The 114132-nt window shown below is 60.0% G+C and carries 106 protein-coding genes, 4 pseudogenes and 1 riboswitch (2 of these 111 cut by a window edge); of the genes and pseudogenes, 77 read left to right on the forward strand and 33 right to left on the reverse strand.

Annotated features, from left to right (window positions below; genetic code table 11):
- A protein-coding gene (locus K1W69_RS02195; protein ID WP_220226694.1) for a L,D-transpeptidase crosses the window boundary here: on the reverse strand, nt 1-628 show its 5' portion. Its footprint begins 389 nt before the window's first position; only the first 628 of its 1017 coding nucleotides appear in the window; its start codon is at nt 626-628; its stop codon lies off the left edge, out of view.
- Nucleotides 629-657: 29 nt separating this feature from the next.
- A complete protein-coding gene (locus K1W69_RS02200; RefSeq protein WP_220226695.1) occupies nt 658-1581 on the reverse strand; it encodes an SH3 domain-containing protein in 924 nt (307 codons plus the stop codon).
- A gap of 489 nt (nt 1582-2070) precedes the next feature.
- On the opposite strand from K1W69_RS02200, the gene K1W69_RS02205 reads away from it, so the two are divergent.
- The 15 genes from K1W69_RS02205 to cobM all read left to right on the forward strand — a co-directional run bounded on the left by K1W69_RS02205 (nt 2071) and on the right by cobM (nt 18757).
- Nucleotides 2071-3528 (forward strand): cobyric acid synthase, encoded by a 1458-nt coding sequence (locus tag K1W69_RS02205; protein ID WP_220226696.1) that lies wholly within the window; start codon nt 2071-2073, stop codon nt 3526-3528.
- 262 nt (nt 3529-3790) lie between these two features.
- Entirely contained in the window at nt 3791-4567 is a 777-nt protein-coding gene (locus K1W69_RS02210) for a GGDEF domain-containing protein (protein ID WP_220226697.1), read from the forward strand.
- 53 nt (nt 4568-4620) lie between these two features.
- Nucleotides 4621-4947: riboswitch (cobalamin riboswitch) on the forward strand.
- 41 nt (nt 4948-4988) lie between these two features.
- A complete protein-coding gene (locus tag K1W69_RS02215; RefSeq protein ID WP_220226698.1) occupies nt 4989-5168 on the forward strand; it encodes a CbtB domain-containing protein in 180 nt (59 codons plus the stop codon).
- A 12-nt stretch (nt 5169-5180) separates the two neighbouring features.
- Nucleotides 5181-5918, forward strand: a complete 738-nt coding sequence (locus tag K1W69_RS02220; protein ID WP_220226699.1) for a CbtA family protein — start codon at nt 5181-5183, stop codon at nt 5916-5918.
- A complete protein-coding gene (gene cobU, locus K1W69_RS02225) occupies nt 5915-6439 on the forward strand; it encodes a bifunctional adenosylcobinamide kinase/adenosylcobinamide-phosphate guanylyltransferase (protein WP_220226700.1) in 525 nt (174 codons plus the stop codon). The genes K1W69_RS02220 and cobU overlap by 4 nt, the downstream gene beginning before the upstream one ends.
- Nucleotides 6440-6444: 5 nt before the next feature.
- Nucleotides 6445-7518, forward strand: a complete 1074-nt coding sequence (gene cobW / locus K1W69_RS02230; protein WP_220226701.1) for a cobalamin biosynthesis protein CobW — start codon at nt 6445-6447, stop codon at nt 7516-7518.
- A gap of 2 nt (nt 7519-7520) precedes the next feature.
- Complete coding sequence (gene cobN, locus K1W69_RS02235; RefSeq protein ID WP_220226702.1) at nt 7521-11270, forward strand: cobaltochelatase subunit CobN; 3750 nt, start codon at nt 7521-7523, stop codon at nt 11268-11270.
- On the forward strand, nt 11263-11901 hold the full coding sequence (gene cobO / locus K1W69_RS02240) for a cob(I)yrinic acid a,c-diamide adenosyltransferase (protein WP_220226703.1): 639 nt from the start codon (nt 11263-11265) through the stop codon (nt 11899-11901). The genes cobN and cobO overlap by 8 nt, the downstream gene beginning before the upstream one ends.
- Nucleotides 11902-12146: 245 nt before the next feature.
- Nucleotides 12147-12377: a DUF6732 family protein gene (locus K1W69_RS02245; RefSeq protein ID WP_220226704.1), complete on the forward strand. Its 231-nt coding sequence runs from the start codon at nt 12147-12149 to the stop codon at nt 12375-12377.
- A gap of 20 nt (nt 12378-12397) precedes the next feature.
- Nucleotides 12398-13516, forward strand: coding sequence for a sirohydrochlorin chelatase (locus tag K1W69_RS02250; protein ID WP_220227803.1), 1119 nt, complete (start codon nt 12398-12400; stop codon nt 13514-13516).
- A 14-nt stretch (nt 13517-13530) separates the two neighbouring features.
- Nucleotides 13531-14163 carry a precorrin-8X methylmutase gene (locus K1W69_RS02255; protein WP_258570773.1) on the forward strand — a complete coding sequence of 211 codons (633 nt, stop codon included), beginning with the start codon at nt 13531-13533 and terminating at the stop codon, nt 14161-14163.
- The gene (gene cbiE / locus K1W69_RS02260; protein WP_220226706.1) at nt 14160-15419 is read left to right on the forward strand and encodes a precorrin-6y C5,15-methyltransferase (decarboxylating) subunit CbiE; all 1260 of its coding nucleotides are present in this window, start codon (nt 14160-14162) and stop codon (nt 15417-15419) included. Before K1W69_RS02255 ends, cbiE begins: the two co-directional genes overlap by 4 nt.
- The gene (gene cobI, locus K1W69_RS02265; protein ID WP_220226707.1) at nt 15416-16159 is read left to right on the forward strand and encodes a precorrin-2 C(20)-methyltransferase; all 744 of its coding nucleotides are present in this window, start codon (nt 15416-15418) and stop codon (nt 16157-16159) included. The genes cbiE and cobI overlap by 4 nt, the downstream gene beginning before the upstream one ends.
- The gene (cobJ, locus tag K1W69_RS02270; RefSeq protein WP_220226708.1) at nt 16149-17984 is read left to right on the forward strand and encodes a precorrin-3B C(17)-methyltransferase; all 1836 of its coding nucleotides are present in this window, start codon (nt 16149-16151) and stop codon (nt 17982-17984) included. The genes cobI and cobJ overlap by 11 nt, the downstream gene beginning before the upstream one ends.
- Complete coding sequence (cobM, locus tag K1W69_RS02275) at nt 17981-18757, forward strand: precorrin-4 C(11)-methyltransferase (protein WP_220226709.1); 777 nt, start codon at nt 17981-17983, stop codon at nt 18755-18757. Before cobJ ends, cobM begins: the two co-directional genes overlap by 4 nt.
- On the opposite strand, the gene K1W69_RS02280 is transcribed toward cobM, so the two are convergent.
- Nucleotides 18754-19491 carry a cobalt-precorrin-6A reductase gene (locus tag K1W69_RS02280; RefSeq protein ID WP_220226710.1) on the reverse strand — a complete coding sequence of 246 codons (738 nt, stop codon included), beginning with the start codon at nt 19489-19491 and terminating at the stop codon, nt 18754-18756. The two genes, cobM and K1W69_RS02280, sit on opposite strands and share 4 nt — an antisense overlap.
- A complete protein-coding gene (locus K1W69_RS02285) occupies nt 19475-20578 on the reverse strand; it encodes a cobalt-precorrin-5B (C(1))-methyltransferase (protein WP_258570774.1) in 1104 nt (367 codons plus the stop codon). Before K1W69_RS02285 ends, K1W69_RS02280 begins: the two co-directional genes overlap by 17 nt.
- A 70-nt stretch (nt 20579-20648) precedes the next feature.
- On the opposite strand from K1W69_RS02285, the gene cobA reads away from it, so the two are divergent.
- The 5 genes from cobA (at nt 20649) to K1W69_RS02310 (ending at nt 25364) form a co-directional block, all read left to right on the forward strand.
- A complete protein-coding gene (cobA, locus tag K1W69_RS02290; RefSeq protein ID WP_220226712.1) occupies nt 20649-21437 on the forward strand; it encodes a uroporphyrinogen-III C-methyltransferase in 789 nt (262 codons plus the stop codon).
- Nucleotides 21437-22738, forward strand: a complete 1302-nt coding sequence (locus tag K1W69_RS02295; RefSeq protein ID WP_220226713.1) for a cobyrinic acid a,c-diamide synthase CobB — start codon at nt 21437-21439, stop codon at nt 22736-22738. Before cobA ends, K1W69_RS02295 begins: the two co-directional genes overlap by 1 nt.
- On the forward strand, nt 22735-23745 hold the full coding sequence (gene cobD / locus K1W69_RS02300) for a threonine-phosphate decarboxylase CobD (protein WP_220226714.1): 1011 nt from the start codon (nt 22735-22737) through the stop codon (nt 23743-23745). The genes K1W69_RS02295 and cobD overlap by 4 nt, the downstream gene beginning before the upstream one ends.
- 7 nt (nt 23746-23752) lie before the next feature.
- The gene (gene cbiB / locus K1W69_RS02305) at nt 23753-24733 is read left to right on the forward strand and encodes an adenosylcobinamide-phosphate synthase CbiB (protein WP_220226715.1); all 981 of its coding nucleotides are present in this window, start codon (nt 23753-23755) and stop codon (nt 24731-24733) included.
- A 199-nt stretch (nt 24734-24932) separates the two neighbouring features.
- Entirely contained in the window at nt 24933-25364 is a 432-nt protein-coding gene (locus K1W69_RS02310) for a L,D-transpeptidase (RefSeq protein WP_220226716.1), read from the forward strand.
- Nucleotides 25365-25536: 172 nt separating this feature from the next.
- Here K1W69_RS02310 and K1W69_RS02315 read toward each other — a convergent pair.
- The 6 genes and pseudogenes from K1W69_RS02315 to K1W69_RS02340 all read right to left on the reverse strand — a co-directional run.
- Nucleotides 25537-26445: pseudogene (locus K1W69_RS02315) on the reverse strand (lipid A biosynthesis lauroyl acyltransferase); the annotation flags it as partial.
- The gene (locus K1W69_RS02320; RefSeq protein WP_220226718.1) at nt 26442-27479 is read right to left on the reverse strand and encodes a zinc-binding dehydrogenase; all 1038 of its coding nucleotides are present in this window, start codon (nt 27477-27479) and stop codon (nt 26442-26444) included. The pseudogene K1W69_RS02315 and the gene K1W69_RS02320, both read right to left, overlap by 4 nt.
- Nucleotides 27480-27530: 51 nt before the next feature.
- Entirely contained in the window at nt 27531-28814 is a 1284-nt protein-coding gene (locus tag K1W69_RS02325) for a beta-ketoacyl-ACP synthase (protein ID WP_220226719.1), read from the reverse strand.
- Between the two features lie 54 nt (nt 28815-28868).
- Nucleotides 28869-30071: a beta-ketoacyl-ACP synthase gene (locus K1W69_RS02330; RefSeq protein ID WP_220226720.1), complete on the reverse strand. Its 1203-nt coding sequence runs from the start codon at nt 30069-30071 to the stop codon at nt 28869-28871.
- Between the two features lie 16 nt (nt 30072-30087).
- Nucleotides 30088-30579, reverse strand: a complete 492-nt coding sequence (locus K1W69_RS02335; protein ID WP_220226721.1) for a 3-hydroxyacyl-ACP dehydratase FabZ family protein — start codon at nt 30577-30579, stop codon at nt 30088-30090.
- A 52-nt stretch (nt 30580-30631) separates the two neighbouring features.
- A complete protein-coding gene (locus K1W69_RS02340; protein ID WP_220226722.1) occupies nt 30632-30916 on the reverse strand; it encodes an acyl carrier protein in 285 nt (94 codons plus the stop codon).
- 206 nt (nt 30917-31122) lie between these two features.
- Here K1W69_RS02340 and K1W69_RS02345 point away from each other — a divergent pair, with 206 nt between their 5' ends.
- Together K1W69_RS02345 and K1W69_RS02350 are read left to right on the forward strand one after the other, a co-directional pair.
- Nucleotides 31123-32238, forward strand: a complete 1116-nt coding sequence (locus tag K1W69_RS02345; protein WP_220226723.1) for an Mrp/NBP35 family ATP-binding protein — start codon at nt 31123-31125, stop codon at nt 32236-32238.
- A gap of 114 nt (nt 32239-32352) precedes the next feature.
- A complete protein-coding gene (locus K1W69_RS02350) occupies nt 32353-33285 on the forward strand; it encodes a DMT family transporter (RefSeq protein WP_258570775.1) in 933 nt (310 codons plus the stop codon).
- Nucleotides 33286-33337: 52 nt separating this feature from the next.
- Here the strand turns inward: K1W69_RS02350 and K1W69_RS02355 are convergent, their stop codons facing one another.
- On the reverse strand, nt 33338-33490 hold the full coding sequence (locus K1W69_RS02355) for a hypothetical protein (protein ID WP_220226724.1): 153 nt from the start codon (nt 33488-33490) through the stop codon (nt 33338-33340).
- 293 nt (nt 33491-33783) lie between these two features.
- Nucleotides 33784-34419: a TetR family transcriptional regulator C-terminal domain-containing protein gene (locus tag K1W69_RS02360; RefSeq protein WP_220226725.1), complete on the reverse strand. Its 636-nt coding sequence runs from the start codon at nt 34417-34419 to the stop codon at nt 33784-33786.
- A 255-nt stretch (nt 34420-34674) separates the two neighbouring features.
- Here K1W69_RS02360 and aptA point away from each other — a divergent pair, with 255 nt between their 5' ends.
- The 7 genes from aptA to K1W69_RS02395 are packed head-to-tail and all read left to right on the forward strand — an operon-like array spanning nt 34675 to nt 42374.
- Nucleotides 34675-35994 carry an omega-aminotransferase AptA gene (gene aptA, locus K1W69_RS02365; protein WP_220226726.1) on the forward strand — a complete coding sequence of 440 codons (1320 nt, stop codon included), beginning with the start codon at nt 34675-34677 and terminating at the stop codon, nt 35992-35994.
- A gap of 23 nt (nt 35995-36017) precedes the next feature.
- Nucleotides 36018-37265, forward strand: a complete 1248-nt coding sequence (locus K1W69_RS02370; RefSeq protein WP_220226727.1) for a Zn-dependent hydrolase — start codon at nt 36018-36020, stop codon at nt 37263-37265.
- A gap of 57 nt (nt 37266-37322) precedes the next feature.
- On the forward strand, nt 37323-38777 hold the full coding sequence (gene hydA / locus K1W69_RS02375; RefSeq protein ID WP_220226728.1) for a dihydropyrimidinase: 1455 nt from the start codon (nt 37323-37325) through the stop codon (nt 38775-38777).
- Nucleotides 38778-38813: 36 nt separating this feature from the next.
- Entirely contained in the window at nt 38814-39611 is a 798-nt protein-coding gene (locus K1W69_RS02380) for an ABC transporter ATP-binding protein (protein ID WP_220226729.1), read from the forward strand.
- Nucleotides 39611-40507: an ABC transporter permease gene (locus K1W69_RS02385; protein ID WP_220226730.1), complete on the forward strand. Its 897-nt coding sequence runs from the start codon at nt 39611-39613 to the stop codon at nt 40505-40507. The genes K1W69_RS02380 and K1W69_RS02385 overlap by 1 nt, the downstream gene beginning before the upstream one ends.
- Complete coding sequence (locus tag K1W69_RS02390) at nt 40504-41364, forward strand: ABC transporter permease (RefSeq protein ID WP_220226731.1); 861 nt, start codon at nt 40504-40506, stop codon at nt 41362-41364. Before K1W69_RS02385 ends, K1W69_RS02390 begins: the two co-directional genes overlap by 4 nt.
- A gap of 26 nt (nt 41365-41390) precedes the next feature.
- Complete coding sequence (locus tag K1W69_RS02395; RefSeq protein ID WP_220226732.1) at nt 41391-42374, forward strand: ABC transporter substrate-binding protein; 984 nt, start codon at nt 41391-41393, stop codon at nt 42372-42374.
- Between the two features lie 57 nt (nt 42375-42431).
- On the opposite strand, the gene K1W69_RS02400 is transcribed toward K1W69_RS02395, so the two are convergent.
- Together K1W69_RS02400 and K1W69_RS02405 are read right to left on the reverse strand one after the other, a co-directional pair.
- The gene (locus tag K1W69_RS02400) at nt 42432-44342 is read right to left on the reverse strand and encodes a RiPP maturation radical SAM C-methyltransferase (RefSeq protein WP_220226733.1); all 1911 of its coding nucleotides are present in this window, start codon (nt 44340-44342) and stop codon (nt 42432-42434) included.
- Between the two features lie 10 nt (nt 44343-44352).
- Entirely contained in the window at nt 44353-44658 is a 306-nt protein-coding gene (locus K1W69_RS02405; RefSeq protein WP_220226734.1) for a hypothetical protein, read from the reverse strand.
- A gap of 413 nt (nt 44659-45071) precedes the next feature.
- Here K1W69_RS02405 and K1W69_RS02410 point away from each other — a divergent pair, with 413 nt between their 5' ends.
- Nucleotides 45072-48020 (forward strand): ATP-binding protein, encoded by a 2949-nt coding sequence (locus tag K1W69_RS02410; protein WP_220226735.1) that lies wholly within the window; start codon nt 45072-45074, stop codon nt 48018-48020.
- Here the strand turns inward: K1W69_RS02410 and K1W69_RS02415 are convergent, their stop codons facing one another.
- Nucleotides 48021-49634 carry a GMC family oxidoreductase gene (locus K1W69_RS02415; protein ID WP_220226736.1) on the reverse strand — a complete coding sequence of 538 codons (1614 nt, stop codon included), beginning with the start codon at nt 49632-49634 and terminating at the stop codon, nt 48021-48023.
- Nucleotides 49635-49691: 57 nt separating this feature from the next.
- Nucleotides 49692-51038 (reverse strand): oxygen-independent coproporphyrinogen III oxidase, encoded by a 1347-nt coding sequence (hemN, locus tag K1W69_RS02420; RefSeq protein WP_220226737.1) that lies wholly within the window; start codon nt 51036-51038, stop codon nt 49692-49694.
- A gap of 241 nt (nt 51039-51279) precedes the next feature.
- On the opposite strand from hemN, the gene K1W69_RS02425 reads away from it, so the two are divergent.
- On the forward strand, nt 51280-52011 hold the full coding sequence (locus K1W69_RS02425; protein ID WP_220226738.1) for a Crp/Fnr family transcriptional regulator: 732 nt from the start codon (nt 51280-51282) through the stop codon (nt 52009-52011).
- Nucleotides 52012-52072: 61 nt separating this feature from the next.
- Here the strand turns inward: K1W69_RS02425 and K1W69_RS02430 are convergent, their stop codons facing one another.
- Nucleotides 52073-52558, reverse strand: a complete 486-nt coding sequence (locus K1W69_RS02430; protein ID WP_220226739.1) for a hemerythrin domain-containing protein — start codon at nt 52556-52558, stop codon at nt 52073-52075.
- Nucleotides 52559-52784: 226 nt separating this feature from the next.
- Between K1W69_RS02430 and ccoN the strand changes: the two genes are divergently transcribed.
- The 8 genes and pseudogenes from ccoN to ccoS form a co-directional block, all read left to right on the forward strand.
- Complete coding sequence (ccoN, locus tag K1W69_RS02435; protein WP_220226740.1) at nt 52785-54404, forward strand: cytochrome-c oxidase, cbb3-type subunit I; 1620 nt, start codon at nt 52785-52787, stop codon at nt 54402-54404.
- Between the two features lie 12 nt (nt 54405-54416).
- On the forward strand, nt 54417-55151 hold the full coding sequence (gene ccoO / locus K1W69_RS02440) for a cytochrome-c oxidase, cbb3-type subunit II (RefSeq protein ID WP_220226741.1): 735 nt from the start codon (nt 54417-54419) through the stop codon (nt 55149-55151).
- Nucleotides 55152-55160: 9 nt separating this feature from the next.
- Nucleotides 55161-55313: pseudogene (locus K1W69_RS02445) on the forward strand (cbb3-type cytochrome c oxidase subunit 3); the annotation flags it as partial.
- Nucleotides 55314-55341: 28 nt separating this feature from the next.
- Nucleotides 55342-56205: a cytochrome-c oxidase, cbb3-type subunit III gene (gene ccoP, locus K1W69_RS02450; protein WP_220226743.1), complete on the forward strand. Its 864-nt coding sequence runs from the start codon at nt 55342-55344 to the stop codon at nt 56203-56205.
- A 148-nt stretch (nt 56206-56353) separates the two neighbouring features.
- A complete protein-coding gene (ccoG, locus tag K1W69_RS02455) occupies nt 56354-57916 on the forward strand; it encodes a cytochrome c oxidase accessory protein CcoG (protein ID WP_220226744.1) in 1563 nt (520 codons plus the stop codon).
- 5 nt (nt 57917-57921) lie between these two features.
- Nucleotides 57922-58428 carry a FixH family protein gene (locus K1W69_RS02460; protein ID WP_220226745.1) on the forward strand — a complete coding sequence of 169 codons (507 nt, stop codon included), beginning with the start codon at nt 57922-57924 and terminating at the stop codon, nt 58426-58428.
- Nucleotides 58425-60731 carry a heavy metal translocating P-type ATPase gene (locus tag K1W69_RS02465; RefSeq protein WP_220226746.1) on the forward strand — a complete coding sequence of 769 codons (2307 nt, stop codon included), beginning with the start codon at nt 58425-58427 and terminating at the stop codon, nt 60729-60731. Before K1W69_RS02460 ends, K1W69_RS02465 begins: the two co-directional genes overlap by 4 nt.
- A pseudogene (ccoS, locus tag K1W69_RS26880) lies at nt 60728-60874 on the forward strand (cbb3-type cytochrome oxidase assembly protein CcoS); the annotation flags it as partial. The gene K1W69_RS02465 and the pseudogene ccoS, both read left to right, overlap by 4 nt.
- A 19-nt stretch (nt 60875-60893) precedes the next feature.
- Here ccoS and K1W69_RS02475 read toward each other — a convergent pair.
- Nucleotides 60894-61721 (reverse strand): hormone-sensitive lipase, encoded by an 828-nt coding sequence (locus K1W69_RS02475; protein WP_220227805.1) that lies wholly within the window; start codon nt 61719-61721, stop codon nt 60894-60896.
- A 196-nt stretch (nt 61722-61917) separates the two neighbouring features.
- On the opposite strand from K1W69_RS02475, the gene K1W69_RS02480 reads away from it, so the two are divergent.
- The 5 genes from K1W69_RS02480 (at nt 61918) to K1W69_RS02500 (ending at nt 66914) form a co-directional block, all read left to right on the forward strand.
- The gene (locus tag K1W69_RS02480) at nt 61918-62154 is read left to right on the forward strand and encodes an Lrp/AsnC ligand binding domain-containing protein (protein WP_220226748.1); all 237 of its coding nucleotides are present in this window, start codon (nt 61918-61920) and stop codon (nt 62152-62154) included.
- A 13-nt stretch (nt 62155-62167) separates the two neighbouring features.
- Complete coding sequence (locus K1W69_RS02485; RefSeq protein ID WP_220226749.1) at nt 62168-63328, forward strand: NAD(P)/FAD-dependent oxidoreductase; 1161 nt, start codon at nt 62168-62170, stop codon at nt 63326-63328.
- 71 nt (nt 63329-63399) lie between these two features.
- On the forward strand, nt 63400-65841 hold the full coding sequence (locus K1W69_RS02490; RefSeq protein ID WP_220226750.1) for a GcvT family protein: 2442 nt from the start codon (nt 63400-63402) through the stop codon (nt 65839-65841).
- A 132-nt stretch (nt 65842-65973) separates the two neighbouring features.
- Complete coding sequence (locus tag K1W69_RS02495) at nt 65974-66588, forward strand: protein-methionine-sulfoxide reductase heme-binding subunit MsrQ (protein WP_220226751.1); 615 nt, start codon at nt 65974-65976, stop codon at nt 66586-66588.
- A 20-nt stretch (nt 66589-66608) separates the two neighbouring features.
- Complete coding sequence (locus K1W69_RS02500; RefSeq protein ID WP_220226752.1) at nt 66609-66914, forward strand: PepSY domain-containing protein; 306 nt, start codon at nt 66609-66611, stop codon at nt 66912-66914.
- A 15-nt stretch (nt 66915-66929) separates the two neighbouring features.
- On the opposite strand, the gene K1W69_RS02505 is transcribed toward K1W69_RS02500, so the two are convergent.
- The 4 genes from K1W69_RS02505 to K1W69_RS02520 all read right to left on the reverse strand — a co-directional run bounded on the left by K1W69_RS02505 (nt 66930) and on the right by K1W69_RS02520 (nt 70000).
- The gene (locus tag K1W69_RS02505) at nt 66930-67796 is read right to left on the reverse strand and encodes an ABC transporter permease (RefSeq protein ID WP_220226753.1); all 867 of its coding nucleotides are present in this window, start codon (nt 67794-67796) and stop codon (nt 66930-66932) included.
- Nucleotides 67797-67800: 4 nt separating this feature from the next.
- Complete coding sequence (locus tag K1W69_RS02510; protein WP_220226754.1) at nt 67801-68601, reverse strand: taurine ABC transporter ATP-binding protein; 801 nt, start codon at nt 68599-68601, stop codon at nt 67801-67803.
- Nucleotides 68602-68673: 72 nt separating this feature from the next.
- The gene (locus K1W69_RS02515) at nt 68674-69660 is read right to left on the reverse strand and encodes a taurine ABC transporter substrate-binding protein (protein WP_220226755.1); all 987 of its coding nucleotides are present in this window, start codon (nt 69658-69660) and stop codon (nt 68674-68676) included.
- 1 nt (nt 69661) lies between these two features.
- Nucleotides 69662-70000, reverse strand: coding sequence for a hypothetical protein (locus K1W69_RS02520; RefSeq protein ID WP_220226756.1), 339 nt, complete (start codon nt 69998-70000; stop codon nt 69662-69664).
- Between the two features lie 44 nt (nt 70001-70044).
- On the opposite strand from K1W69_RS02520, the gene K1W69_RS02525 reads away from it, so the two are divergent.
- Nucleotides 70045-70953, forward strand: coding sequence for a DUF4396 domain-containing protein (locus tag K1W69_RS02525; RefSeq protein WP_220226757.1), 909 nt, complete (start codon nt 70045-70047; stop codon nt 70951-70953).
- A gap of 2 nt (nt 70954-70955) precedes the next feature.
- On the opposite strand, the gene xsc is transcribed toward K1W69_RS02525, so the two are convergent.
- Both xsc and pdxR read right to left on the reverse strand, forming a co-directional pair.
- Nucleotides 70956-72731 (reverse strand): sulfoacetaldehyde acetyltransferase, encoded by a 1776-nt coding sequence (gene xsc, locus K1W69_RS02530; protein WP_220226758.1) that lies wholly within the window; start codon nt 72729-72731, stop codon nt 70956-70958.
- Nucleotides 72732-72856: 125 nt separating this feature from the next.
- Nucleotides 72857-74338, reverse strand: a complete 1482-nt coding sequence (gene pdxR, locus K1W69_RS02535) for a MocR-like pyridoxine biosynthesis transcription factor PdxR (protein ID WP_220226759.1) — start codon at nt 74336-74338, stop codon at nt 72857-72859.
- A gap of 241 nt (nt 74339-74579) precedes the next feature.
- On the opposite strand from pdxR, the gene K1W69_RS02540 reads away from it, so the two are divergent.
- The gene (locus K1W69_RS02540) at nt 74580-77042 is read left to right on the forward strand and encodes a GcvT family protein (protein ID WP_220226760.1); all 2463 of its coding nucleotides are present in this window, start codon (nt 74580-74582) and stop codon (nt 77040-77042) included.
- Nucleotide 77043: 1 nt separating this feature from the next.
- Here the strand turns inward: K1W69_RS02540 and K1W69_RS02545 are convergent, their stop codons facing one another.
- Nucleotides 77044-77196 carry a hypothetical protein gene (locus K1W69_RS02545; protein ID WP_220226761.1) on the reverse strand — a complete coding sequence of 51 codons (153 nt, stop codon included), beginning with the start codon at nt 77194-77196 and terminating at the stop codon, nt 77044-77046.
- Between the two features lie 269 nt (nt 77197-77465).
- Here K1W69_RS02545 and K1W69_RS02550 point away from each other — a divergent pair, with 269 nt between their 5' ends.
- Nucleotides 77466-79766 (forward strand): xanthine dehydrogenase family protein molybdopterin-binding subunit, encoded by a 2301-nt coding sequence (locus tag K1W69_RS02550; protein ID WP_220226762.1) that lies wholly within the window; start codon nt 77466-77468, stop codon nt 79764-79766.
- Nucleotides 79767-79823: 57 nt separating this feature from the next.
- A complete protein-coding gene (locus K1W69_RS02555) occupies nt 79824-80243 on the forward strand; it encodes an SRPBCC family protein (RefSeq protein WP_306308757.1) in 420 nt (139 codons plus the stop codon).
- 13 nt (nt 80244-80256) lie between these two features.
- Here K1W69_RS02555 and K1W69_RS02560 read toward each other — a convergent pair whose 3' ends face one another.
- Complete coding sequence (locus tag K1W69_RS02560; RefSeq protein ID WP_220226763.1) at nt 80257-80892, reverse strand: helix-turn-helix domain-containing protein; 636 nt, start codon at nt 80890-80892, stop codon at nt 80257-80259.
- Between the two features lie 132 nt (nt 80893-81024).
- Here K1W69_RS02560 and K1W69_RS02565 point away from each other — a divergent pair, with 132 nt between their 5' ends.
- The 22 genes from K1W69_RS02565 to K1W69_RS02670 all read left to right on the forward strand — a co-directional run bounded on the left by K1W69_RS02565 (nt 81025) and on the right by K1W69_RS02670 (nt 101938).
- On the forward strand, nt 81025-82155 hold the full coding sequence (locus K1W69_RS02565) for an NAD(P)/FAD-dependent oxidoreductase (RefSeq protein ID WP_370688161.1): 1131 nt from the start codon (nt 81025-81027) through the stop codon (nt 82153-82155).
- Entirely contained in the window at nt 82152-83441 is a 1290-nt protein-coding gene (locus K1W69_RS02570; RefSeq protein ID WP_220226765.1) for a TRAP transporter large permease, read from the forward strand. The genes K1W69_RS02565 and K1W69_RS02570 overlap by 4 nt, the downstream gene beginning before the upstream one ends.
- 40 nt (nt 83442-83481) lie before the next feature.
- Nucleotides 83482-84462, forward strand: coding sequence for a TRAP transporter substrate-binding protein (locus tag K1W69_RS02575; protein WP_220226766.1), 981 nt, complete (start codon nt 83482-83484; stop codon nt 84460-84462).
- A gap of 20 nt (nt 84463-84482) precedes the next feature.
- Entirely contained in the window at nt 84483-85010 is a 528-nt protein-coding gene (locus K1W69_RS02580; RefSeq protein ID WP_220226767.1) for a TRAP transporter small permease, read from the forward strand.
- 66 nt (nt 85011-85076) lie between these two features.
- A complete protein-coding gene (locus K1W69_RS02585; protein ID WP_220226768.1) occupies nt 85077-86528 on the forward strand; it encodes a M81 family metallopeptidase in 1452 nt (483 codons plus the stop codon).
- Nucleotides 86525-87379, forward strand: a complete 855-nt coding sequence (locus K1W69_RS02590) for an alpha/beta fold hydrolase (RefSeq protein WP_220226769.1) — start codon at nt 86525-86527, stop codon at nt 87377-87379. The genes K1W69_RS02585 and K1W69_RS02590 overlap by 4 nt, the downstream gene beginning before the upstream one ends.
- Nucleotides 87376-88368 (forward strand): ornithine cyclodeaminase family protein, encoded by a 993-nt coding sequence (locus K1W69_RS02595; protein WP_220226770.1) that lies wholly within the window; start codon nt 87376-87378, stop codon nt 88366-88368. The genes K1W69_RS02590 and K1W69_RS02595 overlap by 4 nt, the downstream gene beginning before the upstream one ends.
- A gap of 138 nt (nt 88369-88506) precedes the next feature.
- Nucleotides 88507-90792, forward strand: coding sequence for a bifunctional salicylyl-CoA 5-hydroxylase/oxidoreductase (locus K1W69_RS02600; RefSeq protein WP_220226771.1), 2286 nt, complete (start codon nt 88507-88509; stop codon nt 90790-90792).
- Nucleotides 90793-90794: 2 nt separating this feature from the next.
- The gene (locus K1W69_RS02605; RefSeq protein ID WP_220226772.1) at nt 90795-91556 is read left to right on the forward strand and encodes an SDR family NAD(P)-dependent oxidoreductase; all 762 of its coding nucleotides are present in this window, start codon (nt 90795-90797) and stop codon (nt 91554-91556) included.
- Nucleotides 91553-92029: a MarR family winged helix-turn-helix transcriptional regulator gene (locus K1W69_RS02610; RefSeq protein WP_220226773.1), complete on the forward strand. Its 477-nt coding sequence runs from the start codon at nt 91553-91555 to the stop codon at nt 92027-92029. The genes K1W69_RS02605 and K1W69_RS02610 overlap by 4 nt, the downstream gene beginning before the upstream one ends.
- Nucleotides 92026-92838 (forward strand): enoyl-CoA hydratase family protein, encoded by an 813-nt coding sequence (locus K1W69_RS02615; RefSeq protein WP_220226774.1) that lies wholly within the window; start codon nt 92026-92028, stop codon nt 92836-92838. Before K1W69_RS02610 ends, K1W69_RS02615 begins: the two co-directional genes overlap by 4 nt.
- Nucleotides 92838-94010 carry an acyl-CoA dehydrogenase family protein gene (locus K1W69_RS02620; protein ID WP_220226775.1) on the forward strand — a complete coding sequence of 391 codons (1173 nt, stop codon included), beginning with the start codon at nt 92838-92840 and terminating at the stop codon, nt 94008-94010. Before K1W69_RS02615 ends, K1W69_RS02620 begins: the two co-directional genes overlap by 1 nt.
- Complete coding sequence (locus K1W69_RS02625) at nt 94007-95641, forward strand: AMP-binding protein (RefSeq protein WP_220226776.1); 1635 nt, start codon at nt 94007-94009, stop codon at nt 95639-95641. Before K1W69_RS02620 ends, K1W69_RS02625 begins: the two co-directional genes overlap by 4 nt.
- A 22-nt stretch (nt 95642-95663) precedes the next feature.
- Nucleotides 95664-96809 carry an ABC transporter substrate-binding protein gene (locus K1W69_RS02630; protein ID WP_220226777.1) on the forward strand — a complete coding sequence of 382 codons (1146 nt, stop codon included), beginning with the start codon at nt 95664-95666 and terminating at the stop codon, nt 96807-96809.
- Nucleotides 96810-96876: 67 nt separating this feature from the next.
- Nucleotides 96877-97797 carry a branched-chain amino acid ABC transporter permease gene (locus K1W69_RS02635; RefSeq protein WP_220226778.1) on the forward strand — a complete coding sequence of 307 codons (921 nt, stop codon included), beginning with the start codon at nt 96877-96879 and terminating at the stop codon, nt 97795-97797.
- Between the two features lie 8 nt (nt 97798-97805).
- The gene (locus tag K1W69_RS02640) at nt 97806-98786 is read left to right on the forward strand and encodes a branched-chain amino acid ABC transporter permease (RefSeq protein ID WP_220226779.1); all 981 of its coding nucleotides are present in this window, start codon (nt 97806-97808) and stop codon (nt 98784-98786) included.
- Nucleotides 98779-99528 carry an ABC transporter ATP-binding protein gene (locus K1W69_RS02645; RefSeq protein WP_220226780.1) on the forward strand — a complete coding sequence of 250 codons (750 nt, stop codon included), beginning with the start codon at nt 98779-98781 and terminating at the stop codon, nt 99526-99528. The genes K1W69_RS02640 and K1W69_RS02645 overlap by 8 nt, the downstream gene beginning before the upstream one ends.
- On the forward strand, nt 99525-100211 hold the full coding sequence (locus K1W69_RS02650; protein WP_220227807.1) for an ABC transporter ATP-binding protein: 687 nt from the start codon (nt 99525-99527) through the stop codon (nt 100209-100211). Before K1W69_RS02645 ends, K1W69_RS02650 begins: the two co-directional genes overlap by 4 nt.
- Nucleotides 100212-100265: 54 nt before the next feature.
- Nucleotides 100266-100655, forward strand: coding sequence for a RidA family protein (locus K1W69_RS02655; RefSeq protein WP_220226781.1), 390 nt, complete (start codon nt 100266-100268; stop codon nt 100653-100655).
- 114 nt (nt 100656-100769) lie between these two features.
- On the forward strand, nt 100770-101135 hold the full coding sequence (locus tag K1W69_RS02660; RefSeq protein WP_258570776.1) for a type II toxin-antitoxin system RelE/ParE family toxin: 366 nt from the start codon (nt 100770-100772) through the stop codon (nt 101133-101135).
- Nucleotides 101128-101415 carry a helix-turn-helix domain-containing protein gene (locus K1W69_RS02665; protein ID WP_220226782.1) on the forward strand — a complete coding sequence of 96 codons (288 nt, stop codon included), beginning with the start codon at nt 101128-101130 and terminating at the stop codon, nt 101413-101415. Before K1W69_RS02660 ends, K1W69_RS02665 begins: the two co-directional genes overlap by 8 nt.
- Nucleotides 101416-101611: 196 nt before the next feature.
- Entirely contained in the window at nt 101612-101938 is a 327-nt protein-coding gene (locus K1W69_RS02670; protein ID WP_220226783.1) for a BrnT family toxin, read from the forward strand.
- Nucleotides 101939-102159: 221 nt separating this feature from the next.
- Here K1W69_RS02670 and K1W69_RS02675 read toward each other — a convergent pair whose 3' ends face one another.
- Together K1W69_RS02675 and K1W69_RS02680 are read right to left on the reverse strand one after the other, a co-directional pair.
- A complete protein-coding gene (locus K1W69_RS02675) occupies nt 102160-102546 on the reverse strand; it encodes a cupin domain-containing protein (protein WP_220226784.1) in 387 nt (128 codons plus the stop codon).
- Complete coding sequence (locus tag K1W69_RS02680; RefSeq protein ID WP_220226785.1) at nt 102543-102995, reverse strand: VOC family protein; 453 nt, start codon at nt 102993-102995, stop codon at nt 102543-102545. Before K1W69_RS02680 ends, K1W69_RS02675 begins: the two co-directional genes overlap by 4 nt.
- Before the next feature lie 49 nt (nt 102996-103044).
- Here K1W69_RS02680 and K1W69_RS02685 point away from each other — a divergent pair, with 49 nt between their 5' ends.
- Together K1W69_RS02685 and K1W69_RS02690 are read left to right on the forward strand one after the other, a co-directional pair.
- Nucleotides 103045-103665: a TetR/AcrR family transcriptional regulator gene (locus K1W69_RS02685; protein WP_220226786.1), complete on the forward strand. Its 621-nt coding sequence runs from the start codon at nt 103045-103047 to the stop codon at nt 103663-103665.
- 38 nt (nt 103666-103703) lie between these two features.
- A complete protein-coding gene (locus tag K1W69_RS02690) occupies nt 103704-104930 on the forward strand; it encodes a benzoate/H(+) symporter BenE family transporter (protein WP_220226787.1) in 1227 nt (408 codons plus the stop codon).
- Between the two features lie 100 nt (nt 104931-105030).
- On the opposite strand, the gene K1W69_RS02695 is transcribed toward K1W69_RS02690, so the two are convergent.
- Nucleotides 105031-105213: a hypothetical protein gene (locus K1W69_RS02695; RefSeq protein WP_220226788.1), complete on the reverse strand. Its 183-nt coding sequence runs from the start codon at nt 105211-105213 to the stop codon at nt 105031-105033.
- 145 nt (nt 105214-105358) lie between these two features.
- On the reverse strand, nt 105359-105553 hold the full coding sequence (locus K1W69_RS02700; RefSeq protein ID WP_220226789.1) for a hypothetical protein: 195 nt from the start codon (nt 105551-105553) through the stop codon (nt 105359-105361).
- Nucleotides 105554-105637: 84 nt separating this feature from the next.
- Between K1W69_RS02700 and K1W69_RS27390 the strand changes: the two are divergent.
- Nucleotides 105638-105730 (forward strand): annotated as a pseudogene (locus tag K1W69_RS27390) (L,D-transpeptidase family protein); the annotation flags it as partial.
- 114 nt (nt 105731-105844) lie between these two features.
- On the opposite strand, the gene K1W69_RS02705 reads toward K1W69_RS27390, so the two are convergent.
- The 3 genes from K1W69_RS02705 to K1W69_RS02715 are packed head-to-tail and all read right to left on the reverse strand — an operon-like array spanning nt 105845 to nt 110134.
- Nucleotides 105845-107488 (reverse strand): FG-GAP repeat domain-containing protein, encoded by a 1644-nt coding sequence (locus tag K1W69_RS02705; RefSeq protein WP_220226790.1) that lies wholly within the window; start codon nt 107486-107488, stop codon nt 105845-105847.
- Complete coding sequence (locus K1W69_RS02710) at nt 107485-108903, reverse strand: di-heme oxidoredictase family protein (protein ID WP_220226791.1); 1419 nt, start codon at nt 108901-108903, stop codon at nt 107485-107487. The genes K1W69_RS02705 and K1W69_RS02710 overlap by 4 nt, the downstream gene beginning before the upstream one ends.
- Nucleotides 108893-110134 (reverse strand): ROK family transcriptional regulator, encoded by a 1242-nt coding sequence (locus K1W69_RS02715; RefSeq protein WP_370688162.1) that lies wholly within the window; start codon nt 110132-110134, stop codon nt 108893-108895. The genes K1W69_RS02710 and K1W69_RS02715 overlap by 11 nt, the downstream gene beginning before the upstream one ends.
- Nucleotides 110135-110345: 211 nt before the next feature.
- Between K1W69_RS02715 and xylF the strand changes: the two genes are divergently transcribed.
- The 4 genes from xylF to xylB all read left to right on the forward strand — a co-directional run.
- Entirely contained in the window at nt 110346-111386 is a 1041-nt protein-coding gene (xylF, locus tag K1W69_RS02720) for a D-xylose ABC transporter substrate-binding protein (protein WP_220226793.1), read from the forward strand.
- A gap of 102 nt (nt 111387-111488) precedes the next feature.
- Nucleotides 111489-112808, forward strand: coding sequence for a sugar ABC transporter permease (locus K1W69_RS02725; RefSeq protein ID WP_220226794.1), 1320 nt, complete (start codon nt 111489-111491; stop codon nt 112806-112808).
- Between the two features lie 17 nt (nt 112809-112825).
- Nucleotides 112826-113614, forward strand: a complete 789-nt coding sequence (locus K1W69_RS02730) for an ATP-binding cassette domain-containing protein (protein ID WP_220226795.1) — start codon at nt 112826-112828, stop codon at nt 113612-113614.
- 33 nt (nt 113615-113647) lie between these two features.
- Nucleotides 113648-114132, forward strand: the beginning of a protein-coding gene (gene xylB / locus K1W69_RS02735) for a xylulokinase (RefSeq protein ID WP_220226796.1). 961 nt of this gene lie beyond the right edge of the window; the window shows 485 of its 1446 coding nt (coding positions 1-485); it begins with the start codon at nt 113648-113650; its stop codon lies off the right edge, out of view.

Consider the following 114132-nt stretch of genomic DNA (forward strand, 5'->3'; position numbering starts at 1 on the left):
TCGGATTGTCTTCGTGGTCGAAGCCCGGCACCTCGCGGTCCTCGAGGGCGGCTACCGCTTCTTCGAACTGATGCTCGGCCGTATCGCTGAGTATCATGCCAGGATGCACGACTTCCCTCGGATCGGTGTGGCCTCCGGCGATGATGACAGGCGTTCCGATATGGGTAATCGAGAAGAGCTTTTCCGAAAACTGCATCGGAAGGCGCACGCATCCATGAGAGGCGGGGTAACCCGGCAACTTCCCGGCGTGCAGGGCGATCCCCTTCCATGTCAGCCGGTTCATATTCGGCATGGGCGCATTGTTGTAGGTGGAAGAGTGGTGATGCTTGTCCTTCTGCAGGATCGTGAAGACCCCTGTCGGTGTTTCATGGCCCGATTTGCCTGTAGAACACGTCGAGACGGCGATGCGCACGCCGTTGCGGTAGACATGAACGCGCTGGTCGTCCAGCGACACGACGACGGCGACCGGTCCCTCCGGAGACAACTCCGGCTGCCAGACATATTCGCCGGGCTCCAGTTCATGAATTTCCTTGATTACCTGCCGGGCGAGCCCAAACCCCGTCGTGATCACGCCTATGCCCGCAGCGGCTCCGATCACCAGTGTTCTTCTTGTCAGTCGGTCAGTCATTGCTTGCCTCCTCGCAGCTATCCGGTCTCTCAGCCGCCATAGATGACGGCGTCGGAAATTTCATAGCGCTCGACGCCGCCGATGCGCAGAAGATAAAGGTCGCCCAAACGCTCATAGGTTATGTCGAGGCCCGGATCTGTATAGATCGGGTTGCCCTCCCGGAACTCGATGTAGCGCTCGGCGCCCGAGCCGATATCGATCCACACGGTCGCGTTTCCGTTCGTACCGCGTGAGGCGCGAAAAGGGCATTGCCGCGTTGGCTGTCCGGAAGTTGTCGAGCATGGCACGGCGCCGCTCGACTGCGCATTGGCTGCGCCCGGAGCAGCGCCTTCCCTGAGATAACGTCCGTTCACCCAGCCGGTGAATTTCTGGTCGAAACCGGCTTCGATCTGGCACCATTTGGAGCTGTCGACCATGCGGCATCCAAGATTGCGCGCAGGGTCGCCGTTTTGCAATTCTCCGATGACCTCGGCGCCTGTGCCCGGACCGGCCCTTACATTCAGCGTGTCATTGGCTGGAACGTTGATGACCTCCCAGAAGTCCGGTCCGCCGGACAGGCCGTCCGCATAGTCCGGGTCGCGACTGGGCGCCTGCGCGGCGTTTCCGTCGATGGTGATCTCCAGAGTATAGGGCGTAATCTCGTCGCGGCGGGCTGCGCTGCGCATCATGTAGACGAGGATAGAATAGTCGCCGCTTGCGGCAAGCTCTCCGGAGTAGTCGTTGCCGCTTGTCGAGCCGATGAACATCGCCGCATCGCCCGGCTGTTTCCCTGGTTCGAATATATTGAAATAGTTAGCGCCATTGCTGGTGTCCATCCGCACCGACATCGTCTGTCCTTCGGCGGCGCCAACAATGTAAAGCACAGATTCATAGCCCTTGATTTGACCATCGATGGATGTGCCCGTTGTTCCGGCTGCAAAATGAACAGTTTCCGTGCGCATGTCTTGTGACATTGCATTTCCGGTTAGCAACACCAGAAAAAGACACAAGATAAATTTCAATTTATTCATGATTCCCTCCAGATGTTTGAGTGTAATTTTGTTTTTTGAATTCATTTTTCAAGCGATTCTGAAGGTTTTTCATGTCGCGAATAGGTCTGCATTGATATTTATTGAAGTAATTCTTTTTCCACGTTAGCGGGCCTGCGTTGAAAAGGACGCGTGTCTGGACTGCCAAACGCGAAGAAGCGAGCCGCCAGGTCGAAAAAAATCGAATGATTCATTTTTGATTAAGGTCCTGATAACCTTACGGTAACGTTATTGGCCTAGAAAAGAACGCGTGGCGGGAACGCCAAACGCTCCGGATCAGGTAGTGCGTACCGGGGCGCAAATAACCTCCAGATAATGGAGCCGGACCGCGCAGGGTTGTCGCCTTGGCGCGGTTTCTTCTTAATAGATCGACATTCTTCTTGCCTGTCGCCGCGATGATGATACGCACGTGGCATGACACGGGCGATCATGCTTCAGGGAACGGGATCTGACGTCGGCAAGACGGTGCTGGTCGCCGGCCTTTGCCGCCTGGCCGCAAATCGCGGCCTGCGCGCGCGACCGTTCAAACCTCAGAACATGTCCAACAATGCGGCCGTCGCGGATGATGGCGGCGAGATCGGTCGCGCACAGTGGCTTCAGGCGCTTGCCTGCCGAACGCCGGCGTCGGTTCACATGAACCCGGTGCTGCTCAAGCCGGAATCTGAAACGGGGTCGCAAATTGTCGTGCAGGGCAAGGTCTGGGGCAAGGCCGGCGCCCGGGATTATCAGGACACCCGTCGACACCTCCTGGAAGCGGTCTTCGAGAGTTGGGAGACGATCCGCGCCGACGCCGACATTGTTATCGTCGAGGGAGCGGGTTCAGCGGCGGAAATCAATCTGCGCGGAAACGATATCGCCAATATGGGTTTTGCGACCCGCGCTGGCGTTCCGGTGGTCCTTGTCGGCGACATCGACAGGGGCGGCGTTATTGCCTCCATCGTCGGCACGCACGCCGTTCTTCCGGAAGAGGACCGGCGCATGGTCGCCGGTTATCTGATCAACAAATTCCGCGGTGATGTATCGCTGTTCGATGACGGGGTGACGGCGATCAGCCGGCATACGGGCTGGCCGTGTTTCGGCGTTATTCCCTGGCTTCCGGAAACAGGTCGGCTTCCGCCGGAAGATTCGGTCATTCTCGAAAGGCTGGTTGGCGCCGGCGACGGCGCTTTGATTGTAGCTGTCCCGGTTCTCGACAGAATCGCCAATTTCGACGATCTGGATCCGCTGAACGCCGAGCCGGAGGTTGAAGTCCGTTACATCAGATCCGGCGATCCCCTCCCCAGGGAAGCAGGCCTTGTGATCATTCCCGGATCCAAGTCGACCATCGCCGATCTCGCTGCGTTTCGGAGGAACGGTTGGGACCGGGATCTTGTCGGCCACGTCCGGCGCGGCGGTCACGTCGCAGGCATATGCGGCGGCTTCCAGATGCTGGGTCGCATGGTGCGCGATCCTGACGGAATTGAGGGAGCGCCGGCAAACGCGGAGGGACTTGGCCTCCTCGACGTCGAAACCACGATGGAAAAGTCCAAAGCCGTGCGCAACAGCCACGCGCAGTGCCGCATTTTTGATGTGGATCTGACCGGCTACGAAATTCATCTCGGACGCACGTCGGGACCGGATTGCATCAGGCCGTTCTCGACGATCGATGGTCGGCCGGAGGGCGCAGTCTCCCGGGACGGGCGGGTCTTCGGCACCTATCTTCACGGACTGTTTGCAAACGACGGTTTCAGACAGGATTACCTTTTCCGGTTGGGGCTGTCACGATCAGGAGTCGACTACAGCGCTGTGGTTGATGAGGCGCTCGATTCCATCGCTGCACGTTTGGAAACGCTTCTTTCGAAGGACTTTCCCGGATTTGAACAGGGCGCTTGAGGTAAACGCGCCTGGTCGACGCAAGGACCGTCTGCAGGTGGTTGCTCACGAGATGTAAAGCATTTTAATCTAATTGATATAATGTGCGTATTCTACTATATCCGGGCCGACAGGTTCGTGTATGACAGATCGGGTTAGTTGTTTTCCTGCTGAGAGCTGTGCGCATCCAAAGAAATTGGTAAAGCAAATCGTGGTCACGAAACCTTCGTCCAACTCCGTCTCTCGCTTTGTTTCGGGTATTGATCGCGATTCTTTGCCCGACATGAACCTTTCTTTCGGTAATATCGTGCGCAACCGCAGAGGTCTGATCCTGTCGCGATCGCTCGTCCTCATGGTGGCGATTATCGTCTTTACCCAGATGATCAATACAGTTTTCTTCGCCAGCGAACTGAGAGGCGAGGCGCAGATTGCCGACAGTCTGCTCACCTTGCGATTTACGGTCGTCGTCGCCATACCCTTTGTTCTCTACATGGTGTTTCTGCAGGCGAGAGCCGACCTTGCTGTGGAATATTTCAGGAAACTCTCCAGAACCGATCCGCTGACGGGTCTCTTCAATCGCCGCGCCTTTATCGATCTGTTGCAGGAGGGAAGGGTAACGCGGGAAGGTCTCGGAGACAGCGCAAGTCTGATGGTTCTCGACATCGACCACTTCAAGCGCGTCAACGACACCTATGGCCACGAGGCTGGCGACGCGGTGCTGATCCAGATGGCTGATCTTTTTCGCGCAAATCTGCGTCCGGACGACATTATTGGCCGTCTTGGCGGCGAGGAATTCGCGATCGCTCTCAATCGGAGCAGCGCGAGAGAGTGCTGGCATGTCGCCCAGCGCCTGCGTCACGAAGTCGAGCGGCATGTTTTCCGACACGAAGACATCGAAATGAAGCTGACGATCAGCATCGGCGCAACGCATGTCGGCAAGGACGGGGACCTGAGCGACGCCATGCAGGAAGCCGACATGCTCGCCTACAAATCGAAGCGCGAAGGTCGCAACCGCATCAGCTATGGTTCGGACCGGGTAGATATCCCCTTCGCTGTCTGACCGAATTCCCGCCTCCCCGGCGTTCTTGATTGACAGCAGGTCGCCTGGCGCAATAATGATAATTTACGAATGGTCCCGAAAGGCATAGCCGGAAGGGATCAAGAGGGAATGCGACGGGTGGACCCAAACAGGGCGCCTTAATCGCAGCCGACCCCGCGACTGTAGAGCGGATAGGCGATCCCGGCCGTTTGTGGGATGCGCGGTGCGCTTAATACGAACGGAAAGCCACTGAAGTGGCGGCGCCATGAACCGACGGACGCCTCTAATCGTCTGCGAATCGTCCGTTTGGCGCCGCCGATTTCGGGAAGGCGAGGGTGAGCCTGGCAGTTTTGTGCTGCCGATCCGTGAGCCAGGAGACCTGCCATTCGTGACGGGCAATGCGCCCGCATTTTGGGAATACGAGCCAGTCACGGAGGTTGCAATGGCTAACAAGACGATCAAGACGCACACAATCGGTGCAGCGGGACAGCGCATCACGATAGCCGTAACGGCTTTGATTGTAGGCGCATTTTTCATTTTCGGAGCGGGTCTGGCCAATTCGGCGGTCCTGCACGACACAGCTCACGACGCCCGCCACGCTTACGGCTTTCCTTGCCACTAAGGAGTAGCTGAAATGATGGTGCGTTATCTTCTTGCCGCCTTGGTGGCAGGACTGATCGCTGGTGTTTTCATGAGCGTCGCCCAGGAAATCAAGGTTACGCCGCTGATCCTGCATGCCGAAGAATTCGAGAATGTCGGCGGGGCCCATGTCGAGCAAAGTTTGGCGCCGCGCGGATCGTCGATCTTGGCGCTTGCAGATTTTTTGAATCCCGTGACCAGTGCACATGCTCACGAGGGTGCAGACGGCGGCTCTCTGTTTGGTCTCGATCGGCTTGGGGGAACGATACTTGCCAATCTCGTTGTGGGAGCGGGCTACGGCTTGATTCTGTTGGCTGCTGTCTTGCTGACGGGAATCCCTATAACAGCGAAAACAGGCGTTCTGTGGGGCGCTGCAGGGTGGTTGACATTCCAGTTTCTCCCGGCGCTTGGCCTTCCGCCTGAACTTCCGGGTTTCCCCGCCGTGGACCTCGCCGATCGACAGGTCTGGTGGATCGCCACGGTCCTTCTGTCGGCAGCCGGTCTGTACTTGCTGGTCGCACGATCCGAGATATGGGCCAAGGTCCTGGGCGTTGTGGTTCTTGCCTTGCCGCATGTTTATGGCGCTCCCCAACCCGAGATCATTAGCAGCGATGTGCCGGCGCTGCTCGCCGCCGAGTTCGCCGTGGCGGCGCTTGCCACGACGGCGTTTTTCTGGGTTGTTCTTGGTCTGCTGATGGGGGCGGCCATGGACAGGCTGGAAGAAGGAGCGTGAAGAAAGGACCGGGGTCGGTTCTGGTCCTCGGCGGCGCCCGATCAGGCAAGTCGCGCTTTGCTGAGAGGCTGGTCGACGCGTCCGGACTAGGCGCTGTCTATGTCGCAACGGCGCGCCTTGGCGAAGACGAAGAAATGACGACGCGTATCGACCATCACCGCGCGCGTCGCGGCCCGGACTGGACGACGCTGGAAGAGCCTCTCCTGCTGCCCGAATTGCTTGTTCGAGAAGCGGGCGGAGACAGGGTGATCCTCGTGGACTGCCTGACGCTCTGGATCACAAATCTGATGCTGGAAGCGTTGGACGTCGAGGCGCGATGCGACGAGCTCGCGGAGCGCGTGGCAAACTTGCCGGGAATCATCATCCTGGTTTCCAACGAAGTCGGCATGGGCATCGTGCCTGAAAACCGCATGGCTCGGGACTTCCGGGATCATGCCGGGCGGCTGCACCAAAAACTGGGAGAGGTGGTCGACGAGGTCTATCTCGTCGCGGCCGGGCTTCCCATGAAACTGAAGGGTTGAGCGCTATGCAAGGCGAAAAAATTCCCGCTACGGTGATTACCGGATTTCTGGGCGCCGGAAAGACGACGATGATCCGCAATATGCTGACCGCCGCCAATGGGCGCCGGATTGCGCTGATTATCAACGAGTTCGGCGACCTCGGGGTCGATGGCGAGGTGCTGAAAGGCTGCGGCATCGAGAATTGCGGCGACGATGACATCGTCGAACTGAACAATGGCTGCATCTGCTGCACGGTCGCCGACGATTTCATCCCAGCCATGGAAAAACTGCTCGAACGCGAGGAAAGGCCCGATCATATCGTTATCGAGACTTCTGGTCTCGCGCTGCCTCAGCCGCTGGTCGCCGCATTCAACTGGCCGGGCATCAAGACGCGGGTTACCGTCGACGGCGTGGTGACGGTTGTCGACAGCGCGGCCGTGTCGGCGGGTCGGTTCGCCGACGATCATGACCGTGTGGATGCACAGCGGCAAGCCGATGAATCGCTTGATCATGAGAGCCCGCTGGAAGAACTTTTCGAGGACCAATTGACCGCGGCGGATCTGATCGTGCTCAACAAGGCCGACCTCCTGGACGAGCCCGGCATAGAGGCGGTGCGGGTCGAAGTCGCCGGTCGCGCCAGCCGCAAGACAGCGATGATTGTTTCGCGCAATGGCGAGGTCTCAAACGATGTGCTGCTGGGTCTTGGTTCAGCGACCGAGGACGAGATCTCCAAGCGCAAATCGCATCATGAAATCGAACATGAGAATGGCGGAGACCACGATCACGACCATGACGAATTCGAAAGCTTCGTGATCGAGTTTGGCGATCTGCCGGATCCGGACGGATTTGCGCGCATGCTTGAGTCCATTATCTCGGATCACGACATTCTTCGGGTCAAGGGCTTTGTTTCGGTGCCGGGCAAGGCCATGCGTCAGGTCATCCAGTGCGTGGGCGCGCGTATGGACCGGTACTACGATCGCCCGTGGAAGTCGGGAGAAGGGAAAAACTCTCGTCTCGTTGTTATTGGACTGCACGACATGGATCGGACAGCTATAACCGAAGCGATCGCACACGCGGCGGGAACACCAGCGCAGGCTTAGACATGCACCTTCTGGTCGCGCAGAAAGGATCGATAGCAGATGGCGACGAGGCGATTGATCTCGCCCAGTCGCCGGCCGACATGATCGTTCTGTCGGCCGCCGATACCGAACTGGCGAGCCTCGCTGAAGCGCGAAAAATGCGCGAAGATGAGGCGCCTCGACTACGCCTTGCCAGTCTGATGCAGCTCAGGCATCCGATATCTGTCGACGCGTATCTGGAAAAGACCGCCGGCCATGCACGGCTTATCGTTGTGCGCGCGCTCGGCGGCGCGAGCTATTTTTCCTACGCGCTGCAGTCTCTTCATGCGCTGTGTTTCGAACGCGGCATTGCGCTGGCGGTGCTTCCAGGCGACGACAAGCCGGATCCCGGGCTGCTGGAATACGGAACCCTGCCTCACGCAGATGCAAATGCTCTCTGGTCATATCTCGTTGAGGGCGGGATCGAGAACGCCGGCCGCTTCCTGGATTTCGCCAGAGCACTGCTCACAGGAGACGAGAAGCCTGGACCTGCGGTTCCGCTATTAAAAGCTGGCCTCTGGTGGCCGGGGCGAGACATTCGCCATGTCGATGACATCATCGACACTGGATCGGAGAAGGCTGTTGCGGCGATATGCTTTTATCGGGCGCTCGTGCAAGCGGGGCAGACGAAACCCGTCGAAGCTCTGATCGATGCGTTGCAGGAACAAGGCCTGCAGCCCATGCCGATTTATGTTGGCAGCCTCAAGGACCCGGTTTGTGCAGCTACGGTCAGCGCGCTTTTCGAAGCCGCTCTGCCAGACATCGTCATCAACGCAACCGGCTTCGCCGTCTCGTCGCCGGGCGGCGATCGGCGCCCGACCGGGCTGGAATCGACCGGCGCGCCGGTTCTCCAGGTTGTGCTGTCCGGATCGACAGTCGAGAGTTGGCAATGCTCTGCGCAGGGGCTTACGGCGCGTGATCTGGCGATGAATGTGGCGCTGCCCGAGGTCGATGGCCGGATACTGTCGCGCTCCATCTCGTTCAAATCGGCCGGTATATGGGACGAGGCGGTCGAGACCAACATCGTCACGCACCAACCGGTCGCTGATCGAGTCGCATTTGCGGCCCGGCTTGCCAGGAGTTGGGCGCAACTTCGCCGCAAGCAGCCTCAGGATCGCCGTGTCGCGCTCATTCTTGCCAATTACCCCAACAGGGACGGCCGGCTCGGCAACGGCGTCGGGCTCGATACCCCGGCCGGAACGGTCGTAGTTCTGAACGCCATGCGACAGGCGGGTTACAATGTTGACGCGGTTCCCGCCGACGGCAACGCGCTGATGAACCTGCTGATGGCGGGTCCTACAAATGCGGCGATCGACGCGCGCGAAATCCGCGAGACGCTACCCTTGGAGGCCTATCGTCTTTTCTATGACGCGCTGCCGGACAAGATCCGGAAGGAAGTCGCCGACCGCTGGGGCGGTCCAGAGCGCGATCCCTTCTATCGCGGAGGCAGTTTCGCTCTTCCACTGATGCGTCTTGGCGAGACCGTGATCGGCGTCCAGCCGGCGCGCGGGTACAATATCGATCCGAAAGAGACCTATCATTCGCCGGATCTTGTTCCTCCGCATGGCTATATCGCTTTCTATGCCTGGCTGCGTGACAGTTTTGGCGCGGATGTCATCGCGCATATGGGCAAACACGGTAACCTTGAGTGGCTGCCGGGAAAGGCGCTGGCGCTGTCCGCCGAATGCTGGCCGGACGCGTTGCTTGGCCCGACGCCGCATGTCTATCCTTTTATCGTGAATGATCCAGGCGAAGGGACACAGGCGAAACGGCGCACGGCCGCTGTTATCATTGATCACCTGACGCCGCCGCTTACGCGTGCTGAATCCTATGGCGCGCTGAAGGATCTTGAGGCGCTTGTCGACGAATATTACGAGGCTTCCGGCAGTGATCCGCGTCGCCTAAAGCTCTTGAAATCCCGTATTCTCGATCTTGTCCGCGATATCGGTCTTGATTTGGACGTAGGCATCGCGGGTGGCGACAGTGACGATGCGGCGCTCGAAAAGCTGGACGCCTATCTGTGCGATCTCAAGGAAATGCAGATCAGGGATGGTCTGCACATTTTCGGCAAATCTCCGGAAGGACGGCTGCTTGATGACCTTGTCACCGCTCTTGTGCGGGTTCCAAGAGGTGCGGGAGAAGGCGCTGACGCAAGTCTGCAGCGGGCGATCGCAGAAGATCTGGGCCTCGACTTCGACCCGCTCGATTGTCCAATGGGCGCGCCCTGGGAAGGGCTGCGCCCGGACCTACTCGCGCGACAATCCGACGATGCCTGGCGCACGAATGGCGATGCCGTGGAGCGGATCGAACGGCTTGCGACCGGGCTCGTCTCCGGTTCTGTTTCTTGTCCTGTGGAGTGGGGCGCCACAAGCGCGGTGCTGCGTGGCGTCAAGGATGCGGTAAAGCCATCGGTGCGCGCTTGCGGGGCGGCGGAGTTAGGGGGCTTTTTAAAGGCGCTCTCCGGCCGTTTTGTCGATCCGGGACCATCCGGCGCGCCGACGCGCGGCAAGCCGGAAGTTCTGCCCACAGGCCGCAATTTCTATTCCGTGGACAGCCGTAGCGTGCCGACGGAAACCGCCTGGGAACTTGGTCGCAAATCCGCCGAGATGCTGATTACCCGCTATACACAGGACAATGGAGAATGGCCGACATCCTTCGGGCTCACCGCATGGGGCACATCGAACATGCGCACCGGTGGCGACGACATCGCACAGGCCCTGGCGCTGATTGGCGTCAAGCCACTCTGGGACAGGTCTTCCCGCCGTGTGACCGGATTCGAGATCACGCCGATCGCCAAACTCGGCCGGCCGCGCGTCGATGTGACATTGCGGATCTCCGGCTTCTTTCGCGACGCCTTCCCGGATCAGATTGCACTGTTCGACAAGGCGATCCGCGCCGTTGGCGCGCTCGATGAAGATCCCGGCGACAATCCGGTCGGCGCGCGCATGATGGCGGAACAGGCATCCCTGGAACAGGCAGGAGTGAGTCCGGATGAAGCGCTTCGGAAATCGGGCTTCCGCGTCTTCGGTTCGAAACCCGGCGCCTACGGCGCTGGATTGCAGGCGTTGATCGATGAAAGAGGCTGGCAGTCGGACGAAGATCTTGCCGAAGCTTACAAGGTCTGGGGCAGCTACGCCTACGGCGCTGGCGTTGAAGGCGAGGGGGATCGAAAGGCGCTCGATCGCCGGCTGGGCACGATCGAGGCCGTCATCCAGAACCAGGACAATCGCGAACACGACCTGCTCGACAGCGACGACTACTACCAGTTCGAAGGCGGCATGACGGCGGCTGTGAAGTCTGTTGCTGGCGCGCGTCCGACGGTCTATCACAACGACCATTCTCGCCCGGAACGACCCGTGATCCGGACGCTGGAAGACGAGATCGGCCGCGTGGTGCGCGCCCGTGTCGTCAATCCGAAATGGATCGCGGGGGTTATGCGGCACGGTTACAAGGGCGCATTCGAGATCACGGCGACAGTTGACTACATGTTCGCCTTTGCTGCGACCACAGGAGCGGTTCGTGACCATCATTTCGATGCGGTCTACGAGGCTTTCGTCGTGGATGAGGCGGTTCGCCAGTTCATGCAGGAAAACAACGGCGCCGCTTTCCGTGAAATAGCGGACAGATTGCTGGAGGCGATAGAACGCAAGCTCTGGACACCGCGGTCGAACTCGGCACAATTCGCACTGGAGGAAATCACCGGCATGCAAGAACGGGAAAACGCCCATGGCTGACAAATCGGACAAGCTGAAAGCGATGACGGAGGAGGAACTTGACGCCCGTCACGCTGAAAAGATGCGGAAGAAAAAAGCCGCCCGGGACAAGATAATCGCCACCAAGACAGTGGAGAAAGGATTGACGATCGTCCACACGGGCAAGGGCAAGGGCAAATCGACGGCCGCCTTCGGCATGGTGTTTCGCGCGATCGGCAACGGCATGAAGGTCGGCGTCGTGCAATTCGTCAAGGGCAAGTGGGGCACCGGTGAGCGCAAGGTTCTGGAAGCTTTTCCCGACCAGGTGACTCTTGCGACGATGGGCGAGGGTTTTACCTGGGAAACTCAGGATCGGCAGCGTGACATAAACGCGGCGCGCCAGGCCTGGGAAAAGGCGAAGCAGATGATTCTCGACGACGAGCATGACATGGTGCTGTGCGACGAACTGAACATCGTGCTGCGCTATGACTATTTGCCGCTCGAAGAAGTGCTGGACGTTCTCAGCCTGAAGCCGCCGATGAAGCATGTGATCATCACGGGTCGCAACGCAAAGGATGAACTGATCGATTTTGCCGATCTCGTAACTGAAATGGAAGTCGTCAAACATCCGTTTCGTTCCGGTGTGAAGGCGCAGGTCGGCATCGAATTCTGATAGACAAAAACGCGTTCGCCGTGTCGTGGATGGGGCGTTTAACGCCGCCTTTGTGTTTGACGCCAAAGTTTGCGAGGCCTACAAGGGTCGACAGCGTGTGACGGCGTCCGATGCGATCGGGCTGCGAGAAATTTCGGTGAGGCCGACCCATATCGGGGGTCAATTCCGGAGCTGTCCAGACCGGTGCGGCGGCGTGTGTCGCCGGGGCGTTTCGTGCACGAACCAACGCCGCCTGGAGACCTTCTATGACACGCACATTAGCCGCAACAATTTTAATTGCATCGCCAGTGCCCGCTTTTGCCCATATGGGACATTTGGGCGAGGTCGCCGGGCATTCGCACTGGATTGGCCTTGCAGCGGCTTTGGGCGCCGCCGCCATCGCGGCCATTGCTCACAAGGCTGGCAAGAAACAGAAGTCTGAAGAGGAATCCGATGCGGAGACCGAGGTGGACGGCGCGGAAGAGGCCGCGGCGTGACACAGGAAAAAATCGGCATCATGGTCTGCGGCCACGGCAGCCGCAACCAGAACGCCGCGCGTGAATTCGCCAAGGTCGCCGAGGGATTGAAGGCGCGCTATGAAGGCACGCCGGTAGAATATGGCTATCTCGAATTCTGCAATCCGGTGATTCATTCGGGTCTCGACCGCCTGCGGGAGCAGGGCGTCACGCGTGTTCTGGCTGTGCCAGGCATGTTGTTTGCGGCCGGTCACGCCAAGAACGATATTCCATCGGTGCTCAATACCTATCAGGCGGCGCATCCGGACATCCGTATCGATTATGGCCGCGAACTCGGCGTTGATCTGAAGATGATCCGGGCCGCCGGCGAACGCATCCGCGAGGCGATCGAGGCTGCCGACGAAGAGAAGGAATCCATCCCTCGTCACGAGACGTTGCTGATGGTTGTCGGTCGCGGCGCTTCTGATCCGGACGCAAACTCCAACGTCGCCAAGGTCATGCGCATGCTGTGGGAAGGCATGGGTTTCGGCTGGGGCGAAACCTGCTATTCCGGGGTGACCTTTCCTCTCGTCGAGCCGGGATTGCGCCATGCCGCAAAGCTCGGTTACCGGCGCATTGTCGTGTTCCCCTATTTCCTCTTCACCGGGGTGCTGGTGAAGCGGATCTACAACTACACCGACGTTGTCGCCGCCGATCATCCGGAGATCGATTTCGTCAAGGCGGACTATCTCAACGATCATCACCTTGTCCTTGATACGTTCCAGGATCGTGTCGAGGAAACACGGGCCGGGCAGGCGGTGATGAATTGCCAGATGTGCAAATACCGCGAACAGGTTCTCGGTTTCGAGGCGGAGGTGGGTGCCGCCCAGGAAAGCCATCACCATCATGTCGAGGGAATCGGCGGCGGACTTGAGAACTGTCCCTGCGAAGGCGACTGCGATGCGTCATGCCGCAACGAGGATTTCTGCCGCAAGCATGGCCTTCCCTTCACGCCGCTGCACCATCATACGCACGATCACGATCACGATCACGATCACGATGACGGTCACGGACATCACCACCACCATGATCACGAACACGATCATCACGATCACCACCATCATCCCTATCCCCATGCGGATCATCCTCATGGGCCAAAGTCGATGGAGCGGGGCAAATAATGGTGGAAGCCGCGATGGACTACATCCGCGATCCGCAGGAGATCTATCGCGAAAGCTTCGCCACGATCCGGCGTGAGGCGGATTTGTCTGGTTTTCCCGGGGGGTTAGGCGAGATCGCTGTGAGAGTGATTCACGCTTGCGGCATGGTCGACATCGTCGATGATCTGGTCATGACGCCCGACGCCGCTGAGGCGGGTCGCGCGGCGCTCGACAACGGATGCGCGATCATCTGCGATGTCGAAATGGTCCGACACGGTATTATGCGCCGGCTTTTGCCGAACGAAACAGAATTGCTCTGCAATGTCGGATCGGAAGCGGCGGCGCAACTGGCTTTCGAAAGGGAGACGACCCGGTCCGCCGCGGCCATCGAATCGCTGAGCGATCGATTGCCGGGCAGCATCGTCGCCATCGGAAACGCCCCGACGGCTCTCTTTCATTTGCTTGAGTTGCTGGACCGCGGATTGTCCCCGCCAGCGCTTATTGTCGCAGCTCCGGTCGGATTCGTCGGCGCAGCGGAATCCAAGGAATCTCTGATCGCTGACGCAGGCGCCATACCCCACGTGGTCGTCAGAGGGAGGCGTGGCGGCAGCGCCATGGCCGCAAGTATCGTCAATGCTATTGCCGGAGGGCTGAAGACTTGCACATGAAACAGACATTGAAGCCGTGGTTGACCATCGTGGGGATTGGCGACGACGGAATTGCAACGCTGACACCGCAGGCCATCGAACTGGTCAAGCAGGCCGAGACCCTGGTGGCGCCTGAGCGGGTTCTTGAAAATCTCGATCTGGCTGCGCTAGGGCTGACTGAAGCCGAGATAGTGCCATGGACAATGGGCGTCGGTCCGACGCTGAAGTTCCTCGAAGAACGTCGCGGCCGCCCGGTCACCATCCTTGCAACGGGCGACCCGATGCATTTCGGCATTGGCGCGACGATGCGGCGCAAGCTTGCGGCCGAAGAAATGCAGGTGATCCCTTCGCCGTCCGGCTTCTCGCTGGCTGCGGCGCGGCTGGGCTGGTCGCTTTCCGACGCCGCCTGCATTTCCTTGCACGGACGCGCTGTTGTCGGGGTCCACCCGCATATCCTGCCGGAGAACCGCATTGTGACGCTGACTTCCGTCGCGCGCACAATCCATGAAGTGGCGGATATTCTGGTTGCTCGCGGCTATGGCCGTTCGGTGATGACCGTGCTGGAACATATGGGCGGCAATCGCGAGAGGACGGTGAAAGTCACCGCAGACGAGGTCGGGCCATACGATCCGGACAACCCGAAATTCGCCGATTTCAACGTACTCGGCGTCGAATGCGTTGCCGGCGAGAGCGCTGCGCTTTATCCGACAGTGCCCGGACTGCCCGACGAGGCCTTCATCCATGACGGGCAACTGACGAAATCGGAAATGCGCGCAGCGACCCTTGCCGCGCTGAAGCCGTGTCCTCTGGCGCTGCTTTGGGATGTCGGAGCCGGTTGCGGGTCGATCGCCATCGAGTGGATGCGCGCGGCCCGTGGAGCAAAGGCGTTCGCTGTCGAGGCGAAGCGCGAGCGCGTTCGGATGATCGCCGACAATGCCGCTGCACTCGGAACACCACGTATCAAGGTATTCACCGGCGAAGCCCCGGCCGCGCTGCAGGATCTGGACCGGCCGGACGCGGTCTTCATCGGCGGCGGCGTCACGGATGAAGGGGTATTTGAAGCCTGCTGGGAAGCATTGAAGCCGGGCGGGCGGCTGGTCGCCAATGTGGTGACGATCGAGGGGGAAACCCGTCTTGCAGACCTGCATCGCGCCCATGGCGGAACGATGAGAAGGATAGCCGTATCGCGTCTTGAGAAGGTCGGCGGATTTTCTGGTTGGAAGCCGCTGATGCCGGTCACGCAATGGGCCGTCGACAAACCGCTGGAGAGCGAATGACAGGCACGCTTTACGGTCTCGGCATTGGTCCGGGCGATCCGGAGCTTCTGACGCTCAAGGCGCATCGCGTTCTGGGCGCGGCTCCGGTCGTCGCCTATCCACAACCTGATACGGGGCCGAGTTTCGCGCGCAGCATCGTCAGCGAATACATTCGTGAAGACCGGATCGAATATCCGATCGTCGTCCCGATGCGAACAGAGCGATTTCCCGCAAAAGCCGTCTATGACGAAGCGGCGCGCGACCTGTCCGTCTATCTGGATGAGGGAAGGGATGTCGCGGTCCTTTGTGAAGGCGATCCTTTTTTCTATGGCTCCTTCATGTATCTCTATGAGCGGCTGGCGCAAAGCTATCCCTGCGAGGTGGTTCCGGGGGTTTCGTCCATGATGGCGGGAGCGGCTGCTCTCGGCCGGCCGCTTGCTGCGCGCAACGATATCCTGACTGTCGTTCCGGGCACCCTGCCGGACGAAGAGATCGCCACCCGCCTGGGTATGTCAGACGCAGTCGTGATTATTAAAATAGGCAGACATTTCAATCGTATAAAGAGCTTGCTTGAGAGCCTGAATCTGGTGGCTCACGCCGGTTATCTGGAGCGTATTTCGCTCGGTGAGCAGCGTATTCTTCCGCTTTCCGACATGACAGCGGACGCCCCCTATTTTTCGATGATCCTGATCTACAAGGGCGCGGAAGACTGGGTCGCCTCGTGGCCGATAGCCCGTACGGAGCACGCCGATGCGCATTGAGGTTTCACCCGCAGTCATCGTGTTGAACAAGACAAGCGTTTTGTCCGCCCGCAAGCTTGCAGAAGAATTAGGCGGAGAACTGCACGGACCAGCGAACCGTGTGGCCGAGGCGGATATGCGCTTCGATGAAGCCGCCAAGCATGTCAGGGATCTCTTCGAGGCGGGCCGGCCGATCGTCGCCTTCATGGCGTCAGGGGCGCTGATCCGCATTCTCGCGCCTGTTCTTTCGGACAAGCTCAGCGAGCCGCCCGTCGTCAGCCTGTCCGAGGGCGGGCGCAGCGTTGTTCCCCTGCTCGGCGGCCATCATGGAGCGAACGATCTGGCGAAGCGCGCCGCTGCAATTCTCGATGGCCATGCAGCTGTGACGACGGCCGGAGACCTCAGGTTCGGCGTCGCGCTCGATGCGCCGCCAGAAGGATATCGTCTGGTCAATCCGCAGGAGGCAAGAGGCGTCATGGCCGAGCTTGTGGCTGGCCAATCCGCCAGGCTGACCGGCGAGGCGGAATGGCTGGCGCAATCGAAAATCCCCTTCCAGGATGACGCGGCTGTTCGGTTGACTGTCAGCGACACGATCATCGAACCGGAATCGCTGGAACTCGTCTATGCGCCAGCGACACTTTGCATTGGCGTTGGTTGCGAGCGCGGCGCGGAAACCGCGGAAGTCATTGCGCTGATCGAGCGGCAGCTTGCCGATAGCAATTTGTCTCCCGATGCAGTATCCGGCCTCTACTCGATGGATCTCAAAGCCGATGAAGTCGCCATTCATGCCGCAGCAAGGCATTTCAATGCGCCTGCCCGTTTTTTTACGGCGACGGAGCTGGAGGCGGAAGCTGGTCGGCTCGAAAATCCGTCCGAAACCGTTTTCCGGGAAGTCGGGTGCCATGGCGTGGCGGAAGGCGCAGCGTTGGCGGCTGCCGGCTACGAGGCCGAGCTGATTGCGCCGAAAGTCAAATCGCAACGCGCGACATGCGCAATCGCCCGTTCGCCGCAACCCGTCCTGCCGGCCATGCGGGGCTGGGCGCGCGGCCAGTTGTTTGTCGTTGGCATCGGACCCGGCTCCGCCGAATGGCGTTCGCCGGAAGTCTCAGGAATGGTCGGGCAGTCAACCGATCTTGTCGGCTATTCGCTCTATCTCGATCTGCTTGGCCGGCTTGCCGAGGGCAAGCAGCGTCACGATTTCGATCTCGGCAAGGAAGAGGCGCGTGTGCGTCATGCGATGGAACTGGCTGGCGCGGGAAACACGGTCTCTCTGGTGTGTTCGGGAGACGCGGGCATCTATGCAATGGCGACCCTGGTGTTCGAACTTCTGGATACGGGCGAGGGGTTGAGCGACGCAGCGCGACGCATCGCAGTCGAGGTGTCGCCGGGTATTTCGGCGCTGCAGGCGGCGGCTGCCCGCATCGGCGCGCCACTGGGCCATGATTTCTGTACGATATCGCTGTCAGACCTGCTCACGCCGTGGGAATCGATCAAACGGCGCGTCAAAGCCGCCGGCGAGGCCGATTTCGTGATCGCCTTCTACAATCCTGTTTCAAGGCGTCGTCGAACGCAGCTCGCCTGGGCGCGGGACGAATTGCTCAAGGTCCGTCCCGCCGACACGCCGGTTGTGCTGGCCACCAATCTCGGACGCAGTGGTGAAACGGTGCGCGTCGCACCACTGGCTAAGCTTGATGTCGACGATGTCGATATGCTGACTGTCGTCATTGTCGGCTCCTCCATGAGCCGCACGGTCAAGACGGGCGACGGTCGCTCGTGGGTCTACACGCCGCGCGGATACGCGGCGAAACCCGACAGCACCCTCAAACCGAAAGCGGCCTTGTCATGACCGTCTATTTCATCGGAGCGGGTCCGGGTGCGCCGGATCTCATTACCGTTCGCGGCCTGCGACTGGTCGAGCGCTGTCCGGTCTGTCTCTATGCCGGTTCTCTGGTTCCTGCAGAGATCGTCGCGGCGGCGCCTCCGGAAGCGAGGGTCATGGATACGGCGCCGATGCATCTTGACCAGATCATGGAAGAGATAACGCAAGCCCAAGCGCAAGGCCAGGACGTTGCCCGCGTACATTCCGGAGATCCCTCCATCTATGGAGCGATTGCCGAGCAGATGCGCCGTCTCGATGATCTGGAGATCGATTACGAGGTCGTGCCGGGCGTGCCGGCGTTCGCCGGCGTCGCGGCAAAACTGAAAACCGAGCTGACCCTGCCGGAAATCGCCCAGACTGTGATTCTCACACGCACCGGCATGAAGGCGTCGTCCATGCCGGAAAGAGAGACTCTGGAAATTCTCGGCCAGTCCGGCGCGACGCTGGCGATCCATCTTTCCATCCGAAACATGGATTACATCCGCGAAGCACTGGCGCCGCATTATGGCGAAGACTGCCCGGTGGTGGTCGCCTATCGGGCGACTTGGCCGGACGAACTCTACATCCGCACGACGCTCGCGGAGATGAAGGCGCAGGTGCGAAAGGCGAAACTTACGCGCACGGCGTTGATCATGGTGGGTCCGGTACTGGGTGAGGCTCAGTTTCGTGATTCTTCGCTCTACGATCAGGAATTCACCCATGTGCTGCGCAACGCAGGCAAGAAGAAGCTGAGAGCCTAGTCGATGGCCGAAAGCAACGCGTCCACCGTTGCGAAAGTCGCCCCGGGCTGCGGGACGGGCCGCGCAATCATGATGACAGGAATTCCAAGCTCGCGCGCAGCCTGGATCTTTTCGTACGAACCGCCGCCTGAGTTCCGTGAAACGATGCAAGTCACCGAACGTGATCTGAAGAGTTCGATCTCATCCGCGACTGTGTCGCCGGGGCGTCCGATGACCAACTCGCAAGAGGCAAGCGGCGGAGCTTGCCTCGGTCGATCCACCATACGCACGATGAAATGCGCGTCGGCCCGCTCTGCGAATGCGCCGATGTGCTGGCTGCCCAGCGCCAGGAAAGCGCGCCCGCCTTCGGGGACTGCCAATGCGGCTTCGTTGAGCCCGCCGACTTCGACCCAGCGATCGTCGGTCCGGCGCTCCCATGCGGGACGCAGCAGCGTAAGTAGGGATATCCCGATGCGGCTGGCGGCTTCTACGGCGTGCAGCGACATGGTTTCGGCAAATGGATGCGTTGCATCGATCACTGTGTCTATCCCTTCATCTCGGAGAAACGTCGCTAATCCTTCCACCCCGCCAAAACCGCCTATGCGCCATTCGCCGGCGCCGGTCAGCGGCTTCATTGTGCGTCCGGCCAATGACGAGACAACCCGCAAACCCTCTCTTCGGCAAAGCTGCTCGGCCAGGTTGGAGGCTTCCCGCGTTCCACCCAGTATCAAGATCGCTCTAGGGCGTTCGGGCAAGGATCTTTCCTTCCCGGTCGACAATGATCACGTCGACGTCGATGGATGCGCCGCGCAGGGTCGCAAGCGCCGTTTCGCGCGCTTTTTCGGCGATTGGCGCGGCAAGGTCGACTTTATTTTGATGTGCGATTTCAAGGGCTTCTTTCGCAGTGTTGGCGTTCTGAATCCTGTCCTTCAGACTTTGATTCAACCCGGCGTCGACTGCGATTTCCGACAGGAACTGCATATCAACTTGGCTGCGGCTCGAATGCAGGTCGAGCGCGCCGCGGGCAAGCTTGGCAAGCTTCGCGAAACCGCCGGCGATCGTCACCCTTGGGATCGGATGTTTGCGCAGATATTTCAGAAGCCCTCCCGCGAAATCGCCCATGTCCAGCATGGCGATATCCGGCAGATCGCTATACACTACCCTGGCGGCGTCCTCCGAGGTCGAGCCGGTTGTTCCGATGACATGAGTCAAACCGGCGGCGCGGGCGACGTCGACGCCGCGGTGGATGGAGTGAATCCACGCGGAACAGGAGAACGGCTGGACGATGCCTGTCGTACCCAGGATCGACAGACCATCGACAATGCCCAGCCGCGGGTTCCAGGTTTTTTGCGCCAGCGCTTTGCCTTCCGGGATCGAGATGGTGACCTCGAGATCCGCCGGCAAATCGTGTTCGAAACAAAGCTCTTCGACAACGCCGCGTATCATGCGTCGGGGCACGGGATTGATCGCCGGTTCGCCGACGGCCACCGGAAGCCCTGCCAGGGTGACCGTGCCTACGCCGTCGCCAGCCAAGAAGCAAACGCCGCTGTCTGGCGGCAGGAGCCGAACGCTGGCGATGACCGTCGCCCCGTGTGTGACATCCGGATCGTCGCCGGCGTCCTTGATAATACCCGCAGACGCATAGCCGTCTCCCAGGCTTTCGAAGGCGAGCGTGAATTCGGGTTGCTGCCCCTTTGGCAGCGTGATCGATACGGGATCGGGGAATTCGCCTGTGAGCAGAGCGGTGAGCGCCGCCTTTGCGGCTGCGGTCGCGCATGCGCCTGTTGTCCAGCCGCGTCTGAGCGGCGGGCCGTTGTCGACGCTATTGTCATTGTCCGCCAATCCGCGTTTCATACTGGCGTTATAGGTTACACTGCGACGGCGGGAAAGGTGCAGGAATACGGAGACTGCAATGGATGAATGGCTACCGCATCTTCCCGTCATGGAAGCGGGAACCGTCTGGTTGGCCGGCGCGGGGCCTGGTGATCCGGGTTTGCTGACGATGCATGCGGTCAACGCTATCCGGCAGGCCGACGACATCGTCTATGACGCTCTCGTCAATGCTGATTGTCTCAGGCTTGCGCGGTCCGACGCGACCCTGGAATACGCAGGCAAGCGCGGCGGCAAGCCGTCGGCCAGACAGGCTGACATCTCGCTGCGTCTGGTGGAGCTCGCAGGGCAGGGCAAGAAGGTGCTGCGTCTCAAGGGCGGCGATCCTTTTGTGTTCGGGCGCGGCGGCGAGGAAGTTTTGACACTCGTCAGGCACAACATTCCGTTTCGCATCATTCCGGGCGTCACGGCCGGGATTGGCGGTCTCGCCTATGCGGGCATTCCGGTGACGCATCGCGAAGTCAATCACGCCGTGACATTCCTGACAGGACATGATTCCAGCGGCGTCGTTCCGGACAGGATCGACTGGGAAAGCGTTGCCAAAGGTTCTCCGGTCATCGTCATGTACATGGCCATGAAACATATCGGACCGATCGCGAACCACCTGATAGCGGCAGGCCGCTCCAGGGACGAGAAGGTCGCGGTTGTTTGCAATGCGACGACAGCGCAGCAACAGGTTGTTGAAACCACGCTGGCGCAGGCGGAAGAAGACATTGCGCTCGCCGGGTTGTCGCCGCCTGCCGTCGTCGTGGTCGGCGCGGTTGTCGGCTTCCGTGACATGATGAAGTGGCTGGGTAAAGGCGCGACCTGATGGCCGGGCTTCTTATCGCCGCCCCCATGTCGGGTTCCGGCAAAACGACGTTTACGCTTGGCTTGCTCAGGGCATTTAAACGAGATGGCGTTGCAATTGCCCCCGGCAAGGCCGGTCCGGATTATATCGATCCAGCGTTCCATGCAGCGGCCAGCGGCGAGCCATGCCTCAACTACGATTCATGGGCGATGCGTCGCGATTTGCTGGAGGCGCAGGCCGGCGCGGCGGTCGCCAAGGGCAGGTTGCTCGTGATCGAGGCGATGATGGGGCTCTTCGACGGAGCCGCCGACGGCAGCGGCTCGGCCGGCGATCTTGCCGCATTATTGCGTCTGCCGGTCGTCTTCGTGGTCGATTGCGGTCGAATGTCTCATTCGATCGCGGCGCTCGTCGACGGTTTCGCACAACATCGCGCCGAGGTGATGATAGGCGGCGTAATCCTCAACAATGTCGCAAGTCCCAGGCACGAAACGATGCTGAGACAGGCGCTCCAAGCCATCGGCATGGATGTGTTCGGGGTTATCCCAAGGGATTCAAGGCTCGAACTGCCTGAAAGGCATCTTGGACTGGTGCAGGCCGGCGAACATGTTTCGCTCGAAACATTCATCGAGCACGCGGCCGATTTGGTCCACGCGAATTGCGACCTGAATGCGCTGCGCGCTGCGGGTGGAAGTCTCGGCGCGTCGCCGTCGGAAACCGCGACCGACCGCCTGCCGCCGCCAGGTCAGCGCGTGGCCATTGCGCGCGATGACGCCTTTGCCTTTACCTATGCCCATATCCTTGACGGGTGGCGCAGGCAGGGCGCCGAATTAGCGTTCTTTTCTCCGCTCGCCGACGAGGCCCCGGATGAGACTGCCGACGCGATTTATCTTCCGGGCGGCTATCCGGAACTGCACGCGGGACGCCTTGTCGCCGCAGGCCGGTTTCGTGAAGGCGTCCGCCGGGCCGCGACACAGGGTCGAAAAGTCTATGGAGAGTGCGGAGGCTATATGGCGCTCGGCGAAGCCCTGATCGATGCAGAAGGAGAAAGCCATGCCATGCTCGGGCTTCTTCCGCTCGTCACCAGTTTCGCCGAACGCAGACTGCATCTTGGCTATCGACGTATCAAACCGCTTTCGGATTTCTTTGAGGCGTCGATGACGGCACACGAGTTCCACTACGCAACGATCGTGTCGGAAGCCGAAGACGGCCGCCTGTTTGAGACGACGGACGCGCTTGGCGTGGAACTCGGTCGTTGCGGGTTACGGCGTGCCAGCGTTGCAGGGTCTTTCATGCACATCATAGACATGGTGGAAACGCAATGAAGGCGGCGACTGTCGAACATGGCGGCGGGCTTTTTGCAGCTTCCCGGCTTTATGGCGGCGCTCCGTCGGACTGGCTGGATCTGTCGACCGGCGTCAATCCGGTTCCAGCGCCGCTGCCTGCGATTTCACCAGATGTGTGGAACCGGCTTCCTGATGACGATCTCATGCATGAAGCCTGCAATAGCGCGGCGCGGTATTTCGGTCTTCCGCCGGGCAAGACGCCGTTGGCCGCGCCTGGGTCGCAGAGCGTTATCCAGCGCCTTGGGCTTCTGGGGCGGGGCAAGGTCGCGATACTGGGACCAACCTATGCGGAATACGAGCGCTGCTTTGTCCGTTCCGGCAATCCGGTCGCGATTGCGCCGTCGCCGGACGCGCTTTCCGGAGACGAGCGCTTCGTCGTGGTGGTCAATCCGAACAATCCGGACGGGCGCACGTTTCATCCGACGCAGCTTGAAGCCTTGGCCTCGGACCTTGTCCGACGCGACGGCTGTCTGATCGTGGACGAAGCCTTTTGCGATCTGTCGCCAGAGCTGAGCATGGCCCCTTACGCGTCGATCACAGATGGCGTCCTGGTGCTGAGATCCTTCGGCAAGTTTTTTGGTCTTGCCGGCCTCAGGCTCGGATTCGTCATCGCGCAGCAGTCGATCCTCGAGCGTTTCCGGAAAGCTTTAGGGCCATGGGCGGTGTCCGGACCGGCGTTGGCGATCGCCGCCGCGATTTATGATGACGCCGAGCTCGTTCACAGGATTAGATCGGACATCCAAAAGCTTCGCGAAAAACTCGGAGACATACTCGTCGCTTGCGGATTGGAAATTGTCGGCGGCGCCGATCTGTTTACGCTCGTTCGGCATGACCGCGCGGACCAGCTATTCGAGCGTCTCTGCGGACATCATATCCTCGTTCGCAAATTCGACTATGAACCGGAATGGTTGCGGATCGGCCTTCCGCGGGACGAGGCGGCGCGCTCCCGACTGCAATCCGCTCTGGCCGAAGCTCTGGGGATTTGACTTCGACATGGCTACCCGCTTCCTCATCCTTGCGCTTGCTTTGGTCCTTGATCGCCTGATCGGCGACCCGGACTGGCTGTGGAGGCGATTGCCGCATCCGGTAGTCCTGTTCGGCAAGGCGATCGATCGCTGCGACGCCGATCTGAATGACGACGAAGACAGTGCAGAAACCCGTTGGAGGCACGGCGTTTTCGCGATCGCAATTTTGCTTGCCGCAAGCGCCTTTGTCGGTCTGGTGCTCACAGCCATATTCTACAGTCTCGGCGTTGCCGGCGTCATTCTGGAAATTGCGGCCCTTTCCATCTTCCTTGCTCAGAAAAGCCTGTCAGAGCATGTCGGAAGGGTCGCGAACGCCCTGCAATCCGGCGGATTGGATGAAGCCAGACGCGCGGTCTCGCAGATTGTCGGGCGCGATCCCGAGGGGCTCGATGCGCCGGCGATTGGTCGCGCAGCCATAGAAAGCCTCTCCGAGAATTTCTCGGACGGCGTGGTGGCTCCGGCTTTTTGGTATCTCATCCTCGGTCTTCCGGGACTACTCGCCTACAAGATGCTCAACACGGCGGATTCGATGATCGGTCACAAGGACGCACGACATTTGCATTTCGGCCGAGCCGCCGCCCGGCTGGATGATGTCGCAAACTGGATTCCGGCCCGGATGTCAGCTGCTTTCCTCGTACTCTCGGCGGCGATCCGCCTTGGACCGAAATCAGCACGCAGAGCGGCAGGCGCTGTTCTGCGCGACGCCGGATTGCATCGCTCCCCGAATGCCGGCTGGCCGGAAGCCGCCATGGCCGGCGCGCTGGGCGTCGCTCTGTCCGGTCCGCGCAGCTACGGGAAGACGCCCGTGATGGAGCCCTATCTGAATGCCAAGGGACGCGCCGACGTTGTTGTCGGCGATGTCGACTGTGCGTTGATGCTCTTTGGCTGGAGTTGCTCTCTGATGTTCCTTGTCGCGGCGCTTCCGACCTTTTGCGAAATGCTCGCCTGACAGCCAAAGACCGAAATTGTGACATATGCCACATTTCGAATAATTTACCGGCTTTAGAAAGAAAGCCGTTACCTTTATTCGGTATTGGTTGTTATCTATTACTGTAAATAGGTGCAATAATAAGAAAAGATCTCGATGATATGCCTATCTGAGCGCATATCGAATAGTGAAAACTGATCAAGGAGCAGGGGGACTGCAAATGTTCAGATATGTGCTGGCGATCGTCGCCGGACTGGCCATTGTGCCTTTTCAAACAGCTATCGCCGGAGCAACAACGCTGATGGCGCAAGTAGATCTGTCCAGGCAGGAAATGGTGGTCACCCACAGGGGGCAGGTCAAGTACCGCTGGAAAGTATCGACAGGTCGCGGTTCCTACCGCACGCCGACCGGATCATATAGCCCCAAATGGCTGTCGAAGTATCACAAGTCCCGCAAATACAACAACGCGCCGATGCCATACGCGATCTTCTTCCGTGGCGGTTACGCAGTGCACGGGACGAACGAGATCAGTCGCCTTGGACGCCCGGCGTCACACGGATGCGTGAGACTTGATCCAAAGAACGCGGCCACCCTCTTCTCCCTGGTGGAGCGCGAGGGGTTCAACAACACGCGGATCATCATCACTCAATAGACGGTTTTTTGCGACCTTGACCGCTCGGCCTGCGCGAATTCCGCATGCGGGCCGGGAGGGGCTGGCCGGGTTTGCGGCGGCGCACATGCACCGGCCACTGCCCGTTCTTCTCGAAATATTTCCTGGCGCGCGCGAGCTGCTGTGGGTCGATACGAAATCCTCTCGGATCGCCCCAGCGATCGTGGAACCACATCCACTGTCCGGGATATTCCCTGATCCAGCTCTCGACCTTGTCGTTTACGATCTGCGACGCCGCCTGGACATCGACATTTCCGTCGCTGTCCCTTGGCATGGTGATCGGTTCCTCAATCTCGAGTCGGAAGCGATCATTCTCAATCCGGATGCATCGGGCCGGAAAGACCTCGCAGTCGAAATGACGCGCCAGCTTCGCCAGTAGCGGATTGGCGATTACATCGCGTCCGAAGAATTGCACTGTCGGGCCTTTTCGGAACTTCTGGTCGACGAGCAGTCCCACGCCTCGGTTTTCCTCCAGAACGCCAGCAAGATTCCAGGCGGCGCCTGCCCGCGACGGCACAAGGTTGCCCATATGCGTGCGACGGGCGGCCAGCAACTTGTTGGCGATGTATCGGTTGTTCGGCGGACGGAACAGGGCGGTGACGTTCAGGCCGTATCTGGCTGCGATCGCCGGCAGGAGTTCGAAATTGCCTGTATGCGCAGTAAACACGATAAACGGACGCGGACGTTCGACGAGATCGAGAAAACGATCGATGCCCTCGACCTCGATGAGGCCGCCCTGACCGGTGTCGATGCCGCTGTCGATCAACTTGTCGATGAGGATATACTCCGCCATCAGGCGGGCCATGTTCCCCCACATGTCAAGCGCGATCGCCTCGCGTTCCTCTTCTGATTTTTCGGGAAATGCGAGTTCCAAGTTTTGCAGGGCGAGTTTGTGCCTGTGTGTCCGCGGGCCGATCTTGCGCGCCATGTAATCTGTAAAACGGATTGCCTTGCGAGCAGGCAGCTTTTTCAGAATCCCGAGTGTCGCAAAGACCAACTGCGCAACCAGCCACTCCTGGATTTTAATAAGAGTGACAATCGATTGTCGGAGTGTTGGATTCACGCGTCTTTATCCATTCTCAAAATGATTTTTCCGAACACCTGTCGGCTTTCCATTCTGGCGAGCGCGGTGTCGATATCCTCTGGCTCGACTTCCGTGTCGATGACGGGATGAACAATGCCGCGGGCCATCTTTTCCATGGCGTCGGCCAGATTTTCCATCCGGCAGCCGAAGGATCCGATAAATCTGAGCTGCTGCTGGAAAAGCTGCATGAGATTGACCTGCGTCGACACGCCCGATGTCGAGCCGCAAGTCACAAGCCGACCACCGCGTTTCATGCACAGCATTGAGCCGGCCCAGGTGTCCGCGCCGACATGTTCGAAGACTACGTCCACGCCCTTCTTCTTCGTGAGCTTGCGAACCGCTCCCTCGAACCGGTCTTCGCGGTAATTGATGACGTGATCGGCTCCGAGTTCCCGCGCTTTTTCCACCTTGTCGTCTGAACCCACGGTCGTGATGACAGTGCATCCCGTCTTTTTGGCAAGCTGGATTGCGGCGGAGCCGATGCCGGAGCCCCCGGCGTGAACCAGTATGGTTTCGCCCGGCTGCAGTTTGGCGTTGTCAAAAAGCATGTGTTCGACGGTCCCGAATGTAATGGGCGCGAGCGCAGCTGCCACGCCGTCGATACCGGGCGGCGCGGGCACGAGTTGGCGCGCCAGTACGTTGATTTTTTCCTGGGCGAAGCCGTCAAGGTGAAACCCGTGGACGCCGGCCACGTGTTCGCAAAGATTGTCCCGGCCTTCGCGGCAGTGTTTGCAGAGGCCACAGGTGCGCGCGCCATATATCGAGACAAGTTGTCCCGGCAGAACATTCGAGACGCCGGGGCCGATCGCCTCGACGGTGCCGGAGGCTTCCGCGCCGATTACCAGTGGAAGCTTGCGTTTGGCGAACGCCATGCCGCGCCAACCCCACACATCGATGTGGTTGAGCGCTACGGCGGCGATCCTGAGCGTGACTTCTCCAGGACCGGGTTCGTCCGGCGGAGCAATGTCGGTCAGTTCCAGTTTGCGATCGTCGATAAGCTGCAATGCACGCATACGGCGGCGTTTCCCCGGCTATTCGGAATTGGCTTTGTTTCGAAACCGCGTTTAGGCCGGTTCAGCCGCCATGACAAGACATGCATTCTGTCCGCCGAAGCCAAATGAGTTGGAAAGGACGGTGTTCACCGCTTTTTCCCGTTTCACATTCGGCACGACATCGAGTTCGATGGCAGGATCCGGATTTTCGTAATTGATGGTCGGCGGCAGCGTTCCGGTTCTGATCGTCATCAGCGAGAAGATCGCCTCAACCGCGCCGGCTGCGGTCAATGTATGGCCGATCATCGACTTGTTGGACGATACCGGAATGTTTGGCAGATGGTCGCCGAAGACCGTCGACAGCGACAGATACTCCATCTTGTCGTTCTCGGGCGTCGATGTGCCATGCGCGTTGATATAGTCAATGCCGGATTCATCGATGCCGGCGTCCGACAGGGCCGCCTGGACGGTGGCGATCGCCGGACCGCCGTCGGGTGAAGAGCGGGTCCTGTGAAAATGGTCGGCCTTTTCCCCGTATCCTTGGACGATGCCCAAAACATTCGCGCCGCGCGCCTCCGCGGCTTCCAGCGATTCCAGTACAAGGGCGGCGCCGCCCTCGGCGATGACGAAACCGTCGCGATCCTTGGTGAAGGGTTTCGACGCCTTTTCAGGAATGTCGTTCTGAGTTGACAGGGCCGAAAGCAGCGAAAATCTGACCAGCGCCTCGACATTGACCGATCCGTCGGTCGCGACCGTCAACGCCTTGTCCGTGCGTCCCTGGCGGATCGCGTCGACGCCGAGCTGGATCGCCGTCGCGCCGGAAGCGCAAGCTGTGGACAGGGTTACGGGGAGGCCGCGCGTGCCGTATACTTCGGCCAATCGCTCGGCGATGGCGCCAAAGAGGGCCGAGCGGGTCAGATCCTTGTGCGGGCGCGCGCGCATCGCCTTCAGAAAAATGTCGTAGGCGTTGTCGGTTTCCTCTGCGAAACCATATTCGTCGGCCAGTCGGAACCGGTGATCCCATTCATATTCGACGGGAGGCGCGGCCAGGAATAGCGGGCCGCCGAACTCGCCTGTGACGCCGGCTTCCTCGAGCGCTTCACGGGTCGCGGATTCAGCCATGGCGAAGGAGATTTCGCTGGCGTAGTTCGGCGTATCCATGAAATCGACCGTGCCGCTGATGCGGGTCGAAAGGCCCTCGGTCGGAAACCGCGTTATTTCGTGTATCCCGGAAACGCCGTCGGTGAGGGCCTTCCAGTTGTCCTGCTTGCCGCGTCCGAGGGACGTGACGATGCCCATGCCGGTCACGGCAATGATCGGACGGTTCAGATGATCTCTGTATTTACTGGCGGTCATGACCGTCTCCGCTGACAATGCGCCCGCAGTCTTAGGGGCAAATTGGGTCCAGATTTAGAGGTCCGCTGCGAGACCGGCAAGACCTTCGCCGTGATAGAAACCCACCGAGGTGACAACCGCCCGTTGGGCGGCCTTGTCCATTACGCCTTCGCAGACCGGATCGAACCGCCCATAGCGACCTTGCGAACCGAGCGCCATCGCCGCCAGAGCGATTCCGATCGGGAACTGGGCTTCCAGGCTGTGACCGATCACGCCGGAATAGCCGCGCAGAAGTCCTGATCCATAGCGCTTGTCAAGGAAAGCCTTTTCGCGTTCCGTCAGATCATGTGCGCCGGAAGCACCCGACATGACGAGCGTGTCGGGACTGTCAGGCGCATCAATGATGTCGGCCATCCGCTCGAGCCGGCTTTCCATCCGACCTTCGTCGCGTTTGCCGCGATCACCCTCTACCGCGTCGATCCGCGCATGGATGGTTGCGCCGCGCGCTTCAGCGTGAGCGCGTGATTCCAGCACCAGAAAGGCGGACGCCGAACCGGTGATAATCCCGCCGGTGTCTCCCGTGCGCTCCCACAGCGGACGCCAGGACCCCTGTTCGAGCGTTTGCATGCCCTCATAAACAAGGTGCATGTCGGGTCGCTGCGCGTTGTAGGCGCCGCCGACCAGCGCATGGGACGTCTGGCCTGCGCGGATGCGTTCAAAAAGCGTGGCGACGGCCGAGATGCCGGCGCTTTCTTCGCCCATGAATGTCCGCGACGACCCGGTGACCTTGTGGACGATGGAGATATTGCCGGCGAGGAGGTTCGACAATTGCGCCAGAAACAGCGTTGGCCGCAACTCGGTCGTCAGCTTTTCATTCAGCACCATGTCGCGGTCGTTACGCTTGGCAGCCTCGTTGACGATCATTGTGTCGACGGAGATGTCGCGTTCGCCTCCGCCGGCTGCCACCACCATGTCCATCGTCGAACAGGCGTCGAGGTCCTCCTTCAGTCCGGCGTCGTCAAGCGCCAGCCCGGCCGTAAAGACGCCAATCCTTTGCCAGTTTTCCATTTGCCGCTGGTCGCCGCGCCGCGGGATCTGATCCGACCAGTTGATCTCGGGAAGAGGGTGCACGGGGTATGGCGCAAAGCTCTCGGTGTCGAGAACCGGCTCTACTGTGTCGTCGTTTGTCAGCGCGGACAGGTGGGCCTGCCTGCCCACGCCCAGTGAACTGACTATTCCTATTCCGGTGATGACAACATCGTTTTCGGCTTTGGTCATGATCCAGTCCCGCTGTTCACCGCTTTTCCTGCATTGCCGCCATCAAGCCAATTTCCGCTGCACGGTACCGAACGACGTCGGCGAGGCTTGTGATATCGAGATGTGGGTTGTTGTCGAAATCGACAGTGCGCAGTTTCAACTGTGCGTCACATATGCGCTTGCCGCTGCTCGCGATCTTTGCTTTCGTGACGACGTATCCCGACCCTTCATGCTCGAGGAAGGCTTCGATTTCCAGTTCCGTCTGCGGCTCGACGAAGGTTCGCAGCTTGGCGCTGTCGACAGACATCAGAAACGGCATCGCGGCGAAATTGTTGGTCGCCAGCACCAGCATGCCGCTGGCCTGCGCCATGGTCTCGATCAGAAGAACTCCGGGCACGAGCGGCATTCCCGGGAAATGACCTTCGAATACGGGGCTCTCCGCAGGCGTGGTGGAGCACGCCGCAAGCTTGCCGGCGGCGACGTCAACCATCGTCACCCGATCGATCATCTGGAAATATTCGAGATACATTCGCTGTGCCTGGCGCCGCCTATGATCCGGTTCTGACGGCGGTAATCAACCGTCAGGCTTTTGCCGCGCGCAACTCGTCAATCTTGGCGCAGAGATTCTTCAGGACGAAATATTCTTCAGTGCCGACCTTGCCGTCGTTGACTTCCTGCGTCCACTTTTCAAGTGGAATCTTGATGCCGAATTCCTTGTCGATGGCGAATACGATATCGAGGAAGTCCAGGCTGTCTATTCCAAGATCGTCAATCGTGTGGCTCTCCGGTGTAATGGTGTCCCGATCGATCTCGCTCGTCTCGGCGATGATGTCGGCAACCTTGTCGAATGTGGCAGACACGCTCATATCCTTGTTCTGGGTATTGTCAGCGGAGAGCTATAGAAAAAACGGATGCAAAAGCCAATGGCCTGTTGTCCCTTTATGCGAAGAACTTTGGGCTCGGCGCGGTGTATTGCGTTCCGCAGCAGTGTTCGACCGACCTGGCGGCATTGTGCCCCAAAGCCAAGTGCACTATTGCGAAGACAAAGCCCGAGCAAGAAGGATAGTAATAAATGACAAGCGTGACCCGTGATCAGGTTCTGGCGCGATTGAGGGAGGTCGGACATGCTTCCATCGGAGGCGATATCGTTTCGAAGGGTCTGGTTTCAGATATCCTGATCGCCGACGGCAAGGTGTTCTTCTCCATCAGCGTTCCCTCCGATCTCGCCGCATCCCTGGAGCCCATGCGTCTGGCGGCCGAAAAGGCTGTGACTTCTATCGACGGGGTGCAGTCGGCCATGGTCGCGCTTACGGCGGAGCGCAAGGGCGGTTCGTCGTCCCCGCAGCCTCAAAGACCTGCGGCGCAACCGCAGTCGACAGCCGCTAAACCCGGCGTTCCGGGTGTGGATCACATCATCGCCGTGGCTTCAGGCAAGGGCGGCGTCGGCAAGTCGACCACCGCCGTCAATATTGCGCTCGGCCTGCAGTCGCTGGGTTTGCGGGTAGGCGTGCTCGACGCCGACATCTACGGTCCGTCGGTGCCGCGGCTGCTTAAAGCGACAGGGCGTCTTACGCCCGCTGGAAAGGAAAAGCTCCCGCCTAAACAGGCCTACGGGCTGAAGGTCATGTCGATGGGTTTTCTCGTCGACGAGGAAACGCCGATGATCTGGCGCGGGCCGATGGTCGTTTCCGCTCTGACGCAAATGCTGAGAGAAGTGGACTGGGGCGAACTGGATGTCCTGGTCGTCGACATGCCGCCCGGCACTGGCGACGCGCAACTGACCATGGCTCAGAAGGTTCCCATGGCGGGGGCCGTCATCGTATCCACGCCGCAGGACCTCGCTCTCCTGGACGCGCGCAAGGGGCTTAACATGTTCCGCAAGGTGGATGTGCCCGTTCTCGGTCTTGTGGAGAACATGAGCTACTTCGTATGCCCGTCCTGCGGAGAGCGATCGGATATCTTCGGTCACGGCGGCGCGCGGGAAGAAGCACAGAAAATCGGTGTGCCGTTCCTCGGCGAGGTGCCTCTTCACATGGACATTCGCGCCAGTTCCGATTCCGGTGAACCGGTCGTTGTTTCGGCGCCTGACGGTCCGCATGCCGAGGCCTACAGGCGGATCGCGGAAAAGATCAGGGATTCCCTTGCCGGAATAGGCGAAGTCGGCGCGCCGTCGATTGTTTTCGAGTAGAGCCGGCTGCTGGTTGGGAGCGAGACTATCGCTTTCAGGGTTGCCGGTCAGTCGGCGGCCGTCTAATGGATCAGCGCTGGAAACAGCATCTCGGAGGCGGGGAGTAGATCGATCTTGAAGACGGGCAGCGCGCAATCCTTCGCCGTCAACGAACTCGCGGTAGGCCGGCAGAAGCTGCTCGGCCATGCGGCGATGATCCTGTTCGCGGCTCTTGTCGCCTGGTCGTTTTCGCTTGGTTCGCTCGCCGCGCCCTATCTTGATCCGGTGGCTCTGAACGCCATCCGGTTCCTGTTGGGGACGGTGGTTATGGCCACGATCGTTCTGCTGGGTTTGCGCCGTTTGTCTTTGCCGAAAGAGGCGAACTGGCGCTTCTTTGTCCTTGGCGGTCTTATGTCAGTCTATTTCGTCACAATGTTTGTGGCGCTGAAGACGGCCAGCCCTCTTGCAACCGGCGCGATCTTTACCCTGACGCCGTTGATGAGCACCGGTTTCGGTTATCTTTTCCTGCGTCAAACCACGCGTCCTGTTGTCCTCGTGTCGATCCTGGTTGCGGCCTGCGGTTCGGTTTGGGTGATATTTGACGGCACACTGAAGGCCATCCTGACCTTCGACATCGGCTATACGGAATTGCTGTTTCTTTTCGGCTGCATGTGCCACGCCGCTTATGCGCCGCTGGTCAAAAAGTTCAATCGCGGCGAACCCATCCTGCTCACGACCTTCTGGACGACTGCGGCGACGTTTCTGGTGATATTCGCTTACGGATTTGGCGAGGTTTTCACGACCGACTGGATTGCTCTTCCGCTGGTCGCCTGGATCGGCATCGTCTATCTGGCGACAATGACCACGGCGGTCACGTTCTTCCTGATCCAGTTCGCGTCCGTTCGTTTGCCTGCGTCAAAGGTTCTGACCTACGGCTTGATGACGCCTGTGTTCGTCATCCTTTACGAAGGCATGCTCGGTCATGGCTGGGCAAATCTGCCGATCCTCGCCGGAGCAGCTGTGATTCTGGCCGGACTCATGGTGATTGCATTTGCTCCTGATCTTTAGTTGAGGCGAAACGGGCCGCCGCAATCTTTTGAGATGCAGCGGCCTGTTGGCGTCACCATGAGAGCCGCTTGCGGAAATGGTCGATCCTCTCGAGCTTGTCGAGATAGTGCGACTCTTTTGTCCGCGCTTCAGCCGGTCTCTGAGAGGCAGGCTTGCCCTGGCCCTTGTTTTCGCCATTGCGGCTATTGTCGATTGATAGGTACATCGTAGAATCTCCTGTATTGATTGATTGAGCCAAGCGGCCCGAGGTGGCGTCCGCTCAGGCGAGCCGCTTCCAGAAGTGAAAGTTCCAGTCGAGTTGTTGCAGGCGGGAGACGTCGCGTTCCGAAAGGCGAGGCGACTTTGACAGTATGCCCTGTATTTCACGTATGTTTTTACGGATTCTGCTATCTGCAAAGGATTTGAACATCGTCCTGTCCTCCTGTTTGTGTGACAGGATACAGGTGGAAATCACGCTACGATTTTTCAAATTAAAGTTGTGTAATGAGGCGGCTGGTTTCAGTAATCCTGACGCGGTCTGATCCCGTTGAAAAGAATGGTGATGATCGCGGCCGCAGTCTCTTCGTAGAAATTCTCGTCCTCAACCCTGTCAGGCACAACCGCGCCGATCTGCACCTTGAAATCGGCGTAGTGCTGGGTCGTGGCCCAGATCATGAAGATGAGATGATGTGGATCGACGGGAGCAAGTCTGCCCTCATCGATCCATGTGCGTATGACGGCGATCTTGCGATCGACGATCTGCCGGAGGTGCGTTTGCAGGAAGTCGCCGATCGCTGGCGCGCCGTGCAGGATTTCATTTGCAAAGACTCGTGAACTTTCTGGCCGGGATTCAGACAATTTCAACTTGGCGATGATATATTTCGCCAGTTCGTCCAGCGGATCGCCCGTCGGGTCGATATGACGGAACGGCGTCAGCCAGTCGTCGAGCGTCTTTTCCAGCACGGTGACATAGATGTCTTCCTTGCGTGGGAAATAGTAGAGCAGGTTGGGTTTGGACATGCCTGCTTTTTCGGCGATCTGGTCGATGGTCGTCCCGCGGAAACCGTAGGCTGAGAACACTTCAAGCGCAGCGTCCAGGATTATGCCGCGATTAATTTCCTGAATTCTAGTTGTCTTTGTTTTTGTCTGTGTCATTCAGTCCAGTGGCGGCGGCTCTTCAGGCCGGCTTCCAGTCTCCTCATCGATACCCGAAACGCCACGAAAACGACATGCCGGGAACGTCCCAAACACAGTTGAGCTTCGCCTCCTCAACAAAGCCCTTGACCGTCTTTACACGCTCTTCTAGCCTACATTTTGACCAATCAGTCAAGTTTTTTCGTTTGACGACGGGAAGCGGGCCGATTCACTGTGAAACGGCAGAGTTCTCTGCCTATAATCGAGGTTGGATCCATGAATATTTCAGCCACAAACAATCTTGAAGCCTTCTGGATGCCGTTCACTGCAAATCGGCAGTTCAAGAAGAATCCGCGCATGTTCGTAAGCGCCGACAGGATGCACTACACGACGTCTGATGGTCGTCAGGTAATGGATGCGACGTCCGGTCTGTGGTGCGTTAACGCCGGTCACAATCGCCCGAGAATCGTCGAGGCGATTCGCCAGCAGGCGGGAGAGCTGGACTATGCTCCGGCGTTCCAGATGGGCCATCCCAAAGCCTTCGAACTCGCGTCGAAACTCGTCGCCATGTCTCCGACCGGGCTCGACCACGTCATGTTCACGAACTCCGGTTCCGAATCGGTTGAGACTGCGCTCAAGACTGCCATCGCCTATCATCGCGCGAAGGGTGACGGGTCGCGCTTCCGGCTGATCGGTCGCGAACGCGGCTATCATGGCGTTAATTTCGGCGGCATTTCGGTTGGCGGCATCGTCCCAAATCGCAAGATGTTCGGCACGCTGCTGACCGGCGTCGATCATTTGCCCCACACGCATGACCTGCAGCGCAACGCCTTCACAAGAGGGATTCCGGAACACGGCGCGGAACTGGCCAATGAACTGGAGAGGATCATCGGACTGCATGACGCCTCGACCATCGCCGCTGTTATCGTCGAGCCGGTCGCAGGATCGACCGGCGTGCTCGTCCCGCCAAAAGGCTACCTGCAGAAGCTTCGCGAGATTTGCGACAAGCACGGCATATTGCTTATTTTCGACGAGGTGATCACAGGTTACGGCCGTCTGGGCGCGCCGTTCGCCGCCGATTATTTCGGCGTCGTGCCTGATATCATGATCACCGCCAAGGGGCTGACCAACGGCGTCATTCCGATGGGCGCCGTGTTCGTGAAGAACGAGATCCATGACGCGTTCATGACTGGTCCGGAGCACGTCATCGAGTTCTTCCACGGCTACACCTATTCGGGCAACCCGATGGCGTCTGCGGCCGGTATTGCGACGATGGAAACCTATCAGGAAGAAGGGCTGCTCACGCGCGGCGCCGAATTGGCCGGATATTTTGAAGATGGGCTGCATTCCCTCAAGGACCTGCCGCATGTCATAGACATCCGCAATATCGGGATTGTCGGCGCAGTTGAGCTGGAGCCGATTGCCGGAGAGCCGACGCGTCGCGCTTTCCAAGCTTTCCTCGACGCCTACGATAAAGGACTGCTGATCCGCACCACCGGCGATATCATCGCGCTTTCACCGCCCCTGATCGTCGAGAAATCCGATATCGATTTCATCATCGACACGCTTGGCGGCGTCCTCAAGGCACTCGACTAAAAAGAACATCCAGGAGACGCTCCATGACATTGACGAGCAACATGAGAATCGACGGAGACCGTCTCTGGGATTCTCTTATGGAAATGGCGAAAATCGGCCCTGGCGTACGTGGCGGCAATAACCGTCAGACGCTGACGGACGAAGACGCCGAAGGCCGCAAGCTGTTCCAGAAATGGTGCGAGGACGCGGGCATGACCATGGGCGTCGACCAGATGGGAACGATGTTCTTCCGCCGCGAGGGAACTGATCCCGATGCGCTTCCGGTCTATGTCGGAAGTCATCTCGACACCCAGCCGACAGGCGGCAAGTATGACGGCGTTCTTGGTGTTCTCGGCGCGCTGGAAGTCGTCCGGACCCTCAATGACCTCAACATCAAAACGAAGCATCCGATCGTCGTCACCAACTGGACGAACGAGGAAGGCACGCGCTTTGCGCCTGCGATGCTGGCCTCCGGCGTCTTTGCCGGCATGCATGAACAGGACTGGGCCTATGCCCGCCAGGATCACGAAGGCAAGAATTTTGGCGATGAACTGAAACGCATCGGCTGGCTTGGCGAGGAAGAGACCGGCGCGCGCAAGATGCACGCCTTCTTTGAGCTGCATATCGAACAGGGGCCGATTCTCGAAGCCGAGAACAAGGATATCGGCGTAGTCACGCATGGCCAGGGTCTTTGGTGGCTGCAGGTGACGTTGACCGGCAAGGACGCGCATACAGGCTCGACGCCGATGCCGATGCGGCGCAACGCCGGGCTCGGCATGGCCCGCATAACCGAACTCGTGCACGAGATCGCCATGAGCTTTCAGCCGAACGCTGTCGGCGCCATCGGTCATTGCGATGTCTATCCAAATTCGCGCAACGTGATTCCGGGCAAGGTGGTGTTCACTATCGACTTCCGCTCGCCTGATCTGGAAATCCTGGATGGAATGAAAGCGCGGCTTGAGGCTGAAGCGCCGGCCATCGCGAAGGATTTGGGGCTGGAAATCGAAATCGAGGCTACCGGCCATTTCGATCCGGTGACCTTCGACGAAAACTGCGTCAAGGCGGTCAGGGACGCGGCGGAGCGACTGGGATACTCCCACAGGGATATCGTCTCGGGCGCTGGGCATGACGCCTGCTGGATCAATCGTGTCGCGCCGACCTCAATGGTCATGTGCCCCTGTGTCGACGGTCTCAGCCACAACGAGGACGAGGAAATCTCACCGGAATGGGCGCGGGCCGGAACCGACGTGCTGTTCCACGCCGTCGTGGAAACCGCCGAGATCGTGGAGTAGGCGTCGCGGCGCTCATTTTTGCGAACACAACAGATTACCAGACAAGGATCATCCATCATGAGTACAGTCATCAAGAACGGGACGATAGTCACCGCCGATCTGACGTACAAATCCGACGTGAAGATCGAAGACGGCAAGATTGTCGAAATCGGACCGGACCTCAGCGGTGACGAAACCCTCGATGCAACAGGCTGCTACGTGATGCCGGGAGGCATCGATCCTCATGTGCATCTCGAAATGCCGTTCATGGGAACCTATTCCTCCGACGATTTCGACAGCGGAACACGCGCCGCCCTTGCAGGCGGAACTACCATGGTCGTCGATTTCTGCCTGCCCGATCCGGGCCAGTCTCTGCTCGAAGCGATCACCCGTTGGGACAACAAGTCGCAGCGCGCAAATTGCGACTATTCCTTCCACATGGCGATCACCTGGTGGGGCGAACAGGTCTTCAACGAGATGGAAGCCGTTGTCCGGGACAAGGGCATCAACACGTTCAAGCACTTCATGGCCTACAAGGGCGCGCTGATGGTGAACGACGACGAGATGTTCGCGTCGTTCTCGCGTTGCGCCGAACTGGGCGCCCTGCCGCTTGTCCATGCGGAAAACGGCGATGTCGTCGCCACCATGCAGCAGAAGCTGCTGGCGGAGGGCAATAACGGGCCGGAAGGCCACGCCTATTCCCGACCGGCGGAAGTTGAAGGCGAGGCCACCAACCGCGCCATCATGATCGCCGATATGGCCGGCGTTCCCGTCTATATCGTGCACACGTCGTGCGAACAGTCGCACGAGGCGATCCGGCGCGCCCGCCAGAATGGCATTCGCGTCTATGGCGAGCCGCTGATCCAGCATTTGACGCTCGACGAGAGCGAGTATTTCGACAAGGACTGGGATCATTCCGCCCGCCGGGTAATGAGCCCTCCTTTCCGCAACAAGAAACACCAGGATTCGCTGTGGGCCGGACTGCAAGCCGGTTCCCTGCAGGTCGTGGCGACGGACCATTGCGCCTTCACCACGGATCAGAAGCGTTATGGCGTCGGCGATTTCACCAAGATCCCCAATGGAACCGGCGGTCTCGAGGATCGTCTTCCGATGCTGTGGACCTACGGGGTGAACACCGGACGGCTGACGCCGAACGAATTCGTCGCCGTCACGTCGACCAACATCGCCAAGATACTCAACATGTATCCGAAGAAGGGCGCGATCATGGTCGGCGCCGACGCGGATATCGTGGTTCTGGATCCGAACAAGGAAAAGACGATTTCCGCCGGAGCGCAGCAGTCTGCGATCGACTACAACGTCTTTGAAGGCAAGCACGTCAAGGGACTGCCGCGCTTTACTCTGACGCGCGGAAAAGTCGCGATATACGACGGCGAGGTCCGCACGGAGGAAGGTCACGGCAAGTTCGTCAAACGCGAGCCTTTCCAGGCCGTCAACAAGGCCCTGTCGACCTGGAAAGAACTGGTTGCGCCGCGTCCGGTCGAACGGACAGGCATTCCTCCGAGTGGGGTCTGATTGCATGCAGGCTGATATCGCTGCAGGATGGCGCTTATGAACGCGGTGATCGAAGCGAAGGGACTGAACCTGACATTCGAAACGAATGACGGGCCGGTGCACGCGCTCTCCAACATTGATTTGACGATCGAGAACGGCGAGTTCGTCTCGTTGATCGGACCTTCCGGCTGTGGCAAGACGACCTTGCTCAGGGTTATCGCCGATCTTGAACAGCCGACCGGAGGCACGATTCTGGTCAACGGCGTTACGCCTGAAGAAGCGCGTCTTTCACGCGCCTATGGATATGTGTTTCAGGCGGCGGCGCTTTATCCTTGGCGCACAATCAGCGGCAATATCTCGTTGCCGCTGGAAGTCATGGGAATCGCCAGGTCCGAACGCAAGGCGCGCATTGAAAGCAATCTTGAACTGGTGAACCTGTCCGGTTTCGAGAAGAAGTTCCCCTGGCAGCTTTCCGGCGGCATGCAGCAGCGCGCCTCGATCGCTCGCGCGCTGTCCTTCGATCCCGACATGCTGTTGATGGACGAGCCTTTCGGCGCGCTGGACGAGATCGTGCGCGACCATCTCAACGAACAGCTCCTCAAGCTGTGGGCGCAGACACAAAAGACGGTCGTCTTCGTCACCCACTCGATCCCCGAGGCGGTGTTTCTGTCCACAAAAATCGTGGTAATGAGCCCGCGACCGGGTCGCATTCACGAAATCATCGATTGCGATCTCGGCGCTGACCGACCGCTCGACATCCGCGAGACGCCGAAGTTTCTGGAAATCGCCCATCGTGTGCGCGAAGGGCTGAGACTGGGACACTCCTATGATGACCGGGAGCCGGCGGAAAGCTGATGACGGAAAGGCAAGGGGTGTCGGGCTTTTTCCTGGATCGGGTTCTGCCGGTCGGCGTCGTCGTGCTGGTCATCCTGATGCTCTGGTACGGTTTCGCAGTGCTGTTGAACTCGAAGTTCGAGCTTGATCAGGCGGCGCGCGCGGGCACGGAAATTTCGACTCGCGATCTGGTCGCGAAGACCATGGCCCAGGAGCGACCTGTGCTTCCCGCGCCCCACCAGGTCGCTACGGAATTGTGGGACACGACGGTCAACAAGAAGATTACCTCGAAGCGGAGCCTCGTCTATCATGGCTGGGTGACGTTATCGTCCACCTTGCTCGGGTTCTTGATGGGCACGCTGCTCGGCATCGGGCTTGCCGTTGCAATCGTCCATTCCAGGGTTCTGGACAAGAGCCTGATGCCCTGGATCATCACAAGCCAGACAGTGCCGATCCTCGCCATCGCGCCGATGATTATCGTCGTCCTCAATGCGATCGGCATTTCGGGGTTGTTGCCGAAGGCGATGATCTCGACCTATCTGTCTTTCTTTCCCGTCGCGGTCGGCATGGTAAAGGGGCTGCGTTCTCCTGACACGATGCACATGGATCTGATGCGCACCTACAACGCGACACAGGCGCAAGTCTTCTTCAAGCTGCGCTGGCCTTCAGCGGTGCCGTTCCTGTTTACGTCGATGAAAATAGCGGTCGCAATCAGCCTGGTCGGCGCGATTGTCGGCGAATTGCCGACAGGCGCCGTTGCAGGACTCGGCGCGCGGCTATTGACCGGCTCCTATTACGGTCAGACGATTCAGATCTGGACCGCGCTCATCGGCGCCGCCGTGCTCGCAGCCATTCTGGTGTGGGCTGTCGATATCGTCTCGCGGATCGTCATGCGCAATATGGGTATGGCGCGATGAACTATTCCATCATTATCAGCGTTGCGCTCTTCTGGATGGTCGCCTGGTTCATCAACACGAGACTGGCGGAACTGTCTCCGAAGAATGTGATCGCTGCGCGCGCCATCAACCTGCTGATACCGCTTCTTTTCGGCGTGACATTGATTGTCATCTGGGAAGGACTCGCCAAGGGGTTCGAGATACCGGGCGTGCTTCTGCCTGCGCCGTCGGTCATCTGGGCCAGGATCACCGCCTCCACCGATATTTTGTGGGCCGACTTCTACCAGACCTTCCTGAAGGCGGTGCTTGCCGGCTACGTAATGGGGTGCGGTTTCGGTTTCGCCACGGCGATCATCGTCGACAGGGTGCCATTCCTGCGCAAGGGTCTCTTGCCCGTGGGCAATCTCGTCGCTGCGCTCCCGATCGTCGGCATCGCGCCGATCATGGTCATGTGGTTCGGCTTCGACTGGCCGTCGAAAGCCGCTGTGGTCGTTGTCATGACCTTCTTTCCGATGTTGGTGAACACCGTGGCCGGGCTCGAGGCAAGTAACGCCATGGAGCGCGACCTTATGCGTACCTACGCAGCCAACTACTGGCAAACATTATTGAAATTGCGCTTGCCAGCAGCAATGCCTTTTATATTTAATGCGCTCAAGATCAACTCGACCCTGGCGCTGATCGGAGCGATTGTGGCCGAGTTTTTCGGGACCCCGATCGTCGGCATGGGATTCCGCATCTCGACCGAAGTCGGCCGGATGAACATCGACATGGTCTGGGCGGAGATTTTTGTAGCGGCCCTTGCCGGTTCCCTCTCATACGGGCTCATCGCGCTGCTCGAGAGGGCTGTGACCTTCTGGCACCCGTCCTACAGAAACTGAGAAACCACCAAAGGAGAACTGAGAAAATGAAAAAACTGATTTCAACGACAATGGGGCTCGCCATGAGCCTGGCAGCCGGATCGGCGCTTGCCGCGGACGATCTGACCCTGCAGTTGAAATGGGTGACGCAGGCGCAATTCGCCGGCTATTACGTCGCCAAGGAGAAAGGCTTTTACGACGAAGCCGACTTGAACGTCACGATCAAGCCGGGTGGTCCGGACATCGCTCCGGCGCAGGTGATCGCCGGCGGCGGCGCTGACGTTATCGTCGACTGGATGCCGTCCGCTCTCGCTTCGCGCGAAAAGGGCGTTCCGCTCGTCAACATCGCCCAGCCTTTCAAGAAGTCCGGCATGATGCTGACCTGCCTGAAGGAAACCGGCATCGAGTCGCCGGAAGACTTTCCCGGCCGCACGCTCGGCGTCTGGTTCTTCGGAAACGAGTACCCGTTCCTGTCCTGGATGAGCCAGCTCGGCATTCCGACCGACGGATCCGATGGCGGCGTGACGGTTCTGAAGCAGGGCTTCAACGTTGATCCGCTGCTGCAGAAGCAGGCCGACTGCATCTCGACCATGACCTACAACGAGTACTGGCAGGTCATCGACGCCGGCATCGCTCCTGAAGACCTGATTACCTTCAAGTACGAGGATCAGGGCGTGGCGACGCTGGAAGACGGCCTCTATGTCATGGAAGCCGATCTGGACGACGCGGCGAAGGTCGACATGTTCAAACGTTTTGTCGATGCTTCGATGAAAGGCTGGAAATACGCCGAGGAGCATCCGGACGAAGCCGCCGAAATTGTTCTCGAATTCGACGAGACCGGAGCCCAGACCGAAAAGCACCAGAAGCGGATGATGGGTGAAATCGCCAAGCTGACCTCCGGTTCCGATGGTTCGCTCGATCCGGCGGACTATGAGCGCACGGTCAACTCGCTGCTTTCTGGCGGTTCCGACCCGGTCATCACCAAGAAGCCGGAAGGCGCCTATACGGACAAGATCACCGGCGGCATGTAAGCGAGATCGCTTTTCTTGATGTTGTCAAAGGGGGCTTCGGCCCCCTTTTTCATGGGCTCAGGTTTGCGCGTCGGCAAAGACGGAATAGGGGATGACGGATCGCGTCCTGATCTCATCCCAGTTCGGCGCCGTCCTGAAGCCCGGCATGCGCAAGACGAGGCATAAAACAGCGTTGCCTTCCACGATCAGCAGGCCCCGGTTAGCAAGCGAAGCGACCGCATCGCGATAATCCCCATCGTCCATGTTCACGTGGGCGCATTTGGCGATCTTTTCGAAGGAACTGATGCTCGGGCAGGCGGCAAGGATTGCTGTTTCAAGCGGGCCAAGCGCATGAACCGCCACGTCGCCACGCCGTTGGTCAACGACGCGGGACTGCGCCCCGTCGGCAAAGTAAAGCAGGCTGGTTTCCTGCTCGGATTGCCACCGGATGATCGCCGTCTTCATCGCCTCGACCGCCTGATCAAGCGCCGCGTCTTTGGCCGGGTTCACGATGTCGTAGTGATAGGCGTAATCGTCGACGCGAACGCCATCGCCCGAATAAATATAGGGGTAGGCGCTGTTGGGGCGGATTTCGACGCCGAATGATTCAGGATCGTTGAAATACGGGCTGAAGCGGTCGGCCCGCACCCTGTTGCAGCCGGCCGGAGCCTGCAAGTGTCGCAGATGCGGAATGACGTGGACAATCGCCGCGTATTGCGCTGCAGTCTCCCCGGGGAAGCCGTAGAGATGGCTCCAGTCGACATAAATCCCGGCCTCCGCGCAGAGTTTCAGTATCTGGATATTGCGGATCCGGGTCGTGCCCTTGCGCATCGATTTCAGTACATCCGTGCTCAGGCTTTCGATCCCCGGCTGGATTTTGCGAATGCCGGTTCGTGAGAGGGCGCTGACCTGATCCCAGGTGAGATTGGCCTTTACCTCGAAATGCATCAGGAATTCGCGGTCGTCCTCAACGAACCGCGGAAGCAGTTCTTCGAAGAACCGGTGGTCGAGAATATTGTCGACAACCACAAAATCGGGTCCGTGCCGATCAGCGAGAAAATTGAACTCGTGAAACACGCGGTCGGCGGATTTTCTTCTGAACGCCATGGAAAGTCCGTTCAGGCCGCAGAAGGTGCAATGGTGCTTGGCTCCCCACCAGCACCCGCGTGAGGTCTCGACAGTGGGAACGGCAGGGCTGATGTCGCGGAGTTCGCTGATTTGACCATGCTGTTCGTAGAAATCCGAAAAATCAGGGATAGGCAACGCGTCGAGATCCGTCACGAGTCGCGGTTGCGACAACGGCGCGTCATGAGGATCATTTCGCGTAACGACGCCGTCAAGTTCGGCGACTGGCTCCTCGGAAAACACTCGCCGGACGAATTCCGGGAACGCGTCGTCTCCTTCGCCGAGGCAGACAGCGTCTATCTCCGGGTGGTTCCTGAGAAGATTGCGCCCGAGTTCACTCTCGCAATTGGCTCCGCCGAAGACGAGCCAGCAATCTTTCAATCTGCTTCTGATCCGGCGTGCAAAGGCCAGTGATGCGGCGGTTTGCTGAAATGAGGTCGAGATTCCGATGATCGCCGGGTTCTGGCTTGCGATCCGGTCGACGCACCGGTCGATGAAGTCGCTTGCCGCCTGACGCGCCCGGATCGCATCGCCCATCAGGAGAAGATATTCGAGTGATCCTGCATAGTGCGACAGAACATCGTTGAAATAGGCGAAGTCCAATTCGTCAGATCGCGGAAAGACGAGTGACGAGAATATCCACTCCCCGAGAAATGACTGGTAGAATTTCTCGTCGGTCAGGAGAGCATAGCTGTCGAGGCCGATGGTTTTGGCGAAATCGAAACTGAAATAATCAATGCCGCAGTCATAGCCGTCCTCCCGCAAACGCGTAGCCAGGAGACTGAGTCCCAGACTGGGATGCTGGAGCGTCGAAAACGGCAGCGAGACGAGCGATACCCTGGCGCCTGGCGAAGGCCTGGACATCGGGTCTGCGTTACATGCATCTCGGGCGGATCACCCCGTCGCTCGAAGCTAGATAGGCCGATCGCAGATCCTTCATGATGTCTTCGGTCTTGCGCTCGCCCGTGTCCTTCAGAATGCCCTGGATCTTCTTCATCAGATCATAGGCGTCGCTGTCCTTCTTGGGGTCGTCAGGGGCGTGAAGACCAAGAGAGGCTAGCGTTCCGTCGAGATCGCTGTGAAACTTGCTGCGAAAACTCTCGTCAATCATCAGGCGACCGAGGATGGTCTGAACATCCTCCAGTTTCAACGGATGTTTGTGGTGTGTTGCCTCGGCCATGACGTCCCCCTGTTGATTGCGTTGCTTGAATAAACGCGATGTTATTTCAAGTGGATGCAGTAATTGTATTCCTTTATTCTAATAAAGTCTATTGACGAGCTGATGACAAACCTAACTATTTGTAGGTAATCGCAATTATAGCCAATTAGAGGCTGTATATCACGCCGCGGCAATCGCTAGTCTGTAGATTTTGAGAAATACCTATGTAAGTTGAAATCACGGAGGCGATCACGCGCATCCCGATTGAATTGCGTTCCATTGGAAATTGCGGGATGCCGGGAGTGGAGTGTTTTCAGTCACAATCACGAGTTTGGAGATGATTGTGGGTCAGATCGCAAATCGTTGGCCTTTGGTATTGTCGGAGGCGCACGCGGACGGCTATCCGCCGATTCGCCGATCGCGTGGTGGGCGCCATGGCCATTTCTGACGGAAAGATTCCGGTCAATATGGAGCCGACGGAACGCCGTTTCTGTTCGGTGCTTTTCGCCGACATCGTGCAGTCCACTGAACTCATCTATGATCTGGATCCGGAGGAAGCGTTCGAAAAGACCACTCCGGTGATCCGGCTGATCATGGAGGTATGCGAATCCTTCGGCGCCTTGACGCGCAACACCGGAGACGGCGCGATCGCTTTCTTTGGCATCCCGAAAGCTGATGAAGAACACGTGCTGAAAGCGGTGCACGCCGGGTTGGCGGTCTTGAAAAACATGAGCGAGCTCGGGTCGGACCGCGTCGATCTGAGGATCGGCATCCATGTCGGCGAAGTGCTGGTTGGAACCATCCACCATTCCAATGTCGAGGAACTCGCAGTGGCGGGCTCGACCGTCCATGTCGCCAAACGTATCGAGGAATCCGCGCGTCCGAACACGGTAGCGATCTCCGGGGCCGTACAGGAGATTATCGGCAATCTTTTCAACACGATCGCGCTCGGTGAAAAGGATCTCAAAGGCGTCAAAGACGCAACCGGGATCTACGAAGTGACCTCCCGCGACGAGACGGTCTCGCGCTGGGATCATCGGACAAGTCTCGGCCTTTCCGCCTTTGTTGGTCGGGAAGATGAACTCGCGCGGCTCAACGCAGCCTGGGACCGTGTTCGCGACGGCGTAGAAAGCTGGATAGCCATTCAGGGCGAGGCGGGCGTCGGCAAATCCCGTCTGGCGCACGAATTTCTCGACCAGCGCGCGCTTGGTCCGCACACGACACTGGATTTTACATCCAGTTCGCTTGACCGGCATGTCGCCTTTCTGCCGGTCATCAACGAACTCGGACGCATCCTCGGTATAAACGCCCGCAGCAGCCTCTCCGAAGCAACCGGCATCCTGCATGACGCTCTCGAGGCGGAGTTCGCCGACGATCCGATGCACTGCAACGCCTTGCTGTCGGTATTCGGACTGATCGTCGCTGATCAGAAATGGGTGGAGCTTGGATCCGAGAAAAAGGCCTCCTATGTTTTCAGCAGTCTGAGTTCGGTGTTGGGGAAACTGTCAGCAGCGTCGCCGCTGGTCGTTCTCTTCGAGGACATCCACTGGTCCGATCAGGGCACCCGAAAATTTCTGGAATACATGCTCGAGCATTGGCGCGGAAACCGGACTCTTTTTCTCGTCTTGTCGCGCGACGCCCTCGCGTTCGGCGGCGGAAAGGTGGAGAAGATCAATCTCCTGCCTCTCGACGAGAAATCGACCAACCGGTTCCTGGAGAATATTCTGGGCGATTTCGCGCAAAGCCCGACGCTCGAGAAAATCATCAAGAAATTCGGTGACAGAACGCCGCTGTTCATCGAGGAACTCAGCCTGCATTTCCGCAAGAAAGGGGTGATTGACCGCTACGTCGGTATGTCCGACGAAAAACTGGAACTGACTTCGCTGCAATTGCCGACATCCGTCCACTCGCTGATTGCACAACGGCTTGACGCTCTGTCGCCGGAGGAGCGCAAGGCCGTTCAATTGGCGGCGGTGATCGGCAACACATTGCCGCTGGAGCTTTTTGTCGCCATGCTCGGAGACAGCGCGAAGGATGCTGACGCGCTGATCGGGACCCTCATCGACAATGGCGTGCTCCATAGGCAGAATGACAAGACCTGTCGGTTCAAGCATGCGCTGATACAGCAGGTGGCCTATAACGGCATGCCGCGGATGCGCCGTCGCCGCATTCATCGCGATGTCGTCGAGGCGATCGGCCAGCTTGATCCTGGTCGTGATCCGGGCCTCCTCCAGACACTGGCTATACACGCGGAACTCGGCGAACAATGGATGACCGCCGCGCGCGGCTATCTCGACAGCGGCAATATTGCGATTGACCGCGCAGCGTTCGATAGCGCGATCTACAATTTCAATTCCGCCCTGTCTTGCCTGGCGAAAGAAATGGAAAGCGAGACGGCGGCGCGGCTCGGCATTGAAATCCGTCGCAGAAAGCGGGTGGCGATGGTGCCGTCCGCGGATTTTCGTCGCATCCTCGACGTGGCCGAGGAAATCGAGGAATTGAGTCTGCAGGTGGGCGATCACAGTTCGCGAATGCACGCCATGGTCGACAGGACGATTTTGCTCACTGTCCTATCGGGAACCGACGAAGCGATCCGTGCGGGGCACGATGCGCTGGAGCAATCAAATTCCGCCGATGACAGGCTGCATTCGGCCTATGCGGCCTTCGGCCTCGGGCAGGCATACTGGTTCGCTGGTGATTTTCAGCGCGCTGTGGATATCACGGGTCGTTATCGCGATCTGTTTCTCAAGGAATTTCGTGGAGCGTCGCCCAGCACCAACGGCTCCGTTTCCGTGCTCGGGCTTGCAACGCGGGCGAACGCCCTTGTCGCACTCGACGAAATTCGGCTGGCCGAAGAGGAAATCGCGATAGTTATGGAAATCGCGGAAGAAACCGGAACAAGCTACGACGCCAGTTTCTCCGCTGTTTCGAAAGGACTGCTGCATCTCGCAAAAGGTGAAGCCGAAGAGGCGATCACATGGTTGAGCGACGCTTTCAGCCGCAGCAGGGACGCCGGGCTGGAGGTTCTTTGCGCGTTCTCCGCAGCGCCGCTTATCCGCGCCTATGCCAATGCCGACAATTTCGTCGAAGCGCGCAACACGGCGAAAACCGCGCTTGCGATCGCCGAGCAGAAAAACATCGATGCGTTCAGGGCCTGGTTGATGGCGGCGCAGATTGAAATGCTGTGCCTGGAGGGCCGCTTCGAACGGTTGGATGAAACGTTGGCCCAGGTCATGCCGCTGTGCGACAAGAACGGATACAAGGGATTTCACGCGCAGATCGTCGCGGATGTCACGCTCGCCCACGCCAGGGCGGGAGGAGAGGATGCGAAACGCTTCACAGGCGAAACGGTAAAGCAGGTATTGCAGCTACCGCGAGTTTGATCATTGTCCGGAGGTGATCATGGCGGCCGCCTTTTCGGCGATCATGATTGTCGGCGCATTTGTATTGCCGCCGATAATCGTCGGCATGACGGACGCGTCGACCACGCGCAGATTTCCAACGCCATGCACTTTCAGGCGAGGATCGACAACCGCCGTGTCGTCCGTTCCCATGCGGCAGGTGCCCACGGGGTGGTAGATTGTATCGGCATGCAGCCGGATCGACTCACGCAGGACGTCGTCCGAAAGATCACTGAACGGATAGAGGTCGCTCTTGCGAAAAGGGGCGAGGGCGGGCGCCTCGCAGATGGCGATCGCCTTGCGGGCGCCGGCGACCAGCGTCTCCATATCGGCGTCATCAGAAAGAAAGCGCGGGTCGATGCGCGGCGCCGAGTACGGATCTCTATCCCGCAAGGTCACGGTTCCGCGGGATTTCGGCCGCAAAACGCAAACATCGCAACTGTACCCGTGTCCCGTATGGAATTTTCTGGCGTGCCAGTCGACGATCCCGATCACAAAGTGGAGTTGGACATCCGGACGGTCGAGACCGGGATCGGTCTTCAGAAAAGCGCCGCCTTCGGCGAGCGGCGACGTGATCATGCCCGTGCCGGTTTTTCGCCACTTCATGGCTTCCGACACCAGCTTGATCGCTCCCGCCAGGGAATAGCCGAACATGTCCGTGGAGGCGCTGCGGGAAATCATCGGGAAATTGATGTGGTCCTGCAGGTTTTGGCCGACTCCCGGCAGATCATGCCGTAATTTTATGCCGTGGCGTTTGAGTTCTTCCGCCGGGCCTATGCCCGAGAGCATCAGCAATTGCGGCGACTGGAAAGCACCGCTGCACAGAATGACCTCACGATCGGCCCGGATCTGCGCTTCTTTCCCCCGCCTTCGGTATCGCACGCCGGTCGCCCTTCCATCCTCGATCACGATTTCCGTCGCTATCGACTTGGTCCGCACCTCGAGATTGGATCGTGTCAGCGCCGGATCGAGATAGGCGTTGGCGGCCGAACACCGTTCTCCTTTTCTGTCGCCATCGCCGAATTGCGTGACCTGATAGTAGCCGACGCCTTCCTGCATCGGTCCGTTGAAATCATCGTTGTAAGGGATCTGGCACTGGCGGCCGGCCTCGATGAAGGCCTGCGTGACAGGCCGTGGCGAGGCCTGTTCGCAGACCTGCAGTGGTCCTTCGGCGCTGTGCAGGGCGTCGCCTCCGCGCTGATTGCCTTCCGAAACCTTGAAATAGGGCAGCACGTCCGCGAAAGACCAGCCTTCGCAGCCGCCTGACGCCCATGTGTCGTAATCGGACGGATGGCCCCGGATATAGAGCATCGCATTGATGCTGCTGCTTCCGCCCAATCCCTTGCCGCGCGGCTGATAACCGCGGCGATTGCCGAGGCCTGGCTGCGGCTCCGTCATGAAGGCCCAGTTGTTGATCCTGAACGGCTTGCTCGGCGCCATGACGGCAAGTCCGGCCGGCGCGCGAACGAGAATGCTATTGCAGTCGCCGCCGGCCTCCAGGAGGCAAACCGTAGTATCTGGGTCTTCGCTCAGACGCGCTGCAAGCACAGAGCCAGCCGACCCTCCGCCGACGATGACGTAGTCGAAGTGGTCCATATCGTCCCTCCCGAAGGCATGGTCCTCCAGAAGGCGGAGCTTGGCAAGCGCCGAGGATCAGACCGCGATCGAGTGCCGGGCGGGGCCCTTGCCGAAATAGCTGTCGAATTGTGTCGCAATCATTCGGGTGAAAGGGCGGCCCTCGCTGGTGATTTGATAGCGGCCGTCCTCGAACCTGAAGATCGCACCCTCCGATGCGGCGAGTTCCGCCGCTTGCCGGAAAATCGGGAGCGACAAGGCGCCAAACCTTGCCTTCAGCGCTGCCTCCTCGAAACCGAAATCGCACATCAGGCGTTCGATGACCCAGGACCGCGCCCTGTCATCCGCAGACAGTTCAAAACCGCGCACTGTCGCAAGGCCGGTTTCATCGAACCGACGCATATAGTCGGCGGTCGCCGGGCTGTTTTGCGCATATCCCTGCGGCAACTGGCTGATGGACGACGCGCCGAAACCCAGAAGGGCGGTCGCTTCGTCATTCGTATAGCCCTGAAAATTCCGCTTGAGCTCGCCTTCGCGCGCCGCGACCGCCAAGGCGTCGTCGGGTCGCGCAAAATGGTCGATCCCGATCGCCTGATATCCCGCCTCCTGCAGCCGGCGGGATGCGAGCGACGCCTGGTCGAGACGTTGCTTTTGTCCCGGCAACAGGTTTTCGTCGATCATCGTCTGATGCTTGCGGATCCACGGGACATGCGCGTAGCCGAACAGCGCCAGCCGGTCGGGCTCCAGTGAGACAGCAAGCTCCACGCTTTTTTGAACCGTCTCGAGTGTCTGGAGCGGCAGGCCGTAAAGCAGATCGAGATTGAGCGAGTTCACGCCACGGTCGCGAAGAGCGGAAACAACCTGTGCAGTTTCTTCGAAAGTCTGTATGCGATTGATCGTCTTCTGGATCTCCGGATCGAAATCCTGCACGCCGAGGCTGGCGCGCGTCAGGCCGGTCTCGGCCATTGCGTCGCATTTCTCCGGCGTCATGTCCGTGGGATCGATCTCCACGCAGATTTCAGCGTGGGACTCGAAATTGAAATGCGCGCGCAGATGCCGGGACAGATCGATCAGGTCTTCAGGCGTCAGCATGGTGGGCGATCCGCCGCCAAAATGCAGACGCGTCACACGCGCTGTTCCGTCAAGCTTCGAGGCGGTGAAGGCGATTTCCCGTTTCAGGACCTCAAGATACTTGCGCACCGGATCGTAGCGGTTTGTCTGTTTGGTTGCGCAGCCGCAAAACCAGCACAGGCGGTCGCAATAGGGGATATGGACATAGAGCGACAGCGAACTGTTCGGCGCGAGTTCGGAGAGCCATCGCGCATGGACGGCTTCGTCGATTCTTGAGTGAAAATGCGGCGCTGTCGGATAGCTGGTATAGCGTGGCGCCATGCCTGCGAAGCGCTTCGGTATCTCTGTCTGCATCTGCCGAACCCTGTGCGACGGGATTGTCGTTGTCGCGGTGATGGCAGATTGTTGGTCGCCAGGCTTTGATACCGATCAAGTTTCGTTTGGGTGAACAGGCCTTGTGGCAATTTGCCGTCACGATTTTTTTTGAATTTGACGTCAGGAAGCTGCAAATTAGAATGAATGAATATGTCGGCACAAAAGAAATCGCGAAATGATGCGATCGGGAGGCCGGCTGTGAGGGATAGCGGCAGTAGTTATGAGTGGACAGCGTAAAGATATCCACAATTCGAATATTCCTGTTTTGTGCGAGGCATGTGAGGCCAGACACAAGGGTGTCTGCGGATCGCTTTCAGCGGATCAACTCTCGTATCTATCGAAAAACTCCGTCCGTAAATCCGTTGAGGCGGGCGTTGAACTCATGTCAGATTCGGAGAATGTCTCCAGCTACAACAACATCCTGTCAGGCGTGGTCAAGCTGACCAAGATGCTGCCCGACGGCCGCCAGCAGATCGTCGGATTGCAATTCGCCCCTGATTTTCTCGGACGGCCCTTTCGCGCCTCAAGTCAGACGACTGCAGAGGCCACGACCGATGTCAAGCTGTGCAGCTTTCCGCGGTCCATCGTCGACAAGATGATCAGAGAGACGCCGGAACTCGAGCACAAGCTGCATGAGCAGGCGCTGGCCGAGCTTGACGAGGCGCGCGAATGGATGCTGACGCTCGGCCGCAAGACGGCGGCCGAGAAGGTGGCGAATTTCCTCTACATGATCGCCACACATGTCGAACCAGGCGCCGGCGAGGACGAGGAACTGACTTTCGATCTGCCGCTGACCCGCGCCGATATCGCCGATTTTCTGGGTTTGACCATCGAAACCGTCAGCCGCCAGTTGACCAAACTGCGCAAGGACGGCGTTATCCAGATCGTCAACAATCGCCATATCACAGTGCCGGATATCGAGCGATTGGCCTGGCGCGCTCAGGTCGATTGATTACAGGTTCTGAACATCATCTTTGCGACTTGCGCAGGTTCTGTCTGAACGGTGAAAGGCTTCAGGAGCCTTCTTCCAGCAAACTCGAAAGATACTCCCGTTCATAGGCGCAATGCCGACGGACAGCCTCAAAAACGCTGCGCAGAAGGTATCCCGCGGCTTCCGGATTCTCCGGTTGTCGTTCGCGGCCGAGTTCGCGCAGCAATTCCGACAGTTCCTCCATGCGGAATTCATCTTCGCTGTGCTCGCCGCGAAACCGCTTGATCGCCCGGGAAACGGGCTCGGCTACCGAAGATCGTTGCAGCGCGGATGAAAACAACACATCATCCTCGAAGCGATGCAATCGTGTGATCAACGGCACAAGAGTCTGCGACAGTTCCGCGCATTGCCGCCTGTCATGCCGGTCAGGAAGCAGGTCGGCGATCGTTTCGAGAATATCGCACAGCTCCATCTGCAGATCATGAACCATGGCAAGCGCTGTGGCAGGGTCGGGCTCAGAGGCCTCAAGGCTTTTTGCTCCTTTCTTCAGAAATTCTAGAGCGCTCATCTGCTGCACCGTTCTCCCCGTCAATAGCTGGTGGGACCCTTGCCAGGCGCGCTGTTTTGGGCAAAGAGTTTAGAATGGTTTGAAACCCACCAGGACACGAATCTGCCCCGCCGGGAGATCGCGCGCTTTGATCAGGATCAATGCAGCGCGTCGCTGGAAGGTTAAGACCGGCGCTACCGGAGGCTTATTGCGCCGCCGGGCATTGATATGCTGACAGGGGACGGACATGAATTTCGCAACGGAAACCATCATCATAGCCGTGGGAGCGTTCCTGGCGCTGCTGGGCGCGGCATTCGCGCAGGACAGTCTGTTCGCCGCCCATATGTGGGTGTTGTTCTTCGTGCTCCTCTGTGCGGTCGTGGTGCTCCTGCGCATGACGACATTCACCGAGGACGGAGTGGCCGTCATCGCTCAGGATCGCTCAGGCTATATGGACGGCGTTGTCCGTTTCGGAACGATAGCCACGGTTTTCTGGGGTGTTGTGGGATTTCTGGTCGGGGTCGTCGCGGCGGCGCAACTCGCCTTTCCGGACCTCAATATCGAGCCATGGTTCAATTTCGGTCGGGTGCGTCCCCTGCATACCTCGGCCGTCATCTTCGCATTTGGCGGAAACGCGCTGATTGCAACCTCCTTGTATGTGGTCCAGAGAACGACCCGCGCGCGTCTGTTCGGCGGCAACCTCGCCTGGTTCGTGTTCTGGGGCTATCAGCTCTTCATCGTCATGGCGGCGACCGGCTATCTGCTCGGCATCACAGAGGGTCGCGAATACGCTGAGCCGGAATGGTATGTCGATCTGTGGCTGACGATTGTCTGGGTCGCCTATCTCCTCGTGTTCCTCGGGACGATCCTGAAACGCAAGGAGCCGCATATTTATGTGGCGAACTGGTTCTACCTGTCCTTTATCGTCACCATCGCCATGCTGCATGTGGTGAACAATCTTTCGGTGCCTGTGTCGTTCCTGGGCGTAAAGAGTTATTCGGTTTTCTCGGGCGTTCAGGATGCGCTTACGCAGTGGTGGTACGGCCATAACGCCGTGGGCTTCTTCCTCACCGCGGGCTTCCTCGGCATGATGTATTACTTCATCCCGAAGCAGGCCAACCGTCCTGTCTATTCCTACCGCCTTTCGATCATCCACTTCTGGGCCCTGATCTTCCTCTACATCTGGGCCGGGCCGCACCACTTGCACTATACGGCGCTGCCCGACTGGGCCCAGACGCTCGGCATGGTGTTCTCCATCATGCTGTGGATGCCCAGCTGGGGCGGCATGATCAACGGTCTGATGACGCTGTCCGGGGCCTGGGACAAGATCCGCACCGATCCAATCATCCGCATGATGGTGATCGCGGTCGCCTTCTACGGCATGTCCACCTTCGAGGGACCGATGATGTCCATCAAGGCCGTCAACAGCCTCAGTCACTACACAGACTGGACGATCGGCCATGTGCATTCCGGCGCGCTCGGATGGGTTGGCATGATCTCCTTCGGCGCCGTCTACTTCCTGGTTCCGAAGCTGTGGCATCGCGAACGGCTGTATTCACTCAGAATGGTCAACTGGCACTTCTGGCTCGCCACGCTCGGCATCGTCATCTACGCGGCTGTCATGTGGGTCGCCGGCATCCAGCAGGGTCTGATGTGGCGCGAATACGACAGCCAGGGTTTCCTCGTGTACTCCTTCGCTGAAACGGTGGCGGCCATGAAGCCCTACTACATAGTGCGCACGCTCGGAGGCTTGCTGTATCTCGCTGGCGGGATCGTCATGGCCTACAACGTCACCATGACCATCCTTGGCCACCAGCGTCAGGAAACACCCATTCCCGGCAGCCAGCCGGTCGCGCAACCGGCTTGAGGGGTCTGAACAATGTCATCTTTTCTCGACAAGCACAAAATTCTCGAAACCAACGCAACGCTGCTGCTGGTCTGCTCGCTTCTTGTGGTTACGATCGGCGGAATCGTCGAAATCGCGCCTCTCTTCTACCTGCAGAACACCATCGAAAAGGTGGAAGGCATGCGGCCCTATTCGCCGCTGGAACTCGCCGGTCGCGATATCTATGTGCGTGAGGGATGTTATGTCTGCCACAGCCAGATGATCCGGCCGTTCCGCGACGAGGTCGAACGCTACGGACCTTATTCGCTGGCGGCTGAATCGATGTATGACCATCCGTTCCAGTGGGGCTCGAAGCGCACCGGTCCGGATCTGGCGCGCGTCGGCGCCCGCTATTCCAATGAGTGGCATGTACAGCATCTGATCGAGCCGCGTTCGGTGGTGCCGGAATCCATCATGCCGAGTTACAGTTTCCTGCTGGATAAAGAGCTCGAAATTCGGGACATCGAGGGTCACCTGAAAACCAACAGGATTGTCGGCGTTCCCTACACGGACGAGATGCTTGAAAACGCTTACGCCGATTTGATCGCTCAGGCCAATCCGGACGCCGATACGGCCGGCGTGGAGGAACGGTACCCGAAAGCGGTGATCGCGGATTTCGACGGCGATCCTGGCCGGTTGACGGAAATGGATGCGCTCATAGCCTATCTGCAGATGCTCGGCACGCTGGTTGACTTCTCCACGTACGATCCAACCTCGGGATATCGTTAGGGGATCGTCATGGATTACCAGTCGATGCGAACTTTCGCAGACAGTTGGGGGCTTCTCTTCCTGTTCCTGGTCTTTGTCGGGGTGATTATCTACACCTTCCGGCCCGGCAGCAGGAAAGAAGCGGACAAGATAGCCGAGATTCCGTTGAAGGACGACGAATCTCCGGACGAGAACGACAGGGAAGACGATGATGTCGGAAAAACAAATTGACGAAATCAGCGGCGTCGAGACGACGGGACATGAGTGGGACGGTATTACCGAGCTCAACAATCCGCTCCCGCGCTGGTGGCTGTATTTCTTCTACGCGACCATCGTCTGGGCGATCGGCTACACCATCCTCTATCCCGCCTGGCCGCTGATCAATTCCGCCACGACGGGGATTCTTGGCTATTCGAGCCGCGCCAGCGTGGCTGACGAAATGGCGAAGGCTGAAAAAGTACAGGAAGTGTACGACAAGCGGATCGAGGAAGAATCGCTCGAAAACATCCTCGCTGACCAGGAATTGCGGCAGTTCGCCGTGGCTGGCGGTTCGGCGGCCTTCAAGATCAACTGCGTGCAGTGTCACGGTTCCGGCGCGCAAGGGGCTGCCGGCTATCCGAACCTGAACGACGACAGCTGGATTTGGGGCGGCGACATCAATCAGATCTATCAGACCGTCGCCCATGGCGTGCGTTTCGACGGAGACGACGATACGCATTTCTCGGAAATGCCGGCCTTTGGGGACATCCTCGATTCGCAACAGATTCGCGAAGTCTCGGCCTATGTCGTGAGCTTGACCGGCGCGCCTTCCAATCCCGATCTGGTGGAGCCTGGAAAGCAGGTCTTTCTCGACAATTGCGCTGCTTGTCATGGCGAAAACGCGCAAGGCGACATCGAACAGGGCGCGCCCAATCTCGCCGACCAGATATGGCTCTACGCCGGAACGGAAGCCGATATTGCGAAGCAGGTCCGCAAGCCGCAGCATGGCGTGATGCCGGCATGGCTCGGGCGGTTGGGCGAATCCACTGCAAAGCAGCTTGCCGTCTTCGTCCATTCGCTCGGCGGCGGTCAGTAACTGCGAGGCTCTTTCTTCGCCTGGAAGGCCTGGGATGACGAGCCGCATTTGATCGGCGTCAAGGCGCAGACAAGCTCGAAATGTCATGACGCCAAGGTGGCGGCCCTCGCAGATGACGGGCCGCCGGTTTGCGTGACAGGAATGAATGATGAGTGAAACGACCACTCGACCAGCCGATGTGGAACAATTCGACGCCGAAGCGGTGAACGCCGCTTGGGCGCGCAAGCCGCTTTATGAAGCGCGCAAGAAGATTTTCCCGAAAAGGGCGCAAGGACGGTTCCGCAATTTCAAGTGGATCGTCATGATCGTGACGCTGGGCATCTATTACATAACGCCCTGGCTTCGCTGGGATCGTGGACCCTATGCGCCCGATCAGGCCGTGCTCGTCGACATTGCCAATCGTCGATTCTATTTCTTCTTCATAGAAATCTGGCCGCAGGAGTTTTTCTTCGTCGCCGGCTTGCTCGTCATGGCCGGGTTCGGATTATTCCTCGTCACATCGGCCGTCGGCCGCGCCTGGTGCGGCTACACCTGTCCGCAAACGGTCTGGGTCGACCTCTTTCTCGTGGTGGAAAGGGCGATCGAGGGCGATCGAAATCAGCGCATCAAGCTGGAAAACGCCGGTTGGTCGGTCGCAAAGCTGTTCAAGCGCGTCTCCAAACACGCGATCTGGCTGTTGATAGCTGTCGCCACCGGCGGCGCCTGGATTTTCTACTTCGCCGATGCTCCGACGTTGCTGTGGCAAGTGCTGACGGGAGCGGCCGCGCCCGTCGCCTACATCACCATTGCGGTGCTGACGGTGACGACCTATTCGCTCGGCGGGCTAATGCGGGAACAGGTCTGCACATATATGTGTCCCTGGCCGCGCATTCAGGCGGCGATGCTCGACGAGAAATCGCTTGTCGTCACCTACAATGACTGGCGCGGCGAACCACGCTCGCGACACGCCAAGAAGGCGAAGGCTGAGGGAAAGGTTGTCGGCGACTGCGTCGACTGCAACGCCTGCGTTGTCGTCTGTCCAATGGGCATTGACATACGCGATGGTCAGCAACTCGAATGCATCACCTGCGCGTTGTGCATCGACGCCTGCGACAATGTCATGGACAAGCTCGGCCGCGAGCGCGGTCTGATTTCCTACGCCACGCTTTCGGATTACGAAAACAACATGGCGATCGCCACGAATGGCGGAACGACGGATATCGATCCCGGGCAGGTCCGAAACGCTGATGGCAGTTTCAGCGACAGGGTCACGCATTTCAACTGGCGCATCATCTTCCGCTTTCGCACGTTGCTTTACCTTGGCGTATGGGCGCTGGTCGGGCTGGCGTTGCTCTACGCCCTGCTTGCGCGCGACCGCCTGGAGGTCAATGTTCTCCATGATCGCAATCCGCAATTCGTCACGCTGTCTGACGGCGACATTCGCAATGGCTACACCGTCAAGCTGCTCAACATGATTCCGGAGCCCCGCGTCATTTTCCTGTCGCTCGACGGGTTGCCAGGCGCGACAATGAGGATCAACGACATCGATCAGCCGGAAGGAACGTCCTTCGCTGTTCCCGTTGAACCTGATAGGCTAAGGACGCTGAAGGTTTATGTCCGCCAGCCGCTTGGCGAAGTTACGGGGGACCGGCAGTCCTTCCATTTCATCGCCGAAGACAAGGCAAGCGGAGAGTACGACCGGTACAACGCCGTGTTCAACGCACCGGAGTAAAGGCGATGAGCCTGTTCAACAGTATTTTTCGCCCGGCCGAATTTACCGGTCGGCACATGCTCGGGATCATTGTTGCTTTCTTTGCAGTGGTGATTGGCGTCAATCTGACGATGGCCTATTTCGCGAGCCACAGCTGGAGCGGTCTCATCGTTCACAACACCTATGTCGCCAGCCAGCACTTCGACGAGGATGTCGAGGCGACAAAGGCGTTGCACAAGCGCGGTTGGGTGTCGGATCTGGATGTTGACGGCGAGACCATTGTCTACACGCTTGACGATGCATCGGGCGCGCCGATCGAGGCCGACGAGGTTGTGGTCCTGTTTCAGCGGCCGGCCAGCGAACTCCAGGATCGCGAGGTGCGGCTTTTGCCCAGCAGCCGCGGCCGGTTTGAATCGCAAAGCGCCATCGCGACGGGACAATGGCTCGCCCGCATCAGCGTAAAGGATGGCGATTCTGTACTGTTTAGCGAAACCCGGCGCTTCATTATTCGTAATCCGGGCGCAGACAAATGAGCTGCTGCGCCGCCGGAAGCGAAGCCTCCGCGGAACTCGATACGCTGCGCGCCGGCGGGCATTCCGACGCCGAATTGCGCGCGGCCAGCAGGCCGGCGGGCGATGGTCTGAAGCAGCTTGATCTTGCGCTGCCCGGCGTTCATTGCGGCGGGTGCATACGGACGGTCGAAACGGGTCTGAAAAAGCTTCCTCTCGTGGACGAAGCGCGGGTCAATCTCTCCACCAAGCGTGTGCGCGTCATTTGGCGCGAAGACGGCGCGCCCTCCGACATCGTCAATGCGTTGCAAGATCTTGGCTATGAAGCGCATATTTTCGATTTCTCGGCCGACAAAAAAGACAAGACGCTCGGCGTCCTCCTGAGATCGCTGGCGGTTGCCGGATTTGCAGCCGCCAATATCATGCTGTTGTCTGTTTCGGTCTGGTCCGGCGCAGATGCGGCGACGCGCGACATGTTCCATTGGATATCCGCGCTGATCGCAATCCCGGCGCTGGCCTATTCCGGGCAGGTATTTTATCGCTCCGCCTTTGCGGCGTTGCGCAAGGGCAGGCTCAACATGGACGTCCCGATCACGCTCGCCGTGATCCTCGCCTTTGCGATGAGCCTTTACGAGACCATGCATTCGGGCGAGCGCGTCTATTTCGACGCGTCCGTGACGCTGATGTTCTTCCTGTTGATCGGGCGAACTCTGGATCATGTGATGCGCGAGCAGGCCCGCAATGCGGTCGCCGGTCTTCGCAAGCTCGCGCCCGGCGGCGCTTCCATACTCAATGAAGACGGCGGCCGAACCTTCATCGAGACCGAAGCGATCGAGCCTGGCATGCATGTCCTGCTCGCTGCGGGTGATCGTGTCCCGGTCGACGGTCGGGTCATTGTCGGCGAGAGCGACATGGACGCCTCGCTTGTGTCCGGGGAAAGCGCGCCGTTGCGCATTTCGCCTGGTTCCCTGATCCAGGCGGGAACGCTCAACCTCACCGGCCCTTTGACAATCGAGGCGACGGCCTCGGCTGGCGATTCCTTCCTCGCCGAGATGGTTCGCCTGATGGAGGCGGCCGAAGGCGGCAAGGCGCGTTATCGCCGTATCGCAGACCGGGCCGCAGAACTCTATGCGCCCGCCGTCCATCTGGCGGCGCTGCTGGCTTTTGTCGGCTGGCTGATTGTCTCCCGAGACTTCGGTCACGCGCTGTATATCGCCATTGCCGTGCTGATCATCACCTGTCCCTGTGCGCTTGGCCTGGCGGTTCCGGTGGTCCAGGTGGTTGCCGCGGGCCGCCTGTTCAAGAACGGGATCATGGTCAAGGACGGGTCCGCCATGGAGCGCATGGCCGAGGCGGATATGGCCGTTTTCGACAAGACAGGCACCCTGACAATGGGTGAGCCGGTTCTGGTCAACGCACAAGACGTCGATCCGCAAAGTCTCGCCATCGCTGCGGCGATCGGTCGGCATTCGCGGCATCCGCTGGCCCGCGCTCTCGCTGGCTTGGCGCCGCAAGGCGGAGATTTGGAAGAGAGGCTCACGGGGCTGCGCGAAGCGCCGGGCAAGGGCGTCGAATGCGTGGTCGGCGGCCGGACATACCGTCTCGGGCGCGCGGAATGGGCGCTGGAAGAAGGCGAAGACGAAAGCGCCATGGCGGCGACGACACAGGCCGTGCTTGGAGTGGACGGACGGTTTCTCGCCGCTTTCCTTTTCGAAGACAGACTGCGTCCGGGCGCGGCCGAAAGCATTGCGACGCTCAAGAACCGCGGGATCGATGTCGAGATTCTGTCGGGCGACAGGCTGGGCGCCGTCGAAAGGCTTGCCCGGCTGCTGGGCGTTGCTGCCTTCCGCGCCGGAGTGTTGCCGTCCGGCAAGCAGGATCGTATCGCGGCGCTCGCCAGTGAAGGACGCAAGGTGTTGATGGTCGGCGATGGACTGAATGACGCCCCGGCGCTCAGTCGCGCGCATGTTTCCATGGCGCCGGCGACTGCCGCCGATGTCGGGCGCAACGCCGCCGACTTCGTGTTCCTGCATAGCGGCCTCGAGGCTGTCGCGATTGCGCTTGACACCTCGGTGCGCGCAGGCAAGCTTATCCGGCAGAATTTCGCACTTGCAATCCTCTACAATCTGATCGCCATACCGACGGCGATTCTCGGATTCGCCAGCCCGCTGGTCGCCGCGATCGCGATGTCATCCTCCTCGATTGTCGTCATCCTGAATTCGCTCCGCCTGCGCCTTGGCTCTGATGGATTGGCGGTTGCGGCCAAGTCTGTGGAGTCTGCTGAGCGGGAGGTTTCGGCGGCGTCAGGCGCAGGAGCCCGAGTTTGACAGGTCTCCTGTTCCTCATCCCGATCGCCCTGTTTCTTGGCGCGCTGGGACTGATTGCGTTTCTGTGGTCGATCAAAAGCGGTCAGTACGACGATCTGGAAGGCGCCGCCTATCGTATCCTGGATGATGATGACGAGGGGCCGAAGGACAGCGAGGGAGCCGCTACCCGCACACCGTACACGTCAGCGGATGGGCGGGATCCTGAAGGCCGTCAATCACATTGAAGTGGTGCCGGTCCGGTTCTTCAACGCTTGCCGTGGCGGCGCCCAGACCATTCCAGATATTGGCGAGCAATGCGTTTTGACGCAGGAACTCCTGGCGCTCGCCGCCGCCAACCCAGCAAACGAGTTGTGTGCCGGCGATCGGTTCAAGCAGCGCCGGGCTTTCCATCAGCGCTTCCCTGCGATCGATCTTCAGGGTGTCGTTCATTTCCGTATGCATGAGCGGCCTCAGATCATGCACGCCGCTGATCGAGACAACGCGTTCTATGCGTGCGACGACATCGCCGTCGAGCGACGTATTCTTGCAAACCATGCGCGAGACGAGGTGGCCGCCGGCGGAGTGGCCTGTCAGCCGTATCGGTCCTGAAACGCGTGAGGCGGCGAAGGCGATCGCCTTTCCGATCTCGGCGGTGATGCCGGCGATGCGAATGTCCGGACACAGCGTATAGCTGGGCATCGCGACGCTGTAGCCCTGTTCGAGCGCGCCCTGGGCGAGATGCGACCAGGATGCGTTGTCGAACGCCTTCCAGTAGCCGCCATGGATGAAGACGACGAGGCCGCGCGATTGTCCCTTCGGGTGAAAGAGATCCAGCCGGTTGCGGTCTCCCGGCCCATAGGCGAGGCCGTTTTCAGCCCTGTCGTCGCGCGCCAACGCGTCGCGGAAATTGCGGGCCTTGAGCGTCCAGGACGCGGGGTAATCCTGCCCGCCGGGAATATGGGGAAAATTCGCGTAGGCGTCGTCCCAATCCGAAATCTGGTGCATCAGCATGGCGGCGTGCGGCTCCCGTTTCCTGTCGCAGTATTGCAATTGACGGGTCATACACAAATTACGGGACAAATGCACGTTTGCAGCGCGCCCGCCGCGAATGCGCGCCGCCCTTCATTGCGACAAAATTCCCGTCGACTGTCTTGCAACGATCTGCGCCCGGTGTGATACACGGTCTACCGAATTGCGAGGGTCAGAGATGAACTGTGTTTTCGTGCAACTGCAATGCCATCCGGGCAAGGCCTACGCCGTAGCCGACGCGCTCTATGAGCGCGAGATCATTTCGGAGCTTTATTCCACATCCGGGGAGTTCGATCTCCTGATGAAGATCTACGTTCCGAAAGGCGAGGATATTGGAAAATATATCCACGACAACGTGCTGGACATTAGCGGAATCGCGCGTTCGCTCACAACGATGACATTCACTGCATTTTAAGCGGAACCGGATCATGAGCGACAGTCCGATTGTCATCGTCGGCGCAGGGCAGTGCGGACAGAAGGCGGCCGAGACGCTGCGACAGCAGGGATTCGAGGGGCGGATCATACTGATCGGCGACGAGGCTCATCCGCCGTACCAGAGACCGCCGCTTTCCAAGGCCTATCTCAAGGGCGAACTGGAAGCTTCGCGCCTCTTTCTCAAGGCCGACGACTACTACGAAAAGTCCGGCATCGAGCTCAAGCTGTCTTCGCCGGTCGCATCATTCGACCCGGCGGAACACACGGTTACGCTCGAAAGCGGCGAGACCATCGCCTATTCGAAGCTGCTCCTGGCCACGGGGACGAAGGCGCGGGAAATCAACCTGCCCGGAACCGATCTGGACGGCGTCCATACGCTTCGCAACATCAACGATGTGGACCGGATTTCCGAGCTCCTGAATCCGGACATGCGGATCGTCATCATTGGCGGCGGATATATCGGGCTGGAAGTCGCCTCGGCATTGCGCGCGCGGGGCAATCCGGTCACGGTTCTCGAAGGCGCGGACCGGATTATGCAGCGTGTCGTGAGCCCGGATCTCTCCGCCTTCTTCCACGCCCTGCATACCGAAATGGGCGTTGAGATAAAGACGCAGGCGCGGCTGGCCGCTCTCGAAGGCTCAGATCGCGTCGAGGCGGTTCGGCTGGAGAATGGCGACGCCGTTCCGGCGGATCTGGTTCTCGTGGCCGTCGGGGCGCTTCCGGTAACGGATCTTGCAGAGCAGGCAGGCGTCGATGTCGACAACGGCGTCACTGTCGACGGTCAATGCCGGACATCGGAAAAAGACGTTTACGCCGCAGGCGATTGCGCGTCGTTCTTTTCAAAGCGCTATGGTCGCCACATCCGGCTCGAAAGCGTTCAGAACGCCATCGATCAGGGCAAGCTCGCCGCCATGGCGATGCTGTCCGAGCAACCCGACTATGATCCTGTGCCATGGTTCTGGTCTGATCAGTATGACGTCAAATTGCAGATCGCCGGGCTCAATCAAGGCTATGACAGGGCGGAGCTGGACGGGAGCATGGGCGACCGGTCCTTCGCCGTGCGCTATTTCCTCGGCGACAAGCTCCTGTGCGTCGATGCGGTGAATATGGCGCGCGCCCATATGATGGCGCGCCGGGAATTGGCGTCCGGCTGAATGCCGGAGATTTAACGTTGATTTTCCAATCCCTTTAAACTTTGCTTGTCCTCAGCAGTGGAGAACAAGACATGGCTGATCTTCCGGCTCATGCACAGGTGGTGATCATCGGCGGCGGCGCCGTCGGCGCCAGTTGCCTCTATCATCTCGCCCTGTCCGGCGTCGTGGAAACGGTCCTGATCGAGAAGAACGAACTTACTTCCGGATCGACGTGGCATGCAGCGGGCAACACGCCGAGTTTCTCCGGCAACCTGACCATCATGAAATTGCAGAATTACGGGTCCCGGCTGTACGACCGGCTGGGTGAGGACGTCGGATACCCGATGACCAGGCATCGCACCGGGTCGGTTCGCCTTGCCCAGTACAAGGAGCGCATGCAGGAATTCGAGCATGTGGCGGCCATGGCGAACGCCGCAGGCATCGACATGCGGCCGCTCACGGTTTCCGGGATGGTCGACGATTATTATCCCTGGATGAATGGCGAGGGACTGGTGGGCGGTCTTTGGGATCCGGACGACGGCGACATCGATCCGGCGCAACTCACCCAGGCCTTCGCCAAGGGCGCTCGCGATCGCGGCGCGAAGATTGTCCGTTTTACGAAGGTCACCGGCCTCAATCAGAGAAAGGACGGCAGCTGGGACGTTGCGACCGACAAGGGCGATATCAAGGCCGATGTCGTTGTCAACGCTGCCGGCTATCACGCCGACGAAATAGGCGGGATGGTTGGGCGCGAGATACCGATGGTCACCATGTCCCATCAATATCTCGTCACGGAAGCTGTGTCCGAACTCGAGGGGCTTTCGAACCATATCCCGCTTCTGCGCGATCCGGACGACAGTTACTATCTGCGTCAGGAGCGACAGGGCCTCATCCTCGGGCCCTATGAATGGCGGGCGACGCCCCACTGGCTAACTGGCGGAACGCCGGAGGATTTTTCGTTTCAGCTCTTCGAGGATGATCTCGACCGGCTCGAATGGTGTATCGACGCCGCCTGCAAACGCGTTCCGATGCTTTCGACCGCCGGCGTCCAGAAAGTGATCAACGGTCCAATCCCCTATGCGCCGGATGGTCTGCCTCTGTTGGGGCCGGCGCCGGGTCTGTCAAATTTCTACGAGGCCTGCGTCTTCACCTTCGGAATTGCCCAGGCCGGTGGGGCGGGCAAAGCCATTGCCGAATATATCGTCGATGGCGGGCCTGAACTTGATCTTTGGTGCGTCGATCCACGCAGGTTCGGCGACTACGCCACGAAAACCTACGCCACGGTCAAGGCGATCGAGGTCTACCAGAACGAATACGCAATCAACCTGCCGCATCGTCCATGGCCGGCCGGAAGGCCGGCCAAAACCTCGCCGCTGTATGACAGGCTGGCGTCGCTGGGCGCGCAATTCGGTTCCTTCGGAGGCTGGGAACGGCCGCTCTGGTTCGCCGGCGACGGGGACAGGGCGGAGCCGGACCTGACGTTCGGCAGACCGCACTTCCATGAAGCGATCGCTCGCGAAGTCGAGACGGTGACGACCAATGTCGGACTGCTGGACCTGACGGGCTTCAGCCGGTTCGAGATCGCTGGCGAAAACGCCGCAGGCTGGCTTGATTGCGTGATGGCGGGGAGACTGCCGCGAACCGGGCGGGTCACACTTGGCTATTTCTGTTCTCCCGCCGGCGCCCTGGCATCGGAATTGACGATTACTCGCCTCGAAGAAGACCGCTTCTGGCTGGTCGGCGCCGCCTCGGGTCATTGGCACGACAGAGACCTGTTGCAGGCGCACATGCCAAATGACGGATTCGTAACGGTCGAGGATTTGACGCCGAGGCATGTTACGCTCGCGCTTGCCGGGCCAAAGTCCCGGGCGTTGCTGCAATCGGTCGCGGGGGAAGATATCGGCGACGCCGTTTTGCCCTGGATGGCCGTGCGTCCTGTGACCATCGGCATGGCGCGGGGATATGTCATGCGCATGTCCTATACAGGAGAACTCGGGTTCGAACTGCATATGCCCGCTGAAGTCGCGATCCCGGTTCACCACCAATTGCTTGCCGCCGGAAAGGAGTTCGGGCTCGGCTGCTTCGGCATGTACGCCCTCGATTCCATGCGTATCGAGAAGGGCTTCCGGTCCTGGAAGCAGGACCTTTCCACGGAATTCTCGCCGCTGGCGTCGGGCCTGCAACGTTTCGTTGACCTCGACAAACCGTCATTTGTCGGTCGTGACGCGCTTGTCAGGGAGCAGGAAAACGGGTCGCCGCTTCATTTCGTGATGATGGAGCTGGAGCCGGGCGACGGCGCGGAGGCGCCAGGCGGCGCTCCTGTCTATTCCGGTTCAAGGCCGGTTGGTCTGGTGACGTCAGGCGGTTACGGTCATCGCACCGGAAAATCCCTCGCTCTCGGCTATGTCCCGCCGAAATTCAATGCTGCGGGATGTGAACTCGAAATCGGCGTCTTCGGCGAGCGTCGCCCGGCTCGTGTGCTTGCAGAAGCCCCGTTCGATCCGGACAATCTTCGGCCGCGTTCAAAAGGCTGAAAGCCGACAAAAGTGTATCGAGATGTATCAGCCGTCAGGCCTATTACATTTTGCGAAGGGTTATTTGCGCAAGCTTCCTTGTCTTGCCTCTTTGATGCGCCACCTCTTTTTTCACGTAGTTGAGAGTGGCGCATGTTGACCAATATACTGAATTCCCGACTCTTCTTCTGGTTCCTGCTGGCCTTGCCGGGAATTCCCATGCTGATCGGACTGTTGGGTGGAGGCGCCCTCGAAGACGGACAGCCGGTCGTCCAGGCCCTGCTGCATCCGACTGGTGAGTTCGCAGCCCGGTTCATGATCGTCGCCATGATGATCACGCCGCTGCGCATGCTTTTCCCGAAAGCGCGATGGCCGGTCTGGCTGATGCGCAGACGTCGATATCTGGGCGTCGCCGCCTTTGGATACGCTCTTGCCCATACTCTGCTTTACCTTGTCGACATGGGTGCGTTGAAACTCGTGCTCGATGAAATCGGAGCGCCCGGCATATGGACCGGCTGGATCGCTTTCGCGATCTTCATCCCGCTCGCCATGACCAGCAACAATGCCGCGCAGCGATACCTGCTCTCATGGTGGAAATCGCTGCAGCGCTGGGTTTATGCGGCCGCGCTGCTGACGCTCGCCCACTGGATATTGATCCACGACAACATGGCGGCGGCGCTCGTCAACTTCGCGCCGCTTGCGCTGCTCGAAACCTACAGACTTTGGAAGACGCTCACTCTTCGGCTCAATCCCCAGACTGCCCGTTAACGATGACAAAAGGAAACGACATGACTCTTGCCCGCGCTATCGCCTGCGCAGCCATTCTTGTCGCCGTTACAACGCCCGCCTTGGCGACCGGCCTCATGACCTGCGATTCCGGCGACAAGACATCCTGGCAATCCACGGATCAGCTCAAGGACAAGATGGTAGCCGACGGCTGGCAAGTCACCCGGATCAAGGAAGACGGCGGATGTTATGAAGCCTACGGCACAACGCCGGAAGGACAGCGCGTCGAGGCCTATTACGATCCGTTGACGCTGGAGCTTCTGTTGGTCGCGCGTCGCGGTCAGGTTCTTTTCAAAAAGGAGGACTGACCGGCTATCGTCAGGTCAGCCCTTGCCTTTCCAGGGGATCAGCCAGCGCTCAAGGTAGCGCATCAGGATCTCGATGATGTAACCGATGATGCCAATGATGATGATGCCAATGACGACCGTGTCGGTCTGCAGGAAGTTCTTGGCGATCATGATCATCGAACCCACGCCGCGGTCGGCGGCGACGAGTTCGGCGGCGACGACCGTGCCCCAGCACACGCCCATGGACGTGCGCAGGCCCGTAAAGATCTCGGGCAGCGCATTGGGCAGGATGACGTGGCGCAGAATTTGGGCCTTGGATGCGCCGAGCGAGTAGGCGGCGTGCACTTTCGATATCCGCACGCTGGAAACGCCGGAGCGCGCCGCGATGGTCATGATGAACAGCGACGCCAGGAACAGCAGGAAGATCTTCGCCGTCTCGTCGATCCCGAACCAGAGGATGATCAGCGGAATGAGCGCAAGCGGCGGGATGGGGCGCATGAATTCGACGACCGGATCGAACAGGCCGCGCGCCACCGAGGAAAGGCCCATGGCGAAGCCCAGCGGTATTCCGACAAGAGCGCCGAAGAAGACGCCGGACAGCACCCGGAAGACGCTGATGCCGACATGCTCCCACAACGGGACGCCGCGAAACCCTTCGGTGACCAGCAGGTAGATCCGGTTCCATGTTCCGCCGATGGTCGGCCAGTAGAACGGTTCGATGACGCCGGCGATCGAGGTCAGCACCCAAAGGGCGCCAAGGCCGAAAACGATGATAATGCTGTAGAAGCGGCCGGAATTGATTGCGCTCGCGTCGCCGAATTTCGCTGTCTTCTGTCGTGTGAAGGCGTTGTCGGCGAGGCCCAGCCATATGGCGATGTCGGAAGGTTCTTTCTTTTCTGACATGTCTCTATCCTGTCGCCTGTCCCATGATCTCCTCCTCCATTTCCCAGATCATGGACAGGATTTCCTCGCGCCTGGCCACGAATTCGGAACCGGCCTTGATGTCGCGCGGGCTCTTTGTCATGCCCTCGTCTGCGAAGGGCAGGTCATAGATTTTCTCGATACGTCCGGGCCGCGGAGCCATCACGATCAGTTTTTCGCCGAGGAAAAGCGCCTCTTCGACCGAATGAGTGATCAGAATGATGGTCTTCCCGGTGTCTTTCCATAGCTTCAGCACGAGGCCCTGCATCTTCTCCCGCGTCAGGGCGTCAAGCGCGCCCAGCGGCTCGTCCATCAGGATAACGTCCGGATCGTTTGCGAGGCATCGGGCCAGCGCCACGCGCTGCTGCATGCCGCCGGACAGTTGATAGACAGGCTTCTTGCCAAAATCGGCGAGGCCGACCGTCGCCAGCAGGTGTTCCACCTTGTCGCGTGTCTCGGCCCGTGGTTTGCCGGCCATGTTCGGGCCAAAGGCGACATTGTCGGCGACCGTAAGCCATTCAAACAGCGCGCCTTGCTGGAAGACCATGCCGCGTTCGGAGCCTGGTCCCCGCACGACATTGCCGTTCAGCCGAACTTCGCCGGCGGTTGGCGCCAGGAAACCGGCGATGATGTTCAGCAACGTCGTCTTGCCGCATCCCGACGGACCCAGCACGGAAACGAGTTCGCCTTCGCGAACATCCAGGTTCACGTCCTGCAGGGCGTGGACTTCTCCACCCCCGGACAGCGTAAAGACCATGGACACGCCATCGATCGCAATACCGGACATCGCTTACTCCTGACCGGTTCTGAAATGAGAAAAGGGAGCCGTGAAACGGCTCCCCGTGGCGGCGCCCGTTGGCTAGGGCAGGTAGTTCGGATCGACGAACTGTTCGTAGCTGTCGAGCGCTTCGTCCATGCCGCCGGCTGCAACCATGACGTCGGCGACGCCCTTGGTCATTTCCTGAACGCCGCCGCCCATCCAGTTCTTGCTCTTCTGGTCCGCGGCTGTCGGGAACCCGAAATTGGCGATCATGTCCTTGGTCGCCTGCGCGTCCATGCCGGACGCCTGGGCAATCACCGGCAGCGCCTCGTCCGGATTGGCCTTGTAGGCTTCGTTGGCCTTTTCGGTTACATCGAGGAATTTTTCGACGAGATCGGGGTGCTCCGTGGCGAACTCGTCGGTGACTGTGATGATGTCAAACGTGTTGATGCCGACGGCTTCCTGCTCGGCGCCGGTCATCAGCGGCTTGCCGTATTCACGCATGCGGGTCAACGCGCCGCCAAAGCCGCAGGCCATGACGACATCGCCGCGCGCCAGCGCGACCGCGCCGTCCGGCGGGTTCATCTGCACCAGATTGACGTTGTTCGGGTCGACGCCGAGGTGATCGAGGGTCTTCAGCAACTTGTAATGCGTGACGTTGCCGATCGGCGTCGCGACCTTCTTGCCTTCGAGCTCCTTTGCATTGTCCTTGGTGATGCCGGCGTCGTCGCGCACGATGCAATTGTCGTTTTCGGCATAGGTGACGGCAATGCCGACCAGCTTGAGCGGAGCGCCGGTGCTGACGCCGACAACGAATGGGACGAAGCCCTGGCTGTAAGCGATCTGGACGTCTCCGGAGACCATCGCCTGGGTCATCTCGTTGCCGTTTCCGAAGGCGCGCCAGTTAACCTTGACGCCCATTTCCTCGTCATAGGTTCCCTTCATCTGGGCGACCTGGTTGGCCGTCGGCCATTCCAGGAAGTAGGCGACAGTGATTTCATCCATCGCCAGGGCGGCTGGAATGGAAGCGGAGGCCGATATCATCGCTCCGGCGGCGATCGCGGCGAGTTTCGACTTGAAGGACATTTTATTCCCCTTTGATTGTTATGGAGGCGACCGGTTTTCCGGTTTCTTCAAACTGTGAAGGCGCAAGTTCAAGCGCCGTCATCGCACTGCAATATTCCGCGAAAACGGCTCGACGTCCAGTATTCATCAACTCAACAGCGCCTGCACCATTAGGCCGCAATAGATGACGCCAAAGGTAGTGCCAGCCCTGACTCCTGCTTGGCGCCAGTCTCGAAACCTTGTTGAAATAGTCCTTTGAATACAGGCGTGTCGGGTCGCCTAATCCTTTTACCGCAGGCAACTGGCGCCCAAAACGCTCCATATCGCGGTTGCAGTTTGTGATTGCCAGCGTCTCAACCATCCCGTTAGATATTTTCCGGCGCGAACAGTTTGGGGACTTCGATCATGCTCGACGGCGCAATGACCGTATGGTTTTTGATGACGGGACTCAGTCTTGCGTTCGTCATCTGGGACTCCGTAAGCAATGGGGTCACAAGCTGGGTGCAGCGCGCCGCCTGGATTTTGGTGACGGCCTATACAGGCGTCTTCGGTCTGTTCTTCTATCTGGTAACCTGCCGCCGGCCCTTTGTAGGCGGGCACGATCAATTCACCAAACCGGTCTGGAAGCAGGCGGTCAACAGCGAGATGCATTGCCTGGCCGGCGATGCGACGGGCATCCTGGCGGCGGCCCTCATCCTTTCGCTGTTCGAACTGGCCAACGGCTGGGACGCAGTCGCGGAATACGCCGCCGGGTTCATCTTCGGTCTTTTCATATTCCAGGCGCTGATGATGCTCGGAATGTACCAGGGCGACTACATGCTGGCGGTCCGAAAAACCGTGTTCGCCGAAACTGTGTCGATGAACTTCGTGATGGCCGGCATGATCCCGGTCATGGTGATCCTGGCGGTCTATTGGCCGGAGTCGCGCCATCCCGGAGCGGCGTCCTTCTGGTTCCGCATGAGCCTGGCAAGCGTCGTCGGCGGTTTTATCGCCTATCCGATCAATTACTGGCTGGTGTCGAGCCATCTCAAACACGGCTGCATGACTTTGCCGGGCGCCGACGGGCCGGCGCCGCAACTCGGGCACGGTTCACCGGAGACGTCGATGCAGCATGAACAGGGGCGCCATCACGGCGTGGACAACCGGCATTCCGAACACATGGACCATGCGGCGCATTCCGGCCATGGCGGCCATGAAGGAATGCAGATGCGATCGCTGTCCCCGCCTGTCGCCACAGCGTGGGTCGTGTTTTCCTTCGCTGTCCTGTTCGCGGCGCTGATCGCCACGAACATCTACACGCCGATCAGGTTCTGAGGTTAGGCGCCCGCTTGCGGACGCATGTCGGCGGGATTGATGCCTGCAACCGCTACCGGCTTCTTCATGGCGTCTCGCCGGAACGGTTCGCCGAGTTCCTGGTTGAGGATCACTTCTATGAAGGTCGTCACGCCATCGGCCTGGTCTTTGCAAGATTGCGCCAGGGCCGTTGTCAGTTCCTCCTGGGTGCGCGCCGTTACGCCTTTAAGGCCACAGCCCTCCGCGACCTTCGCATAGGAAAGATGCGGATCAAGCTCCGTGCCGACGAAGTTGTTGTCGAACCACAGCGTCGTGTTCCGTTTCTCGGCGCCCCACTGGTAGTTCCGGAACACCACCATGGTGATCGCCGGCCATTCTTCGCGGCCGCAGGAGGTCATCTCGCTCATTGATATGCCGAACGCGCCGTCGCCTGCAAAGCCGACGACGGGCGTGTCAGGACAGCCGATCTTCGCTCCGAGAATGGCCGGAAAGCCATATCCGCAGGGACCGAACAGGCCAGGCGCCAGGTATTTGCGACCTTCCTCGAACGTCGGATAGGCGTTGCCGATCGCGCAATTGTTGCCGATGTCGCTGGAGATGATCGCATCTTGGGGAAGGCCCGCCTGGATCGCCCGCCATGCCATACGCGGCGACATGCGGTCCGGCTCGCGATTGCGCGCTTCCTCGTTCCATACGGTTCCCGGATCGTCTTCTTCATGGTCCATGCCGCTCAGCGTCTGGAGCCAGGCGGACTTTGTCTGATGGATGAGGGCTTTTCGATCGTCGCGTGCCTTGTCTCCGGCTACGGGCGTGAGTTTCTCGAGTATCCTTTGCGCAACCTGCTTTGCGTCGCCGCAAATGCCGACGGTCACTTTCTTGGTCAATCCTATGCGGTCGGCGTTGATGTCGACCTGGATGATTTTCGCGTCTTTCGGCCAGTAGTCGATGCCGTAACCGGGCAGGGTGGAGAACGGGTTGAGGCGGGTGCCGAGCGCAAGCACCACGTCGGCCTTGGAGATCAGCTCCATCGCCGCGCGCGATCCGTTGTAGCCGAGCGGTCCGCACGCAAGCGGATGACTTCCCGGAAAGCTGTCATTGTGCTGGTAGCCGCTGGCGACCGGCGCGTCGAGACGTTCCGCCAGCGCTTTGCATGCGTCAATTGCGCCGCCGATGACAACGCCGGCGCCTGAAAGGATGACCGGAAACTCCGCGTCGGAGAGGAGTGCGGCTGCCTCGGCGATCGCGTCTTCGCCGCCGGCCGGGCGTTCCAGCATGACGATCTGCGGCAGTTCGATATCGATGACCTGGGTCCAGAAATCGCGCGGCACGTTGATCTGCGCCGGGGCGGAGCCGCGCCAGGCTTTCAGAATAACGCGGTTCAGCACTTCCGCCATACGCGAGGGATCGCGCACCTCTTCCTGATAGCAGACCATGTCGCGGAACAGCGCCATCTGTTCGACTTCCTGGAAACCGCCCTGGCCGATGGTCTTGTTGGCCGCCTGCGGCGTCACCAGCAGCATGGGCGTATGGTTCCAGTAGGCGGTCTTTATCGGTGTGACGAAATTGGTGATGCCCGGACCGTTCTGGGCGACTGCCATCGCCATCTTGCCGGTCGCTCTCGTATATCCGTCGCAGATAATGCCGGCGTTGCATTCGTGCGCACAGTCCCAGAAGGTGATGCCCGCCTGCGGAAAAAGATCGGATATGGGCATCATGGCGGAACCGATGATACCGAACGAATGTTCGATCCCGTGCATCTGCAGCACCTTCACGAATGCCTCTTCGGTTGTCATCTTCATCGCTTGTTTCCTCTCTTTGATCCCTGGCGTACGTTTCCCGCCTGTTTGACTGATAGGTGTTTTGACCGGTTCATGCTTAGGACCAGATCGATCCAATGATCTGCGCCAGTGGCGACGAACTGCCTCTACTGGTCCTGCCGCATCGCCTTGACGATATGGGCGAGGCGTTCGATTCCCGGTTCGATCCGTTCTTCCGAAATAGAGGAAAAGCCGAGGCGGAAATAGTTGCGGTGCATGTCCGGTTCGCTGAAATAGATGTCGCCCGGCTCTATGATGACGCCGTCTTCCAGGGCTCTGGCCGCAAGTTCGGTGCTGTCAAGCCATTCAGGACCTTTGACCCAGTAGGACGTGCCGCCAAAACAGGGGGCTTCCGCCCAGCCTGGAAACCATGCGTCGAGCGCCTTTCCCATGGCCATCCAACGGTTACGGTAGCTGCGGTGAAGCCGCCCGATCAACGTGTCGTGGTGGCCGAGCGCAAGGAACAGCGCGACCACGCCCTGATTGTTGCCAGGCGGGTGGCGCAGCATCAGACGCCGCAGGGCGCGGGCTTCGCGAATGAGCGGCGCCGGCGCCACCATGAAGCCCATCCGCAGACCCGGCATCAGGGATTTCGACAGGCTGCCGACATAAAGAACGCGATGCGCGCCATCGAGCGATTTCAGCGCCGGCGTCGGCTCGCCTTCGTAGTTGGTTTCCGATTCATAATCGTCTTCGATGATCAGGCTGTCCGCCTCTTCGGCCCAGGCGAGAAGCTGCTTGCGGCGCTCCAGCGACATCGTCACATTGGTTGGATATTGATGGCTCGGAGTGACGAAGACCAGTTCCGATCCGGCCAGTTCCTCGCCCACCACGATGCCTTCGCTGTCGACGGGAACCGGGCTGATCGTGTCCGTTCGCAAGCTGAAGATGTTGCGGATATCCGGATAGCCGGGATTTTCGATCGCCACTTTTGTGCCCTGCTTCACCAGCAGGCTGGAGAGAATATAAAGCGCGTTCTGTGCGCCGAGGGTCAACAGGATTTCATCCGGCTCGGCAAAGATGCCGCGCCGGGTCAGGATGCGCTGACGAATCTGCTCTATCAGCATTCTGTCGTCTTCGGCGAAATGGTCGTTGGTCCAGGCGTCCAGCCATTTGCGCCCCATCGACTGCCGCATGCAGTCGCGCCAGGCGGCGATCGGAAACAGCGCGGCGTCAGCCTGTCCGTAGATGAACGGGTAGGGGTAGTCATGCCAGTTGGACGGTTTGACGATGTTCGTCTGGTCGCTCGGATGAACCCGAAACCGCGCAGCCCAGTCGGTCGTCGGCGTCTTTTTCGATGGATTGGCGGCTGGTTTGAGACCCGAAATGGCGCCGTCATGGATGTCCGGCGATACGTAGAAACCGGAGCGCTCCCGCGCCACAAGGTATCCGTCGGACGCCAGCGCCTGATAGGCCAGCATCACGGTGTTGCGCGAGACGTGGAGCCGTTTCGCCATCGAGCGCGTAGAGGGTATTGGCGCGCCGACCGGAAGCTGTCCGGACAGCATGGCCGAGACCAGCATCTCCCGGATCTGGGTCTGCAGCGTCGTCATTTCCATGCGTTCGACATGGAACAGGGAATTGCGCATGGCGTCGTCGTTCCGGTTGGTTGTGTAAAACGGCGGAACTGGCCCTATAGTGTGGCCAATATTCCTCCCATGATTGGCGGAGAAAGACTGGGGTTAGATTACTGAAATGTCAATCAGCGCTGGAATTATTAACTTTTCGGCGTAATTTGGCGCCTGGAAATCGCGCCGGACCACTTGGCGGTCTGTATCGTCATCTGGTATCAATCTGGTATCAATAGCGATACCTGCAGGAGTAGCGCTTTTGACCGAACTGCCGCGACATTGCCGTGTTGTCATCATCGGGGGAGGGGTCGTCGGATGCTCCGTCGCCTATCACCTCGCCCATCTGGGATGGCGGGACGTTGTGCTCCTCGAACGCCAGCGTTTAACCAGCGGAACAACCTGGCACGCGGCCGGTCTGATCGCTCAGTTGCGCGCCACGCTGAATATGACGCGGCTCGCGAAATACAGCCAGGAGCTCTACGGTTCGCTGGAGGCGGAAACCGGCATTGCGACGGGGTTCAAGCGCAATGGCTCGATTGCTGTGGCGCTCAGCGCCGACAGAATGGAGGAACTGCTGCGCAACGCCTCCATGGCGAAGGTGCACGGCGTCGAGGTGGATGTTCTCGGCGCTGCGCAATGCGGCGAAATGTATCCGTGGCTCAACACGAACGGCGTGGTGGGCGGTCTGCACATTCCGCTCGACGGGCAGGCCGACCCGGCCAACATCGCCATGGCCCTTGCCAAGGGCGCGCGCCAGAAGGGCGTGGAGATTCATGAACTGACGAAGGTGGAGGAGATCTTCGTTCGCGACGGCCGGGCCACGGGCGTACGCACGAACCGCGGCGAAGTCGACGCAGACATCATCGTGAATTGCGCAGGAATGTGGGGCCGGCAAGTCGGCCGGATGGCCGGCGTCAATGTTCCGCTGCACGCCTGCGAGCATTTTTACATCGTCACGGAGCCAATTGCCGATCTACCGGGCAATCTGCCCGTGCTGCGGGTGCCGGACGAATGCGCCTACTACAAGGAAGACGCCGGAAAGATCCTGCTTGGCGCTTTCGAGCCTGTGGCCAAGCCTTGGGGCATGGATGGAATCCCCGAGGATTTCTGCTTCGACCAGCTGCCGGAGGATTTCGACCATTTCGAACCGATCCTGGCCAAGGCCATCAACCGGTTCCCGCAACTGGAAACGGCGGGGATACAGACCTTCTTCAACGGACCGGAGAGTTTCACGCCGGATGATCGCTATCTTCTCGGGCCGTCTCCCGAGGTCGAGAATTTCTACGTTGCTGCGGGTTTCAATTCGGTTGGCATCCAGTCGGCCGGCGGGGCCGGAAAAGCGCTGGCGGAGTGGATTGTCGGAGGCGCGCCGCCGTTCGATCTGTCTGATGTGGATATCCGCCGAATGGAGCCAGTCCAGGACAACAGCGTATATCTGAAGGAGCGGGTGAGCGAGACCCTTGGGCTGCTTTATGCCGATCACTATCCACATCGGCAGTACCAGACCTCGCGGAACCTTCGCCACACGCCTTTCCACGAACGGATGGCGCAAAATGGCGCCCGGTTCGGAGAAACGGCCGGCTGGGAACGGCCGCATTTCTTTGACGATGGCTCCGCCGGGGAAGGCGTAGAATACAGTTTCGGCTGGAAGCGGCAGCCCTGGTTCGATTTCGTTGCGCGGGAACATCGCGCCGTCAGGGAAACCGCCGGATTGTTTGACCTGTCGGCTTTCGGCAAGTTTCACGTCGAGGGACCGGACAGCGTCGATGTCCTGCAGCGCATCTGTGCAAACGATGTCGACGTCGCACCTGGCCGGATCGTCTATACGCAATGGCTCAATGAGCACGGCGGGATCGAGGCCGACCTGACGGTGACGCGCATGGCGCAAGACAGGTTTCTCGTCGTTACCGGAGCCGCCACCGTCACCCGGGATTTCGCCTGGCTGACGCGCCACATTCCGCGGGACGCGCGCTGCATCGCCGTCAACGTCACCGCTAGCGAGGCTGTCCTCGGGCTCATGGGCCCGAGTGCGCGCCGGATCCTTGGCAAGATCACGTCCGCTGATCTTGCCAGCGAGGCCTTTCCCTTTGGCTCGGCGCAAAAGATCGAACTGGGCATGGCGCACGGCCGCGCCCACCGCATCACCTATGTCGGCGAACTGGGATGGGAGCTCTATGTGCCGACCGACATGGCGCGCCATGTCTTCGACGCGGTGATGGAGGCCGGCAAGGACGAGGGGCTGCGGCTCGCCGGCATGCATGCCCTGGAAACCTGTCGGCTCGAAAAGGCCTATCGCCATATCGGTCATGACATCACGGACGAGGATCACGTCATCGACGCGGGCCTGGGTTTTGCGGTCAAGACCGGGAAGGCCGATGGCGGTTTCGGACCGTTCATCGGCCGGGAGGCCGTTCTTGCGAAACGCGAAGTCGGCGCCTCTCGACGACTTCTGCAGTTCCTGCTCGACGACCCGGAGCCGCTGCTTTACCACGCCGAGCCGATCTTTCGCGACGGCGAGGCTGTCGGCTATCTCTCCTCGGCCGGCTACGGCCACACGCTCGGCGCGGCCATTGGCCTTGGTTATGTGCCGGCGCGCGACAGCGAAAGCCTCGAAAACATGCTCGCTTCAGACTACCGGATCGAGGTAGCGGGAAGATCCTTTGTCGCAAAGCCAAGCTATCAGCCGCTTTACGATCCGCGTTCTGAGCGAACCAAATTTTAGACTAATGTCTCTGGTGGCGCTCGTTGACGACTCGCTGGGCGTGGAAGAAGGTTCGCATCCACTTACTCCATTGGCTTTCGGTGGATCTCCGCGGAGCGATCAACTGGTTCAGGTTGTCGAAACCCGGCGGGGTCATTTCGTTTCCATAGGTCATTGTCCTGGTCTCCTCTTTCTGAAATTCAGATGGGGTGGCCAGATGAACGAAGCCTGTCCGTCACGTTAAAACCTGTTCATGTCTTCAGTCAGCCTGGCGGACTTCCTTCAACGGATCTGCTGACAACAAACCACACGCGTTTTGCACAATGCAGGTGGCAAGATGTTTCCATATCAATTTCATGCGCTAAAACCATCAAAGTGATGATGCGGCGTCCTGATCGAAAGGGCGTCGCTGCTCGTCAAACAAGACAGTGAATGCGAGAAAAAATGAAATTCGGAATCGGACAATCCGTAACGCGCAAGGAAGACGCGCGCTTCCTGACGGGCAGCGGCGCCTATGTCGAGGACATCATCGATCAAAGGGCGCTGCACGCCTTTGTCGTCAGGTCGCCGGTGGCGCATGGCGTGTTGAACGCGGTGGAAACGGATGCGGCGTCCGGCGCGGATGGGGTCGTCGCTGTTCTGACCGGCGCGGATTGCCAATCCGACAACGTTGGCGGCATTTCCTGCCATACGCTCATTCCGGGGCTGCACAAGGAAGTCGCGACCCGCGAATTTCCTGTCCTGAGCACCGGCAAGCTTCTCTATGTCGGCATGCCGGTCGCTGTTGTCATCGCGGACAGCAAGATGGCCGCCAGGGACGCCGCCGAACTCGTCGAGCTCGATTATGAGGAACTGCCTGCCGTCGTCTCGACGAAAAATGCGACCGCCGGCGATGCACCGGAGCTGTGGCCAGACGCTCCGGGCAATGTGGCCTTCGAAATTTCTCTCGGCGACGCTGATGCGACCGGGAGGGCGGTGAGCGCGGCCTCACATGTCACGACGCTGGAACTGCACAACAATCGCCTGTCGGCGAATTCTCTAGAGATGCGCGGCACGATGGCGTCTTACGATCAGCGCGACGGCAGGGTGACCGTCTACACGTCAACCCAGGCGCCGCACTCGATTCGCAACGACATAGCGTCCGCGATCGGTCTGACCCAGAACGACGTCCACGTTGTCGCCCGGGACGTTGGCGGCGGCTTCGGCATGAAAGGCGGCGTTTATCCGGAAGATATCGCCGTGGCCTGGGCGGCCAAAAAACTCAAGGCCACGGTCAAATGGCATCCTGACCGGTCAGAGGCGCTTGTTTCAGATTTTCACGGACGCGACCAGAGTGTGGAAGCCTCTCTTGCTCTCGACGCTTCAGGGCGCATCAAAGCGTTGAAAGTATCCTGCGACTACAATGCCGGCGCCTTTCTCTCGCCGGGAGGAGGCGTCTCGCCGCTCTTCGCCGCGACGCTCGCGACCGGGTGCTATCGCGTGCCGGTGGCTCACGCCTTTTCCAGGGCCGTCTACACCAATACGTCGCCGACGCAACCTTACCGCGGGGCCGGCCGGCCGGAGGCATCGTTTCTGATTGAACGGTTGCTTGACAAGGCGGCCCGCGAAACCGGGCGCGACAGGATCGAACTGCGCCGGCTCAACATGTTGACGAGCGAAGACATGCCTTACCAGACGCCGCTCGTCTATACGATCGACAGCGGCGACTACCCTGCCGTTCTGGACAGGGCGATGGAAGCAGCCGACTGGAGCGGGTTCGAAGCCCGAAAGGCCCAATCCGCGGATAACGGCAAATTTCGCGGCATCGGAATTGCCCTTCACATGGAGAACGCCGGTCTCATGAACGAAAGCATGGAGATCCGGTTTGATTCCGGCGGCGGCGTGACGGTGCTTGCGGGAACGTTCAGCCATGGCCAGGGACACGAAACCGTCTATTCCCAGATGGTGTCGCAATGGCTGGGGGTTCCATTCGAGAGCATCCGCATCGTCCAGGGCGATACGGACGCCGTCAGCTTCGGACGCGGCACTGTGGCGTCGAGATCGATGATCAATGGCGGCGGTTCGCTGAAAATGGCCGCGGATCAGGTGATCGAAAAGGCCCGGGCCATCGCCGGTCATCTTATGGAGGCAAGTGCGGCCGACATCGTATTCGAGGACGGCGCATTGACTGTGGCCGGCACCGACCGCACGATGACGATCCAGAAGGTGGCGGCGATGTCCTTCGCGCCGATCCTGCCGCCCGAACTGGGGTTGGGACTGTCCGGCAGCGGCGATTTCAAACTTGAGGGCTTCACGTTTCCGAACGGTTGTCAGGTCGCCGAAGTGGAGATCGATCCGGAGACAGGCGTCACCACGATTGCCGGGATCGTAACGGTGGACGATGTCGGCACGGTCATCAATCCGATGCTGCTCGAAGGTCAGCTTGTCGGCGGCATCGCGCAGGGCCTCGGTCAGGCCCTGATGGAGAACTTCGTCTATGATGAAAGCGGACAGGTGGTGACGGGAAGCTTTATGGATTACGCAATGCCGCGCGCTTCGGACATGCCGCCTATCCATTTCGAGGCGCTGAACACCGCCACCGAAACCAATCCCCTGGGCGCCAAGGGCGCTGGCGAATCCGGAACGGTGGGCGCCACGCCAGTGCTCATTTCGGCCATTCTTGACGCCCTGCATCACCTCGGCGTCGATGATATCGCCCTGCCTGCGACGCCCGCGCAGGTCTGGTCCGCGATCAACACGGCATAATCATTTCAACGAACCGGGCGGATACGCCTTAGCGCATAAGACTGTTGGGAGGAGTGAATGACTATGAGCAAGCAGCAGATCACAATCGAAACAACGGTCGCCGCGCCCGTTGAACGCGTCTGGCGGGCTTACATCACTCCCGCTGACATCACGCGCTGGAACTTCGCGTCCGATGACTGGTGTTGTCCAAGCGCTGAAGCCGATGTGCGGGTCGGCGGCAATTACAAGGCGCGCATGGAAGCGAAGGACGGGAGCTTCGGCTTTGATTTCGAGGCGGTTTATCAGGAGGTCGAGCCCGGCAAGTCGCTCGCTTTTGAAATGCCGGACGGGCGCAAGGTGCGCACGACTTTCGAACAGCTGGATGACGCCACGGTCGTCAGGACCGTATTCGACGCCGAGACACAGAACCCGCTGGAAATGCAACGCGACGGATGGCAGTCGATCCTCGACAATTTCCGGCGGCATGTCGAGACCTAGGCGCGCGTTCGCCTCAGTTGCCCTTCAAGTCTCCGGGAAGCGCTTGCGGGTTATCTTCCGCCAGTTCGGTGCAGACGACGAGAATGCGGGACTCGCGGTCGAGGGCTGATGCATAAAGATGGCCGCGATTGCTGTCGAAATAGATGCTGTCTCCCTCTTCCAGGGTGATCGGATCAATGCCTTCCAGATGGACAGTGACGCGACCGTCGAGAACCAGCAGGAACTCCTGGCCCGGATGGGTGACGAAGCGGTCGATGCGGGTTTTCTCGTGCGGCTTGACGCTGCCCAAGATCGGCGTCATCGCCTTGCGCCACACTTCCGGAAACAGCATTTCATAGCGATAATTGCCAGTCTCGTGGAGGCGGTAATCTCCCTTGCGGGCGACGGACAATCCGCCCGGCGCAAAACGCTCTCCTTCATCGGTGAAGAGTTCGGCAATGTCGACGCCGAGACCATCTGCAAGCTGGCTGAACCGGTCATAGGTCAGCGCCATGACACCGCGCTCAACCTTTGATACGGTCGATATCGCCAATCCGGACTGTCGGGCGACATCGGCAAGCGTCATGCCCTGGCCGTGTCGTATCTGTCTGAGCCTTTCGCCCATTTGGGCGCGGCGTTGTTTGGTGTCGGCCTCTATGATTGCCTCCATGCGCCGGATGGATCTTCTCTAGCGCGGCGCAATCGAAAGGTCCAGATTTTCGCATTGGAAAATTTGCTTGCCATATAGGAAAATCGAGCTAGGATCGGAAACAATCTGGGGAAGCGTGGCGTGGGTTCGCGAGTGGATGCGAGATTTGACATAGCGGTGATCGGCGCCGGTATCGCCGGGGCCTCGATCGCCTATGAATTGGCGAAAACGACGCGCGTATTGGTTCTGGAGCGCGAAAGCCAGCCGGGCTACCATACGACCGGTCGCTCGGCCGCGTTGTTTTCGGAAACCTACGGACCGCCATCCATCCAGGCGCTGACCCGTTTTTCCCGTTCCTTCTACGAAAATCCGCCTGAGGGTTTCACCGATACCGATTTGTTGACGCCCCGTGGCGTGCTCTTTGTCGCGCGGCAGGATCAACAGGCAAGGCTCGACGAGGCCTGCCGCAACCAGTCCCCAAGCGGCAGTGTGAGGCCCGTCGATCGCGCCGAGGCGCTGGCGCTCTGGCCCTTGTTGCGTGAAGACTACGTCGCCGCTGCGATGATGGAGTCCGAAGCGCGCGACATTGACGTCAACGCCTTGCATCAGGGCTATCTTCGAGGCTTTAGAAGCCGGGGCGGCGACCTCGTCTGCAATGCCGGTCTGAAAGGCCTCAGCCACAACGGACAATGGACGCTCGAAACCGAAGCTGGAACGTTTTTCGCCGATATCGTGGTGAATGCGGCAGGCGCCTGGGTGGATGAGGTGGCGTCGCTTGCCGGCGTCGAGCCGATTGGCATCATCCCGAAACGGCGCACGGCAATGGTCGTCGACGCGCCGGCGGGAACGGACGCCCATGAATGGCCGATGGTGGTCGATATCGACGAAGAGTTTTATCTCAAGCCCGACGCAGGTCGGTTCCTGATCTCGCCGGCCGATGCGACGCCGATCGAGCCCTGCGACGTGCAGCCCGAAGAACTCGATATCGCGATTTGCGTCGATCGGATCCAGCATGCGTTCGATATCGAGGTCCGGCGGATCCACAACAGTTGGGCCGGACTGCGCAGTTTCGTTGCGGACGGCGAGCCGGTTTGCGGGTTCGAGCCGGATGGCAGGGGTTTCTTCTGGCTTGCCGGGCAGGGCGGCTACGGCATTCAGTCGGCGCCGGGTCTGTCGCGGTTCGCCGCCGCGCTGGTCATGGGCGAAGATATTCCGGAAGGTCTGACATCGCATGGCATGTCGCCTCACACGCTCTCGCCCGGGCGACTGGAGCGTGCGGCATGATTTGGGTCGCGCCGGTCGTCGCTGTCGTCATGCTTCTGTCCGGCCTTGCGCTCGCCTATGTCATAGGCGCAGCGAGCGTTTTGGCGTTTTTCGCCACCGAAAACAGCCGCTATCTTGCGATCCTGCCGCAGCAGATCTTTTCCAAAATCGATGTCTTCGCGCTGATGGCGATGCCGCTCTTCATCCTGGCGGGGGAGATCATGAATCGGGCGGGCGTGACGCGGGCGCTCATCGACCTTTCCATGGCCCTTGTTGGACGGTTGCGCGGCGGGCTGGGGCACGTCAACATTCTGACGAGCGTGTTTTTCGCCGGCATTTCAGGATCGGCCGTCGCCGACGCAGCCGCCCTTTCGAACACTCTGGTGCCCGCCATGGAAGAGCGGGGCTACACGAAGACCTATGCCGGCGCGATCACCGCGGCTTCGGCGATTATCGGTCCAATTGTTCCGCCATCGATTATTCTGATTTTCTATGGCGCGTTGATGGAAACATCGGTCTCGGCGCTGTTCATCGCAGGCATCGTGCCCGGCCTTGTGCTTGCCGCGGCGCTGTTTGCCTTGAACGCCTGGTTCGCCTGGAAGCAGGATCACCCTCGGGCGGCCAAGGGCGAGACGCCGGCGCTTCTGCGTACGTTCCTGGTGTCGCTTCCGGCGATCTGCCTGCCCCTCATCATCGTCGGCGGTATCGTTCTCGGCTGGATGACGCCGACAGAAGCCGCCGCCGTGGCGGTGGTCGCGGCTCTTGCCGCTGGACAATTCTACACGGGCCTGACGGTGGAAGGGATCATTGAAAGCCTGAAGCGGACAGCTACGCTCACCGGATCGATCTTCATGATTCTGACGGCAGTCGCCGCGCTTGGTCATCTGGCCGCGCTGGAGCGGGTTCCGGAAGCCATTTCGGCGATGGTCGCCGATCTCGGCCTTGGTCCGCTGGAATACATGATCGCCATGAACGCGGTCTTCATTCTGGCCGGCATGGTGCTCGATATCCCGGTGGCGCTGGCTTTGCTCGTGCCGCTCATGGCGCCAGTTGCTCTCGCCCAGGGCGTCGATCCGGTTCACCTGGGAATTGTTATCTGCTTCAATCTTTGTATCGGGCTGGTGTCGCCGCCGCTTGGCGGGTGTCTGCTTGTCGTGTCGGCAGTCAGCAAGGTCAATTACTGGGCCCTTGCGAGAGCGGTGCTGCCTTTCGTTGTGGTGGAAATTGGAGTTCTGGCGCTGCTTGTCGCCGTGCCGGAGATCAGCCTGGCGCTGCCGCGCGCCATGGGTTTAGTGGGAGGAGGCTGACGCCCGAAGGGCGGGTCTGTCAAAACATAGGAGAATGGAAATGAAATATGCATCTCTCGCAACGTCGGCCCTGTTCGGGCTGGCCTTGACAGTCGGTCAGGCAATGGCCGCGGATACGGTCAAGGTGGCGCTGGACAGCCCGCCCGATCTGGAACAGTCCGGCAGCTATGTCTGGGCCAATACGTTCGTGAAATATCTCAACGAACACGGCATGGAAGCTGAAGAATATCAGCGCGGCGCGCTTGGCGGCGACGACGAACTGCTTGATCAGGTCTCGCAGGGACTTGTCGAGGTCGCGATGGCGCCGGTGAAGTCGGCTGGCGGGCTCGATAGCCTGATTTTCGGTCTTTATCTGCCCTACTTCTTCACTGACATGGCTCAAGTCGACACCGCGCTTTACGACGGCGGCATGCTGGCGAAGATCAACGAGGGCACCACGCCGAAGGGCGTCAGGGTTCTCGCTGTCGACAGCGTCGGCGTCGGCACAGGGATCTTCAACACCAAGCATCCGGTCAACACGATGGCCGATCTCGGAGACCTGCGCATGCGTGCGCTCGACGAAACCCAGATAGACCTGTTCGAATCCTGGGGATCGACGGGAACCGTCGTCAGCTGGGCCGAGGTGCCGAACGCCCTTCAGACCGGGGTCGCCGACGGCTATCTCAATCCGCCCTTCGTGCCGCTGATGTTTGGCCACACAGACTTCATCAAGCACTTCACCGACGCCAACATCTCGCAATCGGTTCGCATCGTGATCGCATCGGAAGACTGGTATGAAGGTCTGACCGATGAGGAACGCAAGACGGTCGATGACGCGGTCAAGGCCGCCGACAAGGCCAACCGCGACTGGCTGAGCGGCCGTTCCGGTATTCTCGGCAAGCTGCGCGAAGCCGGCGTCGAAGTCGTGGAACTCAGCGATGAAGCACGCGACGAATTCATCAAGGCGTCGGAAGCGGTCTACAAGAAAGGCCAGCTCACGGCAGAACAGATCGACGCCTGGGTCAAAGCGAAGACGAAGTAAGCAAAGTCGGGAACCGGGCGATGCGCTCAGCGACGGAAATCGTCGACAGGATATCGTCGACCTTGAATGGCGTTGCCCTGACCGGGGCGGCCCTGGCGATTATCGTCATGGTCGCCTCTGCGGGGTTCCAGGTGATCGCCCGGTACATTTTTGACGCCCCGCCGATCTGGACCGAGGAAACGGCTCGCTACGCAATGGTCTGGGCCGGCCTTCTTGGCGCCTCCGCGGCGTTTCGCATGAAACAGGATCCGACGCTGTTTCCCGACATGGTCAAACGCGAGGGCGGGCGTGGTCTCGCCCTCGCTCTGGTTCGCGCCGCTGGCGTTTTCATCTTCGTTGCGCCGATACTTTACTATTCCTTCTTCGGCCGAGGCATGAATATCGCCAAGGGGTTTCTGGCGCGAACACTCGGCCGGGAGGCCGAGATGCTGGGCGTGCCGATGGTGTTTTTCACCGCGGCTATCCCCATAGCGTTCGCCTTTATCGTTATTCACGTGATCGCCGATGTTCTCACGCGCCTTAGCCGGATTTCCGCGGCAGGCGAGTGAAGACTCTACACATCTGAAGGGAGAGACAGCTCTCCCATCCCATCTGCGCATTCAGGAGCAGCCAGCATGAAAGTATTCATTGGAGGCATTGCAACGGAGACCAACTCCTTCGCGCCTCTGCCCACAGGAATGATCAGTTTCGAAGAAGGCATGATCGCCCATGGCGACGCGACGGCGAAACAGGCCGAGCCGTTCAGCGCACCGCTTCATTTCTGGCGTCGCATGGCGAAAGCCGCCGGTCACGAGGTGATAGAAGGCCTCTTCGCCTACGCCCAACCGGGTGGACCAACCGTCAAGCCGGTCTATGAAGAATTGCGCGATGAATTGTTGCAGAACCTGAAGGATGCGGGCGAGGTCGATGTCGTGCTGTTCGGTATGCACGGCGCGATGATCGCCGACGGTTATGATGACTGCGAGGGCGACATCATCAGTCGCGCGCGCCAGATTTGCGGCGAGAAAACAATTATCGGCGCCGAACTCGACCCGCATTGTCACCTCACGGAAAGAATGCTGGAAAACGCCAATCTCCTTGTCTGCTTCAAGGAGTATCCCCACACGGACATTCCGGAGCGCGCCGAAGAGCTGTTCGGGCTTGCCGTTTCGGCGGCTGAAGGCGCCACGAAACCGGTAATGGCGGATTTCGACTGCCGCATGATCTGCGCCTATCACACGCCGCGCGAACCCATGCGCGGATTTGTCGATGCGATGAAGGCGGCGGAAGGCAAGGACGGCGTCCTGTCCCTGTCGCTGGCCCACGGGTTTCCCTGGGGCGACAGCCCGCGCGTCGGAACGCGCATGGTCGCCATTGCCGACGGGGTCGCGTCGCTGGCGCAGCGCACAGCCGAGACATTCGGCCGGAAACTCTTCGACATGCGCTGGGAACTCAAGCGCGAATACCCCGATCTGCATGAGGCCCTCGATCAGGCGCAGAAGCTCAAAGGACCGGTGGTGCTTGCGGACACCGCGGACAATCCGGGCGGCGGCGCCTCCAGCGACGCGACTTTCATGCTGGCGGAAGTCCTGCGTCGTGGTTTGGCGGACGTCGCCATGGGCCTGTTCTGGGATCCGATCGTCGTGCGCATATGCCGCGAGGCGGGCGAGGGCGCCGAACTGGATCTTCGGCTTGGCGGCAAATGCAGCCCGATGTCGGGCGATCCCGTGGACATCAGGGCGAAGGTCATGGCGATCCGCGACGATGTCCAGCAGCATTTCGGCCCCACGCCGTCGCCGATCGGCAACGCCGTGTGGCTCAGGACCAACGGCGTCGATCTGATCGTCAACGATATTCGCACCCAGACTTTCCATCCGGAAGCCTTCACGGCGATGGGCGTCGACCTCGCGGCATGTCATATGGTTGTGGTGAAATCATCGCAGCATTTCTACGCAGGGTTTTCGCCGATCGCGTCCGAGGTTATCTATGTTGCGACGCCAGGCTCCATAACGCCTGATTTCAAAATCATTCCCTACACGAAAAGGGAACGCAATTACTGGCCGGTTGTCGAGGATCTCGAACTATGACCAATCCATTTATCGAATCCCGCAACGCCTTTGTCGCAGCCAATCCGGTTGAGCAGACGACGTTCGGGCCGCGTCAATGGGGTTCCATAAGGGTCGGCGACAGCGGTCCGGCGCTTGTTCTCATTCCGGGCACGCTCGGCAAGGCCGAGATTTTCTGGCAGCAGATCGAGGCGTTGAAAGACAGGGTGCAAATCCTCGCGCTCACCTATCCCGACAGCCACGATATCGAGGAATGGTCGTCCGATCTCGAGATCCTCATGGACAATGCGGGCTTCGACAGCGCGCATATCCTGGGTTCCTCCCTTGGCGGCTATTTCGTGCAATATTTCGCAGCCACGAGGCCGCAGCGTTGCGAAAGCATTTTTGCCGCCAACACATTGTCGTCGACGGAATTCGCCGTTCAGGCGCCGCCCTATGCGCTAGATCTCGCCAATACGCCGATCGAACTCATCCGCAAGGGTTTCTCGGAAGGCATGTCCAAATCGGTCGAGGCCGATCCGTCTCTCGCCCCCCTGATCGGCATGCTGATGGAAGACGTCAATGGCGGCATTCCCGAACCCAATCTGAGATCGCGCCTGATGGCCATTAAATATGCGCCGCCTCTACCGCGCATCGAATTGCTCGCCGATCGCATCTGCACGATAGAAGCGTCAGATGATCCGCTTATTCCGGCGCCTGTTCGCGACGCGGTTCGCGCATTCGCCGGACCTGCTGTATCCTACCGTTTTCTCGGGGGCGGTCATTTCCCCTACGTTGTGCGTCCGGCGGACTACACCGCCCTTCTGGAGGAACGGCTGGGCCTTGTCGAGGACGGGGCCGTCTGGGGCAGGGGCGAGATGCGCGAAAGATGATAATTCTGTCGAACGAGGACGTGGACAAGCTGTTTTCGATGAAGACGGCGATCGACGTTGTCGAAAAAGTCATGATCGACGTCTCTGACGGAAAAGTGAATATTCCGCGCCGGTTCACGGTTGATGTCGGCGCTCCCAACAGGATGGGCGTCATGCCGGGCGCCATGCTGACGCAGAGCGAAGGCGGCAAACGGTATTTCGGAATGAAGATGCTCAGTCTTTATCCTGAAAATCCCAAATACGGATATTCCTCCCACCAGGGCGCCATGGTGCTGTTCGACAGCGAGTACGGCGGCGCAGTCGCCATGATGAACGCAGACCTTCTGACCGCCCTGCGCACCGCGGCGGCGAGCGCGGTCGCCACCCGCGCCCTGGCGAGACAAAAGGTCTCGGTTCTGGCAATCATCGGAACCGGAGAGCAGGCCGACCACCATATCGACGCCATGCTGGCCGTCCGCAAATTTGACGTCGTGCACATCGCCGGTCGCGATTTCGGCAAGGCCGAAGCGCTCGCCCATCGCGCCAGTCTCAGGCATGCGAACGCCTCATTCGTTCCCGGTTCCGATTTCGAAAAGGCACTCGGCGAAGCCGATGTGGTGTGCACGGTGACCGCGTCGGCGGAACCGTTCATAGAGACAGAATGGGTCAAGCCGTCGACTCATCTCAATATTGTCGGCTCGTCCATCCCGTCCATGCGCGAAATCCATCCGGAACTCGTCGCCCGCTCCGCGCTGTTCGTGGACTATCGCGATTCGACCCTGACGGCGGCAGGCGAAGTGATGGAGGCGATCGAGAAGGGACTGATTGAACAAGATCATATTCGCGGCGAGATCGGAGAAGTCCTTTCCGAAAAGGTCAAGGGCAGGCGCGCTGACAGCGAAATCACGCTCTACAGATCGCTCGGCGTCGTCGCGCAGGATCTTGCGGCCGCCTCCTGGATTTACGAACAGGCCCTGTCCGCCGGCATTGGTTCAAAAGTAGCGCTCTGATCGCAGTGCATGATGCGTGTCTTGATTTCACGCAGCTTAAAAATTTTAAGCTTGAAATAAATATGGATCGGTGGCAGCCTGTCCTCGGTGAACAAGAGCTGTCCCGCGGGAACAGCCAAACACACGGGGAAGGGCTGAATGCGTATCGCATGTCTTGGAGGAGGGCCGGGCGGCCTGTATTTCGCGATCAGCATGAAGCTGCGCGATCCGGACCACGAGATCGTCGTCATCGAGCGGAACCGTCCTGACGACACCTTCGGCTGGGGCGTTGTCCTTTCCGACGAGACCCTCGACAATCTTGAGGCCAATGACGCCGTCAGCGCTGCCGAGATCCGCAAGCATTTCGCCTATTGGGACGATATCGCAGTCCACTATCGCGGCGTCCGTGAACTGTCCACCGGTCATGGTTTCTGCGGCATCGGCCGCAAGCAACTGCTTTTGATCCTGCAGGCCAGGGCGCGTGAACTGGGCATCGAGTTGCGCTTCGAGACGGAAGTGGACGACATCGAGAAACTTGCCGCCGATTATGATCTAGTCGTCGCGTCGGACGGATTGAATTCGAAGACGCGCAGCCGCTACGAAGCCGCGTTCAAGCCGGATATCGACGTGCGCGAATGCAAGTTCGTCTGGCTCGGCACCCACCAGAAATTCGACGACGCCTTTACCTTCATCTTCGAGGAAACGGAGCATGGCTGGGTCTGGGCGCACGCCTACCAGTTCGATGACGACACCGCGACCTTCATTGTGGAGTGTCGCGAGGAGACGTGGGAGAAATTCGGTTTCGGCGACATGTCGAAGGAAGAGTCCGTCGCTGCCTGCGAGCGGATCTTCGCAAACTATCTTGGCGGCCACGGCCTCATGTCGAACGCCAATCACGTGCGCGGTTCGGCCTGGATCAACTTCCCGCGCGTGCTGTGCGAACGCTGGTCGCACGAAAACATCGTGCTGCTGGGCGATGCTGCGGCGACGGCCCATTTCTCGATCGGCTCGGGCAGCAAGCTCGCGATGGAAAGCGCCATTGCGCTCGCCGGCTATCTCCACACTGAACAGTCGATGCAGACGGCGTTCGACCGCTACGAAGACGAGCGGCGCGTCGAAGTTCTGCGGCTCCAGTCGGCGGCGCGCAACTCCACCGAATGGTTCGAGAATGTCGAGCGCTACCTGCATCTCGATCCGGTGCAGTTCAACTATTCGCTGCTGACGCGCTCGCAGCGGATCAGCCACGAGAACCTGCGCATGCGCGATCCCGAATGGATGCGTCGCGCAGAAGGCTGGTTTCAGCAACAGGCGGGCAGCAACAGTCACCGTGCGCCGATGTTCGCGCCCTATCGCCTGCGCGACCTGTCGCTCAAGAACCGTGTCGTGGTCTCGCCCATGGCGCAATACAAGGCGGTCGACGGCTGTCCGACAGACTGGCACCTGGTCCATTACGGTGAAAGAGCCAAGGGCGGAGCGGGTCTTGTCTATACCGAGATGACTTGCGTCAGTCCTGAGGGTCGCATCACGCCTGGCTGTCCCGGCCTCTATGCCCCGGAACATGAAGCCATGTGGAAGCGCATCGTCGATTTCGTGCACGCCGAAACCGATGCGAAGGTCTGCGTCCAGCTTGGCCATTCCGGCGCCAAGGGCTCGACCCAGCTTGGATGGGAGGAAATCGACGCGCCGTTGCTCGACGGCAACTGGGACCTGATGGCGCCGTCGGACGTCGCATGGTCCGAACGCAACCAGACGCCCAAGCCAATGAGCAGGGTGGACATGGACCTGGTGCGCGACCAGTTCGTCGCCTCAGCCGAAATGGCGGAGCGGTGCGGCTTCGATATGCTGGAAATCCATGCCGCCCATGGCTATTTGCTGTCCGCTTTCATCACGCCGCTGACCAACAGGCGCGACGATGAGTACGGCGGCAGCCTTGAAAACCGCATGCGCTATCCGCTGGAAGTGTACCACGCCATTCGCGCCGTCTGGCCGGAAGGCAAGCCGATTTCCGTTCGCATTTCCGCCAACGACTGGGTCGGCGACGGCGGCGTCACTCCTGACGAGGCGGTCGAGATCGCGCGCATGCTGGACGAGGCCGGCGTGGATATATGCGACGTCTCCGCAGGGCAGACGTCGATCCTCGCAAAACCGGTCTATGGCCGCATGTTCCAGACGCCGTTTTCCGATCGCATCCGCAACGAAGCCGGTATGGCGACGATGGCTGTCGGCAACATCTACGAACCCGATCATGTGAATTCGATCCTGATGGCCGGTCGCGCGGACCTTGTCTGTCTCGCCCGGCCGCATCTTTCCGATCCCTACTGGACGTTGCACGCCGCCGTCGCGCTGAAGGACGGCGAAACCGCGTGGCCATCGCCCTATCTTGCCGGCCGTGACCAGATGGCCCGTCTTGCCGAGCGCGGCGAGGCCCTGACGATGAAGGTGTGACCATGAGCGATCTTTCCGGAAAACATGCATTGGTGACTGGCGGCGGCACAGGCGTCGGCGCGGCGGTGGCGCTGGCGCTCGCCGAAGCGGGCGCGCGCGTTACGATCAGCGGCCGTCGCAAGGAAGCCTTGGCCGAGGTCGCCGAACAGACAGCGCTGATCTCCACCGTCGAATGCGACGTCACCGACCCGGCGTCTGTCGACGCCGCCTTTGCAAAGATGCGCGACCATTCCGGCCCTGCCGACATCGTCGTGGCCAATGCGGGCGCGGCGGAAAGCCATTCATTCGCAAAGCTCGATCTCGACGCCTGGAAACGGATGATCGACGTCAACCTCACCGGCGTGTTCCTGACGCTGAAGGCGGCGCTGTCCGACATGCAGGAGAAGGGTTGGGGCCGCATGATACCGATCGCTTCTATCGCCGGCCTGCGCGGCTCAGCCTACACTGCGGCCTATACCGCTTCCAAGCATGGCGTCGTCGGCCTCACCAAGTCGATGTCGATCGAGCTTGCGAAGTCGGGGATCACGGTCAACGCCATTTGTCCCGGCTATACGGAAACGCCGATGCTGGAGCGCACGCTGTCCAACATTCGCGAGAAAACCGGCATGAGCCGGGACGAGGCGGCCAACGCCATTCTGAAAGGCACGGCGTCGGGTCGCTTCATCCAGCCGGTTGAAGTGGCGCAGACCGTGTTGTGGCTGTGCGGTCCCAATTCGGAGTCCGTCAACGGTCAGGCCATCGTTTTGTCCGGCGCCGCCATATGAACCTGGAACTGGAAACGGCGCCGGTCGCGGATTTGGACGCAAAGCAGAGGCTGCGTATCTGGATCCGTCTGCTGAAACTGTCGCGGCGCATCGAGAGCGAAATCCGCGAACGATTGCGCGTGGAGTTTTCCACCACCCTGCCGCGGTTCGACGTGCTTGCCGCCCTTTATCGCAAGGGAGAGGGCATGAAGATGTCCGAGCTCTCCGAGGCGCTGATGGTGTCGAACGGCAATGTGACCGGCATTATCGAGCGGCTCGTTCAGGACGGCCAGGTCGTGCGGATCCCGGTCGAGGGAGACCGGCGCGCCATGCAGGTCAGATTGACCGAGGACGGGCGGAAATCCTTCGCAATGATGGCCGAGGTTCACGAAGGCTGGGTCAATTCCATGCTGGGCTCGCTCGACGATGAGGACGCCGCCCGACTGCTTGCCCTGCTGGGGGATGTTTCGATCAATGGGAGAAAGGTCACATGACAACGATGGCTTCGTTCGCGCCTGAGCATTTCAACTGGAGGATGGACGGCACGGTCGCCATCGTCACGCTCGACAGGCCGGATCGCAAGAATCCGCTGACCTTCGACAGCTACGCCGAACTGCGCGACTGTTTTCGCGCGCTCGTCTACGCCGATGACGTGGACGCCGTCGTCTTCGGCTCGAACGGCGGCAATTTCTGTTCGGGCGGCGATGTGCACGACATTATCGGGCCGCTGATTTCGATGAGCATGAAGGAGCTTCTGGCCTTCACCCGGATGACCGGCGATCTCGTCAAGGCGATGATCGGATGCGGCAAGCCGGTTATCGCCGCCGTTGACGGCGTTTGCGTCGGGGCCGGCGCCATCATCGCAATGTCCTCCGATATGCGGCTGGCTTCGCCGGCGGCGAAAACGGCCTTTCTCTTCACCCGCGTCGGGCTCGCCGGCTGCGACATGGGCGCCTGCGCGATCCTGCCGCGCATCATCGGCCAGGGGCGCGCGTCAGAGCTGCTCTACACGGGCCGCAGCATGTCGGCGGAAGAAGGCGAGCGGTGGGGTTTCTTCAATCGCGTCGTTGAGGCAGGCGAACTGGAAGCCGAAGCCGTCACGCTTGCGCAGAAACTCGCAGCCGGGCCGACCTTCGGTCACATGATGACCAAGACCATGCTCAAACAGGAATGGTCGATGTCGATCGACGAGGCGATCGAGGCGGAGGCCCAGGCCCAGGCGATCTGCATGCAGACCGCTGATTTCAAGCGCGCCTACGACGCCTTCGTCGCCAGGGAAAAACCGGTCTTCGAGGGCGACTGATGGCCGATCGCACCTTCCTTGACTGGCCCTTCTTCGAAAGCCGTCACGCGGCGTTTCATGATGAACTCGACCAATGGGCGGCCAATGCGCTCGTCACGATCGACCATTCTGATACGGACGCGGCCTGCCGCGGGCTCGTGAAGCTGATCGGCGACGCCGGCTTTCTCAAGCACACCGCGATCGATCCGGATGAAGAGAATTCCGGCATCGATGTGCGCACCATCTGCCTGATGCGTGAAATCATGGCGCGTCATGACGGTCTCGCCGATTTCGTCGTCGCCATGCAGGGGCTCGGCACGGGCGCGATATCGCTGTTCGGAACCGATGCGCAGAAACGCGCCTGGCTGCCGCGCACGCGCGCCGGCGATGCGATCTCCGCTTTTGCGCTGTCCGAGCCGCGATCCGGATCCGACGTCGCCAATCTTGAGCTTTCGGCAGTCAGGGACGGCGACGACTATGTTCTGAACGGCGAAAAGACCTGGATATCGAATGGCGGAATCGCCGACGTCTACACGGTTTTCGCGCGCACCGGCGAAGGCGAGGGCGCTCGCGGGGTCAGCGCCTTTCTGGTTTCCGCCGACACGCCGGGTCTCAATGTCACCGAACGTTTGGAAGTGATCGCGCCGCATCCGCTGGCGCGGCTGGCCTTCGTCGATTGCCGGTTGCCGGCCTCCGCAATGATCGGCCGGCCGGGCGAAGGGTTCCGTATCGCCATGTCCGTGCTTGACGTCTTTCGCTCCACTGTCGGCGCCGCTGCGCTCGGCTTCGCAAGGCGGGCGCTTGACGAGACTCTGGCGCGCGCCGCCAACCGCGAGCTCTTTGGCGCGCCGCTCTCCGAACTGCAGATGGTCCAGGGTCATATCGCCGACATGGCGCTCGACATCGATGCCGCCGCTCTGCTCATCTATCGCGCCGCCTGGACCCGCGACAATGGCGCGCCGCGCATAACGCGCGAGGCGGCAATGGCCAAGCTCTACGCCACCGACAAGGCGCAATCGGTCATCGACAAGGCTGTGCAGATCCATGGCGGCGACGGGGTGCGCAAGGGTCATATAACCGAGAGCCTCTATCGCGAGATACGGGCTCTGCGCATTTACGAGGGCGCGTCCGACGTCCAGAAAGTCATCATTGCCCGACAGGCGCTGCAAGCCGCTACAGGAGCCGCACCATGAGCGACATTCAACTCGGTCCCTCTGCGCATCTGGATACGTTCGCAAGGGACAATCTGCCGCCGTTCGATGAGTGGCCGGATCTGCTTCTCGATGATTTTCCCTATCCAGAATACCTGAACGCCGGCGTCGAGATGACCGACCGTATGGTCGAGCAGGGGTTTGGCGATCACACCGCCCTCATCGGAAACGGCCGCAGGCGGACCTACAAGGAGCTCGCCGACTGGACAAACCGCATCGCCCATGCGCTGGTCGAGGATTATGGCGTCAAGCCGGGCAACCGGGTTCTGATCCGCTCGGCCAACAATCCGGCGATGGTCGCCTGCTGGCTTGCGGCGACCAAGGCGGGCGCCGTCGTCGTCAACACCATGCCCATGTTGCGGGCTTCCGAGCTTGCGAAGATCGTCGACAAGGCCGAAATCGGACTGGCCCTCTGCGATACGCGCCTGATGGACGAACTCGTGCTTTGCGCCAAGGACAGCAAGCACCTCGCCAAGGTCGTGGGGTTCGACGGCACCGCCAATCATGACGCCGAACTCGACCGCATCGCGCTCAACAAGCCGGTGCGTTTCGAAGCGGTCAAAACTGGCCGTGACGACGTTGCGCTGCTTGGCTTTACATCCGGCACGACCGGCGAACCCAAGGCGACGATGCATTTTCATCGCGACCTGCTGATCATCGCCGACGGCTACGCGAAAGAGGTGCTGGGCGTTACGCCCGATGATGTCTTCGTCGGTTCGCCGCCGCTCGCTTTCACTTTCGGCCTCGGCGGTCTGGCGATCTTTCCCTTGCGTTTTGGCGCCGCGGCGACCCTGCTGGAATCCGCCACTCCGCCAAACATGATCGAGATCATCCAGACCTACAAGGCGACGATCTGCTTTACCGCGCCCACCGCCTACCGTGCGATGCTCGCCGCCATGGAGGAAGGCGCAGACCTTTCTTCGCTGCGCTGCGCCGTTTCGGCTGGCGAGACGCTGCCGCCCCCCGTCTACGACGCCTGGATGAGCAAGACCGGCAAACCGCTTCTCGACGGCATCGGCGCAACCGAAATGCTGCATATCTTCATTTCCAATCGTCTCGGTCACTCGATGGCCGGATCGACCGGGTGGCCCGTCACCGGTTATCAGGCGAAAATCGTCGACGACGACATGAACGAGGCGCCGCGCGGTGCGCCCGGGCGTCTCGCTGTGCGCGGACCAACCGGTTGCCGCTATCTCGCCGACAAGCGCCAGACCGAGTATGTGCGGGATGGATGGAACCTGACGGGCGACTCCTTCATGCAAGACGAGGAGGGAATGTTTCATTTTCTCGCGCGATCCGATGACATGATCATTTCATCGGGCTACAACATAGCCGGGCCGGAAGTCGAGGCGGCTCTGCTTGCGCATGTCGATGTCGCCGAATGCGGCGTGATCGGCGTTGCCGACGAGGAGCGTGGGCAGATCGTTGAAGCGCATATCGTTCTGGTAGAGGGGATTCTGGAAAACGAAGATACGGCCAAACGGCTGCAGGATCATGTCAAGGCGACCATTGCGCCCTACAAATATCCGCGTTCCATTCGGTTCATCAAGGAATTGCCGAAAACGCAAACTGGCAAGATTCAGCGTTTCCGCCTGAAACACAACAACACATAGCCAAAACAAGAGAGGAACTGTCATGAAGAAACTGATAGCTGCAAGCCTGATCGGGCTTTCCATGAGCGTAGCCAGCGTGGCCGTAGCCACGGCCGAGCCAGTGAAGGTCGGCATGATCACCACCTTGTCCGGCGGCGGCGCCGGTCTTGGCGTCGATGTGCGCGACGGCTTCATGCTGGCAGCCAAACTAGCCGGCAACGACGATCTGGAAGTGATCGTTGAAGACGACGCCCGCAAGCCGGAACTCGCCGTCCAGCTTGCTGACAAGATGATTCAGGCCGACAAGGTTGACATTCTGACCGGCATCATCTGGTCCAACCTGGCGATGGCCGTCGTTCCGGGCGCGGTTGCGCAGGACGTGATCTACATCTCTCCGAACGCTGGTCCGTCGCAGCTCGCCGGCGCCGGCTGCAATCCGAACTATTTCAACGCCGCATGGCAGAACGACAATCTGCATGAGGCCATGGGCGCCTATGCAAACACCGCCGGTTACAAGAAAAGCTTCATTCTTGCTCCGAACTACCCGGCCGGAAAGGACGCCCTGACCGGCTACAAGCGCTTCTACGAGGGCGACGTCGCTGACGAGGTCTACACCAAGCTCGGCCAGACCGACTACGCCGCCGAAATCGCGCAGATCCGCGCTTCCGACGCCGACAGCGTCTATTTCTTCCTGCCGGGCGGCATGGGTATCGCCTTCATGAAGCAATACGCCCAGTCGGGCGTTGATAAACCGGTTCTGGGACCGGCTTTCTCCTTCGATCAGGGCATTCTCGGCGCCGTTGGCGACGCTGCTCTCGGCGTCAAGAATACGTCGCAGTGGTCCAAGGATATCGACAATCCGGCCAACAAGCAGTTCGTTGAGGAATTCCAGAAGGAATATGGCCGCCTGCCGTCGCTCTACGCAAGCCAGGGCTTCGATGCGGCCAATCTTATCCTGTCGGCCATGAACAAGGCAGACGTGAAGGATATGGACGCATTCCGCGCGGCTCTCAAAGAGGCTGATTTCGACAGTGTCCGCGGCGATTTCGAGTTCGCAAACAACAACCATCCGATCCAGGACATCTACGTCCGCGAAGTCGTCAAGGAAGGCGACGTGCTGACCAACAAGATCGTCGGCATGGGCCTCGAAAACCATTCGGACGCCTATGCAAAAGACTGCAAGATGTAATTGAAGCCGTTGCGGGCCCGATAGCCGGGCCCGCATGCCCTTCCATCTCTAAAAGACTGATCGTCCAATGGATCTTGCGCTGCTGACAGAGCAATTGCTCAACGGCGTCCAGTTCGGAGTCATGCTGTTTCTCATGGCGGCGGGACTGACGCTGGTCTTCGGCGTCATGGGGCTGATCAATCTGGCGCACGGATCGCTTTACATGATCGGGGCGTTTTTCTGCGCCACGGTCGCGACGGCGACCGGTTCCTTCTGGCTTGGTCTGATCGCAAGCCTTGCAGGCGCTGCCGCCGCCGGCGCAATCATTGAAATCGCGGTTATCCGGCGTCTCTATGATCGCGATCACCTGGACCAGGTGCTGGCGACTTTCGCGCTGATCCTGATCTTTTCCGAAGGCACGCGCTGGGTCTTTGGGTCCTTCCCGCTCTATCTCGATATTCCAGAGGTTCTGCAGGGAGCCGTGGCGCTGCCGGGCGGCAGCCAGTATCCGGTGTATCGTCTGGCCATCATCATCGTCGGACTGGCGATCGCCTTCGGTCTTTACCTTCTGATTTCCAGAACCAGGCTCGGCATGCGCATCCGCGCGGGCGAGTCCGACCGTGAAATGATCGCCGCTCTTGGGGTCGATATCCGCAATCTCTATACGGTCGTCTTTGCGCTTGGCGCGGCGCTCGCCGGTTTTGCCGGGGCCATGGTCGGCGCCTTGCAGTCCGTGCAGGTCGGCATGGGCGAGCCGGTCCTGATCCTCGCCTTCGTGGTGATCGTGATCGGCGGCATCGGCTCGATCAAGGGCGCGCTGATCGGTTCAATCCTTGTCGGCGTCGTCGATACGATGGGACGCTTCCTGCTGCCGGAGTTCTTCGAGTTGTTCATGCCGCCCTCGCAGGCGAATTCGGTCGGCTCTGCGCTCGCCTCCATGGCGATCTATATATTGATGGCGCTGATCCTGGCGCTGCGGCCCCAGGGCCTGTTCGCGGCGCGTGCGTGAAGCCCATGATGAGCCGAGAATCCATATTCAACGCCGTCCTTCTTCTGGCTTTGCTGGCGGCGCCGTACATCGCTCTGCAGATGGACGAGCCTTTCTATGTAAGCCTCGCCACTCGTGTCGCCATTCTGGCCCTTGCCGGCGTCGGGCTGAACATCGCGCTCGGTTTCGGCGGGATGGTGTCTTTTGGTCACGCAGCCTTCTTTGGCGTCGGTGGATATGTGGCCGGGATACTCTCCCAGCACGCCTTCAACTATGAGCCGCTGATTTCATGGCCGGTGACGATCGAAGGAACCAACCAGATGCTCGTCATCTGGCCTGTCGCCCTGGTCGTCTGCGCATTGCTTGCGCTCGCCATCGGCTCGATCGCGCTCAGGACATCCGGCGTCTATTTCATCATGATCACGCTCGCCTTCGCGCAGATGATCTACTACTTCGCAATTTCCTGGCCGGCCTACGGCGGCGAGGACGGCCTTTCGATCTATGTCCGCAATGGCTTTCCGGGCGTCAACACAATGAACCCGATGAGCTTCTTCCTCATCTGCTACGCAGTCCTGATCGTCTGCCTGGTTCTGTCGATGCTTGTTCGCGACTCCCGGTTCGGCGCGGCGTTGCAGGTCGCGCGACAGAACGAGGTGCGGTTGGCGTCGACCGGCATCGCGCCGTTCAAAATCCGCCTTGTCGCCTTTGTCATCTCGGCCGCGATCACGGGGCTCGCCGGCGCGCTCTACGCCGATCTCAATCGCTTCGTCAGCCCGTCGTCTTTGTCATGGCACATGTCCGGGGAGATCATGGTCTTCGTTATCCTCGGCGGCGTCGGGCGGTTGTTCGGACCCGTGGCTGGCGCGGCGCTCTTTATCGTCTTCGAATTCTATCTGGGAGGCGTCACCGAACACTGGCAGCTCTTCCTTGGTCTCGTCCTGCTCTGCGTTGTGCTGTTTGCCCGCGGCGGTCTGATCGGCCTTGTCGCAGGGAGGGCGCGCCATGGCTGACGCGGTTCTCCGGATAGACGGCCTCAACAAGCAGTTCGGCGCGCTGAAGGCGACCGATAATGTCAGTCTCGATGTGCGTGACGGAGAAATCCATGCGCTGATCGGGCCCAATGGCGCCGGCAAATCGACCCTGATCCAGCAGATCTCCGGGCTCCTGCGTCCGGATTCCGGAACAATACGGTTTCTCGGGCGTGATCTTGCGCCGCTATCCGTTGCCGAGCGGGCCCAGTGCGGGCTCGGCCGGACCTTCCAGGTCTCGTCCATCGCGCCCGAATTCTCCGCGCTGCGCAATGTCATGCTGGCGGTGCAGGCGGTCGACGGATCGAGCTATCGATTTTTCCGCCCGGTGATGAAAGACCGGCGGCTGATAGACGCCGCCCGCGCGGTTCTGGAAGAAGTCGGACTCTCCGATCGCGCGGACATTGTTGCCGCGGAACTTTCCCACGGCGAGCGCCGACAGCTTGAAATGGCGATGGCTCTGGCCCTGCGCCCCAAACTCCTGCTTCTCGACGAGCCGATGGCGGGCATGGGGCCGGAAGGTTCGAAACAGCTCACGTCCTTCCTCGACGCCCTGCGGCACAAGGTTCCGATCCTGCTGATCGAGCACGACATGGAAGCCGTGTTCTCGCTGGCCGACAGGATTTCCGTTCTCGTTTACGGCAATGTCATCGCTACCGGCGCCGTCGAAGAGATCCGCAACAATGCGCAAGTCCGCGAAGCCTATCTCGGGGAGGAAGACTGATGCTTCTCGAGATCGCCGGACTTGAAACATTCTACGGCCGTTCGCAGGCTCTGTTCGGCGTCGATTTCGCCATGGACGAAGGTGAAGTCGTCGCTCTTATGGGCCGCAACGGCATGGGCAAGACCACGACGATACGGTCGCTTTGCCGGTTGACGCCCTGCCGGTCGGGCGCGGTGCGGTTTCGCGGCAAGAATCTCGAAGGCTTGAAACCGCACAGGGTGGCGCGCCTCGGCATCGGGCTGGTGCCTGAAGGGCGGCGCTGCTTCGGCAATCTGAGCGTGATGGAAAACCTGCTCGTGGCTGCAACGCCCGGGCCATGGACGCTCGACAGGGTGAACCGGCTGTTCCCGCGGCTCGCCGAGCGCCGCAACCAGATGTCGAACACGCTTTCAGGCGGAGAACAGCAGATGCTGGCGGTTGGACGGGCGCTGATGACGAACCCGGCCCTGTTGATCCTGGACGAGGCGACGGAAGGTCTGGCGCCTGTGATACGCCAGGAGATCTGGGCGGCGATCAGTATGCTGAAAACAGAAGGGCAATCCATTCTCATCGTCGACAAGACGTTGAAGGAATTGCTGAAGGTCGTCGATCGCTGCACAATTCTGGAGCGGGGAAAGAGCGTGTGGACCGGAGAGCCGTCCGCCCTGTCCGACGACATACGCGACCGTTATCTCGGCGTGTGAACAGGCTGCGGCTGAGAGCCTTGAGGAGGAATCGCAAATGAAGAGTATGGGATCATGAAGTTCCTTCAACCGGAAGGCTGGAAGCCGGCCAGGGGATATTCCAACGGCATATCAGCGTCGGGCCGGATCATCGTGACCGGCGGACAGATCGGCTGGAACGGCGACCAGGAGTTCGAGACAGACGATTTCGTCGGCCAGTGCGAGCAGACCCTGCAGAACATCATCGACATCCTTGCAGTGGACGGCGCGGGACCAGAGCATATCGTCCGCCTGACCTGGTACATCACCGACAAGCGCGCATACGTCGCGCGCCAGAAGGAGCTTGGACAAGCCTACCGGCGCGTGATGGGCCGCAACTTCCCGGCAATGGCCGTGGTCCAGGTGACAGCCCTTATCGAAGACCGCGCCAAGGTCGAGATCGAGGCCACAGCCGTGGTGGAATAATAGCGGGTTTTGCTTTGCCGGAATCGCCTGCTAGGGTCAGCGTATTGAATGTAGCTGCATTTCGTACTTTTGTGATATTACCGTGTATGGTGTACTTTATAAGGTTAGAAATATTTGGTAGGTTTGCAGAGAAAGACCCTGCAGGCGATGTTCTATCGGTCTCTTTCCGGGAATGAACCGGTCAGGAGCTGGCTTCTAGACCTGGACAAGCAGGATCGAAAGGCAATCGGCGAAGATATCGCCACCCTTGAGTTTGAATGGCCGGTCGGGAAACCGAAATGTTCGCCGATGCAGGGAGTGCGGGGTTTGTATGAGGTGCGTTCCAGTATTTCGGATCGCCGCATAGCACGTATATTCTTTGTGATCGTTGGCCGGCGAATGGTGCTGCTGCACGGGTTTATCAAAAAGACCCGGAAGACACCGGACAAGGATCTGAAGACTGCCGTTCAACGTATGAAAGAGGTGCTTGGACATGAGTGAGACCAATCCTCATATCGGGAGTTCGCTTGATGAATTTCTGAAGGAAGACGGCCTGTTTGACGAGGTGAACGCAGTTGCGATCAAGCGTTCTATCGCGTTTCAGATCGAACGCGAGATGCGACAGCAGAGAATAACCAAGTCCGAGATGGCTCGGCGCATGAAGACAAGCGCCAGCCAGCTTTCCCGTTTACTTGATCCCGAAAACGACAGGGTTCAGCTCGATACGCTCGTCAAGGCGGCGTCTGCTGTCGGACGGTCGCTCATCGTCGAACTTACCTGACAGGATGAGGCAAGCCTCAAGCGTCCAGGCAAATCCCGCGCATGGCCGTGAAGGGCCTGCGTGATGCTTGGCGTCGGACAGAGCGCACGGAACCCCAAATGTTTGGAGTTGTTTAAATGCCGGACTGGTGATAGTCCGGCGCGCCATTTTGCATGCACTTGTTGAAATTCTGGTTTTTATATTCTGAAGCGGATTGATGACGGTAGACGGATTTGACTGGGACCGGGGCAACTGGCCCGTCTGCGCCGGGCACGGGTTGACGAGAGCTGAAATTGAATCGGTTTTCGTCGGAGAATTGACGGTATTTGACGAACCCGAAGATCGGAACCGCGAACCGAGGTTCAAGGCGATCGGATACAGCAAATCCGGCCAGCCGGTCTTTGTGGTGTTCCGCATGAGCCGTTTCGGAAGTCTGTCGCTTGTCCGGCCGATCAGCGCCCGCTACCTGCGCAGGAAGGAAGTCAGATACTATGAATTTGAGACGGACGGTGACGCGCCGACCCTTGCCTTCGCTGGAATCTGACGAGGACGCCAGGCGCTTCGTCGATGACGAGGATCTGACGCGATACGATCTTTCGCGCCGCCGGACGATCAAACTCGCATTCGGCTCAAAGGCGGACTGGTCTGATCCAGGTCTGCCGGACAGCCCGTTCAGGGGTTCCGGCTCAAGTTTCGAAGGACGTGATCGCCTGTTTCGGCGTGGGCTCCGTGAGGCCATCCAACGCGTCCTCAAATAGCCGTCCACTATGCCTGTTCTTCAAACCATTTGACAATCTGCGGCATTGACCGCTCGAAGCCACCTGGAATGAAGAAATTGAACAGCGCCGCCTTCTTGTCGGATCGGTTGCGGAAGTCGTGCATGATGTTGGCTGGAATACGAACGAACGCGCCTTTTTCCAATGCGCGCCAGGCGTCGCCGACGAGGATTTCCGGCGCTCCCTCAATGACGAGAAAGATTTCGTCATTCTCGTCATGGCTGTGTGGACCCACGCCTTCGAACCCAGGCTCCATCCACCATTCCGAAGCGCTGTAACGGCATCCGGTTTCCTCCTCGTCCGCTTTGAAAACGGCCGTCAGCTTGCCCATCGCATAGCGTCGGCCTTCACCGGCCGCGAGCATGATCGACGTCATCGGCTTACCGTCTCGTTCCAGCGTTTTTGGGCTTCCTCGGCGCTCACGTCTTCGATCTTCGAAGCGATGAACCAGCTATAGCCGAAGGGATCCGCGACCAGGCCGGTGCGGTATCCAAAGAACTCGTCGCGGAGCGGGCGCAGAACCGTCGCGCCGGCGGCGACGGCATGGTCGAGAAACGCCTCGGAGTCATCGACCTCCAGATGCATCTTGACCGGCGATCCGCCGATGCTGTCGGGGCTGAGCGCGCCGAAATCCGGATACTCGTCGGCGAGCATCAGACACGTTTCCCCGATCGTGATCTCGGCATGGCCGATACGACCGTCGACAGGGTCGTTCAGCCGGTAGGTTTCCACCGCTCCGAAGGCCTCCCGGTAGAAGGCGAGGGCGTCATTGCAATCCTTGACGACCAGATAGGGGCAGACGCGTGTGGCTTTAATCGCAGGCATTGGCGCTCTCCTTGACAAATTTTCATATTACGTTACGTTTCGTTTTATAATGAGTCAAGACAGTGGACATCGCAAACGAAAACCCGGACGGCCGCGTGACGAGGGGGCGAGACGAGCGATTCTTGACGCGGCCTATCGCATGCTGATGGAGCGCGGTCCCGGACGTCTCACAGTCGAGGCGGTCGCCGCGGAAGCGGGCGTAGGCAAGCCGACGATCTATCGCTATTGGGCGAACGCCCAGGAACTGGCGATGGCGGCGCTGATTTCGCGCACCAGCTTTCGAGATCTGGAACTGGTCGAGGCTCCTTCGCTCGGGTCCGCGCTGAAAACTCATATGGCGGATGTCGTCGCTGTTTTTTCGACGAACAGGGGGCGCCAGATCGTTTCGACAATGGCCTCCGCCGATACCGAAAGCGAATTGTCAAAGGCGTTTCGCGGACAGATCATCGAAGGCAGCCGTGCGATCGGCAGGGACATTCTGGCGGTCGCGGTCAAGCGAGGGGAGATCGCAAGCGACACAAATGTCGAACAGGTGCTCGATTTCCTCTATGCGCCGCTTTTCTATCGCCTGCTCACCGGTAAACCGCTTGATCGCGATTACACGGACCGGTCGGTCGACCTCATCGACCGCTTGCTGTCGGGTTGCAGCCGCAGTTCCTCCGTGAAATAAGCTTCTCACTCTTGTTGCTGTCATCCCTGAGGCGTCTCATGCGGCTCGAACGCCCGCCCTTTCTGACACTCGATATTGCTGGTCTGCTTGGCGGCGTTCACGGGGGCAACATTGTCAACGCGGTGGTCGCATTTCTTTTCGCCGCTTCCGCGCCGGTAGCGATCATTCTGACGGCCGGAGCCGTCGGAGGCCTCTCCGAAACCGATATCGCCTCCTGGATATTCGGTTGTTTTTTCATCAATGGGCTGATTTCGCTGGCTTTTTGCCTTGTCTACCGTCAGCCGCTTGTCTTTTTCTGGACCATTCCTGGCACTGTCCTTGTCGGGCAGGCGCTTGAGCATCTCGAGTTTGCGCAAGCAATCGGCGCCTACTACGTCACCGGCGCGCTCATGCTGGTTCTCGGCCTGAGCGGCTGGATGCGCAAATGCATGGCTCTTCTGCCCATGCCGATCGTGATGGCGATGGTGGCCGGAGTGTTCCTCCAGTTCGGCCTCAATCTCATTTTTGCGATTCGCGACGGGTTCATCATCGCAGCGCCGATGACGGCGGTCTTTTTACTGCTCTCGGCCGTCTGTCCACTTGGGAGAATGATGCCGCCTTTGATTGGCGCACTCATCACCGGAGTAATCGCCATTGCCCTGTCGGGCGCGTTCGATTTGAGTGAATCGGCGGCGCCCATACTGGCGGGTCCCAACCTTTACCGACCTGAATTTTCCTGGGGCGCGATTGTGGAACTCGCATTGCCGCTCGCCATCACGGTCCTGGCGGCCCAGAATGCACAAGGCTTCGCCGTACTCGAGCAGTCGGGGCACAAGCCGCCCATCAACATGGTCACGGCGGCGTGCGGCGTTGGCTCCCTGATCGCGGCGACTGTCGGCTCCGTTTCAACGTGCCTTACAGGGCCTGTCAACGCCATACTCGCCAGCGGTGAAGACAAGGGCAATCATTACGTCGCCGGCGTCATGGTGGCGCTGCTGGCTCTGCTATTCGGCGTGTTCGCTCCAGTCTTTACGCGCTTCATGCTGGCGACGCCCGTGGCTTTCCTTGCCGCGCTTGCGGGTCTTGCGCTTCTACGCATCCTGGAGAGGGCTTTCATTGTTTCCTTCAAGGGGGCGTTTTCCCACGGCGCCACAGTCGCCTTTCTTGTCACGGTCGCCAATGTTCCGATCCTTTCGATCGGCGCTCCCTTTTGGGGCTTGCTGATCGGATTCGCCGTGTCCTTTGTGCTCGAAAGGTCCGATTTCGAGAAGCTTTCCGTGGAATAGGAAAACCGCGGTGCAATCAGGTCCACGAAACGATCGCGAACAGCAGCATACCCGGCCAAGGTCCGGAATGCTGACAAGGCTGCGCCGGTCTCTGGTATGTCTAATCTCTTGAGGCTTTCAAGTAGCCGCCGACGGCCCCGCCTACCAGACCCGCAATTGGCAGCCAGGCCATCACATTGTACCCTTCACCGCCACCGATAAATAGAACAAGATACGCTCCAATAACGCCACCAACCAGGCCTATTAATCCATTCTTGATTATTGCTTTGACTTTCGGAGACATCGAGCTTCCTCTCTTATGGTTGCATACAACAATGTAGCATATATCCGTTCCCGGGCGACATTCGACGCATGACGGCGAATTGGAAAGATGGGCTCGAGGCCGTCGTAAGATTTGCGCCCTTTGAAAGTTCCGCGGATCGCGGATATCAGCACTGCGCTGCTTCGCCACCCTTGCGGATCAGCACGAAAGTGTTGGGGAAGTCACGGTAGGAAGGGCTCGATTCACCGCCGGGCCACTGGATACGGATATTGGCGCGCTCCGCAGCGCCGGCGCCAACATGGATGAAGCCCCAATGGCCGGAGGCGTGGCCGCCGCCGTCTGCCCGGAAGCCGCCTGGCATTTCAGGTTTTTGGGAGATATTCGGGTGAAGCGTCGAGATTTCATTGCTGGCAGTGCAAGATTGCTGGGTTTTGCGGTAACTTGGTGCGCCTCCTATGGTTGCGTGAGGATGTTGAATAAGGATGTCATCGATCTCTACAACCGCGCGCCGGTCGGCGCAAAGATTGTAGTGAGGTGATCGCTTGCACACATAGCGGCGATAATAGCCGCCTTTGCGTCGGCGGAAATCCCGGCAATTTGGCGCAAATCGCATCCCTGAACCACCATACTGAAAACGCTGTCGGTATTGGCCTTACGGATACCAGTACTGCGCGGCGTCGTCGCCCTTGCGGATCACCACGAAATTGTTGGCGAAGACCCGGTAGGAGGGACTCCATTCGCCGTCCGGCCACTGGATGCGGATATTGGCGCGCTCGGCGACGCCTGTGCCCACATGGATGAAGCCCGAATGGCCGGAGGCGTGGCCGCCGCCGACCTGAACCTTGCGCACGCGCGTCTCGTTGCCGGATTTCACAAGGATCGTCGCGCCGACCGCATTGCGGTTCGCGTCTTTCTGCTGCAGTTCGATCTCCAGCCAGTTGCCCATCGGTCTGGCCCCGTCGCCGGCGCGACCGCCGAGATTGCGGAACAGGCTCGCCGGTCCGCCGCGATTGACGACAAGAAGATCCAGCATGCCGTCCATGTTGAAATCCGTCACGACCGCGCCCCGGCCGCGCCGATCGAGATCGACGCCCGCCCGGTGGCCGACCTCGACAAAGGAACCGTCGAACTGGCCGAGCAGCAAATTGTCGGGATCATAGGCGGCGAATTCCGGCATCCGCTCGACATTGCCCTTTGCGATGAACAGGTCGAGCCGGCCGTCATTATTGAAATCGGCGAATTCCGAGTGCCAGCCGGTCGAGGGTTTAAGGTCGTCGCCCGTGTAAGGCCGATGGGCGGTCGCGCCGCGCTCGAAGGCGATGTCGCGGTAGACGGGGCGGCCTTCATCGGCCTCCAGATCCAGCGTCTGCAGTTTGGTGTCGCCCATGGAGGTCAGCGCATATTCCGGAAAGCCGTCGGCGTTTATGTCGCCTTCCGCGATGCCCATGCCCCAGATGGTCATGCGCCGCCAGCCGTCCGAGCGGCGATAGAGGCGGGGGGCTTTTCCGGCGTCTATGCGCCACATCTGTTCCTCGCCGCCGTCGCGGTAATATTGCCGGTCGTTGCTCACGCGCAGGTCCGGATGGCCGCTGTGGTCCCAGTCGGTGAACAGCATGGACAGCGCGCAGTAGCCGGGTGACAGCGCCTCCGGCGCGCCGTAGTCGGGCCTCTCGGAATTCTGCGGCCGCATCAACCGGTTGTCGTGGCATGTGCCCCAGGGCGACCCGGGCGCCGACCGGTCGACATAGTTGCCGATCGCGAGCGTGGGAAACATTTGCCCGTCCTCGAAGGTCGCGGCGAAGGCGGTCGACCAGGCGCGACCGCCGTCGAAGGCAAATTCGCGGCTGGCGTTGGTGAACGAGCAGTCCTCGCCGCCCTTGAGCACGAGATTGCGCCCGACCTTCAGGACGACGACGTCGCGAAAGCCGTCATTGTCGATATCGATCGGGTAGAGGCCGGTGACCTTTTCGAGATCGGACGCTTTGACGTCGATTGCGCGCTTTTCGAATCTCAGGTCGCCGCCGGCCTCGCTGCGATTGACGAAAAGCTGCGTCTCGCTTGCGCCGCCGGCGAGCATAAGATCGGGAAACCGGTCGCCGTTGCAGTCGAAGGAGGCCGCGCCGCCGCCGACGAAGAACTCCCATGGTCCGAGATACTGATGATCGATGCCGGCGCTTTCCGCCACTTCCTGCATTGCGGGTATGTCCATCGCCAGATCGTCCGCGGACACGTCCTGCGCGCTCGCCGCATTGGCGGAAAAGATGGCGTATGAAACCAAGGCGAGGAGACGTCTCATTCAGGTATCTCCATCGTCTTGAGAAAGGCGATCAGCGCCCGGCGGTCGTCCTCGTCGGCGTTGGCATAGCGGTCGCGGCTTTCCCTTGCCTCGCCGCCATGAGCGAGAATCACCTCGTTGAGCGTCGTCAGGTCGCCGCGATGGCCATAGGGCGCGGTGGAAGCGATGCCCCACAATTCGCTGGTCATGAAGATGTCGCGTTCGACGAAACGCTGGGCGAGCAGTTCGTTGCCCAGCACAGCGACCTGCCGGTCGGCGATCTTGTGGCGCTTCAGGTCGCCGAAAAGCGGCACGAGTACGCGGCCCTCGTCATCCCTGGGCAGAGTTTTCGCCCAGTCGAGCAGGGCCAGATCGTATACCGCGCCTTCGCCTCCCTCGCCGAGCCGCAGCGTACCGGCCGCGTCGAGTGGGCCGGGATCGGAAAAGACGAGGCTGTCCAGAGGAAGCGTGGGCCGGTGACAGTCGGCGCATCCGAAATCGTCAAACCGCGCGCGGCCTTCGCCTGCAAGCCTCTGCCATTCTGCATTTTCGGGCTTGCGCGTCACGGGCGGCGGACGCGACGCCTGCCAGGCGACGAGCGCCGAGACGTCGCCGGTCGTGATTTCGCGATCGTGGCTGTCCCCGTCGAAATCGGCCTCGCCGGTCCAGCGCGCGCCAAAGCGCTCGTCGGCCTGCATGCCGTGGTGATCGTTCAGCGCGTTGATCGTGAACTGGCGCAGCGACGTCATGACGCCTTTCTGGCTGAACGGACGGATCACCAGATCCGTGTCGATCCCGTCCAGGCCCGTCAGGTCGACAATGCCGTCCGGATGGATCGTCAAAACGCCGAAATCCACACCCTTCGATACGAGACGCACGGTCTGTTCGACGCCGCCTGATTTCGCCTTGCGGATGGCCTGGTTGCGCTGGCTCTGCAGGTCGGCGCTCATTTCGCGCGCCAGCAGTTCCACCAGTCCGGCGCCCATCAGATGATTGGTGTTGCGCTCGTTGGAGAATTGCGGATCGACGGAATCGAAATCGGCGTTGCCGAAGCCTTCCGAGACGAAGACGTTGACCGAAAAGTCGCCCGCGCCGCCGACGACAGGGTCGTTATGGCAGGACGAGCAGGCGTTCGCGTCCATGCCCTGCATGCGCTGGAAGGCCTGTTCAACGGGACGCTTGCGCTTGGTGGGGATGATTGCCTGCGTGGCCAGCGGCCGCCCGGCGCCGTCGACGGTGGTGTACTTGGCGACAAAAAGCGCCTCGCCGGCGTCAATCAACTCCCCAAGGCGAGCCGCATCCAGTGTTCCAGTGTAATCGCGCTGATCGATATGCCGGGAAACCGCGTTCTCAGACCACGGGTCCGCCGCGCCCGCGGCGCCAGCGATGGTAAGTACTGCGACACAAGACAGGGGAATGAAACGATCATACCGCATCGGTGAAGATCTTCTGGTGCGGCGCCGTCGACCGGGCGATTTCCTCGTCGAGTTCCAGCAGGGCCGTTATCGTGCAGCCTTCCATGATCAGTGGTTTCTCGTCGGGAAAGCAGGAAATTTCAATTCCGGAACCTGAAACATACGGATTGATGTCGCCGATGGCCCGGCGCAGCGAACCTTCGATGAAGCCATAGGCGCGGGTGCCGTGGCCGACGAGCGCGACAGGAAAGGGATCGACGAGGGCAAACATGTTGGCCAGTCCTGTTCCCAGCGCTTCGCCGGCTTCCGCGAATGCGGCGATCGAATCCGCATCGCCGTTCTTCGCAGCCTCCATGATCCCGGACATCTCGGCCTGCGCGATATCATTGCGCGGGGCCGATTCCGAACCGGCGTTGGTGGCTCTGCGGTAAATCGCGTAATCGCCTGCATAGGCCTCGATGCAGCCGGAGCGCCCGCACCGGCACAACGCGCCGCGCGGCATGTGCGACAAATGCCCGAACTCCGTTGCGGACGAGCGAATGCCGGTCACCAACTCGCCGTTCAGCATCAGGCCCATTCCGATGCCGTGGGAGAGCAGAACCGCCGCGAAATTGTCTGCGAACCGCTCCGGGTCGCGCCAGTGCAGGGCAAGCGCAATCATGCAGCAATCATTGGAAACCCGGGCCGGAACCCCGAAGGCGTCTTCAAGCGCTTCCTTCATGCCGATATTTCGGTAGCGTGTAATGGGTGACCACAACATCGCCGTGCCTTCGACATCGGTGATGCCCTGGACGCCGAGTTCGATGCGCTCCAGTTGCCCGGCGCCGGGGGGAAGGGTGGCCAAGGCGTCGGAAATGGTCTCGATCAGCGTCCGGGGAAATTCTTCTGGTCCGGCTTCCCGCGCCTTGAACGGGCGGTCGATTTCCGCAACCGTTTTTCCCGCGTAGTCGCAGACCGTCACTGCAATCCGGTCGAGCTGCTGGACAGCCGACGCAACGAGCGCCGCATTCGGGTTGAGGGACAGTCGAACCTGCGGGCGCCCGCGCCGGAGTGCGCCGTCTTCTGCGCCCTGGAGGCTGACGATCACAGCCTCGTCGAGCAGCTCCGAAGTGATTGCCGAAACGGTCGATGCGCTCAGCCCGGTTTCCTGGCTGATATGTTTGCGAGAGACCTTCGCATGATGTCTGAGCACGCTCAGAATCCGTCTGCGATTACTCTTGCGAACGTCGTCCGATCGTCCAAAATCGACCACTGTCTCCCGGTCCTCCCAAAACTTGCTAAATAATGCTGCGTTGCGAAAAAAATGATTCGTTGCAATAACTTAGCCCGGTTGATTTTTGATGTTGACACAGCTTTTGGAATAAGTCACTATTTTTTTCGAGCCTCGAATTAAATGGCTCATCAGCATGTGCTGACATTGTCCGGCTTGTCGGGCGATGCCTACTCATCGGGAGGTTACAGTTATGAAAATTTTGACCGCTGCACTCATGGGTGCAGTTTTTGCCGTGTCGGCTGCGGGTAGCGCGCTGGCGGAAGGCAAGACCATCGGCGTATCCTGGTCGAACTTCCAGGAAGAGCGCTGGAAGACCGACGAAGCCGCCATGAAAGGCGCGATCGAAGCCGCCGGCGACACCTATATTTCGGCGGACGCGCAGTCGTCGGCCGCCAAGCAGTTGACGGACGTCGAGTCGCTGATCGCCCAGGGCGCAGACGCCCTGATCATCCTCTCGCAGGACGCCAGCGCGATCGGCCCGGCAGTTGAGAAGGCCTCGGCGGAAGGTATTCCGGTTGTCGGCTACGACCGTCTCATCGAAAATCCGGAAGCGTTCTACATCACCTTCGACAACAAGGAAGTCGGACGCATGCAGGCGCGCGCCGTCTTCGCCGCTCAGCCGGAAGGCAACTACGCCTTCATCAAGGGCTCTTCGGCCGATCCGAACGCCGATTTCCTGTTTTCCGGTCAGATGGAAGTCCTGAAGGAAGCGCTGGATTCCGGCAAGGTCAAGAATGTCGGCGAAGCCTACACCGACGGCTGGAAGCCTGAAAACGCCCAGAAGAACATGGAGCAGATTCTGACCGCCAACGACAACAATGTCGATGCGGTTGTCGCCTCCAACGACGGCACCGCCGGCGGTGTGGTCGCAGCGCTGGCGGCGCAGGGCATGGACGGCTCGGTGCCGGTGTCCGGTCAGGACGGCGACCACGCCGCTCTCAACCGCGTCGCGCTCGGAACGCAGACTGTTTCGGTCTGGAAGGACGCTCGCGAGCTCGGCAAGAACGCCGCCGCGATCGCCTCCATGCTGGCTGACGGCAAGGCGATGTCGGACATTCCGGGATCCCAGAGCTGGTCCGGCGGACCGAACGGCGTGGAAATGACCGCGGTCTTCCTCGCTCCTGTTCCGATCACCAGGGACAATCTGAACGTCGTTATCGACGCCGGATGGGTCTCCAAGGACGTCGTCTGTCAGGGCGTCAAAGCCGGCTCGGTCAACGCCTGCAACTAAAACCGTTCCCCCTTGCGGGAAGGATGCGCCGCGACCCCAATGGTCGCGGCGTTTCTGTAAGGCGCGCTTTATAGTAGAATAGTCAGTCGGGAGGGACCGGCCATGTCAAACAGCACTCCAAAGCGGGCTTCTGCCGGCGACGGGCCCCGCGCGGCCGATCTGTCGCCGATTGGTCGCTTCTTCAAGGCGACAGAGCTCGACACCCGCATGCTGGGCATGATCGGCGCCTTGCTGCTGATCTGGATCCTGTTCGACATCTTTTCCGGCGGTTTGTTTCTCACCCCCCGAAACCTGTGGAACCTGTCGGTTCAAACGGCTTCGGTCGCGGTTATGGCGACCGGCATGGTGCTGGTGATCGTCACCCGCAACATCGACCTTTCCGTCGGCTCCGTCCTTGGCTTCGTCGGCATGATAATGGCCGTCACGCAGGCCGAAATACTCCCGCAATATATCGGTTTCGACAATCCGTTCACCTGGGTGATCGCGGTTCTGGTCGGCGTCGTCGTCGGCGGTCTCATCGGCGCGCTGCATGGTTATGTGATCGCCTATCTCGGCGTTCCCTCGTTTATCGTCACCCTTGGCGGTCTGCTCGTCTGGCGCGGCGCGGCATGGTGGGTGACGTCGGGACGCACCGTGGCGCCGATGGATTCGATATTCAGGCTGATCGGCGGCGGGCCGGCCGGCTCAATCGGGGCGATGGCGAGCTGGATTGTCGGGCTTGTCGCCTGCGCCGCCATGATCGCGCTCATCGCCAATGCGCGGCGGCAGAGGCAACGCTTCCAGTTTCCGCTTCGCCCGCTCTGGGCCGAAGGATTTCTCGCCGGCGTCGGATGCCTCATCGTGCTCGGCGCCGTCTGGGTCGTCAACAGCTACTACTGGCCGGTCGGCATCGTCCGGCGCTATATCCGCGACAACAATCTCGACATAGAGGCTTCGGAAGTTTTCATCGCCCACGGCCTCGCCATTCCGGTTCTGATCGCCATCGCCGTCGGCATTGTCATGACCTTCATCGCCACGCGAACGCGCTTCGGACGCTATGTGTTTGCGCTCGGCGGAAACCCGGAAGCGGCCGATCTCGCCGGCATCAACACGCGCTGGGTCACGATGAAGATCTTCATCATCATGGGCGTGCTCTGCGCGATCGCTGCAGCGATTTCCACGGCCCGCCTCAACGCGGCGACCAATGCGCAAGGCACGCTGGATGAGCTCCTGACCATCGCCGCGGCGGTCATCGGCGGAACGTCGCTTGCCGGCGGCGTCGGCACGATCGCAGGCGCGATGATCGGCGCCGTCGTCATGCAGTCGCTGCAGTCGGGCATGGTGCTTATGGGGCTCGATACGCCGCTGCAGAACATCGTGGTCGGCGTCGTTCTCGTGATCGCGGTCTGGCTCGATTCCCTCTACCGCAAGACGCGTCACTGATTTTGGGAGATCTGATAATGAATACGCAGACCTCAACCACGGCCCTCGTCGAAATGAACAATGTCAGCATCTCCTTCGGCGGCATTCATGCCGTCGACGATGCGACTGTCGACCTTTTTCCTGGCGAGGTCGTCGGCCTGCTCGGCCACAACGGCGCCGGCAAATCGACGCTGATCAAGATTCTCTCCGGCGCCTATCAGCGCGACAGCGGCACGATTTCCATCGACGGCAAGCCCGCGACGATCAACAATCCGCGCGACGCCAAGGCCTATGGCATCGAGACGATCTACCAGACCCTGGCGCTCGCCGACAATGTGGACACCGCGGCCAATCTCTATCTCGGGCGCGAACTGAAGACCGCCTGGGGCACGCTCGACGACGTTGCCATGGAGGCGAAGGCGCGCGAGGTCATGGGCCGGCTCAATCCGCGTTTCCAGCGCTTCAAGGAGCCGGTCAAGGCGCTGTCCGGCGGTCAGCGGCAATCCGTGGCGATCGCCCGCGCGATCCTGTTCAACGCGCGCATCCTGATCATGGACGAGCCGACCGCCGCGCTCGGGCCGGAGGAAACTGCGCAGGTCGCCGATCTCATCCTGCAACTCAAGGCCGAAGGCATCGGCATTTTCCTGATTAGCCACGATATCCACGATGTTTTCGACCTCGCCGACCGCGTCGGCGTCATGAAAAATGGCCAGTTCGTGGGCTATGCCAAAACCACGGACGTCACCAAGGACGAGGTGCTTGGCATGATCATCGCCGGAAAATGTCCGCCCGGCGCTCAGCCTGGTCCCGGCGCGCTCGCCGCCTGACGGCGTCGCGGCGACAGATTTATTGGAGGTAGTATGTATCTGGGGTTCGATCTGGGCACGTCCGGTGTCAAGGCGCTACTGATTGGCGCGGATCAGTCCATTGCAGGATCGGCGACAGCTCCGCTGGAGGTGTCACGACCGGCCTCGGGCTGGTCGGAGCAGGATCCCGCGCACTGGATCGAAGCGACAAAAAAGGCCGTGGCGGAGTTGCGCAGCGCGCATCCGGACGCCTTTTCCGCAGTCCGGGGCATAGGTTTGTCCGGGCAGATGCATGGCGCGACGCTGCTTGACGAAAGCGACAATGTTCTGCGCCCCTGCATCCTGTGGAACGACACGCGCAGCTACAAGGAAGCCGCAGAACTCGACGCCGATCCGCGCTTTCGCGAGATTTCCGGCAATATCGTTTTTCCGGGCTTCACTGCGCCGAAGCTTGTCTGGGTCCGCAACAACGAGCCGGAGATTTTCGGCAGGACCGCAAAGGTTCTCCTTCCGAAGGACTACCTGCGCCTGTGGCTCAC

This window comes from Flavimaribacter sediminis (assembly GCF_019492055.1).
Classification (GTDB): domain Bacteria; phylum Pseudomonadota; class Alphaproteobacteria; order Rhizobiales; family Rhizobiaceae; genus Flavimaribacter; species Flavimaribacter sediminis.

Excerpts from the sequence above, each read along its gene's own strand:
- K1W69_RS02200 (WP_220226695.1), bottom strand. The coding sequence starts at position 1,581 with ATGTCACAAGACATGCGCACGGAAACTGTTCATTTTGCAGCCGGAACA.
- K1W69_RS02205 (WP_220226696.1), top strand. The coding sequence starts at position 2,071 with ATGACACGGGCGATCATGCTTCAGGGAACGGGATCTGACGTCGGCAAG.
- K1W69_RS02210 (WP_220226697.1), top strand. The coding sequence starts at position 3,791 with ATGAACCTTTCTTTCGGTAATATCGTGCGCAACCGCAGAGGTCTGATC.
- K1W69_RS02215 (WP_220226698.1), top strand. The coding sequence starts at position 4,989 with ATGGCTAACAAGACGATCAAGACGCACACAATCGGTGCAGCGGGACAG.
- K1W69_RS02220 (WP_220226699.1), top strand. The coding sequence starts at position 5,181 with ATGATGGTGCGTTATCTTCTTGCCGCCTTGGTGGCAGGACTGATCGCT.
- cobW (WP_220226701.1), top strand. The coding sequence starts at position 6,445 with ATGCAAGGCGAAAAAATTCCCGCTACGGTGATTACCGGATTTCTGGGC.
- cobN (WP_220226702.1), top strand. The coding sequence starts at position 7,521 with ATGCACCTTCTGGTCGCGCAGAAAGGATCGATAGCAGATGGCGACGAG.
- cobO (WP_220226703.1), top strand. The coding sequence starts at position 11,263 with ATGGCTGACAAATCGGACAAGCTGAAAGCGATGACGGAGGAGGAACTT.
- K1W69_RS02245 (WP_220226704.1), top strand. The coding sequence starts at position 12,147 with ATGACACGCACATTAGCCGCAACAATTTTAATTGCATCGCCAGTGCCC.
- K1W69_RS02250 (WP_220227803.1), top strand. The coding sequence starts at position 12,398 with ATGGTCTGCGGCCACGGCAGCCGCAACCAGAACGCCGCGCGTGAATTC.
- K1W69_RS02255 (WP_258570773.1), top strand. The coding sequence starts at position 13,531 with ATGGACTACATCCGCGATCCGCAGGAGATCTATCGCGAAAGCTTCGCC.
- cbiE (WP_220226706.1), top strand. The coding sequence starts at position 14,160 with ATGAAACAGACATTGAAGCCGTGGTTGACCATCGTGGGGATTGGCGAC.
- cobI (WP_220226707.1), top strand. The coding sequence starts at position 15,416 with ATGACAGGCACGCTTTACGGTCTCGGCATTGGTCCGGGCGATCCGGAG.
- cobJ (WP_220226708.1), top strand. The coding sequence starts at position 16,149 with ATGCGCATTGAGGTTTCACCCGCAGTCATCGTGTTGAACAAGACAAGC.
- cobM (WP_220226709.1), top strand. The coding sequence starts at position 17,981 with ATGACCGTCTATTTCATCGGAGCGGGTCCGGGTGCGCCGGATCTCATT.
- cobA (WP_220226712.1), top strand. The coding sequence starts at position 20,649 with ATGGATGAATGGCTACCGCATCTTCCCGTCATGGAAGCGGGAACCGTC.
- K1W69_RS02295 (WP_220226713.1), top strand. The coding sequence starts at position 21,437 with ATGGCCGGGCTTCTTATCGCCGCCCCCATGTCGGGTTCCGGCAAAACG.
- cobD (WP_220226714.1), top strand. The coding sequence starts at position 22,735 with ATGAAGGCGGCGACTGTCGAACATGGCGGCGGGCTTTTTGCAGCTTCC.
- cbiB (WP_220226715.1), top strand. The coding sequence starts at position 23,753 with ATGGCTACCCGCTTCCTCATCCTTGCGCTTGCTTTGGTCCTTGATCGC.
- K1W69_RS02310 (WP_220226716.1), top strand. The coding sequence starts at position 24,933 with ATGTTCAGATATGTGCTGGCGATCGTCGCCGGACTGGCCATTGTGCCT.
- K1W69_RS02320 (WP_220226718.1), bottom strand. The coding sequence starts at position 27,479 with ATGCGTGCATTGCAGCTTATCGACGATCGCAAACTGGAACTGACCGAC.
- K1W69_RS02325 (WP_220226719.1), bottom strand. The coding sequence starts at position 28,814 with ATGACCGCCAGTAAATACAGAGATCATCTGAACCGTCCGATCATTGCC.
- K1W69_RS02330 (WP_220226720.1), bottom strand. The coding sequence starts at position 30,071 with ATGACCAAAGCCGAAAACGATGTTGTCATCACCGGAATAGGAATAGTC.
- K1W69_RS02335 (WP_220226721.1), bottom strand. The coding sequence starts at position 30,579 with ATGTATCTCGAATATTTCCAGATGATCGATCGGGTGACGATGGTTGAC.
- K1W69_RS02340 (WP_220226722.1), bottom strand. The coding sequence starts at position 30,916 with ATGAGCGTGTCTGCCACATTCGACAAGGTTGCCGACATCATCGCCGAG.
- K1W69_RS02345 (WP_220226723.1), top strand. The coding sequence starts at position 31,123 with ATGACAAGCGTGACCCGTGATCAGGTTCTGGCGCGATTGAGGGAGGTC.
- K1W69_RS02355 (WP_220226724.1), bottom strand. The coding sequence starts at position 33,490 with ATGTACCTATCAATCGACAATAGCCGCAATGGCGAAAACAAGGGCCAG.
- K1W69_RS02360 (WP_220226725.1), bottom strand. The coding sequence starts at position 34,419 with ATGACACAGACAAAAACAAAGACAACTAGAATTCAGGAAATTAATCGC.
- aptA (WP_220226726.1), top strand. The coding sequence starts at position 34,675 with ATGAATATTTCAGCCACAAACAATCTTGAAGCCTTCTGGATGCCGTTC.
- K1W69_RS02370 (WP_220226727.1), top strand. The coding sequence starts at position 36,018 with ATGACATTGACGAGCAACATGAGAATCGACGGAGACCGTCTCTGGGAT.
- hydA (WP_220226728.1), top strand. The coding sequence starts at position 37,323 with ATGAGTACAGTCATCAAGAACGGGACGATAGTCACCGCCGATCTGACG.
- K1W69_RS02380 (WP_220226729.1), top strand. The coding sequence starts at position 38,814 with ATGAACGCGGTGATCGAAGCGAAGGGACTGAACCTGACATTCGAAACG.
- K1W69_RS02385 (WP_220226730.1), top strand. The coding sequence starts at position 39,611 with ATGACGGAAAGGCAAGGGGTGTCGGGCTTTTTCCTGGATCGGGTTCTG.
- K1W69_RS02390 (WP_220226731.1), top strand. The coding sequence starts at position 40,504 with ATGAACTATTCCATCATTATCAGCGTTGCGCTCTTCTGGATGGTCGCC.
- K1W69_RS02395 (WP_220226732.1), top strand. The coding sequence starts at position 41,391 with ATGAAAAAACTGATTTCAACGACAATGGGGCTCGCCATGAGCCTGGCA.
- K1W69_RS02400 (WP_220226733.1), bottom strand. The coding sequence starts at position 44,342 with ATGTCCAGGCCTTCGCCAGGCGCCAGGGTATCGCTCGTCTCGCTGCCG.
- K1W69_RS02405 (WP_220226734.1), bottom strand. The coding sequence starts at position 44,658 with ATGGCCGAGGCAACACACCACAAACATCCGTTGAAACTGGAGGATGTT.
- K1W69_RS02410 (WP_220226735.1), top strand. The coding sequence starts at position 45,072 with ATGGCCATTTCTGACGGAAAGATTCCGGTCAATATGGAGCCGACGGAA.
- K1W69_RS02415 (WP_220226736.1), bottom strand. The coding sequence starts at position 49,634 with ATGGACCACTTCGACTACGTCATCGTCGGCGGAGGGTCGGCTGGCTCT.
- hemN (WP_220226737.1), bottom strand. The coding sequence starts at position 51,038 with ATGCAGACAGAGATACCGAAGCGCTTCGCAGGCATGGCGCCACGCTAT.
- K1W69_RS02425 (WP_220226738.1), top strand. The coding sequence starts at position 51,280 with ATGAGTGGACAGCGTAAAGATATCCACAATTCGAATATTCCTGTTTTG.
- K1W69_RS02430 (WP_220226739.1), bottom strand. The coding sequence starts at position 52,558 with ATGAGCGCTCTAGAATTTCTGAAGAAAGGAGCAAAAAGCCTTGAGGCC.
- ccoN (WP_220226740.1), top strand. The coding sequence starts at position 52,785 with ATGAATTTCGCAACGGAAACCATCATCATAGCCGTGGGAGCGTTCCTG.
- ccoO (WP_220226741.1), top strand. The coding sequence starts at position 54,417 with ATGTCATCTTTTCTCGACAAGCACAAAATTCTCGAAACCAACGCAACG.
- ccoP (WP_220226743.1), top strand. The coding sequence starts at position 55,342 with ATGTCGGAAAAACAAATTGACGAAATCAGCGGCGTCGAGACGACGGGA.
- ccoG (WP_220226744.1), top strand. The coding sequence starts at position 56,354 with ATGAGTGAAACGACCACTCGACCAGCCGATGTGGAACAATTCGACGCC.
- K1W69_RS02460 (WP_220226745.1), top strand. The coding sequence starts at position 57,922 with ATGAGCCTGTTCAACAGTATTTTTCGCCCGGCCGAATTTACCGGTCGG.
- K1W69_RS02465 (WP_220226746.1), top strand. The coding sequence starts at position 58,425 with ATGAGCTGCTGCGCCGCCGGAAGCGAAGCCTCCGCGGAACTCGATACG.
- K1W69_RS02475 (WP_220227805.1), bottom strand. The coding sequence starts at position 61,721 with ATGCTGATGCACCAGATTTCGGATTGGGACGACGCCTACGCGAATTTT.
- K1W69_RS02480 (WP_220226748.1), top strand. The coding sequence starts at position 61,918 with ATGAACTGTGTTTTCGTGCAACTGCAATGCCATCCGGGCAAGGCCTAC.
- K1W69_RS02485 (WP_220226749.1), top strand. The coding sequence starts at position 62,168 with ATGAGCGACAGTCCGATTGTCATCGTCGGCGCAGGGCAGTGCGGACAG.
- K1W69_RS02490 (WP_220226750.1), top strand. The coding sequence starts at position 63,400 with ATGGCTGATCTTCCGGCTCATGCACAGGTGGTGATCATCGGCGGCGGC.
- K1W69_RS02495 (WP_220226751.1), top strand. The coding sequence starts at position 65,974 with ATGTTGACCAATATACTGAATTCCCGACTCTTCTTCTGGTTCCTGCTG.
- K1W69_RS02500 (WP_220226752.1), top strand. The coding sequence starts at position 66,609 with ATGACTCTTGCCCGCGCTATCGCCTGCGCAGCCATTCTTGTCGCCGTT.
- K1W69_RS02505 (WP_220226753.1), bottom strand. The coding sequence starts at position 67,796 with ATGTCAGAAAAGAAAGAACCTTCCGACATCGCCATATGGCTGGGCCTC.
- K1W69_RS02510 (WP_220226754.1), bottom strand. The coding sequence starts at position 68,601 with ATGTCCGGTATTGCGATCGATGGCGTGTCCATGGTCTTTACGCTGTCC.
- K1W69_RS02515 (WP_220226755.1), bottom strand. The coding sequence starts at position 69,660 with ATGTCCTTCAAGTCGAAACTCGCCGCGATCGCCGCCGGAGCGATGATA.
- K1W69_RS02520 (WP_220226756.1), bottom strand. The coding sequence starts at position 70,000 with ATGGTTGAGACGCTGGCAATCACAAACTGCAACCGCGATATGGAGCGT.
- K1W69_RS02525 (WP_220226757.1), top strand. The coding sequence starts at position 70,045 with ATGCTCGACGGCGCAATGACCGTATGGTTTTTGATGACGGGACTCAGT.
- xsc (WP_220226758.1), bottom strand. The coding sequence starts at position 72,731 with ATGAAGATGACAACCGAAGAGGCATTCGTGAAGGTGCTGCAGATGCAC.
- pdxR (WP_220226759.1), bottom strand. The coding sequence starts at position 74,338 with ATGCGCAATTCCCTGTTCCATGTCGAACGCATGGAAATGACGACGCTG.
- K1W69_RS02545 (WP_220226761.1), bottom strand. The coding sequence starts at position 77,196 with ATGACCTATGGAAACGAAATGACCCCGCCGGGTTTCGACAACCTGAAC.
- K1W69_RS02550 (WP_220226762.1), top strand. The coding sequence starts at position 77,466 with ATGAAATTCGGAATCGGACAATCCGTAACGCGCAAGGAAGACGCGCGC.
- K1W69_RS02555 (WP_306308757.1), top strand. The coding sequence starts at position 79,824 with ATGACTATGAGCAAGCAGCAGATCACAATCGAAACAACGGTCGCCGCG.
- K1W69_RS02560 (WP_220226763.1), bottom strand. The coding sequence starts at position 80,892 with ATGGAGGCAATCATAGAGGCCGACACCAAACAACGCCGCGCCCAAATG.
- K1W69_RS02570 (WP_220226765.1), top strand. The coding sequence starts at position 82,152 with ATGATTTGGGTCGCGCCGGTCGTCGCTGTCGTCATGCTTCTGTCCGGC.
- K1W69_RS02575 (WP_220226766.1), top strand. The coding sequence starts at position 83,482 with ATGAAATATGCATCTCTCGCAACGTCGGCCCTGTTCGGGCTGGCCTTG.
- K1W69_RS02580 (WP_220226767.1), top strand. The coding sequence starts at position 84,483 with ATGCGCTCAGCGACGGAAATCGTCGACAGGATATCGTCGACCTTGAAT.
- K1W69_RS02585 (WP_220226768.1), top strand. The coding sequence starts at position 85,077 with ATGAAAGTATTCATTGGAGGCATTGCAACGGAGACCAACTCCTTCGCG.
- K1W69_RS02590 (WP_220226769.1), top strand. The coding sequence starts at position 86,525 with ATGACCAATCCATTTATCGAATCCCGCAACGCCTTTGTCGCAGCCAAT.
- K1W69_RS02595 (WP_220226770.1), top strand. The coding sequence starts at position 87,376 with ATGATAATTCTGTCGAACGAGGACGTGGACAAGCTGTTTTCGATGAAG.
- K1W69_RS02600 (WP_220226771.1), top strand. The coding sequence starts at position 88,507 with ATGCGTATCGCATGTCTTGGAGGAGGGCCGGGCGGCCTGTATTTCGCG.
- K1W69_RS02605 (WP_220226772.1), top strand. The coding sequence starts at position 90,795 with ATGAGCGATCTTTCCGGAAAACATGCATTGGTGACTGGCGGCGGCACA.
- K1W69_RS02610 (WP_220226773.1), top strand. The coding sequence starts at position 91,553 with ATGAACCTGGAACTGGAAACGGCGCCGGTCGCGGATTTGGACGCAAAG.
- K1W69_RS02615 (WP_220226774.1), top strand. The coding sequence starts at position 92,026 with ATGACAACGATGGCTTCGTTCGCGCCTGAGCATTTCAACTGGAGGATG.
- K1W69_RS02620 (WP_220226775.1), top strand. The coding sequence starts at position 92,838 with ATGGCCGATCGCACCTTCCTTGACTGGCCCTTCTTCGAAAGCCGTCAC.
- K1W69_RS02625 (WP_220226776.1), top strand. The coding sequence starts at position 94,007 with ATGAGCGACATTCAACTCGGTCCCTCTGCGCATCTGGATACGTTCGCA.
- K1W69_RS02630 (WP_220226777.1), top strand. The coding sequence starts at position 95,664 with ATGAAGAAACTGATAGCTGCAAGCCTGATCGGGCTTTCCATGAGCGTA.
- K1W69_RS02635 (WP_220226778.1), top strand. The coding sequence starts at position 96,877 with ATGGATCTTGCGCTGCTGACAGAGCAATTGCTCAACGGCGTCCAGTTC.
- K1W69_RS02640 (WP_220226779.1), top strand. The coding sequence starts at position 97,806 with ATGAGCCGAGAATCCATATTCAACGCCGTCCTTCTTCTGGCTTTGCTG.
- K1W69_RS02645 (WP_220226780.1), top strand. The coding sequence starts at position 98,779 with ATGGCTGACGCGGTTCTCCGGATAGACGGCCTCAACAAGCAGTTCGGC.
- K1W69_RS02655 (WP_220226781.1), top strand. The coding sequence starts at position 100,266 with ATGAAGTTCCTTCAACCGGAAGGCTGGAAGCCGGCCAGGGGATATTCC.
- K1W69_RS02665 (WP_220226782.1), top strand. The coding sequence starts at position 101,128 with ATGAGTGAGACCAATCCTCATATCGGGAGTTCGCTTGATGAATTTCTG.
- K1W69_RS02670 (WP_220226783.1), top strand. The coding sequence starts at position 101,612 with ATGACGGTAGACGGATTTGACTGGGACCGGGGCAACTGGCCCGTCTGC.
- K1W69_RS02675 (WP_220226784.1), bottom strand. The coding sequence starts at position 102,546 with ATGACGTCGATCATGCTCGCGGCCGGTGAAGGCCGACGCTATGCGATG.
- K1W69_RS02680 (WP_220226785.1), bottom strand. The coding sequence starts at position 102,995 with ATGCCTGCGATTAAAGCCACACGCGTCTGCCCCTATCTGGTCGTCAAG.
- K1W69_RS02685 (WP_220226786.1), top strand. The coding sequence starts at position 103,045 with ATGAGTCAAGACAGTGGACATCGCAAACGAAAACCCGGACGGCCGCGT.
- K1W69_RS02690 (WP_220226787.1), top strand. The coding sequence starts at position 103,704 with ATGCGGCTCGAACGCCCGCCCTTTCTGACACTCGATATTGCTGGTCTG.
- K1W69_RS02695 (WP_220226788.1), bottom strand. The coding sequence starts at position 105,213 with ATGTCTCCGAAAGTCAAAGCAATAATCAAGAATGGATTAATAGGCCTG.
- K1W69_RS02700 (WP_220226789.1), bottom strand. The coding sequence starts at position 105,553 with ATGCCAGGCGGCTTCCGGGCAGACGGCGGCGGCCACGCCTCCGGCCAT.
- K1W69_RS02705 (WP_220226790.1), bottom strand. The coding sequence starts at position 107,488 with ATGAGACGTCTCCTCGCCTTGGTTTCATACGCCATCTTTTCCGCCAAT.
- K1W69_RS02710 (WP_220226791.1), bottom strand. The coding sequence starts at position 108,903 with ATGCGGTATGATCGTTTCATTCCCCTGTCTTGTGTCGCAGTACTTACC.
- xylF (WP_220226793.1), top strand. The coding sequence starts at position 110,346 with ATGAAAATTTTGACCGCTGCACTCATGGGTGCAGTTTTTGCCGTGTCG.
- K1W69_RS02725 (WP_220226794.1), top strand. The coding sequence starts at position 111,489 with ATGTCAAACAGCACTCCAAAGCGGGCTTCTGCCGGCGACGGGCCCCGC.
- K1W69_RS02730 (WP_220226795.1), top strand. The coding sequence starts at position 112,826 with ATGAATACGCAGACCTCAACCACGGCCCTCGTCGAAATGAACAATGTC.